The organism is Brevibacterium linens ATCC 9172 (assembly GCF_900169165.1).
Taxonomy (GTDB): domain Bacteria; phylum Actinomycetota; class Actinomycetes; order Actinomycetales; family Brevibacteriaceae; genus Brevibacterium; species Brevibacterium linens.
In genome coordinates, this window is sequence record NZ_FXYY01000003.1 from 1 (window position 1) to 111,114 (window position 111,114).

At 64.5% G+C, this 111,114-nt stretch carries 113 protein-coding genes, 4 pseudogenes and 1 riboswitch (1 of these 118 only partly in view); of the genes and pseudogenes, 76 read left to right on the forward strand and 41 right to left on the reverse strand.

Annotation, left to right across the window (positions count from 1 at the left end):
• Positions 1–330 precede the first annotated feature (330 nt).
• The 5 genes from BLIN9172_RS18430 (at position 331) to BLIN9172_RS03085 (ending at position 4,145) form a co-directional block, all read left to right on the forward strand.
• Entirely contained in the window at positions 331–828 is a 498-nt protein-coding gene (locus tag BLIN9172_RS18430; RefSeq protein WP_240811965.1) for an MFS transporter, read from the forward strand.
• A gap of 8 nt (positions 829–836) precedes the next feature.
• Positions 837–1,352, forward strand: a complete 516-nt coding sequence (locus BLIN9172_RS18435) for an MFS transporter (protein ID WP_240811966.1) — start codon at positions 837–839, stop codon at positions 1,350–1,352.
• Between the two features lie 367 nt (positions 1,353–1,719).
• Entirely contained in the window at positions 1,720–2,121 is a 402-nt protein-coding gene (locus tag BLIN9172_RS03075) for an HhH-GDP family DNA glycosylase (RefSeq protein ID WP_101553805.1), read from the forward strand.
• A gap of 125 nt (positions 2,122–2,246) precedes the next feature.
• A complete protein-coding gene (locus BLIN9172_RS03080) occupies positions 2,247–3,107 on the forward strand; it encodes a 3-hydroxyacyl-CoA dehydrogenase (RefSeq protein WP_096162048.1) in 861 nt (286 codons plus the stop codon).
• 105 nt (positions 3,108–3,212) lie between these two features.
• Positions 3,213–4,145 carry a DUF2254 family protein gene (locus BLIN9172_RS03085; protein ID WP_240811967.1) on the forward strand — a complete coding sequence of 311 codons (933 nt, stop codon included), beginning with the start codon at positions 3,213–3,215 and terminating at the stop codon, positions 4,143–4,145.
• A gap of 89 nt (positions 4,146–4,234) precedes the next feature.
• On the opposite strand, the gene BLIN9172_RS03090 is transcribed toward BLIN9172_RS03085, so the two are convergent.
• Both BLIN9172_RS03090 and BLIN9172_RS03095 read right to left on the reverse strand, forming a co-directional pair.
• Entirely contained in the window at positions 4,235–4,567 is a 333-nt protein-coding gene (locus tag BLIN9172_RS03090; protein WP_101553806.1) for a uracil-DNA glycosylase family protein, read from the reverse strand.
• Positions 4,568–4,626: 59 nt separating this feature from the next.
• Complete coding sequence (locus BLIN9172_RS03095; protein ID WP_101553807.1) at positions 4,627–6,384, reverse strand: oleate hydratase; 1,758 nt, start codon at positions 6,382–6,384, stop codon at positions 4,627–4,629.
• Positions 6,385–6,471: 87 nt separating this feature from the next.
• Between BLIN9172_RS03095 and BLIN9172_RS03100 the strand changes: the two genes are divergently transcribed.
• The 3 genes from BLIN9172_RS03100 to BLIN9172_RS03110 all read left to right on the forward strand — a co-directional run bounded on the left by BLIN9172_RS03100 (position 6,472) and on the right by BLIN9172_RS03110 (position 9,240).
• Positions 6,472–7,194: a TetR/AcrR family transcriptional regulator gene (locus BLIN9172_RS03100; protein WP_101553808.1), complete on the forward strand. Its 723-nt coding sequence runs from the start codon at positions 6,472–6,474 to the stop codon at positions 7,192–7,194.
• Between the two features lie 808 nt (positions 7,195–8,002).
• Entirely contained in the window at positions 8,003–8,164 is a 162-nt protein-coding gene (locus BLIN9172_RS03105) for a DJ-1/PfpI family protein (RefSeq protein WP_101553809.1), read from the forward strand.
• Between the two features lie 242 nt (positions 8,165–8,406).
• Positions 8,407–9,240 (forward strand): aldo/keto reductase, encoded by an 834-nt coding sequence (locus BLIN9172_RS03110; RefSeq protein ID WP_101553810.1) that lies wholly within the window; start codon positions 8,407–8,409, stop codon positions 9,238–9,240.
• Positions 9,241–9,462: 222 nt separating this feature from the next.
• Here BLIN9172_RS03110 and BLIN9172_RS03115 read toward each other — a convergent pair whose 3' ends face one another.
• A complete protein-coding gene (locus tag BLIN9172_RS03115; protein ID WP_101553811.1) occupies positions 9,463–10,503 on the reverse strand; it encodes a methionine synthase in 1,041 nt (346 codons plus the stop codon).
• A 17-nt stretch (positions 10,504–10,520) separates the two neighbouring features.
• Positions 10,521–11,513, reverse strand: a complete 993-nt coding sequence (locus tag BLIN9172_RS03120; RefSeq protein ID WP_101553812.1) for a putative oxygenase MesX — start codon at positions 11,511–11,513, stop codon at positions 10,521–10,523.
• A 123-nt stretch (positions 11,514–11,636) separates the two neighbouring features.
• Here BLIN9172_RS03120 and BLIN9172_RS03125 point away from each other — a divergent pair, with 123 nt between their 5' ends.
• Complete coding sequence (locus BLIN9172_RS03125; protein WP_101553813.1) at positions 11,637–12,584, forward strand: LysR family transcriptional regulator; 948 nt, start codon at positions 11,637–11,639, stop codon at positions 12,582–12,584.
• Positions 12,585–13,230: 646 nt separating this feature from the next.
• Here the strand turns inward: BLIN9172_RS03125 and BLIN9172_RS03135 are convergent.
• The gene (locus tag BLIN9172_RS03135) at positions 13,231–13,395 is read right to left on the reverse strand and encodes a hypothetical protein (RefSeq protein ID WP_240688457.1); all 165 of its coding nucleotides are present in this window, start codon (positions 13,393–13,395) and stop codon (positions 13,231–13,233) included.
• An 853-nt stretch (positions 13,396–14,248) separates the two neighbouring features.
• Here BLIN9172_RS03135 and BLIN9172_RS03140 point away from each other — a divergent pair.
• The 3 genes from BLIN9172_RS03140 to BLIN9172_RS03150 all read left to right on the forward strand — a co-directional run bounded on the left by BLIN9172_RS03140 (position 14,249) and on the right by BLIN9172_RS03150 (position 16,368).
• Complete coding sequence (locus BLIN9172_RS03140) at positions 14,249–15,190, forward strand: alpha/beta hydrolase (RefSeq protein ID WP_170286864.1); 942 nt, start codon at positions 14,249–14,251, stop codon at positions 15,188–15,190.
• Between the two features lie 364 nt (positions 15,191–15,554).
• Complete coding sequence (locus tag BLIN9172_RS18275; RefSeq protein WP_205751024.1) at positions 15,555–15,764, forward strand: hypothetical protein; 210 nt, start codon at positions 15,555–15,557, stop codon at positions 15,762–15,764.
• Positions 15,765–15,927: 163 nt separating this feature from the next.
• A complete protein-coding gene (locus tag BLIN9172_RS03150; protein ID WP_101553816.1) occupies positions 15,928–16,368 on the forward strand; it encodes a YtoQ family protein in 441 nt (146 codons plus the stop codon).
• Positions 16,369–16,472: 104 nt separating this feature from the next.
• On the opposite strand, the pseudogene BLIN9172_RS03155 reads toward BLIN9172_RS03150, so the two are convergent.
• Positions 16,473–16,932, reverse strand: a pseudogene (locus BLIN9172_RS03155) (DUF8821 family protein); the annotation flags it as partial.
• Between the two features lie 37 nt (positions 16,933–16,969).
• Here BLIN9172_RS03155 and BLIN9172_RS03160 point away from each other — a divergent pair.
• The 3 genes from BLIN9172_RS03160 (at position 16,970) to BLIN9172_RS03170 (ending at position 19,382) form a co-directional block, all read left to right on the forward strand.
• Positions 16,970–17,467, forward strand: a complete 498-nt coding sequence (locus BLIN9172_RS03160) for a nucleoside deaminase (protein ID WP_101553817.1) — start codon at positions 16,970–16,972, stop codon at positions 17,465–17,467.
• Between the two features lie 99 nt (positions 17,468–17,566).
• On the forward strand, positions 17,567–18,511 hold the full coding sequence (locus BLIN9172_RS03165; protein ID WP_101553818.1) for an alpha/beta fold hydrolase: 945 nt from the start codon (positions 17,567–17,569) through the stop codon (positions 18,509–18,511).
• A 19-nt stretch (positions 18,512–18,530) separates the two neighbouring features.
• Positions 18,531–19,382, forward strand: coding sequence for a GNAT family N-acetyltransferase (locus BLIN9172_RS03170; RefSeq protein ID WP_205751025.1), 852 nt, complete (start codon positions 18,531–18,533; stop codon positions 19,380–19,382).
• Positions 19,383–19,440: 58 nt separating this feature from the next.
• Here BLIN9172_RS03170 and BLIN9172_RS03175 read toward each other — a convergent pair whose 3' ends face one another.
• From BLIN9172_RS03175 to BLIN9172_RS03195, 5 genes are read right to left on the reverse strand one after another with little or no spacing between them, the layout of a single operon-like run.
• Positions 19,441–19,935 (reverse strand): mycothiol transferase, encoded by a 495-nt coding sequence (locus BLIN9172_RS03175; RefSeq protein ID WP_101554034.1) that lies wholly within the window; start codon positions 19,933–19,935, stop codon positions 19,441–19,443.
• 45 nt (positions 19,936–19,980) lie between these two features.
• Complete coding sequence (arfB, locus tag BLIN9172_RS03180) at positions 19,981–20,424, reverse strand: alternative ribosome rescue aminoacyl-tRNA hydrolase ArfB (protein ID WP_101553820.1); 444 nt, start codon at positions 20,422–20,424, stop codon at positions 19,981–19,983.
• Position 20,425: 1 nt separating this feature from the next.
• Positions 20,426–21,031: a 1-acyl-sn-glycerol-3-phosphate acyltransferase gene (locus tag BLIN9172_RS03185; RefSeq protein WP_101553821.1), complete on the reverse strand. Its 606-nt coding sequence runs from the start codon at positions 21,029–21,031 to the stop codon at positions 20,426–20,428.
• A gap of 33 nt (positions 21,032–21,064) precedes the next feature.
• Entirely contained in the window at positions 21,065–21,271 is a 207-nt protein-coding gene (locus tag BLIN9172_RS03190; protein WP_101553822.1) for a hypothetical protein, read from the reverse strand.
• 7 nt (positions 21,272–21,278) lie between these two features.
• Positions 21,279–21,647 (reverse strand): hypothetical protein, encoded by a 369-nt coding sequence (locus BLIN9172_RS03195; RefSeq protein ID WP_101553823.1) that lies wholly within the window; start codon positions 21,645–21,647, stop codon positions 21,279–21,281.
• A gap of 213 nt (positions 21,648–21,860) precedes the next feature.
• On the opposite strand from BLIN9172_RS03195, the gene BLIN9172_RS03200 reads away from it, so the two are divergent.
• The gene (locus BLIN9172_RS03200) at positions 21,861–22,547 is read left to right on the forward strand and encodes an SDR family oxidoreductase (RefSeq protein ID WP_101553824.1); all 687 of its coding nucleotides are present in this window, start codon (positions 21,861–21,863) and stop codon (positions 22,545–22,547) included.
• Between the two features lie 137 nt (positions 22,548–22,684).
• On the opposite strand, the gene BLIN9172_RS03205 is transcribed toward BLIN9172_RS03200, so the two are convergent.
• Complete coding sequence (locus tag BLIN9172_RS03205) at positions 22,685–23,323, reverse strand: dihydrofolate reductase family protein (protein WP_101553825.1); 639 nt, start codon at positions 23,321–23,323, stop codon at positions 22,685–22,687.
• Positions 23,324–23,443: 120 nt separating this feature from the next.
• Between BLIN9172_RS03205 and BLIN9172_RS03210 the strand changes: the two genes are divergently transcribed.
• Together BLIN9172_RS03210 and BLIN9172_RS03215 are read left to right on the forward strand one after the other, a co-directional pair.
• A complete protein-coding gene (locus BLIN9172_RS03210; protein ID WP_101553826.1) occupies positions 23,444–23,965 on the forward strand; it encodes a winged helix-turn-helix transcriptional regulator in 522 nt (173 codons plus the stop codon).
• Complete coding sequence (locus BLIN9172_RS03215) at positions 23,958–24,428, forward strand: SRPBCC domain-containing protein (RefSeq protein WP_164742788.1); 471 nt, start codon at positions 23,958–23,960, stop codon at positions 24,426–24,428. Before BLIN9172_RS03210 ends, BLIN9172_RS03215 begins: the two co-directional genes overlap by 8 nt.
• Here the strand turns inward: BLIN9172_RS03215 and BLIN9172_RS03220 are convergent.
• Positions 24,418–25,338, reverse strand: a complete 921-nt coding sequence (locus BLIN9172_RS03220) for a carbohydrate kinase family protein (protein WP_101553828.1) — start codon at positions 25,336–25,338, stop codon at positions 24,418–24,420. The genes BLIN9172_RS03215 and BLIN9172_RS03220 overlap by 11 nt on opposite strands.
• 119 nt (positions 25,339–25,457) lie before the next feature.
• Here BLIN9172_RS03220 and BLIN9172_RS03225 point away from each other — a divergent pair, with 119 nt between their 5' ends.
• From BLIN9172_RS03225 to BLIN9172_RS03250, 6 genes are all read left to right on the forward strand, one after another.
• Positions 25,458–25,916 carry a DUF2695 domain-containing protein gene (locus BLIN9172_RS03225; protein ID WP_127364204.1) on the forward strand — a complete coding sequence of 153 codons (459 nt, stop codon included), beginning with the start codon at positions 25,458–25,460 and terminating at the stop codon, positions 25,914–25,916.
• A 26-nt stretch (positions 25,917–25,942) separates the two neighbouring features.
• The gene (locus tag BLIN9172_RS03230; RefSeq protein WP_101553830.1) at positions 25,943–27,103 is read left to right on the forward strand and encodes a nucleoside hydrolase; all 1,161 of its coding nucleotides are present in this window, start codon (positions 25,943–25,945) and stop codon (positions 27,101–27,103) included.
• Positions 27,100–27,981, forward strand: coding sequence for a histidine kinase (locus BLIN9172_RS03235; RefSeq protein ID WP_101553831.1), 882 nt, complete (start codon positions 27,100–27,102; stop codon positions 27,979–27,981). The genes BLIN9172_RS03230 and BLIN9172_RS03235 overlap by 4 nt, the downstream gene beginning before the upstream one ends.
• Complete coding sequence (locus BLIN9172_RS03240; protein WP_101553832.1) at positions 27,978–28,832, forward strand: energy-coupling factor transporter transmembrane component T family protein; 855 nt, start codon at positions 27,978–27,980, stop codon at positions 28,830–28,832. The genes BLIN9172_RS03235 and BLIN9172_RS03240 overlap by 4 nt, the downstream gene beginning before the upstream one ends.
• A gap of 10 nt (positions 28,833–28,842) precedes the next feature.
• Positions 28,843–30,324, forward strand: a complete 1,482-nt coding sequence (locus BLIN9172_RS03245; protein WP_101553833.1) for an ATP-binding cassette domain-containing protein — start codon at positions 28,843–28,845, stop codon at positions 30,322–30,324.
• A gap of 86 nt (positions 30,325–30,410) precedes the next feature.
• Positions 30,411–30,719, forward strand: a complete 309-nt coding sequence (locus tag BLIN9172_RS03250) for a hypothetical protein (RefSeq protein ID WP_101553834.1) — start codon at positions 30,411–30,413, stop codon at positions 30,717–30,719.
• Here the strand turns inward: BLIN9172_RS03250 and BLIN9172_RS03255 are convergent.
• Positions 30,691–30,981 (reverse strand): YrhK family protein, encoded by a 291-nt coding sequence (locus tag BLIN9172_RS03255; RefSeq protein WP_025778133.1) that lies wholly within the window; start codon positions 30,979–30,981, stop codon positions 30,691–30,693. The two genes, BLIN9172_RS03250 and BLIN9172_RS03255, sit on opposite strands and share 29 nt — an antisense overlap.
• A gap of 180 nt (positions 30,982–31,161) precedes the next feature.
• Between BLIN9172_RS03255 and BLIN9172_RS03260 the strand changes: the two genes are divergently transcribed.
• The 4 genes from BLIN9172_RS03260 to BLIN9172_RS03280 all read left to right on the forward strand — a co-directional run bounded on the left by BLIN9172_RS03260 (position 31,162) and on the right by BLIN9172_RS03280 (position 35,476).
• Entirely contained in the window at positions 31,162–31,857 is a 696-nt protein-coding gene (locus BLIN9172_RS03260) for a hypothetical protein (RefSeq protein WP_101553835.1), read from the forward strand.
• A 385-nt stretch (positions 31,858–32,242) separates the two neighbouring features.
• On the forward strand, positions 32,243–32,932 hold the full coding sequence (locus BLIN9172_RS03270) for a PepSY domain-containing protein (protein WP_101554035.1): 690 nt from the start codon (positions 32,243–32,245) through the stop codon (positions 32,930–32,932).
• Positions 32,925–33,584: a thymidine kinase gene (locus BLIN9172_RS03275; protein WP_101553836.1), complete on the forward strand. Its 660-nt coding sequence runs from the start codon at positions 32,925–32,927 to the stop codon at positions 33,582–33,584. Before BLIN9172_RS03270 ends, BLIN9172_RS03275 begins: the two co-directional genes overlap by 8 nt.
• Before the next feature lie 119 nt (positions 33,585–33,703).
• Positions 33,704–35,476, forward strand: coding sequence for an HNH endonuclease (locus tag BLIN9172_RS03280; RefSeq protein WP_101553837.1), 1,773 nt, complete (start codon positions 33,704–33,706; stop codon positions 35,474–35,476).
• Between the two features lie 21 nt (positions 35,477–35,497).
• Here the strand turns inward: BLIN9172_RS03280 and BLIN9172_RS03285 are convergent, their stop codons facing one another.
• On the reverse strand, positions 35,498–36,157 hold the full coding sequence (locus tag BLIN9172_RS03285) for a mismatch-specific DNA-glycosylase (RefSeq protein WP_101553838.1): 660 nt from the start codon (positions 36,155–36,157) through the stop codon (positions 35,498–35,500).
• Positions 36,158–36,180: 23 nt separating this feature from the next.
• Here BLIN9172_RS03285 and BLIN9172_RS03290 point away from each other — a divergent pair, with 23 nt between their 5' ends.
• Positions 36,181–36,696 carry an SRPBCC family protein gene (locus tag BLIN9172_RS03290; RefSeq protein WP_101553839.1) on the forward strand — a complete coding sequence of 172 codons (516 nt, stop codon included), beginning with the start codon at positions 36,181–36,183 and terminating at the stop codon, positions 36,694–36,696.
• Here the strand turns inward: BLIN9172_RS03290 and moeB are convergent.
• The 4 genes from moeB to thiO all read right to left on the reverse strand — a co-directional run bounded on the left by moeB (position 36,667) and on the right by thiO (position 40,124).
• Entirely contained in the window at positions 36,667–37,944 is a 1,278-nt protein-coding gene (gene moeB, locus BLIN9172_RS03295; RefSeq protein ID WP_101553840.1) for a molybdopterin-synthase adenylyltransferase MoeB, read from the reverse strand. The genes BLIN9172_RS03290 and moeB overlap by 30 nt on opposite strands.
• Positions 37,941–38,708: a thiazole synthase gene (locus BLIN9172_RS03300; protein WP_101553841.1), complete on the reverse strand. Its 768-nt coding sequence runs from the start codon at positions 38,706–38,708 to the stop codon at positions 37,941–37,943. The genes moeB and BLIN9172_RS03300 overlap by 4 nt, the downstream gene beginning before the upstream one ends.
• Position 38,709: 1 nt before the next feature.
• Positions 38,710–38,967, reverse strand: a complete 258-nt coding sequence (thiS, locus tag BLIN9172_RS03305; RefSeq protein ID WP_101553842.1) for a sulfur carrier protein ThiS — start codon at positions 38,965–38,967, stop codon at positions 38,710–38,712.
• Positions 38,964–40,124: a glycine oxidase ThiO gene (gene thiO / locus BLIN9172_RS03310; RefSeq protein ID WP_101553843.1), complete on the reverse strand. Its 1,161-nt coding sequence runs from the start codon at positions 40,122–40,124 to the stop codon at positions 38,964–38,966. Before thiO ends, thiS begins: the two co-directional genes overlap by 4 nt.
• A riboswitch (TPP riboswitch) is annotated at positions 40,114–40,217 on the reverse strand. Its footprint overlaps the gene before it by 11 nt.
• 11 nt (positions 40,218–40,228) lie before the next feature.
• Here thiO and thiE point away from each other — a divergent pair.
• Both thiE and BLIN9172_RS03320 read left to right on the forward strand, forming a co-directional pair.
• The gene (thiE, locus tag BLIN9172_RS03315) at positions 40,229–40,912 is read left to right on the forward strand and encodes a thiamine phosphate synthase (protein WP_240811968.1); all 684 of its coding nucleotides are present in this window, start codon (positions 40,229–40,231) and stop codon (positions 40,910–40,912) included.
• Positions 40,909–41,874: a ketopantoate reductase family protein gene (locus BLIN9172_RS03320; protein WP_101553844.1), complete on the forward strand. Its 966-nt coding sequence runs from the start codon at positions 40,909–40,911 to the stop codon at positions 41,872–41,874. Before thiE ends, BLIN9172_RS03320 begins: the two co-directional genes overlap by 4 nt.
• Here BLIN9172_RS03320 and BLIN9172_RS03325 read toward each other — a convergent pair.
• The gene (locus tag BLIN9172_RS03325) at positions 41,828–42,403 is read right to left on the reverse strand and encodes a histone deacetylase (RefSeq protein ID WP_101553845.1); all 576 of its coding nucleotides are present in this window, start codon (positions 42,401–42,403) and stop codon (positions 41,828–41,830) included. The genes BLIN9172_RS03320 and BLIN9172_RS03325 overlap by 47 nt on opposite strands.
• A 238-nt stretch (positions 42,404–42,641) precedes the next feature.
• Between BLIN9172_RS03325 and BLIN9172_RS03335 the strand changes: the two genes are divergently transcribed.
• Positions 42,642–43,898: an alpha-hydroxy acid oxidase gene (locus BLIN9172_RS03335; protein WP_101553846.1), complete on the forward strand. Its 1,257-nt coding sequence runs from the start codon at positions 42,642–42,644 to the stop codon at positions 43,896–43,898.
• Between the two features lie 7 nt (positions 43,899–43,905).
• On the opposite strand, the gene BLIN9172_RS17875 is transcribed toward BLIN9172_RS03335, so the two are convergent.
• Entirely contained in the window at positions 43,906–44,514 is a 609-nt protein-coding gene (locus tag BLIN9172_RS17875; RefSeq protein WP_164742789.1) for a TetR/AcrR family transcriptional regulator, read from the reverse strand.
• 123 nt (positions 44,515–44,637) lie between these two features.
• Between BLIN9172_RS17875 and BLIN9172_RS03345 the strand changes: the two genes are divergently transcribed.
• From BLIN9172_RS03345 to BLIN9172_RS03355, 3 genes and pseudogenes are all read left to right on the forward strand, one after another.
• Positions 44,638–45,957, forward strand: a complete 1,320-nt coding sequence (locus BLIN9172_RS03345; protein ID WP_170286865.1) for an FAD-dependent oxidoreductase — start codon at positions 44,638–44,640, stop codon at positions 45,955–45,957.
• A 106-nt stretch (positions 45,958–46,063) separates the two neighbouring features.
• A pseudogene (locus tag BLIN9172_RS03350) lies at positions 46,064–47,543 on the forward strand (amino acid permease).
• A 100-nt stretch (positions 47,544–47,643) separates the two neighbouring features.
• Positions 47,644–48,597 (forward strand): ABC transporter substrate-binding protein, encoded by a 954-nt coding sequence (locus tag BLIN9172_RS03355; RefSeq protein ID WP_101553848.1) that lies wholly within the window; start codon positions 47,644–47,646, stop codon positions 48,595–48,597.
• A gap of 36 nt (positions 48,598–48,633) precedes the next feature.
• Here BLIN9172_RS03355 and BLIN9172_RS03360 read toward each other — a convergent pair whose 3' ends face one another.
• Positions 48,634–49,092, reverse strand: a complete 459-nt coding sequence (locus tag BLIN9172_RS03360; RefSeq protein ID WP_101553849.1) for an NUDIX hydrolase — start codon at positions 49,090–49,092, stop codon at positions 48,634–48,636.
• 94 nt (positions 49,093–49,186) lie between these two features.
• On the opposite strand from BLIN9172_RS03360, the gene BLIN9172_RS03365 reads away from it, so the two are divergent.
• The 6 genes from BLIN9172_RS03365 (at position 49,187) to BLIN9172_RS03390 (ending at position 54,526) form a co-directional block, all read left to right on the forward strand.
• Positions 49,187–49,975: an alpha/beta fold hydrolase gene (locus BLIN9172_RS03365; protein ID WP_101553850.1), complete on the forward strand. Its 789-nt coding sequence runs from the start codon at positions 49,187–49,189 to the stop codon at positions 49,973–49,975.
• A 72-nt stretch (positions 49,976–50,047) separates the two neighbouring features.
• Entirely contained in the window at positions 50,048–50,956 is a 909-nt protein-coding gene (locus BLIN9172_RS03370; protein WP_025778155.1) for a sulfurtransferase, read from the forward strand.
• Positions 50,956–51,438 (forward strand): SufE family protein, encoded by a 483-nt coding sequence (locus tag BLIN9172_RS03375; protein WP_101553851.1) that lies wholly within the window; start codon positions 50,956–50,958, stop codon positions 51,436–51,438. The genes BLIN9172_RS03370 and BLIN9172_RS03375 overlap by 1 nt, the downstream gene beginning before the upstream one ends.
• A gap of 96 nt (positions 51,439–51,534) precedes the next feature.
• Positions 51,535–52,602 (forward strand): iron chelate uptake ABC transporter family permease subunit, encoded by a 1,068-nt coding sequence (locus tag BLIN9172_RS03380; RefSeq protein ID WP_101553852.1) that lies wholly within the window; start codon positions 51,535–51,537, stop codon positions 52,600–52,602.
• 86 nt (positions 52,603–52,688) lie between these two features.
• Positions 52,689–53,702: a FecCD family ABC transporter permease gene (locus BLIN9172_RS03385; RefSeq protein ID WP_101554038.1), complete on the forward strand. Its 1,014-nt coding sequence runs from the start codon at positions 52,689–52,691 to the stop codon at positions 53,700–53,702.
• The gene (locus tag BLIN9172_RS03390; RefSeq protein ID WP_101553853.1) at positions 53,699–54,526 is read left to right on the forward strand and encodes an ABC transporter ATP-binding protein; all 828 of its coding nucleotides are present in this window, start codon (positions 53,699–53,701) and stop codon (positions 54,524–54,526) included. Before BLIN9172_RS03385 ends, BLIN9172_RS03390 begins: the two co-directional genes overlap by 4 nt.
• A gap of 18 nt (positions 54,527–54,544) precedes the next feature.
• Here the strand turns inward: BLIN9172_RS03390 and BLIN9172_RS03395 are convergent, their stop codons facing one another.
• From BLIN9172_RS03395 to BLIN9172_RS03405, 3 genes are read right to left on the reverse strand one after another with little or no spacing between them, the layout of a single operon-like run.
• A complete protein-coding gene (locus BLIN9172_RS03395) occupies positions 54,545–55,552 on the reverse strand; it encodes a DUF808 domain-containing protein (protein ID WP_101553854.1) in 1,008 nt (335 codons plus the stop codon).
• Complete coding sequence (locus BLIN9172_RS03400) at positions 55,553–55,873, reverse strand: META domain-containing protein (protein ID WP_101553855.1); 321 nt, start codon at positions 55,871–55,873, stop codon at positions 55,553–55,555.
• The gene (locus BLIN9172_RS03405; protein WP_101553856.1) at positions 55,870–56,346 is read right to left on the reverse strand and encodes an META domain-containing protein; all 477 of its coding nucleotides are present in this window, start codon (positions 56,344–56,346) and stop codon (positions 55,870–55,872) included. Before BLIN9172_RS03405 ends, BLIN9172_RS03400 begins: the two co-directional genes overlap by 4 nt.
• Before the next feature lie 246 nt (positions 56,347–56,592).
• On the opposite strand from BLIN9172_RS03405, the gene BLIN9172_RS03410 reads away from it, so the two are divergent.
• Both BLIN9172_RS03410 and BLIN9172_RS03415 read left to right on the forward strand, forming a co-directional pair.
• The gene (locus tag BLIN9172_RS03410) at positions 56,593–58,542 is read left to right on the forward strand and encodes an LPXTG cell wall anchor domain-containing protein (RefSeq protein ID WP_101553857.1); all 1,950 of its coding nucleotides are present in this window, start codon (positions 56,593–56,595) and stop codon (positions 58,540–58,542) included.
• Positions 58,543–58,807: 265 nt separating this feature from the next.
• Positions 58,808–61,198 carry a trypsin-like serine protease gene (locus BLIN9172_RS03415; RefSeq protein WP_145997918.1) on the forward strand — a complete coding sequence of 797 codons (2,391 nt, stop codon included), beginning with the start codon at positions 58,808–58,810 and terminating at the stop codon, positions 61,196–61,198.
• A gap of 75 nt (positions 61,199–61,273) precedes the next feature.
• Here BLIN9172_RS03415 and BLIN9172_RS03420 read toward each other — a convergent pair whose 3' ends face one another.
• Entirely contained in the window at positions 61,274–61,729 is a 456-nt protein-coding gene (locus BLIN9172_RS03420) for a GNAT family N-acetyltransferase (protein WP_338077662.1), read from the reverse strand.
• Positions 61,730–61,831: 102 nt separating this feature from the next.
• Positions 61,832–62,104: a hypothetical protein gene (locus BLIN9172_RS03425; protein WP_180956938.1), complete on the reverse strand. Its 273-nt coding sequence runs from the start codon at positions 62,102–62,104 to the stop codon at positions 61,832–61,834.
• Between the two features lie 82 nt (positions 62,105–62,186).
• On the opposite strand from BLIN9172_RS03425, the gene BLIN9172_RS03430 reads away from it, so the two are divergent.
• From BLIN9172_RS03430 to tpx, 7 genes are all read left to right on the forward strand, one after another.
• Positions 62,187–62,402, forward strand: coding sequence for a hypothetical protein (locus tag BLIN9172_RS03430; RefSeq protein WP_101553858.1), 216 nt, complete (start codon positions 62,187–62,189; stop codon positions 62,400–62,402).
• 42 nt (positions 62,403–62,444) lie between these two features.
• Positions 62,445–63,263 carry a thioesterase family protein gene (locus BLIN9172_RS03435; RefSeq protein ID WP_101553859.1) on the forward strand — a complete coding sequence of 273 codons (819 nt, stop codon included), beginning with the start codon at positions 62,445–62,447 and terminating at the stop codon, positions 63,261–63,263.
• Between the two features lie 107 nt (positions 63,264–63,370).
• Entirely contained in the window at positions 63,371–63,742 is a 372-nt protein-coding gene (locus tag BLIN9172_RS03440; protein ID WP_101553860.1) for a VOC family protein, read from the forward strand.
• Positions 63,743–63,797: 55 nt separating this feature from the next.
• Positions 63,798–63,923 (forward strand): mycothiol transferase, encoded by a 126-nt coding sequence (locus BLIN9172_RS03445; RefSeq protein WP_101553861.1) that lies wholly within the window; start codon positions 63,798–63,800, stop codon positions 63,921–63,923.
• Between the two features lie 44 nt (positions 63,924–63,967).
• Complete coding sequence (locus BLIN9172_RS03450) at positions 63,968–64,975, forward strand: DUF368 domain-containing protein (RefSeq protein WP_025778169.1); 1,008 nt, start codon at positions 63,968–63,970, stop codon at positions 64,973–64,975.
• 115 nt (positions 64,976–65,090) lie between these two features.
• Entirely contained in the window at positions 65,091–67,214 is a 2,124-nt protein-coding gene (locus BLIN9172_RS03455; protein WP_101553862.1) for a bifunctional metallophosphatase/5'-nucleotidase, read from the forward strand.
• A 140-nt stretch (positions 67,215–67,354) separates the two neighbouring features.
• Positions 67,355–67,855 (forward strand): thiol peroxidase, encoded by a 501-nt coding sequence (gene tpx, locus BLIN9172_RS03460; protein WP_101553863.1) that lies wholly within the window; start codon positions 67,355–67,357, stop codon positions 67,853–67,855.
• Between the two features lie 164 nt (positions 67,856–68,019).
• On the opposite strand, the pseudogene BLIN9172_RS03465 reads toward tpx, so the two are convergent.
• Positions 68,020–68,735: pseudogene (locus BLIN9172_RS03465) on the reverse strand (PIG-L deacetylase family protein).
• A 101-nt stretch (positions 68,736–68,836) separates the two neighbouring features.
• On the opposite strand from BLIN9172_RS03465, the gene BLIN9172_RS03470 reads away from it, so the two are divergent.
• The gene (locus tag BLIN9172_RS03470; protein ID WP_101593750.1) at positions 68,837–69,502 is read left to right on the forward strand and encodes a hypothetical protein; all 666 of its coding nucleotides are present in this window, start codon (positions 68,837–68,839) and stop codon (positions 69,500–69,502) included.
• On the opposite strand, the gene BLIN9172_RS03475 is transcribed toward BLIN9172_RS03470, so the two are convergent.
• From BLIN9172_RS03475 to BLIN9172_RS03490, 4 genes are all read right to left on the reverse strand, one after another.
• On the reverse strand, positions 69,472–70,707 hold the full coding sequence (locus BLIN9172_RS03475; protein WP_101553865.1) for an NAD(P)-binding domain-containing protein: 1,236 nt from the start codon (positions 70,705–70,707) through the stop codon (positions 69,472–69,474). The two genes, BLIN9172_RS03470 and BLIN9172_RS03475, sit on opposite strands and share 31 nt — an antisense overlap.
• Positions 70,708–70,795: 88 nt before the next feature.
• The gene (locus BLIN9172_RS03480) at positions 70,796–71,347 is read right to left on the reverse strand and encodes a hypothetical protein (RefSeq protein WP_025778175.1); all 552 of its coding nucleotides are present in this window, start codon (positions 71,345–71,347) and stop codon (positions 70,796–70,798) included.
• A 272-nt stretch (positions 71,348–71,619) separates the two neighbouring features.
• Positions 71,620–72,072, reverse strand: coding sequence for a hypothetical protein (locus BLIN9172_RS03485; RefSeq protein ID WP_101553866.1), 453 nt, complete (start codon positions 72,070–72,072; stop codon positions 71,620–71,622).
• Between the two features lie 336 nt (positions 72,073–72,408).
• Positions 72,409–72,996: an HhH-GPD-type base excision DNA repair protein gene (locus BLIN9172_RS03490; protein ID WP_101553867.1), complete on the reverse strand. Its 588-nt coding sequence runs from the start codon at positions 72,994–72,996 to the stop codon at positions 72,409–72,411.
• Positions 72,997–73,040: 44 nt separating this feature from the next.
• On the opposite strand from BLIN9172_RS03490, the gene BLIN9172_RS03495 reads away from it, so the two are divergent.
• The 6 genes from BLIN9172_RS03495 (at position 73,041) to BLIN9172_RS03520 (ending at position 78,264) form a co-directional block, all read left to right on the forward strand.
• Positions 73,041–73,424 carry a YchJ family protein gene (locus BLIN9172_RS03495; RefSeq protein WP_240811969.1) on the forward strand — a complete coding sequence of 128 codons (384 nt, stop codon included), beginning with the start codon at positions 73,041–73,043 and terminating at the stop codon, positions 73,422–73,424.
• Between the two features lie 193 nt (positions 73,425–73,617).
• On the forward strand, positions 73,618–74,109 hold the full coding sequence (locus tag BLIN9172_RS03500; protein ID WP_101553869.1) for a DUF2087 domain-containing protein: 492 nt from the start codon (positions 73,618–73,620) through the stop codon (positions 74,107–74,109).
• A 59-nt stretch (positions 74,110–74,168) separates the two neighbouring features.
• Entirely contained in the window at positions 74,169–74,672 is a 504-nt protein-coding gene (locus BLIN9172_RS03505; protein ID WP_025778180.1) for a phosphoribosyltransferase, read from the forward strand.
• A 9-nt stretch (positions 74,673–74,681) separates the two neighbouring features.
• Positions 74,682–75,983 (forward strand): carboxylesterase family protein, encoded by a 1,302-nt coding sequence (locus BLIN9172_RS03510; protein WP_101553870.1) that lies wholly within the window; start codon positions 74,682–74,684, stop codon positions 75,981–75,983.
• An 89-nt stretch (positions 75,984–76,072) separates the two neighbouring features.
• The gene (locus tag BLIN9172_RS03515; RefSeq protein WP_101553871.1) at positions 76,073–77,179 is read left to right on the forward strand and encodes a winged helix DNA-binding domain-containing protein; all 1,107 of its coding nucleotides are present in this window, start codon (positions 76,073–76,075) and stop codon (positions 77,177–77,179) included.
• Positions 77,180–77,199: 20 nt separating this feature from the next.
• Positions 77,200–78,264 (forward strand): diacylglycerol/lipid kinase family protein, encoded by a 1,065-nt coding sequence (locus BLIN9172_RS03520; protein ID WP_101553872.1) that lies wholly within the window; start codon positions 77,200–77,202, stop codon positions 78,262–78,264.
• Between the two features lie 121 nt (positions 78,265–78,385).
• Here BLIN9172_RS03520 and BLIN9172_RS03525 read toward each other — a convergent pair.
• The 3 genes and pseudogenes from BLIN9172_RS03525 to pdxS all read right to left on the reverse strand — a co-directional run.
• Positions 78,386–78,805: pseudogene (locus tag BLIN9172_RS03525) on the reverse strand (helicase HerA-like domain-containing protein); the annotation flags it as partial.
• Complete coding sequence (pdxT, locus tag BLIN9172_RS03530; protein ID WP_308297934.1) at positions 78,804–79,385, reverse strand: pyridoxal 5'-phosphate synthase glutaminase subunit PdxT; 582 nt, start codon at positions 79,383–79,385, stop codon at positions 78,804–78,806. The gene pdxT and the pseudogene BLIN9172_RS03525, both read right to left, overlap by 2 nt.
• Positions 79,382–80,263: a pyridoxal 5'-phosphate synthase lyase subunit PdxS gene (gene pdxS / locus BLIN9172_RS03535; RefSeq protein ID WP_101553874.1), complete on the reverse strand. Its 882-nt coding sequence runs from the start codon at positions 80,261–80,263 to the stop codon at positions 79,382–79,384. Before pdxS ends, pdxT begins: the two co-directional genes overlap by 4 nt.
• A 219-nt stretch (positions 80,264–80,482) precedes the next feature.
• Here pdxS and pdxR point away from each other — a divergent pair, with 219 nt between their 5' ends.
• Complete coding sequence (gene pdxR / locus BLIN9172_RS03540) at positions 80,483–81,877, forward strand: MocR-like pyridoxine biosynthesis transcription factor PdxR (protein WP_101553875.1); 1,395 nt, start codon at positions 80,483–80,485, stop codon at positions 81,875–81,877.
• Positions 81,874–82,263, forward strand: a complete 390-nt coding sequence (locus BLIN9172_RS03545) for a hypothetical protein (RefSeq protein ID WP_101553876.1) — start codon at positions 81,874–81,876, stop codon at positions 82,261–82,263. Before pdxR ends, BLIN9172_RS03545 begins: the two co-directional genes overlap by 4 nt.
• Before the next feature lie 25 nt (positions 82,264–82,288).
• On the opposite strand, the gene BLIN9172_RS03550 is transcribed toward BLIN9172_RS03545, so the two are convergent.
• The 3 genes from BLIN9172_RS03550 to BLIN9172_RS03560 all read right to left on the reverse strand — a co-directional run bounded on the left by BLIN9172_RS03550 (position 82,289) and on the right by BLIN9172_RS03560 (position 85,778).
• Positions 82,289–82,933, reverse strand: a complete 645-nt coding sequence (locus tag BLIN9172_RS03550; protein WP_101553877.1) for a 4'-phosphopantetheinyl transferase family protein — start codon at positions 82,931–82,933, stop codon at positions 82,289–82,291.
• A gap of 3 nt (positions 82,934–82,936) precedes the next feature.
• A complete protein-coding gene (locus BLIN9172_RS03555; RefSeq protein ID WP_101553878.1) occupies positions 82,937–83,395 on the reverse strand; it encodes a LapA family protein in 459 nt (152 codons plus the stop codon).
• Between the two features lie 154 nt (positions 83,396–83,549).
• Complete coding sequence (locus tag BLIN9172_RS03560) at positions 83,550–85,778, reverse strand: NADP-dependent isocitrate dehydrogenase (protein WP_101553879.1); 2,229 nt, start codon at positions 85,776–85,778, stop codon at positions 83,550–83,552.
• A gap of 157 nt (positions 85,779–85,935) precedes the next feature.
• On the opposite strand from BLIN9172_RS03560, the gene BLIN9172_RS03565 reads away from it, so the two are divergent.
• The 5 genes from BLIN9172_RS03565 (at position 85,936) to BLIN9172_RS03585 (ending at position 91,010) form a co-directional block, all read left to right on the forward strand.
• Positions 85,936–86,577 carry a thymidine kinase gene (locus tag BLIN9172_RS03565; RefSeq protein WP_025776993.1) on the forward strand — a complete coding sequence of 214 codons (642 nt, stop codon included), beginning with the start codon at positions 85,936–85,938 and terminating at the stop codon, positions 86,575–86,577.
• 95 nt (positions 86,578–86,672) lie between these two features.
• Positions 86,673–87,452 (forward strand): alpha/beta fold hydrolase, encoded by a 780-nt coding sequence (locus BLIN9172_RS03570; RefSeq protein WP_101553880.1) that lies wholly within the window; start codon positions 86,673–86,675, stop codon positions 87,450–87,452.
• A gap of 130 nt (positions 87,453–87,582) precedes the next feature.
• The gene (locus BLIN9172_RS03575; RefSeq protein WP_101553881.1) at positions 87,583–89,208 is read left to right on the forward strand and encodes an SLC13 family permease; all 1,626 of its coding nucleotides are present in this window, start codon (positions 87,583–87,585) and stop codon (positions 89,206–89,208) included.
• A 28-nt stretch (positions 89,209–89,236) separates the two neighbouring features.
• Positions 89,237–90,307, forward strand: a complete 1,071-nt coding sequence (locus tag BLIN9172_RS03580) for an NADH:flavin oxidoreductase/NADH oxidase (RefSeq protein ID WP_101553882.1) — start codon at positions 89,237–89,239, stop codon at positions 90,305–90,307.
• Positions 90,308–90,356: 49 nt separating this feature from the next.
• On the forward strand, positions 90,357–91,010 hold the full coding sequence (locus BLIN9172_RS03585; protein WP_101553883.1) for an MBL fold metallo-hydrolase: 654 nt from the start codon (positions 90,357–90,359) through the stop codon (positions 91,008–91,010).
• Positions 91,011–91,012: 2 nt separating this feature from the next.
• Here BLIN9172_RS03585 and BLIN9172_RS03590 read toward each other — a convergent pair whose 3' ends face one another.
• Positions 91,013–91,597, reverse strand: a complete 585-nt coding sequence (locus tag BLIN9172_RS03590; RefSeq protein ID WP_101553884.1) for a hypothetical protein — start codon at positions 91,595–91,597, stop codon at positions 91,013–91,015.
• Positions 91,598–91,855: 258 nt separating this feature from the next.
• Between BLIN9172_RS03590 and BLIN9172_RS03595 the strand changes: the two genes are divergently transcribed.
• The 7 genes from BLIN9172_RS03595 (at position 91,856) to BLIN9172_RS03625 (ending at position 103,460) form a co-directional block, all read left to right on the forward strand.
• Positions 91,856–93,664 carry an ABC transporter family substrate-binding protein gene (locus tag BLIN9172_RS03595; protein WP_101553885.1) on the forward strand — a complete coding sequence of 603 codons (1,809 nt, stop codon included), beginning with the start codon at positions 91,856–91,858 and terminating at the stop codon, positions 93,662–93,664.
• A 103-nt stretch (positions 93,665–93,767) separates the two neighbouring features.
• Positions 93,768–95,312 carry an ABC transporter permease gene (locus tag BLIN9172_RS03600; protein WP_101553886.1) on the forward strand — a complete coding sequence of 515 codons (1,545 nt, stop codon included), beginning with the start codon at positions 93,768–93,770 and terminating at the stop codon, positions 95,310–95,312.
• Positions 95,309–96,340: an ABC transporter permease gene (locus tag BLIN9172_RS03605; protein ID WP_101553887.1), complete on the forward strand. Its 1,032-nt coding sequence runs from the start codon at positions 95,309–95,311 to the stop codon at positions 96,338–96,340. The genes BLIN9172_RS03600 and BLIN9172_RS03605 overlap by 4 nt, the downstream gene beginning before the upstream one ends.
• The gene (locus BLIN9172_RS03610) at positions 96,340–98,262 is read left to right on the forward strand and encodes an ABC transporter ATP-binding protein (protein ID WP_101553888.1); all 1,923 of its coding nucleotides are present in this window, start codon (positions 96,340–96,342) and stop codon (positions 98,260–98,262) included. The genes BLIN9172_RS03605 and BLIN9172_RS03610 overlap by 1 nt, the downstream gene beginning before the upstream one ends.
• A gap of 106 nt (positions 98,263–98,368) precedes the next feature.
• Entirely contained in the window at positions 98,369–100,279 is a 1,911-nt protein-coding gene (gene typA / locus BLIN9172_RS03615) for a translational GTPase TypA (protein ID WP_101553889.1), read from the forward strand.
• A gap of 52 nt (positions 100,280–100,331) precedes the next feature.
• The gene (locus tag BLIN9172_RS03620; RefSeq protein WP_101553890.1) at positions 100,332–101,651 is read left to right on the forward strand and encodes a PIG-L family deacetylase; all 1,320 of its coding nucleotides are present in this window, start codon (positions 100,332–100,334) and stop codon (positions 101,649–101,651) included.
• 48 nt (positions 101,652–101,699) lie between these two features.
• Complete coding sequence (locus tag BLIN9172_RS03625) at positions 101,700–103,460, forward strand: VanW family protein (RefSeq protein ID WP_240811970.1); 1,761 nt, start codon at positions 101,700–101,702, stop codon at positions 103,458–103,460.
• A gap of 33 nt (positions 103,461–103,493) precedes the next feature.
• On the opposite strand, the gene BLIN9172_RS03630 is transcribed toward BLIN9172_RS03625, so the two are convergent.
• The gene (locus BLIN9172_RS03630) at positions 103,494–104,579 is read right to left on the reverse strand and encodes a GNAT family N-acetyltransferase (RefSeq protein ID WP_101553891.1); all 1,086 of its coding nucleotides are present in this window, start codon (positions 104,577–104,579) and stop codon (positions 103,494–103,496) included.
• Between the two features lie 190 nt (positions 104,580–104,769).
• Here BLIN9172_RS03630 and fdxA point away from each other — a divergent pair, with 190 nt between their 5' ends.
• The 3 genes from fdxA (at position 104,770) to BLIN9172_RS03645 (ending at position 107,739) form a co-directional block, all read left to right on the forward strand.
• Positions 104,770–105,096 carry a ferredoxin gene (fdxA, locus tag BLIN9172_RS03635; RefSeq protein WP_025776980.1) on the forward strand — a complete coding sequence of 109 codons (327 nt, stop codon included), beginning with the start codon at positions 104,770–104,772 and terminating at the stop codon, positions 105,094–105,096.
• A 3-nt stretch (positions 105,097–105,099) separates the two neighbouring features.
• Entirely contained in the window at positions 105,100–106,221 is a 1,122-nt protein-coding gene (gene dapC / locus BLIN9172_RS03640; protein WP_101553892.1) for a succinyldiaminopimelate transaminase, read from the forward strand.
• A gap of 234 nt (positions 106,222–106,455) precedes the next feature.
• A complete protein-coding gene (locus BLIN9172_RS03645) occupies positions 106,456–107,739 on the forward strand; it encodes a citrate synthase (RefSeq protein ID WP_101553893.1) in 1,284 nt (427 codons plus the stop codon).
• Between the two features lie 460 nt (positions 107,740–108,199).
• Here the strand turns inward: BLIN9172_RS03645 and dapD are convergent, their stop codons facing one another.
• Positions 108,200–109,144 (reverse strand): 2,3,4,5-tetrahydropyridine-2,6-dicarboxylate N-succinyltransferase, encoded by a 945-nt coding sequence (dapD, locus tag BLIN9172_RS03650; RefSeq protein WP_101553894.1) that lies wholly within the window; start codon positions 109,142–109,144, stop codon positions 108,200–108,202.
• A gap of 41 nt (positions 109,145–109,185) precedes the next feature.
• On the opposite strand from dapD, the gene dapE reads away from it, so the two are divergent.
• Positions 109,186–110,352 (forward strand): succinyl-diaminopimelate desuccinylase, encoded by a 1,167-nt coding sequence (dapE, locus tag BLIN9172_RS03655; protein WP_101553895.1) that lies wholly within the window; start codon positions 109,186–109,188, stop codon positions 110,350–110,352.
• Between the two features lie 5 nt (positions 110,353–110,357).
• Positions 110,358–111,114, forward strand: the 5' portion of a protein-coding gene (locus BLIN9172_RS03660) for an LOG family protein (protein WP_101553896.1). It continues 95 nt past the right edge of the window; 757 of the gene's 852 nt are visible here — the first part of the coding sequence; it begins with the start codon at positions 110,358–110,360; its stop codon lies beyond the right edge, outside the window.

Sequence of the window (111,114 nt, forward strand, 5' to 3'; positions counted from 1 at the left end):
AGACCTTCGCGAGTGGGTTAAGGCGTGGAACGAGGACCCGCAACCATTCGTGTGGACGAAAACCGCGGAAGAGATACTGGAATCTCTCTCACGACTAATGCAACGAACTACCGGCGCAGGACACTAGCAGCTCGCTCCCATGAGCCGCTGGTGGCGGTGCGATAGGTATTCTGGGGTGTGTGTCCCTTGGTCGTTCTTTTCGTGTCCTGTGGGGAGCGAACGCCGCGTCGAACCTGGCTGACTGTTTGGCGTTCGTCTCGATCCCGCTGCTGGTAGCCTCGCTTACCGACGATCCACGCTGGATCGCTGTACGCTCTCGTCCGCCTACTCGTGGCTCTGCCGATCGGCGTATGGGTCGATCGTGTCGACCGCCGCTCAATCCTGATCGCTGCGAACATTCTCCGAGGAATTGCCGTCATCGCCCTCGCGCTCTGCGTGCAATTGGGCGTCGGAGGTCTCGTCCTCCTCTACGCCGCCTACGCGGTCATCGGCACACTCGAGAGCGCTGCTGATAACGCCGCGGTCTCTCTCGTTCCCGGCCTTGTCCAGAAGGGCAAGCTGGACACGGCAAATGGTCGGATCTCGGCCGCGCAACTCATAGCCGACGAATTCGCTGGTCCGCCACTCGGCGGGTTCCTCTTCGCGATCGCTGCAGCTGCCCCCGTCTACGCAATGGGCGGGCTTTGGGCAGCTGCGGGCTTGATCGCGCTTGCACTACCAGACCATCTGAGGCGGTTGTGCCCACGGCGCGCGCCTCGGTATGGCGAGAAGCCGTGGCGGGAGCAACGTGGCTCGCGCACCACCGCCTCGTCGGGGGATTGGCATTGATTGGAGCCTTGGCGAGCATCGGCTACATGCTTCCGTTCTCCATCCTCGTCATTTTCGCTCAGGAGCAGCTGGGGGTCGATGGCGTTGGGTACGGGCTCATCCTGGCCGTGTCCGCGCTCGGTGGGCTCGTCGGCTCCTTCGCGACAGCTCGTATCCGCTCGCGGATCGGCTACCGCTGGACGATCGTTGCAAGTTTGCTCACCGGGGCCGCCTCATTGCTGGCCCTCGCTGTAACCGGCAATGCAGTGGTTGCCTCGGTGCTACTGGCGATCTACATTCTCCACGCCGTGGTGTGGGGGATCTGTGCGACGTCGCTTCGCCAGCGTCTCGCGCCAGATGCGCTCCTCGGGCGGGTCAATGCCGCGTCGCGCGTCCTTGGGTTGATCGCCCTTGCCCTTGGATCATTAATCGGCGGGCTTCTCGCTGGCGTGCATCTCGCGTTGCCCGTGGCGATGGGTGGTGCGGTGTTCGTGATCTGCGCCGGCTTTGCTCTCGCCGTCGTCCGGACCATCGATACCGACTGAACCGTATGTTTGTGCGTGGTGTGGTCTAGCGCGCGGAGGCTTCTCTGCCGCCGTTGCGAAACCGGTTCAATCAGAGGTTGCTATCTGCGGCGACGTGGTTGAGTTCCGGTTCAATGTATAGGGAGCCGGCCTGACCAGGGGTTGTGTTGCTTGGGCCCTGCGGGCAAGGGGTCTGAGTGTTCCGATCCAACGTCTGGCGATAGGTCCATAGATGCCTTCTGCGCCCCGAACACGTCTCTCGTTGTCGGTGGCCATAGCTAAGATTCCGATGGACCTGCTCCACTGTGAAGGGACCACGATGGGGCGGACATCGCGGTGGCCGCCGCGCGTGAGCTGTGGGACGCCGGCCTCACCACCCCCGGCGCACATGCGCGCCTCGACGCACCGCCAGCGCGTCGCCGCGCTGGGCCGCGCCGGCTACCGCCGCTACGACGAGAGCACTGCGACCAGCCTGGGCCGCATGTCCGAGCACCTGCTCGCGGACTACGGCGGTGACCTGCGCCGGCTGCGTGTAGCGGGGCACGCGGAGCCCGCGGCCCTGAGCCGCCTGCTGCGCGCCTTTCCCGGCATCGGGCCCGCCGGGGCGCAGATCTTCCTGCGCGAGGTCCAGGGGATCTGGTCCCTCCCGCCGGTCTTCGATGCCAAGGTGCTCGAGGGCGCGCGCCGGGCGAGGCTGCCAGCCGAGCCCGAGGCGCTGGCCGGGCTGGTTGCCCCCGCCGACCGGGCGCGGTTCGCCGCCGCGCTCGTGCGCCGCGCGCTGCGGAGGTAGCCCCGGACGCGAGGGGAGCGGGCGCCGGGCCCCGCCCTTGCCGAGCGCGGAAAAATGAGTAAGCTCGAAAATAGGCGCGCAGGTTGCGCGGCTGCCGCCCCGGCGGCCCATCGAGGAGGAACACCATGAGCGACATTGCCCGCGTCACCGTGCTGGGCGCCGGAGTGCTCGGCGCCCAGATCGCCTACCAGACCGCCTACTCCGGCTTCGACGTCACCGTCTACGACATCGGCGACGAGGCCCTGAGTGCCGGCCGCAAGCGCCTGGACGCGCTCGTCACCGCCTACCGGGCCGAGGTCGAGGGCGCCACCGAGGCCAGCACGCAGGCAGCGCTCGAGCGCCTGGCGACGACGACGGACCTCGCGCAGGCCGCGGGGAATGCCGATCTCATCATCGAGGCCGTCCCGGAGCGCCTCGACATCAAGCGCGAGACCTACGAGAAGCTCGCGGCGCTCGCCCCCGAGCACACGATCTTCGCGACGAACTCCTCGACCCTGCTGCCCAGCGACATGAAGGACTTCACGGGGCGGCCCGACCGCTTCCTCGCCCTGCACTTCGCCAACCAGATCTGGAAGTTCAACACCGCCGAGGTCATGGGCACGGCGGAGACGAGCCCCGCGGTCTTCGACACGGTCGTGGAGTTCGCCCGCGCCATCGGCATGGTGCCCATCCCCGTGCTCAAGGAGCGCCCCGGCTACGTGCTCAACTCGCTGCTCGTGCCCTTCCTCAATGCGGCCCTCGACCTGGCGGCGGGCGGCTACGCACAGCCAGAGGACGTCGACAACGTCTGGCGGATAGCCACGGGCGCGCCCATGGGACCGTTCCAGATCTACGACGTCGTGGGCCTCGGCACTGCCTACAACATCCTCTCGAGCGGCGATGAGCACAGCCAGCGCCTCGCCGCCTGGCTCAAGGAGCACTACATCGACCGCGGCCGCATGGGCGCCGGCGCGGGCGGCGGCTTCTACGACGACCCCCAGGGCTGAGTCCCGCCCGCTCTGTGGTGGAGGTGGGCCGCGCTCGGTAGGCTAGCCCTGTCGCGCCACGGGTGCGGCGGTCGCGCCGCCGGGCGGCCCCGCGAGGAGGTCCGTGTGGGTGCAGCGCTGAGGGACGGCGATTCCGAGGCGGGCCCGGCCCGCCGGGAGACCGCCGCCGACCGCCGCGAATGGGCGGCCATGTGCCGCCAGGTCCGCGTGCCCACGATGTGGGGCATCCCCCTGCGCCTCTTCCTGCTCGCCCTCGGCGCCGTGCTGCCTGCCCTCGACCGCGCGCTCGCGCCGCCGCACACGGTCGCGGTGCGCCGGCGCCGCCGCGCCCCGCGGGGGGACGTTGTGCTCGCCGTCAACATCCCGCGCCTGCTCGACTGCGAGGGTGCGTGGGGCATGCGCATCGAGCTCGTGCCCAGCCTGGGCACCCCCGTGCCGAGCGGCGGGTTCCTCTTCCGGACCTCGGCGCCGGTGGGCCGGGCCCAGTGCCGCGCGCTCGAATCGGCGCTGGCGTTCGGCGACGTGCTCGCGCCCGCCAGCGGGCCCTTCGGCGCGATCCGCGCCATGGTCGACATCGCGCTCAAGGCGCTCTCGCCCGCGGTCAACGATCCCAGCCGCGCCGCCCAGGCGCTCGAGGAGATCGAGGACATCCTCGCCGAACCCGGCCCGGACATCGCCAAGCGCGAGGCGCTCCTGGCCGCCCACCCCGACGCGTCGGTGCTGCGCGAATGGACGCGCAGCTGGGCCGAGTACGTGGCCGCGGCCACCGACGAGATCCGCCAGTACGGCACCGGCAGCGTCCAGATCCAGCGGCGGCTGCGGGCGCTCTTCGACACGCTCGCCGGGCGGTGCGAGCTCCAGCAGCGAGCGGCCCTGCTCGAGCGCCGCGCGGCGCTTCACCGTGGGCTCGAGCGCTGGTGGCCCGATCCGCTCGACCGCAGGCTGGCCGGCTGCGCGGATCCGCAGGGCCTGGGCCGGGCGCTCGGCACAGCGGCGCGCGCCGAGCAGGCCCCCGAGCCCGAGGCTCCGCCGGCCTGAGCGCGGCGGCTCAGCCCCGCAGGGAGGCGGGCGGGGCGCCGATGGCCGCCCACACCTCCCGCCACTTCTGCGCCAGCGTCGAGGCGGTCTCATGGGCGTTGAGCCCGCTGGGGTTGGGCAGCGCCCACAGGGCCACCCCGTCCGGCCACCCCGAGCACCGCACCGGGACGGTCGAAGGCCTGACGGCATGCGGTGATGCCCACCACCGCGACGGCGCAGGGCCGCAGCACCGCGGCGCGCCCGATCAGGCGCAGCCCGCCCGCGCGCAGCTCCGCGCGGGTCAGCTGGGCGGCGCGCGCCGTGGTCCGTCCCACGAGGTTGGCGATCCCGATCCCGCGCTCGGCCAGCGGCGAGGGCCGGCGCCAGGGCCGCCAGGCGGCGGGCAGGCGGGATTCGGAGCCGAGGGGAGCGGTGGGCGACATGGGAACAGCCTAGGCGCGCCTCGGGGCCGGGCCCGAGGCGCACCCGCGGTGGGCGGGGCTCAGATGAGACCGTGCTCCTCGAGGAGCTGGCCGATCTCCCCGTGCTCGAGCCTGCCGCGCAGGTAGCCGCGCAGAGCGGCCGGGCCGGGCATCTCCACCTTCTTGCCGTCGCGCATGCGCGCCGAGGCCTCGAGCAGGTCGCGCACATCGTACGTGGAGCCCCAGGTCTCCGGCACGCCGCGCTCCACGTCGAGGAGTTCGTAGACGGCCTCCATGCCGGTGCGCACCGAGTATTCGGTCGTGAAGATCGTGTCGCGGCCGGTCTCCGCGAACTGCCCGAGGAACGCGAAGTTCGCCGCCCCCTCCGGCACGACCTGCGGCCGGTCACCCGCGCGGCGGGGCATGAAGAAGCTCGTCACGTAGGGCATCATGACCGGCACGCACCGGGCGCCGGTCGCCGCGAGCTCGGGGATCTCCTCGACAGGCACGCCCAGGTGGTAGAGCCACTCCTGGGTGATCTCCTCGCCGGTGCACTGCGCCAGGGGCTTCTTCACGTAGTCGCCGTCGACGTCGACGAACAGACCGTAGACCCAGACAACGATCTGATCCTTCGGCTGCTTCTTGAAGTGCGGCTGGCGATTGACCGTCCAGCTCAGCAGCCAGGAGGAGTCCTCGGCGGTGACGATGCCGCCGGTGACCACGCGGCCGCTGAACGGATCGCGCTGGGCGATGCGCTCGATGTAGGCGGGGATGCGCTCATCGAGCGTCGTGACGGTGGCCGATTCCCACTTCGTCTCCTCGATCGAGGAGCAGAAGACCTCCGGGCGCCCGAACGCCGGGTCCTTCTTCGCGATGCGCTTCCACAGGTCCCAGGCCGGGGCCGGGCCCTCGTTGAGGGCTGCGGGCGTGTGGTGGTCGCCGTCATCGGAGTTGTCCACGAGCGAGCCGATCGTCATGAGCGCGAGGTCGTGCTCGCCGAGCTCGATGGTCTCTTCGGCGCCGTCGCGGCGGCAGCGGATCGCGGTGGCGCGGATCTCGCCGTTGCGGTGGGCGAAGTCCACATCGAGGACCTCGGTGCCGGAGCGGAAGACGACGCCGTGCTCGGTGAGGTAGTGCATGAGCGGCAGGACGAAGGACTCGTACTGGTTGTACTTCGTGAACTTCAGCGCCGTGAAGTCGGGCAGCCCGCCGATGTGGTGGATGAAGCGGTGGAGGTAGAGCTTGAACTCGAGCGCGGAGTGCCACTCCTCGAAGGCGAACATCGTCCGCCAGTACATCCAGAACGGCGAGTCGAGGAACTCGCGGCCCATCACCTCGTCGATGCGCTTGCCCTCCATCTCCGCACGCTCGGCGAGGAAGATCTTCAACAGGTCCTTCTGCGCCCGCTTCGGCAGGTCGAAGCGGCCCTCGTGGCCGGCGTCCTCGCCCCGGCGCACGGTGGCGCGGCGCAGCGAGTAGTTGGGGTCGTCCTTGTTGAGCCAGTAGAACTCGTCGAGCACGGAGGCGTCCTCGAGCTCCAGGGAGGGGATGGAGCGCATCATGTCCCACAGGCACTCCATGTGGTTCTCCAGCTCCCGGCCGCCGCGGATGACGAAGCCCTTCTCCGGGACGTCGAGGCCGTCGAGCGCACCGCCGGCGATCTCGCCCTTCTCGAGGATCGTGACGTTGGCGCCGGGGACCCCGGCGTCGCGGATGAGGAAGACGGCCGCCGCGAGCCCGGCCAGCCCGCTGCCGACGATGTAGGCCTTCGTCTCCTGCGCGTGCTGTGCGGGGCGGGGACGCGCGAACGCCTCGTAGTTACCTGCCGTGTGCTGCATGATCCATCCTTCCCATCGCGTGCCGGATGCCGATCACCCGGCCTCAATATTGAGTGTACTCAGAATTGAGTCGACTACAATGGCCGCATGGAAACTCGGGATGACACGGAGCTGGCGCCCTCGGCGACGCTGGGCAGGCGCGAGCGGGCGAAGGCGGAGAAGCGCGCCCGCATCCTCGCCGCGGCGCGCGCACTGTTCGAGGAGGGCGGTTTCGAGCGGACCTCGATGAGCGAGGTCGCGCGCGCGGCAGATGTGGCCGAGGGCACTGTCTTCCAGTACGCGGCGACGAAGGTCGAGCTGCTCATGATGGTCGTCGATGCGCTCTGGGGAGCCCACGAGCGCGCGACGACCACCCCTTCGCTCTCTGCGTTCGTCGCGCCCGGCGCCGCGACGGCGGGCGGGGAGACCGCGGACCGGATCGCGGAGCTGATCTCGCCGCTCGTCACCGCGATGCGGCGCTGGTCCGAGCTTGCGACGTGGGTCGCCCGCGAGATCCTCTTCGGTGCGGACATGCCGCATCGCCGGCGGGTCCTCGACCACGTCGATCGCCTCGAAGAGCAGATCGCCGCGCGCCTGCAGGACGGTCAGGCCGACGCTTCCGGTGCTATCGGAGCGGCGCGGGACGGTGCGACAGGCACTGCCGGCGAGGAGCCCGGTGCGGCTGCGGCAACCGGCGCCCGGCTCATCGTCGCCGGGGTGCTGGCCGAGCTCAACCGCTCCCGGCAGGGGCGCATCGACGGCGAGGACGTCGATGTTGTGCTCCGCAGGCTCATCGACCTCGTGGTGGCGGGGGCGGGCGCCGCCCGGTGATCCGGAAGCCGTCCGGGCCGTTCGGGCCGCCGCTGGTACCGGCCGGCGCCGCCGCGATTGCCCACCGCGCGGCCGGCAGGCGCGTGCCCGCCGCGGTCGTGTAGGGCCCCACGGTCAGGTCCTCGCCCAGTAGGGCGGGGGCAGCACTCGTGGAGTCAATCTACGTCAAAGGTTATTCGGCTACCGAACGTGGTCGAGTTCCGCTTCAATGTCTAAACCCCAGGTCAGAGGCCTAACTCGTGCTACAGAATCACGTAGCGACACGCCGTCTGGTAGCACTTCTGTAGCACGGCGGAGAGGAGAAGAACATGGCTCGCAATGAGGCGCTGGGCAACCGCAACAGGAACTCCGCCGACGAGTTCTACGGTTACAAGCTGGTCGAGGTGCGCATCGACCTGGAGCCGTCCCAGATGCACTGACCGGCGACGACGGTACCCGCCAGCAGGCGAGGACTATTCTTCGCAGACCCCGCTGATCATCCGGTTCGGCGAAGAGTTCGCCGCGTGTCCTGTGAAATGTTCGATGCCTCTCGACAGGCGATCAGCAGGCGAAGAACCTCGAGCTCGCGGTAGGCTAGCCCGTGTAGGTCCTCGCAGGGTGAGAGCACGACGACCAGGCTCAGGTGGCGGGGAGCGTCTTGAGGCATGCCCAGAGCCATGACGCGCAGGTAGCCGCCGGGTTCGGTTGGCGCGGGCAGCAGGAACGAGGTCTGCGGCCCGCCGAGCATCGCGCGGGGCCGCGGCCAGTACTGGCGAGCGGGGGCGTAAGGCGGGGTGGTCGGGAAGTCCGGGCAGGGCCATGACGTCTCGTGACCGGCTGGACCCTGACCTCATTCCCCAGCATCCGCACCGACCTGCGCAACACCGTCGCGAACGTGGTGGACCAAGAGGCGGCCCGAGACGGGGACCTGGCCACCAGCCGCTCACCCGATGATCTCTTCTTTTTGTTCCGTCGTGGGAGTATTGTTTAGTCCACTGACGCCGGAAACTGCTCGTGAGCAGCCCGGTACGCCACATGGCGCAGGCGGGGCTGACTAGCAGCTCGACACCCGGCACCTCGGTACCAAGAACAAGTAGCACGGCTGCGTCTGGGCCGTCTTCCAACTCGACCGATGCCCCACGCAGTAAGCCAGCACCGATCGCGGACGCGCTGGCCCTTCGAGGATCTCGGCCCACGTCCCACCTCAGGACAACCAGAAGGAAGTGATCGCGGATGCGACGGATAACGCTGCCGAGCGGGGAGTCCATCCCTGTGCTGAGCCAGGGCACCTGGGGCTGGGGTGAGGACCCCGGCCGCCGCGGCGACGAGGTCGCCGCGCTGCACGCCGGCCTCGAGCTGGGCATGACGCTGGTCGACACCGCCGAGATGTACGCCGACGGCGGCGCGGAGGAGGTGGTCGGTGAAGCATTGGCGGGTCGCCGCGACGAGGCATTCGTGGTCAGCAAGGTCCTTCCGTCCCACGCCTCCCGTTCCGGCACGATCGCGGCCTGCGAACGCAGCCTGAAACGCCTGGGCACCGATCGGATCGACCTCTACCTGCTGCACTGGCAGGGCAGGTACCCGCTACAGGACACCGTCGCGGCCTTCCAACAGCTCGTCGAGGACGGGAAAATCCGATACTGGGGCGTCAGCAACTTCGACCACCGGGCCCTCGCTGACCTGCAGGACGTGCCGGGCAGCAGCGGGCTGGCCACGGATCAGGTGCTGTACAACCTGTCGAGGCGAGGGCCGGAGTACGACCTCCTGCCGTGGTGCGCCGACCACCAGCTGCCGGTCATGGCGTATTCGCCGATCGAGCAGGGCCGCATCCTTCACGACACGACGCTGAACGACGTCGCGGCGCGTCACAGCGTCAGCGCCGCGGCGGCCGCCATCGCCTGGGTGCTGCGCCGCGACTCGCTCTGCACGATCCCCAAAGCGAGCAGCCCGCAGCACGTGCGAGACAACGCCACAGCACTGGACGTGGAGCTGACCCGCGAAGACCTGGATGCTCTGGACCGTGCGTTCCCGCCCCCGAGCGGACCGCGACCACTAGAAATGCTGTGAGCCTGACCAAGGGCGCAGCCTCTGCTGAAGGTTCCGCTTCAACGTCTGAGGCAAGCGGTGATAGGTGGGCGCTCTCCGTTCTGCCCGGCGTCTGCGGCAGAGGCTGGTGCACTGTGGCAACGACAGCTCGAGCTGTCACTGTGCTTCCCGGGCTCAGAACGCCCGAATCATTGCCCAGGGGCCCGACGGCTCGAAACATGTGTGGATGGAGTGCGGCCGCGGTCAGACCCCTGACGCAGCCAGCTCCTCGCGGACGATCGCTGTTCCCGCGCTCAAGGCGCTCATCTTCGCGAGGGCGACGTCGCGCGCGAAGGGGGCCATGCCGCAGTTCGTACTCGGAATGAGCTTGTCCGCGTCGGCGAACTTCAGCGCCTTACGCAAAGTGGCGGCGACCTCTTCGGGTGTCTCGATGGTCTCGTTTGCCACGTCGATGGCGCCGAGCATGACCTTCTTGCCGCGGATCAGTTCGATGAGGTCCATCGGGACATGGGAGTTGTGGCATTCGAGTGAGACGATGTCGAGGCTCGAGCGCTGCAGGAGCGGGAACGATTCCTCGTATTGGCGCCACTCGGACCCGAGAGTCGTTTTCCAGTCGTTGTTCGCCTTGATCCCATAGCCATAGCAGATATGTACCGCGGTCTCGGCCCGCAGACCTTCCGCGGCTCGTTCGAGCGCGGCGACTCCCCAGTCCTTCATCTCCTCGAAGAAGACATTGAATGCGGGCTCGTCGAACTGGATGATATCCACTCCCGCCGCCTCCAGGTCCTTTGCCTCCTGATTGAGGACCGTGGCGAATTCCCAGGCCAGCTTCTCGCGGCTCTTGTAGTGGTCGTCATAAAGTGTGTCGATCATCGTCATCGGACCCGGCAGCGCCCACTTGATCGGCTGATCGGTCTGCTGGCGGAGGAACTTCGCATCGTCGACGAAGACCGGTTTCTCACGGCTCACGGCGCTGAAGACTGTGGGCACGCTTGCGTCGTAGCGATCGCGGATCCGAACCGTCTTGCGCTTCTCGAAATCGACTCCGCTGAGATGCTCGATGAACGTCGTCACGAAATGTTGGCGGGTCTGCTCTCCGTCGCTGACGATGTCGATGCCGCGGTTGGACTGCTCATGAGTTGAGATGCGCAGGGCATCGCGCTTGCCCTCGACCAAGGCATCGCCCTGCAGGCTCCAGGGGGACCAGAGGGTTTCGGGCTGCGCGAGCCAGGACGGCTTCGGCAGACTGCCGACGATTGAGGTGGGCAACAGCGGCTGCGTCATCGTTTCTTCTCCTGCGGTCATGCGACTGGGACGGGTCGGTCGGAAGCCCACTGCTCGAGCATCTCTCGGTGCGGGTTGACGAAGAACTTCTCCGTGAACTTTCCCTGTCTGATGCCGAGCTGGTTGCGTTCGACGCGATCATATGTGACGGGCATCTCCGAGAAGTCGTGCCGGTCCAGCGTCGGCCGGTAGACCTCTCCGGCGGCGGTATTCGCGTTGTAGATCTCGGGCCGATAGATCTTCTGGAAAGTCTCCATCGTGCTGATCGTGCCGATGAGCGCCAGATCGGAATAGTCGCCGAGGAGGTCGCCGCGATGGTAGAAGGCCAGCGGTGCGACGCTGCCCGGCGGCATGAAATACCTCACCTGGAGTCCCATCTTCGCGAAGTAGTCATCTGTCAGCGAGTACTCGTCCTGCTGGTATTCGAACCCGAGAATCGGGTGGTGATTCTCGGTTCGACGGTACGACTTGCTCGTGGAGACGCTGATGCAGATCACGGGTGCCGTCTGGAACCGTTCCCGATAGGCAGCAGAATCGAGGAAGTGTTGGAACAGTTTGCCATGCAGATCACCGAAGTCATCGGGGACCGTGAACTCGGTTGCGGCCTCATTGGCAGCCGGCAGCCGCACGCTGAAATCGAAATCGCGGACGAAGGACGAGAAATTGTTCCCCACGATCCCGGGGTGACGTTTTCCGGTCTGTCTGTCGATGATCTGGATATCCAGGACTTCGAGCAGGGGGAACTCCTGTTCCCGGCCGCCAGTGGTGAAGTGAAGTCCTCCGGAGACGATGTCGAGTTCGAGGACATAGCGATCCCGGTCGGGATTGTCCCAGGACGCGAGTTCGTTGAAGCGGCGATGGATGATGCTCAGAGCAGTGCGGAGGTTCTGCCGACGGTCCTCGCCCCTGGCGAGGTTGGCGAAGTTCGTCGTCGCTCGGGTGCTCTCCGATGGCGAGTAGTCCTCGTCGAATCGAGTCGTGGTGATGCTGAATGAGAACTCAGGTGTCATGGACGTCCAATTCGGTGGGTGTTCGGCCGGTTGCGGTCGTTTGCATATCTGTGATCCATCCTGCCCGTCCCCGGCGGTCATCGGGTAACTCGGGGGAACTATGGATTCCTATAGCCTTAGACTATGTCTCGAGGTCTGAAGAACATCACGCTGCTGCAACTCCAGTACTTCATCGAGGTCGCCTCGGAGGGGTCGTTCACCGCCGCAGCCGATCTCCTCTATGTCTCCCAGCCGACCATGTCTGCCGCGATGAAGGACCTGGAGACTCGTGTGGATCGCGCTCTGCTCATCCGATCCGCCCGCGGGGTGACTTTGACTGACGACGGTGTGGAGTTCCTCGGCTATGCCCGGCAGGTCGTCGAACAGGTGGAACTCCTCGAACATCACTACTTAGGGCGCCCACCGTCACGGCGTCTGCTCGGAGTCTCGGCGCAGCACTACTCGTTCGTCGTCGATGCTTTCGTTCGGATGGTCAAGGCCAGCGATGCTGCCGAGTACGAGTTCTCACTGCGAGAGACGCGTACCTGGGACATCATCGAAGACGTTCGCACGCTCCGCAGTGAGCTCGGCATCCTCTACCGCAACGATTTCAACAGGAAGGTCATCGACAAACTGCTGCGAGACTCCGGGCTTGCGTTCCACCCGCTCTTCCTCGCCTCTCCGCACATCTTCATCTCTCGTACGAACCCGCTTGCCTCCCGCCACCGCGTCACCCTTGACGACCTCGCCGCCCTGCCGCGGCTCACTTTCGACCAGGGGGCGAACAACTCATTCTCCTTCGCCGAGGAGATTCTCTCCACCCTGTCGAGCAAGCAGGAGATCCGGGTCTCTGACCGTGCGACCATCTTCAACCTGATGATCGGACTCGACGGCTACACCATCTCGACGGGCATCATCAGCGACGATCTCGATCCGGCCATCGTCGCGATTCCACTCGAGGTCGAGGAACGCATCGAGATCGGCTGGATCGATCATTCCGGGATCCCTCTGACCGAACAGGCGCAACGCTACCTCGACGAAGTGCGGGCCGTCGTCGGCGGTTTCGGCATTGCGGTGCTCGACCGGCCTTGACCGAGGGCAGCGCCGAGGCGGTTCCCTCGACCCGCGAGATCGTCAGTTCGTCAGCGCTCCCGCGGCAAAGGCCGCCGACGCCGCTGTGCGGCAGACGCTCTGCTGTGGCATGTTTGAGGAGCACCGGAGTCGGGCTAGTCGATCCGCGGTGGAAGATCAACTGATGACGCCTCGCACGATCGATGTCGTCGCCCGTCAGGATCCCGCGTCAGCTGATCTGACCGAGTTCCGGCCGATGTTCAACCGAGAGAACTCGATGGTTCCGGCGAGTGGGTTTTCGAATAGCCGTACGGCTAGTCTTCGCTTGGTCTCCACGTCAAGGCGCGGATCGAACAGTGCGTGCGGGATCGGTGGCGGGTATGGCAGCTGGTGAGTGGTGGCAGGCCGACGACTCGCCGCGCCCCTCGCTTGAAGACCACCTCGGTGCAGGGGCCGTGCTCTCTGGGGTTGCAGATCGCGGCATCCGCGAGGCGATGAGTCCTGTAGCCTCAGCTGCCGCCGACCTAGTCGAGGCAGCGAGGCCACGTCTGACTCTGGCCCTAGCCGAATGCGTCAGGGCTCGAGAGCTGGGAGCGATGGGATTTCACTCCGACGTTGAAGCGGCACCCTCGTCGGACGTCTCATGGGTGAAACTCAGATTCGACGTCTAGTGGACGGTGACCGTGTCGGCGTCGGCCACCCATTTTTCGTCGTCCACGACGACGCGCTCGATTCGGCGTCCGCCGATTTCGGACGCGGAAGCGGCGAAGTCCGCGAGGGTGACCGGCTCGGGCAGCGTCAGGTCGATCGGGCCCTCAAATGGTTCGACCATCTTCTGAAGCGGATTCCGCCTGGGCAGATCGGCGTCAGTGCCCGCGATCCCTCGCGTGCGACCCATTTGGCCGATCAAGGAGCCCGCGTCCGGCAGGGGTTCTCCTCCAGGAGTATCGCGGCTCCGAGCAGTTGCTGGCCCTGTGCCAAACCGGAACGGATTCCACGACAGCCTTGTCGCTCAGGGGCACGACGCCGGCGTATTGGTCCCCGACTTCACAGCAGAAGACTTCCAATCACTTGCCCGCGACAATGCTCTCGTCCTCAAACACGGGGGCCGACCGCCTCGAGCCGACAATGACCGCCGAACAGCATTCCAGCTCGGTGGGATCTGCCGATCGTCCAGCGTGCCCGACTAGCCTCGCGACATCGATGAGGCTGACTCAGTGCAGGGATTCTCTGCTGACCTCGGCTGCCCTCCCACGGCCGTGGGCGCAGGCCGATTCATCTGGGTTGTGAGAATCGGACTGCGTTAAAGTGGCCCCTGGCGTCAGGAGGTGACCGCCACGATGAGATCTGCTGCAGCGGGAATCTCAACCCGACAGGTCGGAAAGCGAGGACCGAAGGTGACAGCCAGCAAGCGTTCGTCACAGCCCGCGGTGCCCCAACGCGCGGCCAATACAGTTCGGGCAACGGGCGTCCTCCTCGCGCTCGTGTTCGGTGCGATCGCTGTAGTCAACGGCCTGGCATCGCTCATTCCCGGGCTTGGCCCGGTCAGTTCCGCTGCGGCCCGGTTTGCGCCGACGATTGCGCCGATGGCAACTGTGGTCGGAGCGATTGTGCTTGGGTTCGGAATCGTCTGGCTGCGCCGAGGCCGTCGATGGACCGGAGCTGCAATGACAGGATTCGGAGTGGTGAGCACGATCGCGAATCTGGCGGTCGTCATTGTGCTCCTCGTCGCCATCACCTCGGCCGGTGGTTCGGTGAACTTGTTCACTGCGACGTTCGGGCTCTCGGCGATCGACTCGGCATCGCCTGATCGCAAGGAAGTGTACGACAAATCCAGCTCAGGCGATGACCTCTCCGTATCGATCTACGAACCTGAGAGAGCGAAGGGTTCAGCCCCGACGATCATGCACGTCCACGGAGGCGGTTGGATCGCAGGCGACCCGAACGCAGCGAGTTCAGAACTCCGTGAACTCGCTGATCACGGCTACCTGGTCGTATCGGTCGAATACGAACTCGCCACCCTGGATAACGCAACCTGGCAGAGCGCACCGTCGCAGGTGGCCTGTGCGGCAAGCTGGATTCAGACCCACGCAGACACGATCGGTGCAGATACCGATCGCCTTGCGTTCTGGGGCGAGAGTTCGGGCAGCAACATGGTCGCCAACACCGCCGGTGCCGCAGCGCAAGGCGACGCCGAATCGTCCTGCGGTGGGAAGGTTCCGGTTCCGGCGGCGGTCATTGCCGACTACCCCGCATTCGACGTGACAGGTCTCTACGAGAACGCCCCCACCGGGCCAGGTGCGGGATCCGGCACGCGCCTATTCGCGACCAGCTACACGGGTGGCACACCAAAGGAATATCCGGACCGCTACTCAGTGGCCGATTCCGTCACGCATCTGAAAGCACCCGCGCCGCCGATGCTTATGATGACAGCGATGCGCGATGACGTGATCACCCCAACCGACCAGCTTTCATGGGCCGAATCGGCCCGAAGCCGCGGAGTCGACGTCAAGACCGTAAAAGTTCCCCTCGCCAATCATGCGTACACGCAGAAGGCGAAGAACTCAATCGGCAGCCAGGGACACCTGAGCATCGCGGAGGCCTACTTATCCGAGCAACTTCGCTAGCCACACGTCTGTTGTGGATCTCGGCTGTCCTGGTGGGGAGGCGTGGATGCAAGTATCGTGGAAATCGGCAGCACGTACGGTTGCCAGCACTTCCAGGTACCTAAGCCTGAATCATTGCGGAGAGCTCCGGTCTGCCCGGAACATGTCCAGATGGGGTGCGGCGCATTCTTGCGCCGTCTTCAACCGCCGGTGCGACACAGCGGCTGACGTAAGGACATGATATGACGACCAAAGATAAGAAGAACCTGTCCCAGGTGACCGACAAAATCACGAAGATGGACGAACCGGAACGATCGCTCATGCAGCGAGCGCACGAGATCATCGTGACCGTCGCCCCAGTCTCAAGCCGCGGATCTGGTACGGCATGCCGGCCTATGCTCTGTTCGCGAGCACTCCTGCACTGGTGACACTGCGCAATGACGAGCGGGTCAACCTGGCCCTCACGGAAAAGGTCGAACTCACCCCAGCCGGTGGTTCCGACGGATCGCTGATGCCCACCGCATGGTACTTCAAGACTATTGACGAGGTCGCCGAGAAGCGCATCGCCGAGATCGTCAGGACGGCAACCTCCTGACGGTGACGATCGCCGGGGCTGAGCCCGCAGCCGTCACTTCGTGCGAAGTCTGTGTCCGGGGCTCGGCCGCGCGGTCAGCGCTGAGCGTCTGAGTTCCGATTGGCTATGGTGGTGCTTGAAGGGAAAGCAGTCCCATCTGCCGTAAGTTTGAGGAGTGATCGACATGAGTTTCTCTGTCTACCTGTCCGGTGAGATCCACACCGAGTGGCGCGATGAGATCAAGCGCGGCGCCGAGGCGGCCGGCCTGGATATCGATTTCACCGCCCCGGTGACGGACCATCCCGCCAGCGATGCCGCCGGTGACCACCTCGGCGAGAACGACAGCTCCTTCTGGCGCGACCACCAGTCGTCAAAGGTCAATGCCATCCCCACCCGCACCCTGATCGCAAAGGCCGATATGGTCGTCGTGCGCTTCGGCGACAAGTACAAGCAGTGGAACGCCGCCTTCGACGCCGGCTACTGCGCAGCACTCGGCACACCCTATGTGACCCTCCACGATGCCGACATCATTCATCCGCTCAAAGAGGTCGACGCTGAAGCCCAAGCCTGGTGCCAGACGACCGATCAGGTGGTCGAAACCCTGAAGTACCTCCTCAGAGACTGAACCTGAAAAGGACTGAACCTGATGAGCTGAGGCCGCGAACGACCACCTGCCAAAGGGTCGCTCGCGGCTTCAGCTATTGCGTGGCGTGATGCTACAGGAGGGGGGTCTCCCTTGATCTTGAAGAAAGATCCCCGGATCTCCCCGGCCAGTTTCGACTTCTGACGGGCGAACTTGAACGCCGACAGCTCGGGCGGCACGTCCATGCCCTCCGAGAGTTTGAAACCGACGGCGCGCTTGCCATCGTCGGCCAGGGTCCACAGTACGTTGATCGCCAGACCGGACTGATAGAAGACGTGCACCCAGTCGATGCCGTCGATATCGTTGATGCTGATTTCGAGCGCGGGCGAGGTCGGAACGATCTCGCGTTCGGACACGAGGATCTCCTCGACCCAGTCCAGAACGTCCTGTGCTTCAGCAGCCGGGGCCACGGTGAACGTGTGCTTGTACTTATTGGAGAACTACCGTGCCTCGTTGGCACGTAGGCCCGCCAGCGCCTCGGCGACGGGGGGAGGACTCGAGACCTTCGGTGGAGACCTCGGTGAATGACACGGCTTCGAACAGCATGGATCAAGGATATGCCCGCTGTGATTGGATGAGGAGCATGGAACCTCAACTTGATCTCAATGATGATGACCGCAGATTCCTCACCCGCTGCGTCGACCTGGCTCGCGAAGCCCTTGATGCCGGAGACGAACCATTCGGGTCCCTGCTCGTCGACGCCGACGGTCGTGAACTCTTCGCCGACCGCAACCGGGTGGCCGGCGGCGACCACACCCGTCACCCCGAATTCGAAATCGCTCGCTGGGCAGCCGACCATCTCACACCCCAGCAGCGAGCCGAAACCGTCGTCTTCACCTCCGGCGAACACTGCCCGATGTGCTCAGCGGCGCACGCGTGGGTGGGCCTCGGCCGCATCGTCTACGCCAGCAGCAGCCAGCAGCTGAGCGCCTGGCACAAGGAATGGGGTCTGGCCCACGGTCCCATACTGCCGCTGCCCGTTCAGGACGTCGCCCCGGGAATCGAAGTCGCCGGACCCGATCCGGAATTGAGCACCCAGGTGCGGAATCTGCACGCCCGTCTGCACGGAGTCGATGCCTGAGATCCGCGGTACAGTATCTGCATCATCTGCATCTCAGCGATTGTTCTGCCCGCACCGAAATCACGGGGCCGGCAGCGAAACTGACAAAGGAGTCCGGCCTTGGCCCTGCATGAAATCACGTTCCCCTCGAGCAACGATCGCGACACGATCAACGCGTGGCTCCACAATCCCACGACGGCGCCGAACGGCATCGTGCAGATCATCCACGGCCTCGGCGAACATTCCCGCCGCTACCTCCACCTCATCAGCACCTTGCTCGATGCCGGCTTCGCCGTCGTCGCCAGTGACCACGCAGGGCACGGGCGCACTGCCATGGAGTCGGGCGTCTGGGCCGACGCCGGAGACGAGGCCGCGCGCGTCGTCGTCGACGACGAGGTGACTCTGCAGGCGAAGGCGCGTGAGATCCTGCCCGGACTGCCCTATATCGTCTTCGGCCACAGCTGGGGGTCGATGATCGCCCGCTCCATGGCATCCCGCCCTGAAGCCGAACTCACCGGGCTGGCGCTGTGCGGAATCGCCGCGCAGATGAAGGGAATCGAACAGACCATTGACCGCGCTGAACTCGCCGAGGCGGCCGCTGGCGACCATCGTGCGGAACCTGCTGCAGACCATCTGGTGGGACAGCTCTTCGACGGGTTCCTCGACCGCTGCGGTCCCGATGCAGGTCCCACTGCATGGGTTGCCCTCGACGAGGCGGTCGTCGCCGATCACGGCCGTGACCCGTTCAATAATTTCGGTGCCCCGATGAGTGCGCGGTTCCTGCAGGGGTTCGTCGACATCTATGACGAAGCCAATGCCGATTCCTGGTATGAGACGATCTCAAGCGATCTGCCGGTGCTCATCCTCGCGGGTGACCAGGATCCGGTCGCGAACTACGGCGAAGGCGCTTACCACGTGGCCAACAGGCTGCGAGAGACCGGTCACGCAGACGTGCGCACACGAGTCTTCTCAGGAGTCCGGCACGAAGTCCACAATGAACCGACGACTCGCGCCGAGGCGGAAGCGGAGATCGTCGAATTCGCAACCCGCGTCATCGCAGGTTAAAGATCGAGGCTGGCCCACCATGATGATTCCGTCCGCCGAGGACCTTTCGAACATCATCGATGCTGTCGCGTCCGGGCAGCGCGAGGGGCTGCCCGTCCAAGTCCATCCTGGCGACTTCGGCTGGTATCAGCGCTTCGGCTCGCAAGCGCTTGCCTCGGGACTGCGGGTGTGGACGCGCGACGGCGAGATCGCAGCCGTCGGATTCCTCGACGAAACCGAACTCATTCGCATGGCGATCTCGCCCGACCATGCCGCGGATGAAACCCTCGCCGAGGCGGTCGTGACTGATATCGAGACCACTCTGTCCGATCTCCTCCCACCGGGGACAGGAATCGTCGAGGCTCGCTTCGGGGCCGAGTTGCAGCACACCCTCACCCAGGCGCGATGGACACCCGACGAACCCTGGACCGTCCTGCACCGCGCACTGTCAGATTCTGTCCCACCGACCTCGTTGAGGTTCGAGACTGTCGAAGCGGACGACATCGCTGACCGGGTCAGCGTCGAATCCGCCGCATTCCCCGGCGCATCACTGACCGCTGAGCGATGGCAGCTGATGGCTGCAGGACACGCCTACCAACAGGGTCGGTGTCTCGTCGGCTATTCCACGGACGGTGCTGCCGTCGGCGCCACCACCGTCTGGTCCGCTGGACACGGTCGCCCCGGCATCATCGAACCTCTCGGAGTTCATGGTGACCACCGCGGCCTCGGGTATGGCACGGAAATGGCGCTCGGTGCTGCAAGCGCACTGCGGTCGATGGGAGCGTCGAGTGTCAACGTGGCCACTCCGTCATCGAACACCGCCGCCGTCGCCACCTATCGAGCGGCCGGGATGGACAGCCTCGGCGAGGTCAGGGACTTCCGCCGCCCCTGACCGGCGTTGGAGAACAGACCGGAGCGGCGTTGGAGGTCAGGACAGCCGACGTCGGAGGTCAGGCCGGAGCGCCGGCGATGAACGCCGCCTGCGCGACGTGCTGAATCGCATCATCGATGATCGAGACCATGCGGACGCCGCGAGTGACTGCCGGCGTCCAGTTCTCATCGATGATTTCGTCGAAGTCGTCCTCCGACAGCGTCTCCAGGTACTCGGTGAACGCGTTCAATGTAGCGTTGAGATAGGCGACGAGCAGCTGCTGATCGTCGACGCGGATCTCGGCTGCCTGTTCCGGGGTGTGCCCGAGCCCGAACCCATCGCCCATCTCGCCGAGGTCGAAACGGTCGCGGAAGTCCTCCCACTGTTGAGGGCCTCCGGTGAGGTCGGAGAGCTGCACGTCGATCTCGCGGCCGCTGTGCCACAGCAGCCAGGCGATAGAGTTCGGATGCCCGCCGAGGTGGCGGTTGAGTTCTTCGGGGGAGAGGTCGGGCAGCGCCTGTGCCGCTTGGAGGGGGCGCTGGGACAGGTCGGTGAGAATGTCGATGCTGTTCATGTCGCCCATTCTGCTCTTTGCGACCATCTCTGTCACCAGCGGGACTCAGTCGAGGCGCGGCCTGCGGCGATTGCGTTTGATCTCCGACCGCCGCTGTTCGGACTGCACTCGCCGGCGGCGGGAATTGCGGGACGGCTTCGTTGCTCGCCTCTGCACCGGCGGAGCCAACGCTTCACGCAGCAACTGCGCCAGACGCATGCGCGCATCCTGACGATTCTTCAGCTGCGACCGCTGCCTCTCCGAAGTCACGGTGACCACGGTGCCGGACAGGCGCGGTGCCAACCGGCTGAGCACCCGCTCGCGCTGAGGTTCGGTGAGGAAGGTCGCCGCAGCCAGGTCGAGGCTCAGCTGTACTCGGGAGTCAGAAGTGTTGACGTGCTGGCCTCCGGGTCCCGATGACCGGGAGAACTGTTCGGACAGTTCGGAGGCGGGGATGATCAGCCCGGCAGGGATCCCCGGTCCGGCGGGGACGCGCAGATCACCGTCCATCTCAGGTCGGCTCCGCTTCGCCTTCGCGATCGTCACCGGCGAAGCCTTCTTCGCGCAGCCTCGGCGTGATCTGCAGGTGCGGCCGGATGCCGTGCTTGTCGGCATAGAACTCGCGGATCCGATCCATGTCGCTGACCAGGTCATCGGTCATCTCCAAGGTCGGACCCAGGCCTGTGGTGTGAGTGGCCGAGTCCACGTAGCCCAAGGTGACAGGAAGGCCCGTCTGACGGGCGATGCGATGGAACCCGGATTTCCAATGTGTGTGCCCGCCGCGGGTTCCGTCTGGAGTGATGACGAGAGCGAAGACCTCACCGTCACGCATTCGGTCGACCACCTCGGTGACGATCTTGCTCGGATCCGAGCGATCAACGGGAATCCCGCCGAGTCCCCGCATGATCGGCCCCCGCCAGCCGGTGAACAGGGAATGCTTACCCAGCCAATGGACATCGACGCGCATGCGCCACGCGATCGCGAGCATGACGACGAAGTCCCAGTTCGAAGTGTGCGGAGCTCCGACGAGGATGGTCGGACGGTTCGGAGCGGGCTCGGTGACGAGCGTCCACTTGCTGAAGGTCCAGAAGGCGCGGGCGAGGAGGCGTCGGATCATGATCTCAACGGTAGAGCACGCGAGGGGGCGAACCTACCAGCGTCCCTGGGACTGTGTCGAGAACCGGGCATGAGCGGCCCTCAGGACCGGGAAGAGTCGGCGGTGGCTGAGGACGAATCCGTTGCGGACAACGATGCGGGGATTGAGCCCCCGTCTGCGCAACCGGCGGGTCGCTTCCTCGGTGAGGATGTAGGCGAGCATCTTCGGGCCGCGGGAGACGGCACGTTCGAACACGACCATCTTGATGTCATGCCACGGCAAGAACGTCTCTGGCAGGATACGGCCGTTTCGGGCCAGGGGAGACTCCTTCAGGAAAGAGGACGAGGGATTCCCGTCGGTGCAGTCGCACGAACACGCCGATCGGAGCGACGACGAGGCAGCCGATGATGCCGACGACGACGGCCCACATGCGCAGATTGGCGATGATGAGCCACCAGCTGCGGCCGTCGCTGATCGTGGCGGTGACGATCCACACGAAGGCGGCGAGCAGCCCGAATCCGATGATGAGAGCGAGGACCAATGTGAGGACGATGTGTCGCGTCGACGAGGGGATCGATACGGGTCGTCCGCGCTCCAACCGGTGCACGACGGCGGCAGGCGAATAGTCCTCGGGCATAGGCTTCAGCGTACCGGCCGCCGTGACCGACCTGAGCATTCGGACACAATCCCCACGGGCAGGCTTCAGCCAGTCCCCGTCCTCGACGGTGGTCAGGCGCTGAGTCCAACACTTCTCCGCTGAGCCTGCGATCTCGGGTCGAGTCCGGCGGGAATAATCGCAGCAGCTTGATCGCTGTGCGAGGTACGACCATCACCAACAGCAGAGGAAGATATGTCTGATTCAGCTCGTGTCGTCATTCTCGGCGGCCATGGAAAGATCGCACTTCTGGCCGCGCCCAAGCTCAAGGCCGCAGGCTTCGCCGTCGACTCGGTGATCCGCAACCCCGACCAGTCATCCGATGTCAAAACCGCTGGGGCCAACCCAGTCGTCCTCGACATCGAAACCGCCGACACCCAGGCGCTCGCCGACCTGTTCGCAGGAGCCCAGGCTGTCGTGTTCTCCGCCGGAGCCGGCGGCGGCAGCCCGGAGCGGACTAGGGCCGTCGACCTCGAAGCAGCCAAGCGATCCATCGACGCCGCCGAACAGGCCGGGGTCAAGCGCTTCGTCATGGTCTCTTACGCCAGCGCCTCCGTCGACTCGGAGCGCGTCGACCCGGAGAGCTCCTTCTACCCCTACGTGCAGGCCAAGAGCGGCGCCGATGAGCACCTGCGAGCCAGCTCGTTGGACTTCACGATCCTCGGACCCGGCGGTCTGACCCTCGAGCCCTCCAGCGGCAAGGTTCTCATCGCCGATGCGGCCGGCGACCTCGATGGGCAGACGCCGGCCGACGATGTGCGGGTGACCTCACGCGACCTCGTCGCCGACGTCATCACCCACGTCATCGCCGAGTCCGCTGCGGTGCGCGAGACCGTGAACTTCTATGACGGGCAGACCCCCATCGCCGAGGCGATCCGCTGACCTGAGTCCGGCCGCTCCGAGCCGTCACCCGGGTCCGAGCGGCCCACTGACCCGATGGCCCGCCGTTCCGTTAGGGAACGGCGGGCCATCGGCATTGTCGCACCCGCAGGGACCGGACCCCTGAGTCCTCGGGCAGATCAGCCTCGGTGATTCCACAATTGATGGGTCAGGCCGCTGGCCGTGGTGAGGCTCTCGATCGTGAAATCCTTCTCAAGTCCCTCGAGGCCCTCCCAGAGCCAGACCCCGCGGCCGAGGGTGACCGGGACGATGACGAGGTGCATGAAGTCGACGAAGCCATCCGGAAGGAACTGCCTGACCATCGATGGACCGCCGCCGATGCGGACATTGCCGCCGTCAGCGGCAGCGCTCGCCTCGGCCAGTGCCTCCGCGGGCGAGGCGTCGATGAAGTGGAAACTCGTGCCGTTGTCGAACTCCATCGGCTCCCGCGGATGATGGGTGAGGACGAAGCACGGGGTCTTGAACGGCGGCTCCTCACCCCACCAGCCACGCCAGCCGTCATCGGGCCACGGTCCCGTCTGCGGACCGAACTTCTTCCGGCCCATGATCTCGGCTCCGATGCCCTGTCCCCACATGGCGAACAGAGCGCGGTCTGCGGTCACCGGGGCGTCGACCTTGTCCACTCCCTCGATGCCGCGGCCGTCAAAGAAAGAGAACAGTGCTTGGGCTTCGCCGATCGGCTGATCGAAGGTGACGAACTCGCCGGCAGCGAATCCGTCGAGGGAGACGAAGAGGTTGTTGACACACGCTTTGGCCATGTGCACTCCAATGTGATGGTTCGGCTGATGTCGTCAGTCCGACGGATTGCGTGGGTTCCGGGGAAGTGGACCCAGTGTAAGATTAAGTAGTTTCAGAATGCAATCACTGGAGGTGGGGCAATGCCTGCACAGCCGCGTTCAGGATGTGCGATCAATGCCGCCGTCGAGGTCCTCGGTGACAACTGGTCGCTCATCGTCCTGCGCGACATCATCTTCGGCGATCGCCGCCACTTCCGTGAGCTGCTCCTCCGCAATGACGAGGGCATAGCGTCGAACATGCTCTCCAGTCGTCTGAGGAAGCTCATCGACGAAGGGCTGTTGACAAAGGCGGAAGCCGCACGCGGGCAGCGAGCCCAGTACACCCTCACCGAGGCTGGAATCCAGACTCTGCCGGTCATGGTCGCCCTCGGAACGTGGGGGATGACCCACCGGGAGACCTCACCGGAGCTGACGATCCGATCCAGAATCATGGCCGATGACCCCCAACTCGTCGGCGGTCTCATGGATGAGCTTCGAGAGACCCACCTCGGGGTGCCGCGCCCGAATCCTGACGAACCGCGTTCCTCGGAGCGACTGCAGGCCGCCTACGAGGCGGAGATCTCGGCCCCAAGCGGACACGAGGAGGTGTTTTTCGGTGAGTGAAACAGCATCCGATCAGCGCGCGCCGGTGACCGCGACGATCCGCCTCGGCGCTGATTTCGAGCACCCGATCTCGGTGGTGTGGAGCGCTTTCGCCGATACCGGGCAGCGCGTGCAGTGGGGAGTCCCCGAAGGTGAGGACATGGTCTGTGACATCGACGAATTCCGTCCAGGCGGAGCGATCCGCGCCCGCTGTGGATCACGAGGAGTGCTGGAATTCGTTTCCACCGGTCAGTACTGTTCATTGGAACCGGAGCGTCATATCGTGACCACCGAGACTCTCACCAAAGACGATGAGATCCTGTCGACGGCCATCATCACCTGGACCCTGACCGCCATCCCGACAGGCACCCGGGTCGAGCTCGTCGACCAAGTCGTGTCCTTCGTCGGTGAGGGAATGGTCGACGGGCACCGCAACGGCCACGACATCTGCTTGCGACAGCTCGGCGAGTTCCTCAGTTCGTGAGATCCGCGGCCCACGGAAGATCTGCGCCGCTGCGGCCGACGGTGATCCCGGCCAGCGCAGATGCACGATCTCCCAGGGCCATGAGCTCTGCCGCACCGAGGGAGGCCATCGGTGATGTCGAGGCGTGCAGATCGTGGATGAGGGAGACCATGAACGTGTCCCCGGCTCCGATCGTATCCGTCACGTCGACCCGAGCCGAATCCACCGTCACCCGCGCCGAGGCGGTCGCCAAGATCGCTCCGTCACCGCCGCGAGTCATCGCCACCAGACCCGGACCAAGATCGAGCAGACGATCGACCTGTGCTTCCTCAGTAAGATCGGGATAGAGCCAATCGGCATCGACATCGCTGAGTTTGAGGACGTCGACCCGACTCGCCAACTCCTCGAATCGTGGCAGCACATCCTCGTGGGAACCGACGATCGACGGCCGGATGTTCGGGTCGAAGGAGATGAGCGTCCCTGCTCTCTGCAGGCCTGCCGTCTGCGGATCTGACTGTTCCGGGACAGCGTCGAGGAGTCGGTCGATCACGGCGGAGCCCGGCTCGAGGAATGCTGCAATCGATCCGAAATGCAGGGCCGAACGGCCGCTGCTTCCGAGCAGCGACGAATCGGGATCCCACCGCAGCTGGAACTCGTACTCGGCCGAACCGTCATCGGCCAGGCGGGCCAGCGCTGTGGAGGTGCCGCCTCGAGGGGTGGCGAGCACGTCAACCTGGGACTCCCGCAGGTGAGCGAGAAGGAATCCGCCGTGGAAGTCATCACCGACATCGGTGAGGAACTGGACCTCGTCGCCGAGGCGGCCCAAACCGAGAGCGACATTGGCCGGCGCTCCACCCGGTGCATAACGGTCGGGAACCCCGGGCGAACTGACGATGTCGATGAGGGCTTCACCGATGACGAGAATGCTCATGGACACGATTCTAGGCTGAAAATCTTTTCAGGGTGCTGACCTGCAGAAATAGGACAAAAATCGGTGAATGCTAGGAATCGATCTCATTTCATGTCAGTGCCGTCTGCAACGGTGTGGTCATGGACAAGAACACCATTGACAACGACGTCAGAACGATCATCGATGAGGAAACCGCCCGCGTCTTCGCCCCGCGGCCGGGGGAATGCCTGGCCTGCTATGTGTTCCGCCAGCTCGGGGAATTCGGCTGCAACGGCACACACCGGTTCGCAGAGGGCTTCCGCGACCGTACGGCTCCACGTGCCACGGCGCTGATCGCGCGGCTGAGCAGTATGGGTGCCTGCTGCTGTGACTGTGAGATGTTCCTCAATGCCTTCACCTTCGCCGCCAAACCGTGGATCACCAGCATGCCGTTCGGCGAGCTTATCGGCACTCCCTTCGGGAATGAGGAAGCCATCGACATGAGAGAGAGATTCGGAATCGACGAACCTCCTTCGACGAAGCTCTACCTCTGCTGTCGACTGGTGAGGAGGGGATCCACGCAAGCCTGCGGAAACTGGGCCCGCATCCGACGATGGTGAGTGCACGCGTCCGGCAGAATAGAACCATGCCTGCCACTCTGCCGCTCTTCCTCGACTGCGACCCCGGAATCGACGATGCCATTGCACTGGCCTACCTGTGCTGCCAAGACGACGTCGACGTCGTCGGCATTGCCGCATCCGGAGGCAACGTGGCCACCGCCCAGGTCGTCGAGAACACCCGCGGTTGGCTGACGCTGGCCGGGCGCAGCGACGTTCCCGTCCACGCCGGCCACAGTCTTCCAGTGGCACGGCAGGCCCTGCAGGCGGAATCGCAGGCATCGGAGACGGCAACGGGCGAAGTCCTGGAATACGCCGACCTCACTCATGGCGAGACCGGACGCGGATATGCGCGGCTGCCGGACCCGAGCGCCCCGGCGAGTTCGGTATCGGCTGCTCAAGCGTGGGTCGATGCTGCCCACGCCCATCCCGGACAGCTCCTCGGGGTCGTCATCGGTCCGGCCACGAATCTCGCCTCGGCCCTCGAGATCGACCCGGATCTGCCGAGTCTGTTCAAGCGCCTCTTCATCATGGGCGGAGCATTCAACTACCGCGGCAACACCCACCCGACGACGGAATGGAACGTCACCTTCGACCCCGAGTCCGCGGCCCGAGTGCTCGAGGCATTCGGCACAGCGCATGCGAGCGGTCACCTCGGACACCTGCCGGTCATCGCCCCCATCGAAGCGACCGAAGCCGTTGAGATGACACCTGAGCGCCTCACCGCGATCCTCGACGGAGCCCCTGCCGACGGTGCCGACGACCACTGGCAGTCGGTCCTCGAACAGCTTTCCGAAGCTCTGCGCTTCTACTTCGAGTTCCACGAATCCGACGGACTCGGTTATCTCGCCCACATCCACGACCCTTTCGTCCTCGCCTGCGCCCTGTCCTGGGCACGACAGAACACCGCTGAGTCGCTCGGGACAGCGCCCAAAGATCCGAACACCAACGTCTCGGAGGCGGCCGCCTCGGTGCCCGAACGAGGATCTGCGGGGGAGCTGCCGTGGGCGTCGACGCTGTGGGCACCAGTCGATGTCGAACTCACGGGTACACTCACACGAGGCGAAACCGTCGCCGATTGGCTGGGACGGTGGAGCCGCCCCGTGAATGCAGAGATCATCCGCACCATCGACGCTCCTGCCTTCCTCGACCACCTCAGTTCCACCCTGATGAAAGGACCACCAGCATGACCGCACACTCCAGACAGTCTGGGCAGGGGCCGACCACCACGGTCGGTCCCGGACAAAAACGCAACCGCACCCTAGCTCTCGCCCTCACTCTGCTCGGCACCCTCATCGTCATCGGCACCTACGTCGCCGTGCTGCTGACCCAACCGGCCAACCTCGGTGTCGACCTCGGCCATACCACTCTGTGGGTCATGCTCGGCTATCTGGTCGGAGGCATTCTGCTCGCCGCCGGTACCCTCCCGCTGATTCCCCGCAGCGTTCTCGCCCTCATTCCGGTCGCCATTGCCCTCAACATCGTCATCGGGCAGATCATCGGCAACTACACCCCCGTACCCCTCTACCTCGACTCCATCGGAACGGTGCTCATCGGCGTCCTGGCAGGGCCCGCCGCAGGCGCCTTCACGGGAATCATCTCGAACCTTATCTGGGGCGTGACCCTGAGCCCCAGCGTCATCGCCTTCAGCTCCGGGGCCGCCTTCATCGGAGCTGCCGCCGGCTGGGCAGCACGACTCGGGGTCTTCCGCACACCCTGGACGGCGGTCATCGTCGGCGCCGTCGCCGGGGTTCCCGCCGGTGCCATCGGAGCACCCGTAGCCGCCTACGTCTTCGGCGGCGGACTCGGAGCCGGAACCGGGGGAGTGGTGGCCATCCTCCAAGCCGCGGGCCTCGAGATGTTCAACGCCACCTTCGCTCAGAGCATGGTCTCCGACATCGTCGATAAGGCGCTCATCTTCACCCTCGCCTATGTCGTCATCCGGTCGCTGCCCAAACGCATCATCGGTCGCTACCCCTTCGCCCTGCACAGCCGCCCGAAGACAGCGTCGACTGAGAGCACAACGCCAGCCGAAGCGACGGCCGAGTCGGCGCCCGCGGCGGAATGATCGCCTCCGGTCCCAAGACCCCCGGCGCAGGAGGCGCCGCCGTATCTCCAGACGACGGTCGCACTGATCTCGGTCGCCGGCTGCATCCGGCGACCGAGATCGTCATCCTCTTCAGCAGCCTCCTGCTCGTCTTCGGGGTGCCTTCACCCGTGGTGCCCATGGCCGTCATCGTCGCCACCGTGCTCACAGTCGTCGTCTCACCGGCGCTGCGTCTGCGGTCGTGGGCTCTCGGTGTCGCCGTGCTGTGCCTGCCGACGCTGCTCGTGCTCGTCATCGTGCAGGGATTCTTCTACCCGGGCGCCGAGGTGCATGTCCTCTGGGAGGCAGCACCGGCGCATCTCAGCGTCGAAGGACTGAGCATTGCAATCCAGATCTGGCTGCGCGTGACCGCACTCATCGGCCTGTGTGCCCTCTTCGGCCTCGGCGCCGATTCGGCTCGACTCTTCGATGGTCTGCGCATGCTCCGACTGCCCGACAGCATCGCCTATGTGTGTGCCTCCGCAATCGGACTCATCCCTCTCATCGGCGCCCGAACCCGCCACGTCACCGAAGCCCGCAAGGCCCGAGGCTGGGCGACGCAGCGCTGGCGCGTGCGGATGCGGCTGCTGCCGGGCATCGTCACGGGCTTGTTCACCTCGGTGCTCATCGAGGTTGAACAGCGCCACGAGGTGCTCGAGCAGAGCGGCCTCGGAGCGAACAGCCGCCGTGTCGAACTGCACGACTACCGCAACGGTCGCGGACAGGGACTGCTCCGTATCACCATCGCTGTCGTCGCGGTCGGTCTCGTCGCCGCCTCGGTGGCCGGTGTGCTGCCGCTGCCGAACTCCTCTCAACTGATCGGTGTCCGCTGAGGTGAGGGCGATGACAGGTTTCGGATTCACCTACGCCGGTGAAGAGACTCAGGCACTGACCGATGTCGTCCTGTCGCTGCCGGCAGGATCGATGACCGCCGTTGTCGGTCCCGTCGGATCGGGCACATCGACCCTGGCTCGGGCGTTGGCCGGTCTGCTCGGGACCAGAGGAACTTCGACCGGGCACGTCGATGCCGCTGGGACGGCCGGGCTCCTCGGCGATGATCCGGAAGCCCAGCTGAGCGGAATGACCAGCCACGTCGAGGATGAGGTCCAGTTGGCGTGCAGATTGCGCGGCATTGCTGGGGTCGAGTCAGAGGAGCGGGCGCGGACTGCACTGGCACGGTTGGGGATCGATGGCCTGTGGGCCCGCCGTCTCGATACGCTCTCCGGCGGTCAGCGCCAATTGGTGGCGTTGTCGAGGATCACCGCACTCGACCCCGATCTGCTCATTCTGGACCAGCCCTCGCAGTCACTCGATCCCGATATGCGTCGATGTCTGGCGTCGGCCCTGCGGGAAACCTGTGATCGTGGGCGTTCGGTGCTCATCACCGGACACCAGATCGACGAGCTTGCTCTCTGCTGCCACAAGGTGCGCTTCCTCGACGCGGGTAGGCTGAGGCCGGCTCACGTCGCGCCCGGGGATTCCGGGGTCGACACCGAATCCGACGCCGACGCCGACGCTTTCGCAGGTACACGTGACGAACTGGGCCGTTTCGCACAGCTGCAGGGAGTCTGGGACACCCGTCCCGTTGACCCGCCCGGTCCGGTCATTCCGACCGCACCCGTGAGTACCGAGACCGTGCTTAAGGTGAGGGACTTCGGCGTGGACCGCGCAGGCACAGTTGTGCTCAAAGGCGTCGACTTCGACCTTCACCCCGGTGAGCTGAGCACCCTCACCGGCGCCAACGGAGCGGGGAAGTCGACTCTGCTGCGCGGGCTCATCGGACTCCTCGACCGGTCGGCTGACTGCGCGGGCACGGTCACGGCGAGCCGCCTCGGCGAAGGGACGAATCTGCTGGACCTGCCCGCCCACGTGCGCAGCGCTCATCTGGGATGGGTCGGACAGGACCCCGGTGTCCAGCTCTCGGCGGCGACCGTGCGATCCGAACTCATGCGTGCGGCTCCGCTGCCGCGCCACCGGCGGCGCGACCGGCCGGAGATGATCGAACAGCGTCGCCGCATCGTCGACACGGCGTTGGACGAGGCCGATCTGGCTGCCGTGTGTGAGGAGCATCCATTCGACCTCGACACGCCCCGGCGCAAAGACCTCGTCATCGCCTCGGCCCTTGTCACAGGCGCAGAAGTCCTGCTTCTCGACGAACCCACGATCGGTCGCGACCGGACAGGAATGGACCGACTGAGCGCGATCATCGATGGCTTCCTGGCTCGAGGCGGCGCCGTCCTCGCGACAACCCACGACCACCGGTGGGCCCAGGAATCCTCTCATCGTCGATTTCGCCTTGCTGATGGACGAGTGAATCTGTGCTGAAGCGGCACGGCCCCCGCGACAACGGACCTCCGAAGCGATTGTGTGGTGCAATGAGTCTGTGAGTTGTGTCGTCTGAAGGGAACGCAATGCGCGGACCAATCATGCTGTTCGCCGCTTGGGCTCTCCACGACGCGGAGGAGGCACTGACCTTCCTCGCGACGACCGACTACATCGCCGATCTCACTGGAATCGACGCTGTGCGGATGTCGACGAAGCAGAGCGTGGCCGCGATCGGAGTGGTCGGGGCCGGGCTCGCCGCACTCGGCAGACCGCTGACCGCCGGCGACTGGGCCCGCGGTGCACCGACGATGGGCGCGGTGGCGGTGGCCGCCCACGTCCTCGTCAGGATCGACTGGTCGTCCCTGCTCAGAAGTCGTATCCCGAGTCGGCGGTGACGCCACTGGATCCGCGGAACCTCTGCAGATGCAGGTGCCGGATGAGTCGGATGACCGGGCGGATGAGCATCTCGATGCTGCCGATGACGAACAGCCAGGTGCCGGTGGTCATCAGAGCGTCGGAGAAGAACATGAAGCTGCCGATGAGGAACCACACGCCGATGAGCACATCATTGGCGATGCTGATGACCTGGTAGCGCTGGCGGATGACAAGCTCTTCGGGCCCGATATGCAGGTGAATGTCGCCGTTGTTCTCAGCCATGTGACTCTCCTCTTCCGTCGCCGGGACTTCGCCCTGCTCAGTTCCTCAGTCCCTTATTCCTGGGATCTCGGCGGAGCTCTGCCACTGTCCATGCAGTGCGAGCCTACTGCCCGACCGGCATGTCGTGCAGGTCCGAGGTTCGCCTAATCTCACGTCAGTGTCGAGTCCTAGATTGAGCGTATGGACGTAAACCCGCACTCATTCGACGCCCTCTACAGCGAGCCACGCGAGCGCAGCTCACTCCTGTCGTGGGACGAGCTGCTCTGTGCTGTCCGCCGGTCTCCCCAGCTCACAGCACTCGATGCGGCGGTAGTCTCCCGATCCTGCCCGGAAGCGTCAGTCCCTTCCGCTGCGGAACCGTCAGTCCCTCCCGCTGCGGGATCGACGGCCTCCACCGAGGCGGCCGGCCCCGACACCGCGAACCGTGCCCCGACCTGGGACGGCCTCAACACGGTCATCGCCGCCCTGCGCGGAAAGGATCTGCTGCCCGAGACGCTGCCGACGACCCGCAGCCCCACAGTTATGCTCGTGCACCTGATCGAGGAGTTGGCCCTCGTCTTCGCAGGTCACCGTGGCGACCGGCCGAAGCTCGGCGTCATCGGCAGTGAGCCCGGGATCGACAGGGCCCAGGTGCGTTTCGAAACCGAATGCATCACATGGTCCATCGCCGGTCGCCTCGGGTTGAGGGCAGCGGCGACCGGCTCACTCAAGCGCTACCTCAAGGACGGCGACCTCATGCCCCCGATCTCACGCGATCGAGTGCTGTACACCGTCGATGCGGTCGAAGGACTCTTCGGCGGGGCGCTCACCTTCGGGGAGACGATCAGGCACGAGATCCCGAGTCTGTTCTCCCTCGACGAGCAGTTGGCTGTCTGATCCGGTGCTGGTCGTTCTGACGAACAGGGAGGATGATGGGACCTGTGCGGTCCGGAAACCGGTGACTGGTCGGTGATGACACCGCTGGTCGGCGCGCGACCCGTATTCAGAGAGGAGAGACTGAGATGAGCAGAAGAGTCCAAGTCACTTTCGACTGCCATGACCCGGTGAAGACGGTGCGGCTCTGGGCATCGGACCCCGCCTGTTCTTCCAGATCGTCCCCGAAGACAAAGCGGTGAAGAACCGCATCCATCCGGACGTCCGATCGGCACCGGGCCTCGAGGATGAGGCATGCTCCGAGCTCGCCCGAGAATCGGCGTTCGCCCAGATGAGAACTTTCTCAGAAACTCAGGGGCCTGACGCGTTCGCTGCTAGCGTGAGCCCCATGAAGACGAACCGTATGGCATTGAGCGCAGTGGCAGGACTCGCGGCTCTTTCTCTCGGCTTGGCCGGGTGTACCGGAAGCGGCTCCGAGAACGGCAGTGACGGCACTCAAGACACTCCCGCCGCCGACTCGTCGTCGGGCAACGCCGCTGAGGCCACGGACGACAAGGATCAGAATGCCGGCGACGACAGCGCGCAGGACTCCGAGCAGGATTCGACGCAGGACGCGTCCGGACAAGGGCTCCCCGCCGATGCCGATCTGAGCAAGGATGCGCCGGCGGTCAGTGCCGACGACGCGATCGAGACGGCGAAGAAGGAAGTCGGAGACGGAATCGTCTACGGCATCGAACTCGACTGGGACGAGAAGGACGGGGCCTGGCAGTACGACGTCTCGATCCTCGACGGCACCACCGACCACGACGTCGAAATCGACGCCGACTCCGGGGAGATCGTCGAACACGAGCAGGATTCGACCGACGACAAAGAAGAGCCCATCGACCTCAACGACCCGATGACCGTCGACGACGCACTCGAACTCGCGCAGGAGAAGGCTTCCGGCAAGCTCGTCGGCTGGACGCTCGAATACGATGACACCATGCAGGAATACCAATTCGAATTCTCCGACGGCGGGGAGGAGACGGAAATCACCGTCGACACCGACACCAAACGCGTCACCGTCGACGATGACTGACACCGGTCGCCTCACCGTCATCGCCGGGCCCATGTTCTCCGGCAAGTCCGAGGAGCTCATGCGCCGGGTGAGGAGGGCGACCATCGCCGGCGTGGGCGTCCTCGTGGTGTCCCATTCGCTCGACACCCGCTCGCCGATCTCGACGATCACCTCACATATCGGAGCTCATATCCCCGCGGTGCCGCTGTCGGACGTGGACTCCCTCGCCGAGGCGGCCCGCTCTGCCGACTATGATCTCGTCGCCATCGATGAGGCTCAGTTCTTCGGACCCGATCTCGTCCCCGTTGTCGATGGACTCCTCCGCGACGGAGTCGACGTCATCGTCGAGGGACTGTGCGTGACCTTCGACGGAGAGCCCTTCGAGCCGCTGCCGAGTCTCATGGCCGTGGCCGAAGAAGTGCTCAGGCTCACCGCGGTCTGCACGATCTGCGGTCGCGACGCCGTCTTCCACCAACGGCTCAAGGACTCGCAGCGCGGATCGGGTGCGGCAGAGGTATCGGAGGCGGCCTCGGATGAGGACTCGCCGAGTCCTGTCGCCACCGCCATCGATGCCAGCCACGTCGGGGGCCTCGACGCCTATGTCGCCCGCTGCCGCGAACACTTCAAACGGGATGGTGCCACAATGTCATCTGTCAGCAGTTCTCCGACATAGCCGGTGACAGGACTCTCGCCTTCGCCGCGCTAGCGCTCTTGAACCTGCACAATCGGCTCTGACCAGCGACAACGTCGATCTGGATTCTTGTGTCAGTGGCGACCGATAATGTTTTGGGTATGGAAGCAGAGCAGGTTCCAGACGTTCTCACCGAGATCCGTCGGTGGCGTGTCAGCCTGTCCGAACTGCCCCCGGCGAAGACCGAGGAAGAAACCATCGATCGCATCACTGCACTCGAGGAACTCACGTCGGCGAGTGCGGCGGCGCAGGCCCGTGAGACCCTGACGTTCGACATGCTCCGCCGCAACCGCGAAGCCGAAGACGGTGTCGCCAGCAAGAAGCAGGGACGTGGCATCGGAGCCGAGGTGGCCCTGGCGAGGAAGGTCTCGCGCTCCCGCGGAGACACACTGGTGAAGTTCTCCCGGACTCTGCTCATGGACCTGCCGAGGACGTTTGCGGCGATGAAGGGCGGTGACATCTCGGAAGAGAAGGCGCGGGTTGTCGCCAAGGAGTCCGACTGGCTGCCGCGGGAGAAGAAGCATGAGCTCGATGAGAACATGGCCGAACGCCTTTCCGAGGTGGGTGTCAGGCGACTCGGCAACGAGGTGCGAGCGCTTGCGCAGAAGCTCGACCAGCAGGCCGCGGTCGACCACCTGGAGCGTTGCGTCGAAGAGCGTTCGGTGAGCGTGCGTCCGGCTCCGGGGAACATGGCCTACCTGACCGCACTGCTGCCGATGCCGCAGGCGGTTGCCGCCTGTGCGAACCTGACGAAATCGGCACAGTCTGTCATCGCCACGGGCGAAGCCGACGGTCGCTCGCAGAGTCAGATCGCGGCGGACCTCCTTGTCGAACGCCTGACCGGGCAGGAATCGGCCAAGGCCGTGCCGACGGAGGTGCACCTGATCATGCAGGCGAGCAGTCTGTTCGCACCGGGGGAGGATCCGGCATGGTTCCCCGGAGTCGGACCGATCCCGGCCAAGGCAGCCAGGGATTTCGTGGCCGAGAGTGATGCTGCGGTGTTCCTGCGTCGCCTGTACACGCGGCCGGAGGACGGACAGCTTGTGCGGATGGATTCTCGCCGTAGGGAGTTTGCCGGACTGCTCCGGCGCATGATTGTTATGCGTGATGATGTGTGCCGCTCACCTTGGTGCGACGCGCCGATCAAGCAGGCCGATCACGCGGTCTCCTTCGCCGCCGGCGGAGACACCGAATGGGAGAACTCCTCCGGCCTGTGCGCGGCCTGCAATTATGCGAAGGAACTCGCGGGGTGGCGGCATAGGGCAACGCCGGATGCGCTCGAAGTGGTCACGCCCACGGGCCACCGCTACCGCTCGCGCACCAAACCGATCAGCGAGCCCGACCCGGGTCTGGTTCGCGGCGAAAGCGTCGCCGAGACGACTGCGCCGCCGGGTATTCTCGCGGGAACCGGTCCGTCGAACCCGGCAGTCGGTTCCGACCCACCAACTGTTGAGGGTGGACCAACACCACCGGCCGCCACGGCCGAAGACAGCACAGCTGCAGGCCCTGTAGCTGCAGACACCGCACCTGGGGCTGGTGTGCCTGCATCGGGCGCGTCGCCTGCATCAGGCGAGGTCGAGGGTGCTGACACGGGGCCAGACGACCAGCAGCGGCAGATCTTCCTACCATGGCGGTACATTCGCCGGGCCGAGCAGCCGCCACCGCTGAGAATCGGGAGCACCACCGTCAGCGTTGATGTCTACGACGCGGACTTCGAGCCGTTGAGCACGGTCGAGGAGCTGCTGCTCACCGGCATCCGGGAGCATGTCGGAACCCGGCGAGCCGAGGCAGCGGCGGAAGGCCATGGAGGCAGCCAACCTGCATTCAGCTACTCGTTCCACAATTCTGCTGGGCGGAAGTCCAAAGGCGAATGAACGTGCCCGCCATCCCCGAAATCAGGTCTCCACGACCTCATCGTCGATGCTCTCCCACACCTCGCGCCAGATCCGGGCGAGGTCGGCGACCTGGTAGTGGGCGTTGAGCCCGCTGGGCTGCGGCACCACATGCAGGGCCACCTCATCGGGCCACTCTTCGATCAGCGTCGTATCCTGCTGACCGAGCTGAGCCTTCGGCTGTGCGAAACCAGTCCTGAACGCGGTGATCCCGGCGATCGCCACGGCACGGGGGCGGACATCGGCAAGACGCCCGATGAGGTGGGCCGCTCCCTCACGCAGCTCCTGCCGGGAGAGTTCGTCGGCCCGGACGGTGGCTCGCCCGATGAGGTTGGTCAGGCCGATGCCGCGACGCAGCAGCTGCTGTTCATCGCCAGGTGCGAGCCCACGAGAGGCATCGACCTGGTGATCGGTCAGGCCCGCCTGATGCAGAGACGGCCAGAACCGATTGCCGGGACGTGCGAACGGCGCATTCACCGCCGCCGTCCACAGCCCCGGGTTGATGCCGACGATGAGCAGCTTCAGCCCTGAGGAATCGCTCGGCAGAATATCGTCGATCGCATTCGGAACATCCGTCGCGAAAGCCGCAAGATCGTCCTTGGTCGGTTTGCGGCCGCCCAGAGGCGATGGCCGACGATTACTGACGAATTTGTCCTCACTCACACCTTGCACACTACCGTCGTACCATGAGCCACGATCATGTCACCCCACTGGCTGGAGAATCTGCCGCCTTCCATTTCGATGAACGGTGGATCGTCGACGCCGGAATCGAGTCGGTATGGGCGGTTCTGGAACGGGTCGACGAGTGGCCGGGGTGGTGGCCGGGACTGACAGCTGCCGAGAAGGTCGGGGCCGCGCAGGCGGACGTTGATGCAGCCGATCTGCCGGTGATCCCAGGCAGCCGAGCCCGCCTTCTGGTCCACGCCCCGATCGGGTGGTCCCTGCGCTTCTCCATCGAAGTCGACGAGGTCGATGCTCCCCATCTCATCCGCTTCCGGGCGAATGGTGATCTGCGCGGCGAAGGCCGATGGGCCCTGACCGCCTTCGACGGGGTGACGACCATCGATTCTCTGTGGTGTGTGACGACGAGCAGAACGATCATCAGAGCGATGCGACCGCTGTCCGGACTCATGCACGGAGCAGTGATGAGAGCCGGTGAACGGGGACTGCGGTCACGACTGGCCGACCGATCCGGCCCCTGAGCGAAGCCCTCGCTGGGCGTTCGAAGCTGCCGGTTGCTGGTCCCTCTGTTCTGCTGAGACCCGAGTGACGTCCTCCCACGCATCGATGCCGCCGGCAAGGGAGCGCAGACGGACTCCGGCCGGCACCGAACCGGACAGAATCTGGGCGGCTTCGGCCGACCGGGCCCCGGACTTGCAGTGGATGACGATATCGACCGGTGACCCCGCTCGACCGGAGTCACCGAGCGCCGACTCCAGAGCCTTCCACCCGCCGTCTCGGAGGCCGCCGAGAGGCAGATGCACCGAGCCGGGGATGACCGCCAGTTCACGTTCCCAGTCCTCCCGCACATCGACGACCAACACATCGTCTTCGATGGACAGGAATTCGGCAACGTCGATCTCGTCCGCCGCAGGCTCTGCCACGCCGCCGCCGTCAAGGCCCACAGCACAGGCGGCAGCCACCTCGGTGAGATCGGTGACCGGGGGACGGTCGGGATCGGGGGAGAACCGCAGGGTCGAGTACTCCCCGGTCAACGCCTCATAGCGCAGCAGCCGACCGATGAAAGGGGCACCGATGCCGCAGATGAGTTTGATCGCCTCGGTCGCCATCGCCGAACCCACGGTTCCGCACAGGACTCCGAGGACCCCGCCCTCGGCGCAGTTGGGCACCGAATCGGGTTCCGGGATATCCGGGAACAGGTCGCGCAGCATCGGCCCGTGACCGGGAACGAACGTGCTCACCTGACCGGCGAAGCGGAAGATCGTGCCCCACACCAGCGGGGTGCCGGTGAGTTCGGCGGCATCATTGGACAGGTATCGGGTGGCGAAGTTGTCCGCTCCGTCGATGACGACATCGTGTTCAGCGAAGAGGTCGAGCGCATTCTCCGGGCTCAGCCGTTCCTCGACCGCGCGCACCTCGAGGTTCGGATCGAGCCGGTGCACGGCATCGGCGGCAGAGGTGACCTTCGGTCGGCCCACATCTTCGTCGCGATGGATGATCTGGCGCTGCAGGTTCGACGACTCGACCACATCGTCATCGATGATGGTCAGCTGTCCGACCCCGGCAGCGGCGAGATAGCTGAGCACCGGTGAACCGAGTCCTCCGGCCCCGATGACCAGCACCGAGGCGGCCCGCAGACGCCGTTGTCCCTCGAGTCCGAATCCCGGCAGGCTGAGGTGTCGGGAGTAGCGGTCGAGCTCCGCCCGGGACAGGGAGTCCACGGGGTCGACGAGCGGAGGCAGCGACGGCGGAGGTGCAGCGGCGGTCATTGTGCTGCGACCATTCCGTCGAACGGCGATGATGCCAATGCCAAGGGCCGCTTGGGGATCCTCCCGGCTCCGGCCGCCAGACGCCCGGCCTCGACGGCCAGAGCCATCGCCCGAGCCATGGCGTGTGCGTCGTGAGCGCGAGTGACCGCTGAGGCCAGGAGAACCGCAGTGCACCCGAGCTCCATCGCCAGAGCCGCGTCCGAAGCGGTGCCGACACCGGCGTCGAGGATGACGGGCACCTGCGTCCGGGAGACGATGGTCTCGATGTTGTGAGGGTTGAGGATGCCCAGCCCGCTGCCGATCGGCGCACCTGCCGGCATCACCACAGCCACCCCGGCATCCTCCAGACGTTTCGCCAGAGCCGGATCGTCGTTCGTGTAGGCGAAGACCGTGAACCCGTCGAGGACGAGTTCCTCGGCGGCGGTGAAGAGCTCGACGGGGTCCGGGAGCAGGGTGTCCTCATCGGCGATGACCTCGAGCTTCACCCAGTTCGTCTCCAGGGCCTCCCTGGCCAGTCGGGCGGTGAGCACGGCATCCCGGGCCGTATAGCAGCCGGCCGTGTTCGGCAGCACCCGGATTCCCAGACGCTGCAGCATGGTGAACACCGAATCCCGGGACTCGGCGTCGAAGCGGCGCATCGCCACCGTGGTCAGCTCGGTTCCCGAGGCCACGAGGGCGTCTTCGAGGATGCTCAGGGAACTTGCCCCGCCCGTGCCCATCACGAGGCGAGACGACATCTCCACGTCATCGACCATCCAGCTCATCTCAGCCTCCCTGCACTGCGGTGACGATGTCGACGGTATGCCCGTCGGCCAGGGCGAACCCGGACCAGGCACCGCGACGGATGACCTCGCCGTCGACGGCCAGGGCCAGCCCTAAGCGTCCGCCGTCGGCCGGTGTCCCATCGGGGTTCAGCTCCCGTCCGGTGACCTCGGCGATGAGGTCGAGCGCCGAGGTGGCATCCGGCAGCTCATGATGGTCGCCGTTGAGGACGATGGTCGGTGAGTGTTCGCGATCGGTCATGAGTTGCTCCTCATCAGGTGGGCAGTGGTGTGGTCTGTGGCGAAGCGGTGCGGGGACACGGACTCGAGCGCTCCGTCAGGAGGCCAGTCGGAGGCGACACCCAGGGCGAGCTCGGCGCCGAGGCGGCCGCCGAACGGGGCCAAGAGGATGCCATGGCGGAAGTACCCCGTGCTCACAACGCAGCCGGGATCGATGCGCCCGATCATCGGCAGGTCGTCGGGAGAACCGGGGCGAGCGCGGGTGGTGATGTCGGTGATCTCCGCGTCGACGATGCCCGGGACCAATCGCTGCCCGTCAGAGAGCAGCCGGTGGATCGCCCCGGCAGGGGTGCCGGAGAGTCCGTCCTCGCGGGAACTGGCACCGAGCACGATCTCACCGTCGGGGCGGGGGACCAGGTAGACGGGGCGACCGTTGACCAGCCCGCGGATGGTCCGAGTCAGCAGGGGAGTCGCCTCGGCGGGGGCACGCAGGCGCAGCACATCACCCCAGACTTCCCGGATCGGCAGCGGCGGGACACCGGCGATCTCGGTGATGGCGCTGCCGGCGCAGACGACCACCTGATCGGCTTCCAACAGGCGGCCGTCTCCCAGCGTGACGCCGGTCGTCGCCGCACCATCGCCCAGCAGCTCGGTCACCCGCTGCCGAATAAGAAGCGACTCTGAGCCGGCCGTAAGAGCAGACAACAGTCCCGCCGATACACGACGGGGGTCGATCGAGTGATCACCGGGAATGTGCACGGCCCCGGCCACGGCAGGCGACAGCGACGGTTCGATACGGCGGGCGGCACTGCCGGTGATGAGCTCGGTGGCGAAACCCGATCGCGATTGTGCTTCGCGCAGCTCCCGCAGAGCCTGCAGATCAGCCCGGTCACCCGCACACACCACGGTCCCGGCATCTGTGAAACCGAGATCGGTGCCGGTGGCGCTCGCCACCTCTGCGGCGAATTCCGGATACATCTGAGCCGAGGTCCGCATCAGCGGATACAGGGGAGTCTGCCCCCAGACCACCTCGGCGGCGGGAGCGATCATCCCCGCGGCGGCATGGCTCGCACCCTGGGCGGGGGCAGGATCGACGATGGTGACTTCGGCACCGAAACGGCGCAGATACCAGGCCGTGGACAGGCCGATGATCCCGGCGCCGACGACGATGACTCTCACAGCTTCTCCCTCCGGCGGCATGATCCGCATCAGGTCTGACGGTCGGCTCCTACGCCCTCTCAGCCTCGTTGGGAGGCTCCCGCGAACTTCTCTACTCTATGACCATGACCACACAGATGCCACCGCGCACCGCAGCGCGGCAGAAAAAGAGGACCTGGAGGCAGGCCCGATTGGCCGAAGCGTCGCTCTACCTGTGCACCGATGCCCGAACCGCTCAAGGCGACCTCGCCGAGTTCCTCGACGCCGCCTACCGTGGGGGAGTCGACATCATACAGCTGAGGGACAAGAGCCTCGAGGCCCGCGCCGAGATCGCCGCATTGGAAGTCCTCAGGGATGCCGCCGCACGCCACGGCAAGCTCTTCTCCGTCAACGACCGCGCCGATGTCGCGCTGCTGACCGACGCCGACGTCTTCCACGTCGGTCAGGGAGATCTCACCAGTGCTCAGGCCAGAGCCGTGCTCGGCCCCGACGTCATCCTCGGCCGCTCCACCCATTCCCTCGAGCAGGCGCTCGCCGCCGAGGCGGACCCGGAGACCGACTATTTCTGTGTCGGGCCGGTCTGGGAGACCCCGACGAAACCCGGCCGTGCCGCTGTGGGGACGGCACTGCTGACCGCTGCCGCCGCCGAGGCGAGCAAACCGTGGTTCGCGATCGGCGGCATCGCGGCAGGGGAGAGACTGGACGCGATCCGGCAGGCGGGCGCGAACCGTGCCGTCGTCGTCCGTGCGATAACCTCGGCAGACGACCCCGCTGCGGCCGCACGGGTGCTCAAGGAGGAGTTGGAATGACCCCAGCAGCTGACAGCGCATCCGACGGAATCGATGCAGGTGCCGGCCTGTCGATTCTCATCGCCGGGGCAGGCGCCACCGGCGGAGCGTTCGGCACCTATCTGCAGGAGGCCGGACGCGATGTCACGTTCCTGCTCCGGCAGGCTCGGGCGGCGACGGTCCGCGCGAACGGACTGCGCTTCACCGCTCCCGGTGCCGATCGGACGAACCAGGTCGATGTCATCACCGCCGAGGAGCTCAGCGCCTCACCGAGGATCTTCGACATCGTCATCGTCGCGATCAAAGCGGGTGGACTCGACTCGGTCATCGACGATATCGGACCGGCTGTGGGGGAGCAGACGACGATCATCCCGTTCCTCAACGGCATGGCTCAGATCGAGAAGCTGCAGCACAGGTACCCCGGTCAGGTGCTCGGTGGGTTCGTCAAGATCGTCGGCACGATCAGAGACGGAGCCGTCGTCCAGCTCACCGACCTTGCGGTGATGACCATCGGCGACCTTCACGCCGCGGCCGTACCCACGCGAATCTCCGCGGCTCTCGACGTCCCCGGATTCAAGCTCCAGATCGTCGACGGAATTATCGACGGGCTGTGGGAGAAGTGGACCTTCATCGCCGCGGCGGGAGTCGTCACATGCCTGTTCCGCGCTCCCGTCGGGGCGATCATGGCGGCCGGCGGCAGATCGCACGTGCATGCCATCATCGACGAACTCGAAGCCGTGGCGACCGCGGCCGGACACCCGGTGTCGGAGGCCTCCCACGACATGACGCTGCAGATGCTCACCGCGGACGGTTCGGCCTTCACCTCATCCCTCTACCGGGATGTGACGGCAGGGCTGCCGAGCGAAACGGAGCACATCCTCGGCGATCTGTCGGCCAAGGCAGAGGAGTTAGGAGTCGCGACTCCGCTGCTCGACCTCACGCTTGTGCAGCTGCGGGCCGGGGAAGCCCAGAAGCGGCTCTGACCTCGGCCGTGCCCGTGCGCAGCATCGCCAGATACGGCTCCTGCGGCTGAGTGTGTTCGATGTCGGTCGAACTGTGGGCAGCGGTGAATGTGACCATGGGGACGTCGTCGGCATCATCGAGGGCGAGCAGCGTTTCGTAGCCGCCCGGACCCAGAGAATGGGAGCTGCCTGCCGGCAGGTCGAAGACGAGGCGTTCGAGCGGACTGTCGGGCTCGGGCGGACGGTTCATCTCCTGGGCGGCCACATCGGCGAACTGTTCGGCCGTGATGAGGTAGGCCTTGGCCGGGGTCGGTCCGGGGGCGGAATGATCATAGAAGGCCATGCCGCCGCCCCACACCGTCGATTCGCCGGCGAAGTAGATCGTTCCGGGCAGTTCGATCCCGGCTTCGGCGCGGGGAAGTGTGCCGTCTCTGGCGCCCGGGTAGGTCACCTTAGCGCCGGGCGGTCGCCCGCCCTGCAGATAGCAGGCGAGCCGATCGCGAGCCATGTTCGATCCGTAGCTGACGTACCACACATGTGTTTGAGACATCCCCTCCATCATGACATCTCGGGCTCGGAGTTCGTCGGATCGGCATCCGCCGCGTCCGGCGCGTCGGCTGCGTTCGCCTCCGCTGCGACTGAGGCGGCGAACGGCTCTTCGTCTCGGTCAGCTCCGTCGAAAAGGCGATCAGCTCCATCTTCGATAAACTCGGCCTCCAGGCAGGGGAGACCATGAGCCGACGTGTCGCGGCAGTGCTCGCCTACCTCAACCGAGAACGAGGAGAGAAATGAAGCGCCGACTGCCCGATCTGAGAGAACTCGCCCCCTTGCTGCAGTTCGACCTGCCCCGACTCGACCGGGTTGCAGCCAGATTGGAGTCGGCCGCGGACATCTGGGACCTTCGCCGCATCGCCAAGCGCGTGACACCGACCGCACCGTTCGACTATGTCGACGGTGCGGCTCTGGATGAGCGGACCCTGGCGAAGAACCGTGAGGCGCTCGGCACCGTCGAGCTCCTTCCCCGCATCCTCCACGGCGTCGATGCGCCGGATACGTCGACGACGATCGCCGGCGCCCGAGCCCGGCTGCCCTTCGGCATCGCCCCGACCGGCTACACGCGTATGATGCACTCCGCAGGCGAGGTCGCCGGAGTCCGAGCGGCGGCGAAGGCCGGAATTCCGTTCTCGCTGTCGACGATGGGCACGACCTCGGTCGAAGACGTCGCGCAGGCGGCACCGGATTCCACCCGGTGGTTCCAGCTCTACCTGTGGAAGGACCGGCAGCGCAGCCTCGACCTGATCCAGCGGGCCGCCGCCAGCGGATACGAGACCCTGCTGGTCACCGTCGACACCCCGATCACCGGTCAGCGTCTGCGCGATCACCGCAACGGGCTGACGATCCCGCCCCGTCTGACACTGGGAACGATCCTCGACGCCTCCTATCGTCCCGGCTGGTGGTTCAACTTCCTCACCACCGAACCGCCGAAATACGCGTCGCTGTCGAACACCTCCCAGTCCCTGGCGGAGATGACGAAGACGATGTTCGACCCGACCCTCGACCTCGATGACCTGCGGTGGATCCGCGACCAATGGAACGGACGCCTGTTCGTCAAGGGGATCCTCACCGCCGAGGATGCCCGGCGCGCCCGATCCGTCGGAGCCGATGGACTCGTCGTCTCCAACCACGGCGGCCGCCAGCTCGATCGGGCCCCCGATTCGCTGACCTCCCTGGCCGAAGTCCGTGCGGAGGTCGGACCGGAGATGGAGCTCATCTTCGACTCCGGCATCATGTCCGGCACCGATGTCGTCGCCGCGCTGTGCGCCGGAGCCGACTTCGTACTCATCGGCCGGGCGTACCTGTACGGGCTCATGGCCGGCGGCCAACGAGGCGTCGAGAGGGCGATCGCCCTCATCCAGCAGGAGATCCTCACCGCCATGGGGCTCATGGGCGCCCGGAGCATCTCCGATCTGGGCCCCGACCTCGTCCGCGGCCTGCCTCAGTCACCGGTCTCGGACCGGGAGCTGCCGGTCGTCGACTCTGTGTGAGCCCGTCTCAGGCACTCAGCAGACGCGTGAGCAGCCTGAACTGATGGACTGAGATCTCCTCAGGGCCGACGGTTGGGCTATCGCTTTCCGTCAGGTGCAGAGCCCATTCGTCGAACGTCCGCAGCAGTGAGAACACCGCCAGAGTCTGGAGCTCGAGCGGACACTCGACATCGATCGCTGCGGCTTCACGTCCGGCGATGAGCACGGCGCGCACCCATTCTTCGACGCGGTCGGCAAGGCGTCGCACAGCCGGACTGTCCGTATTCGCATAGACGATGTGCCACAGGAGCGTGAGCTCAGGGCTGCCGGGCCATGTTCGCGCAATGTCGTCCCAGACCGAGCGCGCACGGTCCCAGAACCCGTCCGAAAAGCTGTCCGGAGCAGGCGGAGTCCAGAACCCGCGGGCAGCCGCAGCGAGATCGGTGACGACGAGGGCGAAGAGGTCGTCCTTCGAGTCGACGACATGGTAGAAGGAGCTCTTGCTCATCCCGCAGGTGGAGATGATGCGATTGAGCGACGCCTCCTCGAACGTCCGCGAAGCGAATTCTCGCGCGGCGGCATCGATGAGCGCGGCGCGCTTCTCGGGGCGCATACGCGCCAACGCAGTCTCGGACACGCCGTCAGTGTAGCAATGCTCGACACGATTGTGGACCATGCGGTCCACTCGGTGATACCGTGTGTGGACCAGCCGGTCCACTTGGGTCGGCACACTGGAACGGCCCGACGAAGGAGACCACGCATGATCATCGCGGCAATGGTCGACGACCAGCTGAAGCACGTGAGCCCGGAAGAGCCGCGTATTCTCATCGTCGGAGCCGGAATCGCCGGCATCACCCTGGCTCAGCTCCTGCGGGCCCGCGGGATGCACCCGGTCCTCATCGACCGGTCGCCGGATTCCCGTCGGATGATCGGTGACAACCGGGCCGGATACATGCTCGCACTCATGCCCATGGTCGATCCCATCATCGACGAACTCGAGTGCCGGGAGGCTTACCTCGGGGCCAGCGTCGGCATCGATCGCTATATCGCCCATGCGCACAACGGAAAAGTCCTCCGACAGGACCACCTCGGTGATCTGCTGGCCGACTTCGGCGACTATCGCGGAATCTCCCGCTCCGCATTGCTCGACGTGCTCACCGACGACGACTGCCCGATCGCCTTCGGCACCACAGTGACCGGACTGTCCGACGACGGTGCCACTGTGAATCTGGTCCAGGACAGCCGATCCGAACAGCACCGTGGGCGACGGCAGCGGAACCTGGGTCAGGAGGCAGCACTCGCATTCGATGCCGTCGTCATCGCCGACGGCATGAACTCCCGCACCCGCAGACTCGTGACCGGTGGGCCTGCCGCAACCGCCACGAGCGAATCAGGCAGCACTGCCGCTGCCGTCTCCGGCGAGACCTCCCCGGAGTCGTCAGTGGACACGACCTGGGGCGGATGGGTCTGCTGGGCCGAGGCCGATGGTGATCAGAGCGCCGTCGATGAGATCTGGGGCGATGGATTCTTCCTCGGCATGTACCCGGTCAAGGGAGCCGTCGGAGTCTTCCTCGGTTGTCCCGACACCCGGCAGCCGCTCGGCCCCCGGCGACTCGCAGCCGAGGTTCGCAGGCGGCTGTCGGTGCTGACTCCGCGGATCGACGCCTGCCTCACCGCGGTCGAGGAGGCCGAAGCGCCGTTCTTCTGGCCGCTGCGGGATTCCCGGGCATTGAAGTGGAGCCATGGTCGCACCGTTCTGCTCGGCGATGCGGCCGCAGGGTTCCTTCCGACTGCCGGAATCGGCGCCGGTATGGCGATGGAATCGGCCGGGGTGCTCGCCGACGAACTCTCCGCCTCAGCGGTTGGGACGAGCGCAGCCGCCGCACTCGAACGCTTCGAAGCCCGCCAGCGGCCACGTGTCGAGGCTGCTCACGACAACTCGCGGTCCCTGGCGCGGCTGATGTTCGGCCGGTCCCGGCTCTTCGCGTTCGTCCGCGACCAGGCGTTTCGCGTCATCAGCATCCGGTCGGCGCTCAAGCCGATACTGCAGCTGCTCGAATCCCCGCCTCGGCGGATGTGACCCTCCTCCCACCCGGCGCCTGCAGCGGCCGGGGCCGACCCCGATTGTGGTAGGAATGGCCAGGCCCCTCGTGCGCGGACCTGCCGAACCACGAACGAGGATGACCATGGGAATGCCAGCCGCCTCGGCGAACGACGAACGCCGACTCCGGCGGGGACTGAAGTCTCGCCACCTGCAGATGATCGCCATCGGCGGCGCAATCGGCACCGGACTCTTCCTCGGCTCCGGCGGCACGATCTCACAGGCCGGCCCCGGCGGTGCCCTGGTGGCCTACGCCGCGATCGGGATCATGGTCCTCTTCGTCATGCAGTCCCTCGGTGAGATGTCGGCCCACCTGCCCGTGGCCGGATCGTTCCACACCTACGGCACCAAATACGTCAGTCCCTCATTCGGCTTCGCCATGGGCTGGAACTACTGGTTCAACTGGGCGATCACCCTGGCCGCCGAACTCGTCGCCGCCGGCGTCATCATGTCCTTCTGGTTCCCCGACGTGCCGTCGTGGATCTGGGCGGCGGTCTTCCTCATCCTGCTGGCCGGGCTGAACTTCCTGTCCGCGAAGGCCTTCGGCGAAGGCGAATTCTGGTTCGCGGCCATCAAGGTCACCGCCGTGCTCGCATTCCTCGTCCTCGGAGTGCTCATGATCGCCGGCATCCTCGGCGGAACCGCACCCGGGATGAACAACTGGACGACGGGAGAGGCTCCGTTCGTCGGCGGATGGGTGTCGGTCATCAGCGTCTTCATGATCGCCGGATTCTCCTTCCAGGGCACCGAACTCGTCGGCGTCACCGCGGGGGGAGTCGGAGAACCCGCGCAAGGACATGCCGCGCGCCATCCGCACCGTATTCTGGCGCATCATGCTCTTCTACATCGGCGCCATCGCCGTCATCGGCTTCCTCCTGCCCTATACCGACCCCTCCCTGCTGGCCTCGGCGAACAATGAGGACATCACGGCCTCACCGTTCACCCTCGTCTTCGAACGCGCCGGCATCGCCGTGGCCGCCGGAATGATGAACGCCGTCATCCTCACCGCCATCCTCTCCGCCGGCAACTCCGGCCTCTACGCCTCCACCCGCATGCTCTACGCCATGGCGAAAGAGGGGACCGCGCCGAGGCTGTTCGCCCGCCTCAACGAACGCGGAGTCCCCGTCATGGCCCTGCTGGCCACCGCCATGATCGGACTGTTCGGATTCCTCACCGAGATCATGGGCGACGGTGGGGCCTACACCTGGCTGATCAACGTCTCCGGGCTCTCCGGCTTCATCGTCTGGGTCGGCATCGCCTGGTGCCACTTCCGGTTCCGCAGGGCCTATGTGCGTCAGGGCCATGCCGTTGCGGACCTGCCCTACCGGGCTCCGCTGTTCCCGATCGGCCCGATCATCGCGCTCATCATGCTCATCGTCGTCATCATCGGCCAGAATGTGCAGGCTGTCGTGGCCGGGCAGCTGCTCCAGGTCGCCAGCGCCTATGCCGGGCTTCCGGCGTTCCTGCTTCTGTGGCTCATCCACCGCATCGTCACCGGTCGCCGCTCACGCATGGTCGCCCTCGATGAGATGGATGTCGAGGGGCTCGAGATCAAGGCTTCCTGATTCGATGGTCGGTCCCTCGCCGAGGCGGCCGCGCGGGGACGATCACGACATCCGGAAAATGAGTTAAGCTAGGCTCGCCTAACTACTCAAGAAGGATTTCATGCGCCGTATTCTCGCCCCAGTGATCGCCTCCGTCCTCGTCCTCGCCGGCTGCGGCGGAGGAGGTGCCGCCGAGGAGGCATCCGGGCCCACCGTTGACACGAAGTTCGGTGCCGTCGAGTTGCCCGCCGACCCGCAGAAGGTCGTGGCGCTGGGATGGGGCGATGCCGAGACCGCGCTGGCGCTCGGAGTCCAGCCCGTCGGCGCCTCCGACTGGGTCGAATTCGGCGGCAAGGGAGTCGGCCCGTGGGCCGAAGATCTCTACGACGAAGCACCGGAGATCATCGCGACGATGGAACCCGACTACGAGGCCATTGCCGCACTCGAGCCCGACGTCATCCTCGATACGAACAGTTCGGGTGAGAAAGAGCGCTACGACCGTCTCTCCGAGATCGCCCCGACGGTCGGAGTTCCCGAAGGCGGCGACAACTACCTGACGACCATGGACCAGCAGGTCGACCTCGTCTCTCAGGCACTGGGCAAGGACGACGACGGGAAGAAGCTGCTCGACGACCTCGACAAGTTCTACGCGGATGCGCGCGAAGCTCATCCCGAGTTCCAGGACAAGTCCGTGACCGTGGCGGCGAAGACCGCCGACGGATGGGCCGCCTACGTCGAGGAATCAGGTCGCGTGCAGGTCATGAAGCAGCTCGGCTTCAAGCAGTCCGAGACGATAGCCGGAATGAAACCCGAGGGCTTCTCCGTGCCGATCTCCGAGGAGAACCTCGATCAGCTCGACGCGGACCTGCTTCTGACGTTCCCGATCTACATCGAGGACGCCGATGTCACCGGCGATGCCGCCTACAAGCGGATCCCGGCCGTCAAGGACGGGCACGACCTCGTTCTGACCAACGAGAACGACGACATCCGCAAGGCATTCTCGCTCAACTCGATCCTCTCGGCACAGTACACGGCGGAGAAGCTCCCGGATCTCATCGCCGACAAGGTGAAGTGACCGGCGACAGTACGCCGCTGCGCCGTTGCGCAGAACTCACACGGCGGCACGCCACGCATCGAGGCCGATGTCGATGATGCGGGCGTGCCGGACGTTCGGCAGCGAAGTGATCGGCAGCCATTCCGCCCGATCCGTCGTCCCATCGACTTCGAGGGTGCCCAAGGTGCCGCCGATGATCCGCGCCTCGTAGACGACCCGTACGCCTTTGAAGGGACGATCCGTCGAATCGCTGAAGGCCGGATTGCGGCGAGGCTCTGTGAAGGAATGAGTGGCCAAGGGGCGGACCAGTTCGGCGTCGAACCCGGTCTCCTCTTTGATCTCCCGGAGTGTGCCCGCTTCGATGCTTTCGTCGAACTCGATTCCGCCTCCGGGCAGCGTCCAGATCGCGTGCAGGCGGTCCTTGCCGCCGTTGAACCAGCTGAGGAGGATTTCGTCGTCGTCATTGACGATGACCGCGTAACCGGCAAGTCGAGTGTCATATTCGGAGAAGTGCATGACCTCACCCTACCCGCGCTGTCAGCCGATGCCGACGGGACCGGAGGCGTTGGGTCGCACTGGCAGAAACTCACCCGACCGATAGGCTGGGATCGTGACCACCATCAACAGCACTCGAATCGGCGAATCCGGGCGCCTGGTCGTCTTCCTCCACGGTCTGTTCGGCCGAGGCAAGAACTTCACCCGCATCGCCAAGGACATCGAGCCAGAATTCTCCAGCCTGCTGGTCGACCTGCCCAACCACGGCGAGTCCGAATGGACCGAGACCTTCGACTACGTCGAGCTCGCCGATGCCGTGGCGGCCCATATCGCCGAGGCTGTCGCCCCCGATGATCAGCCCGTGCACCTGGTCGGACATTCCCTGGGTGGAAAGGTCGCGATGGTGCTCGCGCTGCGTCACCCGGATCTCATCGACCGCCTCGTCGTCGTCGACATCGGCCCCAATGCCGGCGGGTCCACCGGAGCCTTCGACCACCTGCTCTCCAGCCTCGCCGCCCTCGATCTCGATCGGATCGAATCGCGCACCGAGGCTGATGAGGCACTTCGGGACCCGATCCCGGAGGCTGCGATCAGGGGATTCCTGCTGCAGAACCTGCGCCCCACCTCGGCGGGGTATTCCTGGCAGCCCAACCTGGCGCTGCTGGACTCGAGCCTCGATGCCATCGGGGACTTCCCGGACATGGGCGATGCCGTGTTCGACCATCGCGTCCTCTGGGTCGCCGGTGAGAAATCGGACTACGTCGACCGTGACGACCTGCCGCAGATGCGCCGTCTGTTCCCACGCACCACACTCCTCACGGTCAAAGGCTCGGGACACTGGGTGCATTCTGAGAAACCGCGGGAGTTCGTCTCAGCGCTGACGGCATTCCTCAGCCGCCCCTGAAAAGGAATATGCTGAACGCGCTCGACGTTGCCACATCGAGCACAATTGGACTCAAACTCTCAGGAGGAATGCGTGAGCACTGCGATCCCGGCCGATCCCGCACAGAAGTTCGCCGAATACGCGGACGGAACCCGACTGGTCAGCACCGACTGGGTGGCCCAGCATGCAGGCGCTCCCGGACTCGTCATCGTCGAAAGCGATGAAGACGTGCTGCTCTACGAAACCGGACACATTCCGGGAGCGGTCAAGGTCGATTGGCACACGGAACTCAACGATCCCGTCACCCGTGACTACGTCGACGGTGAGGGATTCGCCGCGCTCATGTCCGCCAAGGGCATCTCCCGCGATGACACCATCGTCGTCTACGGCGACAAGTCCAACTGGTGGGCGGCCTACGCGCTGTGGGTCTTCACTCTCTTCGGCCACGAAGACGTCCGGCTCATGGACGGCGGTCGTGCGAAATGGCAGGCCGAAGGCCGTGAGATGACCACGGAGAAGCCGCAGCCCGCACCCACCGAATACCCTGTCGTCGACCGCGACGATTCCGTCATCCGCGCCTTCCTGCCCGAGGTTCGCAGCAGCCTCGGCGATGTCCCGCTCATCGATGTGCGCAGCCCGGAGGAATACACCGGCGAACGCACCCATATGCCCGCCTACCCGGAGGAAGGCGCACTGCGCGGCGGCCATATCCCCGGCGCGAAGTCGATGCCGTGGGGCAAGGCAGCCAACGAAGACGGCACCTTCAAGTCCGCAGCCGAACTCAAGGCGCTCTACACCGAAGAAGCGGGACTGGGCACCAGCGATGAGGTCATCGCCTACTGCCGGATCGGCGAACGCTCCAGCCACACCTGGTTCGTCCTCAAGCACCTCCTCGGGTACAGCAACGTGCGCAACTATGACGGCTCCTGGACCGAATGGGGCAATGTCGTCGGCGTGCCGATCGTCACCGGAGCCGAACCCGGAGAGGTGCCCGGACGCTGATGACCGAGACGACACCCAAGACCGACGACCTGCCGGAGGCGCTGGCAGAGATCGTCACGGACTTCGCCGACACTCCGGCCGACGACCGGCTGCAGGTGCTGTTGGAGTTCGCCACGGACCTGCCCGACCTGCCGGAGAAGTACACCGACCACCCGGAGCTGCTCGAGCCCGTGCCCGAGTGCCAGTCTCCGATCTTCCTCGTCACCGAGGTGGCCGACCCCGAGGCGGGGGAGCAGGCGGAAGTGCGCCTGCACTTCTCCGCTCCTCCGGAAGCGCCGACGACACGAGGCTTCGCCGGGATCCTGCACGAAGGGCTCGACGGTGCCAGCGCCGAGGCGATCCTGTCGGTTCCCGCCGACCTGCCCCTGCGGCTGTCGATGTCGGAGGTCGTCAGCCCGCTGAGGCTGCGCGGAATGAGTGGAATGCTCTCCCGGATCCAGCGACAGGTGTCCGAGAGGATCGGCAAGGTCACAGCCGAGTGAGACCTCTCTCGCTTGGCTGAGGTGGTCCGGTGAGTTACAGTGTGGTTAGCCTGCCCTTAGTCACCTGACCGCCATTTCACTCAAAGGACCACCTCGATGACCGGTTCCGCCACCTCTGCCGAGGCGAAACCGCATACCGACACCAGTCATCCGGCCGGTGGCAGCCTGCGGATCAGGCGAGTGCTGGGCCTGGTCGCGGCGATCATCGCACTGATTCTCGTGATCGCAGCGTCTCTGGCCATCGGCGCCAGGGACATGCCGATCTCGGAGGTCCTCGGAGCCTTCTTCGCCCCCACCGGCAGCGACGATCAGCTCGTCGTCCTCGAACTGCGCCTGCCGCGCACAGTGCTCGGCATCCTCGTCGGCATGGGGCTGGGTCTGGCCGGTGGACTCATCCAAGCTCTCACGCGCAACCCGCTGGCCGATCCTGGCATCCTCGGCGTCAATGCCGGAGCGTCCCTGGCGATCACGATCGGGGTCGCGTTCTTCGGGATCTCCTCGATCACCGGATACATCTGGTTCGCCTTCGCCGGTGCCCTCGTCGCCACCGTCGGGGTCTATGTCATCGGGTCCGCGGGCCGCAGCCGCACGGTCGATCCGATCCGCCTGACTCTGGCCGGAGTCGCCGTCGCCGCGGTCCTCACCGGACTGACCAAAGCGATCCTGCTGACCAACGAACGCGCCTTCGACGCATTCCGATCCTGGGATGTCGGTGCGATCGCCGGCCGTGATTTCGATACGATCACCGCCATTCTGCCGTTCATCGGCATCGGCACCGTGCTCGCTCTGGCGCTGTCCCACTCACTCAACGCCGTGGCCCTCGGCGATGATCTGGCCGCCAGCCTCGGCACCTCGGTCAACCGCACCCGAGTGCTCTCCATCATCGCCGTGACCCTCCTGGCCGGAGCGGCCACGGCCGCGGCCGGGCCGATCGGATTCATCGGTCTGATGATTCCGCACATCGCGCGGTGGATCGTCGGTCCCGACCAGCGCTGGATCCTCGGCTACTCACTCGTCCTGGCACCCATTCTGCTCCTGGCCTCGGACGTCATCGGCAGAGTCGTGATGAAGCCCGGCGAACTCCAAGTCGGAGTCGTCACCGCGTTCGTCGGTGCTCCGGTGCTCATCGCCCTTGTCCGTCGAAAGAAGGCGAGCGGCCTGTGAAGACCACCAACCTCGCGGTTGCCGATCGCACCCTCACCGCGCATCCGAACGCACTGCCGGGGGAGAGGGTCGACTTCGGTCGGCCCATGCTGCGCGTCTTCGGATTCCGCATCGACATGAGGGTCATCATCACTGCCGGCATCATCACGCTTCTCGCTCTGGCCTGCGGTTTCGCCGGTCTCATGCTCGGCAAGTTCTCGGTGACTCCGACCGAAGTCTTCCAAGGGCTGTTCGGGGCAGCAGACAAGCGCATCGTCAACACCGTCGTCGGAGAATGGCGGGCGCCGCGCATCATCGCCGGAATCGTCCTGGGCGCCGGACTCGGAGTCTCCGGGGCAGTGTTCCAATCGCTGACGCGCAACCCTCTCGGCTCTCCGGACATCATCGGCTTCTCCACCGGTGCCTACACCGGAGGCATCGTCACGATCATCGTCTTCGGCACGAGCTTCGTCTCCACCGCGGCAGGAGCGATCATCGGCGGGCTGCTCACCGCACTGGTCGTCTACCTGCTCACCTGGAAAGGCGGAGTGCAGGGGTTCCGGCTCATCATCGTCGGAATCGCTCTGACAGCGATGCTCAACGCCTTCAACACCTGGCTGATCATGCGTGCCGATCTCGAGCTCGCGATGGCCGCGGCCACCTGGGGTGCCGGCACCCTCAACGGAATGAGCTGGTCGACGATCGCCCCTGCGGCTGTGGCCGTGATCGTCCTCGGACTGGCCTGCGGACTCTTCTCCAGAGATCTCCGAACCTTGGAACTCGGCGATGACACGGCGAAGGCACTGGGTGTGCGCAATGAGCCCATCCGTGCCGTGCTCATCGTCATCGCCGTCGCCCTCGTCGCAGTTGTCACGGCCGCCGCCGGCCCGATCGCCTTCGTGGCCCTGGCCGCCCCGCAGATCGGACGCAGGATCGCGCGGGCACAAGGCACCAGCCTGCTGACGTCGGCGGCTGTCGGAGCGCTGCTCCTCGTCGCCGCCGATCTCGTTGCCCAGCATGCGTTCGGCGACATCCAGCTGCCCGTCGGCGTGATCACCGTGAGCATCGGCGGCATCTACCTCATCTGGCTCCTCATCCAAGAAGCTCGGAAGGCATCATGAGCAATCCCAACGCTGGGAGCACAGTCTCCCCGCTGATCGCCGAGAACCTCGACCTGGCCTATGACCAGCGCCTGATCGTCAGCGATCTCGATGTGAGCATTCCCGATGGAAAGTTCTCGATCATCGTCGGCCCCAATGCCTGCGGCAAGTCGACACTGCTGCGCGCTCTGGCACGGCTGCTGCCGCCGGCGAAGGGCTCGGTGCTGCTCGACGGGAACAATATCGAGAAGATGAAGACGAAGAAGATCGCCCAACGGCTCGGTCTTCTCCCGCAGTCATCCATCGCCCCGGACGGGATCACGGTCGCCGAGCTCGTCTCCCGTGGGCGGCACCCGCATCAGTCGTTCCTGCGCCAGTGGACCGACGCCGATGAAGCCGCTGTGCTGTCGGCGCTGCGGGCGACGAACACCGAAGAGCTGTCCTCACGGCTCGTCGACGAACTCTCCGGTGGTCAGCGCCAACGCGTCTGGGTGGCCATGGTGCTCGCTCAGGAGACATCGCTCCTTTTGCTCGATGAACCGACGACCTTTCTCGACGTCGCCTACCAGATCGAGCTGCTCGACCTGTTCTCGCAGCTCAACCACGAATACGGGCATACGCTGGTCGCCGTGCTCCACGACCTCAACCAGGCCTGCCGGTATGCCGACGAGATCATTGCGATGAAGGACGGTTCCATCGTCGCTCAGGGACCGCCTGAGGCGATCATCACCTCGGAGCTCGTCCATGAGGTCTTCGGCATCGACTGCACGGTCATCGACGATCCGGTCACGGGTGCTCCGATGATCGTGGCGGGAGCACCGAAGAAGACCTTCGCTCAGCCCTGATCGGGGTCGACCGGACGACTATGTTCGGGTCTGATCCGAATGCGGCCCCGCCTCGGCGGGCGTGTGCGTCCTATCGGAAGTGCTCTTGCCTTTGAAGAGTGCCTTGACTCCGAAGATCACGCCGACGACGATGCCTCCCCAGATCGCGCCGAGGATGAGGGAGAAGAACGTGTTGACCAGCCACCCCAGGAAACCGCCGACGGCCGCGATCGCGGCGACAGGCTCTTCGAGGTGGTGAACGACGCCGTAGAGGGCGTGGAAGCCGAGTTCATCGGTGCCGACGAGGATGATATGGCCTCCGACCCACAGCATGGCGAAGGTGCCGACGACGGAGAGGAGCGCGAGCAGCTTCGGCATGGCACGGACGAGGAACCGTCCGAACGTCTGCTGCCCGGGGGAGTCCTTCTTCGCCATATGCAGCCCGATGTCATCCATCTTCACGATGAGTGCGACGACTCCATAGACGCCGAGGGTGATCGCAACTCCGACGATGGCGAGGATGACGGCACGGCTGGTCAGGGACTCGGCGGCCACCTCGTTGAGGGCGATGACCATGATCTCGCAGCTGAGGACGAAGTCAGTGGTGATGGCCGACCGCACGACTTTCTTCTCTGCTGCCGCACCATCGGTCGCCTGCTCGGCGGCCGGGGCCTCCTTCTCATGGTGGGCGATCCACCCGAGCTTCTCGAAGACCTTCTCGGCACCCTCAAAGCACAGGTAGGTGCCGCCCACCATGAGCAGCGGAGTCAGCAGCCAAGGAAGAAACTGGCTGAGCAGCAGAATGACCGGGAGGATGATGAGCTTGTTGAACAGCGATCCGAAGGCGATGCGTTTGATGATCGGAAGCTCGCGCTTCGGGTCCACTCCTTCGACGAACTTCGGAGTCACCGCCGCATCGTCGATGACGACGCCCGCAGCTTTGGCACTGGCTCGAGACGCACCCGCAGCGACATCGTCGAGACTGGCAGCCGAGAGCTTGACGAGTGCGGCGACGTCGTCGAGGAGCGCGATCAGACCCCCGGCCATCTAACGACCGCCGAGCTTGTGAGCGGCACCCGGCGGTTGACGATGCAGGTCGCCGAGGTGGTTGCCGGCAGCGTCGAAGACCCGCAAGTGGTCGCCAACCGGTTCGACTCGCCGGGCTTTGGGAACCCAGGTGACCATCCCGGGTGCGGCTTTGAGCGTCATCAGCGAGGCTTTGATCATCAAGCCCTCCGGCTCGGCTGACCATGAGGTCACGAGGTTGTTGGCGCCGTCGCTGCCGCGCAGTGAGCCGTCTTCGGAGAATTCGAGGAAGGCCCGGTCGTTCGTCTCGGCCACCCAGCGGCCGATGAGTTCCTGTGTCATTTGTCTTCCTTTTCCAGTCCGCCGATGACTTTGCCGTTGCTGTCCATGATCTTCATGACGTCGCCTTCGATGGTCGCAGTTGAGGCCTTGCTCAGCCAGGTGTCGACACCGGCGCAGGCCTTCTGAGTGGTCATGAAGGAATCGATGGCGATCTCGTCGCCTTCGACCTTCCAACTGGTGACGATCGCATTGCATCCGTCCGAGCCTTCGAGCGAGCCGTCTTCGGCGAATTCGAGGAACGGATCGCCAGCCTCGGGGGAGGTCCACTTGCCTACCGGATCGAGGTCAGAGGCCTCTTCGCCGGGCGACGCAGTTTCGCTGGATTCAGTGGGGGAGGAATCGGGGTTTCGTGGGTCGACGCCGGTGTCGCACGCTGCCAGGGGCAAAGTGAGAGCAAGTGCGGCAAGCCCGAGCGCGAGCCTCGACGCAGGTCGTGCAGGGGCCGGAGTGCGAAGGGTTGTATGGTTCGGCATGTCCCTGATCATAACGGCACCGGTTTTGAGGCCCCTGGAAGAAGACAGGACAGCTTGTGTAGTCCGACTTCTGTAAGTTGTGTTCACCTGCGACTCTGACGGTTCTTGCACTGCGTCGTGATCAAACCGTAACCTTTCACACGGTTGGAAAGCTGACACCGAAAACACGAGCCGCCGGGCTGCGGCGAAGCCTGTTGACGGGGTCGGGCAATCGAAGCATCGACAACGATCAAGGGAATCAACCTTATGCAGAAGAAACTCGTGCAGAGTTCGCTGGCCATCAGCGCCGCCGCTGCGCTGGGCCTGAGCGGCGCGCTCGTCGCCTCGCCGGCAATGGCCGACAACGCGCCGCAGAAGCTGGACCTTCAGAATGAAGCTCACGTCCAGAAGGCACTGTCCGGCATCGAAGGTGTCAACGCCTACGGCACCGACGGCGGCGAGCTCAGCATCGGCGTTGCCGAGAAGACCGACGAGATCAAGAAGCTCGAAAAGAAGTACAAGAACATCAAGGTCACCGAGGGCATCAAGGAACTGAAGCCCTATGCGAGCAACGATCTCGTTGGCGGAGCCGGTTACCTCGTCAAGGCCGGCGACGGCGGCGGAGTCTGCTCGACCGGCTTCTCCGGCTGGGACGGAGACGGCAAGCCCGTCGTCCTCACCGCCGGACACTGCTCGAAGATCATCAACAAGCAGACCAACGAGTTCGATGGCGATACGACGGTTGACCAGACCGAGAAGCCCTCGATCGCTCAGGCCAACGGCGGAGAAGGCTTCCAGGCCTCCGGCGACGGCGTCATCGGCAAGTGGGGCTTCCACAACTTCGGCGGCGACCTGCTCGAAGGCGCCGATGAGAACCAGTGGCCCGACCCCAGCGAGTCCGACATCGACTTCGCCGTGATCAATGTCGACGAGTCGAACTACAACGTCAAGAACGGCATCACCGACTGGACGACCGCCGATTCGGACGACCTTGCTAAGTCGACCACCGAGATCACCGAGGTGGGCGCACACAAGGAAGGTGCCATCAGCAAGTCGGGGCGCACCACCGGAGTGACTACTGGCACGACTTTCGATGAGTACAACGACCAGTTCCAGTACGCGAACGTCGGCGGCCGCTGGGTCCACGGTTTCGGTGTCACCGCTCCGATCGACAAGCCCTTCTCGCAGCCGGGCGACTCCGGCGGCGGTGTCTACCAGGGCAACACTGCAGTCGGTGTCATCTCCGGTGGCGGCGATTACGATGACAATACTTCGTTCAGCTGGGTGGCCGACCTCGATCACTCACTGGAGCAGTCCGGTACCGATTTCCACCTCGAGAAGCCGGGCGAGGAGACCCCTGAGGCTCCTGCCGCCCCGAAGTCCGAGGACCAGACCATCGAGCCCAATGGCGAGGTCAAGGGCAAGGCCGAGGCCGGTGCGAAGGTTGAGGTGACGTGGGAAGCCAAATCCACGACCGACGGTCAGAAGACCGAAGCTCAGGCAGCTGAAGACGGATCCGAGACTGTCACGGCCGACAAGGACGGAAACTTCTCCGTCGAAGGCCCCAAGGCAGAAGGCGATTACGCCTTCACCGCAACCGCGATCGTCGATGGACAGGAATCCAAGACGACCGAATTCGATGTGACGGTTGAGAAGGACGAGTCCGAGACTCCCGCTCCTGTCGGGCGTGAGATCAGCATCGATCCCAAGCAGATCGCCGCTTCCGACTTCGTGAAGGAAGATAAGGGCGTGACGATCACGGTCCAGGGCTTCGACGAGGGCGAGAAGGTGACCCTTGAGGTTGCCAACGGACCCGAAGGCGTCGAAGGCATCACCCTCGATGAGACCGCCAATGAAAACGGTGCTGCCGCATTCTCCATCTACGGCACCAGCGCGTCGAACCCCGAGGCCTACCTCGGCAAGTACGACGTCGAGGTCACCGGCGCCAATGACACCGAGGATGAGTCGGCACTGACCGGTTCGTTCGAGGTTGTCGCTGACGAAGACGGATCCGGTGGCGGATCCGGCGGCGACGATGACGGCAACAACGACGACGGCGATGCCGGCGACGGAAACGACGATGATGGAAACGGTGACGGCGGTTCTGATCTGCCTCGCACCGGTGCCGAGCTGACCGGCCTGGCTGCCGGAGCCGGACTGCTCCTCGTAGGCGGAACCGCAGTCGTTCTGACGATGCGTCGCAAGAGCAACAACTGAGTACAGTGATGCTGATCGTCTGACGGTCTGCTGAACACTCACTGACGATGCCCCCGGTCTTCTGACCGGGGGCATCGTCGATTCATGGGGGAGTTTCAGTGGAGGTAACAGCCAGGGGCCGTGTACAGCTCCTGAAGTTTCGTACATTAAGTTCACAGTCTTGAACGTACTTTTTTGGTAGTACCTGAGTGTGGCCCGTAACCTTATCGTGACTTAGGTCAACAACTTGTGACATTGATCCCTCAGAACAGAGAGACAACAACTTATGCAGAAGAAACTCGTGCAGAGTTCGCTGGCCATGGCGGCGGCTGCGGCATTGGGGCTCGGCGGCGCATTCGTCGCAGGGCCCGCTGCGGCTGATCAGCCAGAGGTGAAAGTCTCCAGCGAGAATGCTGTCCAGACGGCCGTCTACAAGAACCTCTCCGACAGCAGCGGAAAGCTGGTCTCGGAAGTCGGACGATTCGGCGTGGACGGCGACGACCTCGTGGTCGGAGTGGCGAAGAAGACGGACAAGGTCAAGTCCTTTGCTTCCAAGTACGACAATGTCGAGATTGTCGTCGATCCCAAATACGTTGCGGGCGAGCCTCAGGCCAAGACCGACCTGGTCGGTGGTGCAGGATACCTGGTGTCGCATCCGCAGGGTACCGCTGCTTGCTCCACCGGGTTCGCTGGCTGGGACGATCAGGGTAATCAGGTAGTTCTCACTGCTGGGCACTGTGCAGTCGACACCGCAGGCGGTGTTCAGAATGAGATTTTGGACATGGAACTTCCCTCTTCGGCAGAAGCTGTAGGCGGCGAAGGCTTTGTGAAGGCCGGTGTAGGATCGATCGGTGCTTGGGGATTCAACCAGTACGGGTCGGAGATTATCGACAACGGTGACGGCACCGGCACTGTGGCTGACGAAGACAAGGCGATCGACTTCGCTGTCATCAAGGTCGATGACAAGTTCACGACCAAAGCTGAAGTGACCGATTGGACTACGGCGAAAGCAGAAAATGACCTTTCGGCCAGCACTACTAAGGTCACGAAGGTTGGTGCGGCCGTACCCGGACAGTCCATCCAGAAGTCCGGGCGGACCACAGGTGTAACTACCGGTACCGTTCTCGACGACCCGGAAGCATTTGAGTACGCCAACATCGGCGGGCGTGCCGTTCACGGCTTCGAGGTCACCTCCGGCGGGAAGCGCTTCTCGGACCACGGTGACTCCGGCGGTGCCGTCTACCAGGGCGATACCGCTGTCGGTGTCATCTCGGGTGGACCCGAGACTGGCGCGTGGACCTGGGTCGCCGACCTTGAAAACTCACTCACCAAATCCGATGAGTCGTTCACGCTCGACGACCCTAACGAGGAGCCGGAGGCTCCTGCAGCCCCGACGGTCGAGGACCAGACCATCGAGCCCAAGGGCGCGATCACTGGCAAGGCTGCGGCCGGTGCTGACGTGAAGGTCACCTGGACCGGCGCTGCGGAAGGCGAAGCCACCGCGAAGGCCGATGACAGCGGAAACTTCACGCTCGAGGGTCCCGAAGCAGAAGGCGACTACGAAGCGAAGGCCGTGGCGACCGTTGACGGTCACTCCTCGGAGGCCGCTTCCTTCACCGTGACGGTCAAGGCATCGGATGACTCCGACGCCGGTGCAGCCGCTGACGGTGACGATTCGAACGCCGAAGCTGACGCTGACAGCACGGATGCAGACGCTTCCGCAGGTGCCGACGGTAAGGACGCTGACGCCGATGCCGACGGTAAGGATGCAGATGCTTCGACCGCTGCCGACGGTGACGACGCCGACGCTTCGGCTGCAGCAGACGGCAAGGATGACGAAGCCGATTCCGACGCTGACGGTGACGAGAAGCCCGAAGCTCCCAAGGTCGGAGACCAGACGGTCGTCGAAGGCGGAAAGATCACCGGCAAGGCCGCTCCGAACGCCGAAGTGACGCTGACCTGGAAGCCTGCCGGCGCCAATGCCGGTTCCGCTCAGGCTCAGGCCGCACCGGCTGAGGGCAGTGTCACGGTCAAGACCGATGCTGACGGAAACTTCTCCACCGAGGCCCCTGCTGAGGCTGGCGACTACAACTACACCGCAGTTGTCAGCGTCAATGGTCAGAACTCCGAAGCGGCTCAGTTTGTCGTGACCGTCGAGGCTGAAGAAGCCCCGGCCGAGCGCACGCTGACCGTCGAGCCGAAGGAAATCGCTGCTTCGGACTTCGTGAAGGAAGACAAGGGCGTGGAGATCACGGCTGAAGGCTTCGACGAGGGCGAGAAGGTCTCCCTCGAGGTTGTTGCCGGTCCCGAAAACGTCGAGGGCATCACCCTCGAAGAGACCGCCAACGCTGACGGAGTCGTCGGATTCTCGATCTACGGCACCAGCGCCTCGAACCCCGAGGCCTACCTCGGTAAGTACGACGTCGAGGTCACCGGCGCCAACGACACCGAAGAGGAAGAAGCCCTTACCGGCTCCTTCCAGGTTGTTGCCGACGAAGACGGCAACGGCGGCGGCGACGATGGTGACGACAACGGCAACGATGATGGAAACGGTGACGGCGGTTCTGATCTGCCTCGCACCGGTGCCGAGCTGACCGGCCTGGCTGCCGGAGCCGGACTGCTCCTCGTCGGTGGAGCCGCTGTTGTTCTGACCATGCGTCGCAAGAAGAACAACTGAAACACACTCTGACAGTCACTCGCTGACTGACTGAGAGAAGGTGCCCCTGGCCGGAAGGTCAGGGGCACTTTCACGTCATCGAACAAAAGCACGAACCGTCGCCCCTGCCGACGGGGCGGCCTCGCTGAAGCCGAGCGACATGTAGAACGCAGTCAGTCCGGGACCGGCATCGGTGAGCAGAACGGTCTGTCGGACATCGGCGAACGGTTCGAGGACGCGAACGACGAGTTCAGCCCCGATACCGCGCCGCTGCATTCCTGGATCGACGAGGACGTCTTGGAGGTGGACAATCGTTCCGAAGTCACTGACCACGCGCGCCATTCCCACGAGCATCCCTGCCCGGCGAGCACAGACGACGTGCGCAGAGTTGAGCACACTGCGGAGCAGCCGTTCCGGATCGCTTGTATAGGCAGACCATCCGACCGAGTCATAGAGCTTGAGCAGCTCACTGCGCGAAGGCAGAGTATTCGACGAATACGTGATCCCAGATCGAGTCTGATCACGGAAATGACGGCGATCATGCCAGCGCAATTCATCCCTGACGCCTGTCTCCCATTCCTCGCGCAGGATCGCATAGCCGACCGAATCCAGAGGATCGCCACCAATGACTGGCCACGAGCGGCGGTAGTGAGCTTATCGCGAAGCCAATCGGAGGTCGAACAGCGGAGTCTCGTCACGAAGATCCTCGAGGCGGACGATGCCGATCCGACCCAGCTCGCTGTGGACGAGCCAGAACGTTTCGGTCTCCTCACTGATGAAGTAGCCGTCCGCGATCCGTTCGCGCACTTCTTCCTTCGACCAGACGGACAACTTGGCGTGGAAGGGGAACTCTTCCGTGGTGTAGAAATCAATAAGATGATCATCGTCGCGGCCATGTGGATCGACCCGGGTCAGCTTCACACTCATGCGCATAGACTAGTCGGTGCGCTCTCGCCGCGGTTCAATGAAGAGGTGCGAGAGCCTGAGCGCGCGATCAAGGAGTCCAGTCATGAGCCTCGAAGGTGATCCATTCGATTACCACGTCACCGAGTCCGGGGGCCTGCTCATTCGCCGAGGCGGCCGAACCGTGATGGAACTCGGCGGGAAGAAGGCTGCCGCACTCATCCCCAAGCTCGGCCGAGACGACGAGAGCGATCAGCAGCTGTTGGCACGGGCGACGGGAAACTACCGGCACGGCAGCGAACGGCAGCTCGGACGGCATTGAATCTGGCTGGACGTTCGTTCAGCTCTTGGTACTGTATGTGATATGAGTCAAACGACCGTCAGCGAATTCTCCCGAGCCACCGCAGTCACCCGTCACGGTGACCACAGCTTCACCGCCGAGCTCGATGCCGGCTGGAAAGTCGCCGGCGCCGTCAACGGAGGCTACCTCCTCGGAGTCGCCGGGCAAGCCCTGCGTGCCGTCAACCCGAGCACTCCGGACCCTCTCGTCATCTCGACCTTCTATCTCGGGCCCAGCAGCGAGGGGTCAGTCGACATCACCACGCGCACTCTGCGCGAAGGCCGATCGACGGCGAGCTACGGCATCGAACTCGTCCAGAACGGGGCACCGACGATCTCTGCGATGGCCACGATGGGCAACCTCGGCGAGCTTCCCGACGATGTCGGCACGACAGCCACCCCGCCCCACCTGCCACCACCGGAAGAATGCGTCGGTGTTGCCGAAGCCAGCGAGGACTTCAAGAAAGCGGCACCGCTGATCGAACGGTTCGATATGCGACTTGACCGGGCCACCGCCGGATTCGCGGTCGGCAAACCCAGCGGTCGCGGAGTGCTCCAAGGTTGGATTCGGTTCATCGATGGGAGTGACCCGGACCCTCTGTCCCTGCTGACCTTCCTCGACTCGTTCCCGCCGGTGATGTTCGACCTCGGTCGCTTCAACTGGGCACCGACGATGGAACTGACCGCGCACGTCCGCGCACTGCCCGCTCCCGGATGGATCAGCGCACGACTGTCCACTCGGAACATCGCTGGCGGCATGTTCGAAGAGGACTGCGAACTGTGGGACTCGGCCGGCCGCCTCGTCGCTCAGTCCCGGCAGTTGGCGCGCCAGCCCCGCGGGTGACGCGTCGATGACGGCGGATAACCGACGATGACGCCTTCGATGTGCCATGTCGGTGGGGTGCTCTAGAGTCGGGTCAACACCGATCCGACTGTGAAAGGACAGCGCTCATGGCATCGCTGGCATCTTTGAGCATCACCTTCGACTGCCTCGATGTGGAAGCTCAATCGATATTCTGGGCGGACCTCCTCGGCGCCGACATCGACCCCGGCGCCAACGAGTTCGTTGCGAGCATCGGGGGAGTCCACAACAGCGAGTCACCGACCCCGGGAATGCTCTTCCTCAAAGTCGACGAACGCGCGGAGGGGAAGAACCCTCTGCACATCGACCTCGACGATCCGCACTATCCGGCAGACGTCGACCGCGCGGTCGCCTTGGGCGCGCACAAGCTCGCGTCCTTCGACGAATACGGGATCGAATGGACGACCTTGAAAGATCCCGAAGGAAACCTCTTCGACATCGGCCGACGAAAACTGGACTGAGCCTGATGCGCCTGATCCGATCGTCAGGTCGTCTGCATGATCAGTGAGGCTCAGCATGACCCTGCCGTTGACCGATCCGAGCAATTCCCCGAACGAACGACGAGGGCTCGAAGAGTACACGCGGCACGCCGGGCATGCGGACATCTTGCGCGAGGACATCGACGGTGAGATCGGCGACTGAGCCGCAGGCTCCCAGCCACAGGTTGATCAAATAAGCTGGGAGGTATGACGAACACCCCAGTGACTGGAACCGACACTGCGCCGAAACGATCCAAAGCACTCCTGCCGCTCGACCTGATCCGCGGATTCCTCATCGGCAGTGCCGAACTCGTCCCCGGGGTCTCCGGCGGAACTATCGCCTTGGTCACCGGAGTCTACGACCAGCTGATCGACTCCGCAGCGCACGTCGTTTCGGCGGCGAAGATCTTGGTGACAGGACCGAACCGTGTCGCGGGAGCACTGGCGGAGCTGCGGCGCACCGACTGGTTCCTCGTCATCCCGGTTCTGGTGGGGATGGCAGTGGCCGTATTCACCATCGCCGGTGTCCTGGAATCCTTCGTCACCGGCAATCCCGAACTCTCCCGAGGACTGTTCTTCGGTCTCGTCGCCGCCAGCATTGCGGTGCCGCTGCGCATGTTGCCGGCACGCTCTTCGCGGCAACCAGTGCTCCTCGGCGTTCTGGCCTTCATCGTCGCTGCCGCTCTCGCGTTTTTGATGACGAGTCTGGCCGGCGGGGCCGATGTGCAGAACCCACCGCTCATCGCCGTCTTCTTCGTCGCCTCGATTGCCATCTGCGCACTCGTGGTTCCAGGAGTGTCCGGATCATTCTTCCTGCTGGCAGTCGGCATGTACTCGACCACACTGCGCGCCGTGGACACACGCGATTTCGGGTACCTCGGAATCTTCCTGCTCGGCGCAGTCGTCGGCCTAGCGGTCTTCGTCAATCTCCTCAAGTACTTCCTGCGCAATCACCGGTGGTGGACACTCATCGTCATGGCAGGACTGATGTTCGGGTCCCTGCGCGCACTCTGGCCCTGGCAGTCATCTGCCGAGGTGGGCGCCGACGGCAAAGAACACGGGGCAGGCGGTCTGCTGGCTCCCGTCGACCCGGTGCTCGGCCCGATTCTGCTCGCCGTTCTCGGCGCGGCCGTTGTCGTCATCCTCATCGTCGTCGAGGCGAAATCTGCGTCTGCGAAGGATCAGGCCGACGGCACCGATTCTTCCGTGGCGTGAGAGCAATAGAGTTTGTTCAAATTTTTCTCACGATCCATTCAGAAAACGGTCAGCGCCCACTAGGGTAAGAGAGTTGAATCACTGTCATCCTCGTTGACCAGTTCTCTGGAGACATATGCGCCTGCGCACCCTGACCTCGTCCTCGCTCGCCCTCGCTCTCATCGTCACCGGTCCCGCGGCCGCCTCCGCGACCGGCCTCGGCAGTGCCGATGCCCCCACCGACTCGCAGGTGGCGGAGACCGGGGAGCTGACTCTGTTGGCCACGACCGATGTTCACGGCCACGTCCTCAATTGGGACTATTTCGCGAACAAGCCCTACCCGGCAGGGGAGGAGCTGGGCATGTCCCGAGCCTCGACGCTGATCAAGGGAGTACGCGAGGACAAGGGTGCCGACTCCGTGCTCCTCGTCGACAACGGCGACGCCATCCAAGGCAGTCCGTTGGCCTACTACTACGCCAAACAGGAGCCGATCACGACCAGCGGCCAAACACACCCGCTGGCCAAGACCTACAACCATCTGGGATACGACGCACAGGTCGTCGGCAACCACGAATTCAACTACGGCCTCGACCTGCTGTCCACCTACAGCGACCAAGTCGACTTCCCGCTTCTCGGCGCCAATGTCATCGACGACGCAGACGGCCAAACCCATCTGGACCCGTACGCGCTGGTCGACAAACAGGTCGATGGTGAGACGATCACCGTCGGCGTCCTCGGCGTGACCACTCCCGGCAGCCGAATTTGGGACAAGAACAACTTGTCCGGAAAAGTGCACTTCGACGATCCCGTCGAGACAGCCCAGAAGTATGTCCCCGAGATGAAACAGAAGGGCGCCGACGTCGTCGTCGTGCTCTCCCACTCCGGCAAAGATCCGAACGGACAGAACTGGGATCCGGACCAACTGCAGGAGAACGTCAGCACTTCGGTGGCGAAAGTTCCCGGAATCGATGTCCTCGTCGCCGGCCATACCCACCAGAACGAACCCAGCCAAGTCGTGACCCGCGATGACGGCAGCCAGGTGCTCATCACCCAACCGAACTACTGGGCCCGTTCGGTCTCAGAGGTGGGGCTGCCGATCAACCTCGACACCCACCACGTCGACTGGGGCGAGACCGAGCCGCACGCAGACGCTCTCGCCACCCAAGGCGAAGTCGCTGAGGATCAGGAGATCAAAGACCTCGTCGAAGAGCAGCACCGGACCACGATCGATTACGTGAACACGAAGATCGGCTCGGTGACCGAAACACTGTCGGCGAAGACCTCATACTATGAGGACACGGCGATCCTCGACTTCATCTCTCACGTCCAGACTGAGACGGTGGAAGAAGGACTGAAAGGAACGGACTATGACGATCTTCCCGTGATCTCACAGGCATCTCCCTTCAGCCGCACCGCAGAGTTCCCGGCCGGCGACATCACAATCCGAGACGTGGCGGGACTCTACGTCTACGACAACACTCTTGCCGGAGTCGAGATCAACGGTGCCCAACTGCGCGATTACCTCGAATACTCGGCACGCTATTTCAAACAGACCGAGGAGGGCGCCGAATTCGACCCGATCGACGGTACGAACGCGATCAACGAAGTCTCGGAATCTCCGATCCCGGACTACAACTACGATGCTCTGGCCGGAATCGACTACGACATCAATGTCTCCAAACCGACCGGGGAGAGGATCGAGAACCTCACGCAGGCCGACGGCAGCGAAATCGGAGACGATGACCGGTTCATTCTCGCCATCAACAACTACCGTCAGTCCGGGGGAGGCGGCTATCCGGTCGATGGACTCAAGGAGGTCTACAACGGACAGGTCGAGGTTCGTCAAGCCCTCATCGACTGGGTCGAGGAGAAGCAGATCGTCGACCCCGCCGACTTCTTCGTCGAGAACTGGCAGGTCGTCACCAGCAGTCGTTCACCTGGCGGAGACGATGACGATTCCACTGACAGCGAGGATTCCGACAGCTCCGGCGAAGCATCAGCCGAGGCAGATTCGAATGGATCCGATGGTGATGAGTCCGATGCAGGTGGGACCTCCGACGCGGCGAACGGAGCCTCCGACGGTGGTGCTTCGGGCAGCAATCCTGGAGACGGCGAAGCTGACGACTCGGCAGTTGGCGCAGGCGGTGGCGCTGACCTGCCACGGACCGGTATCGAGCTTGCCGCAAGCATCGGCATCGCCGCCGCGATCATCGCACTCGGTACGGCTCTCGTGTACTTCTCACGCCGCCGTCGCCGTTGAGCGACCGGCTGCAGCGGGTGGGACTCAACGATCAGAAAGTCGGTCGAGCGTCCGGTCCATGTTGATCGGGTTCGCCTCGGCGGCAACTCACGTAGAGTGAGAGTGACAGCAGTCAGCTTCGAAGAAGGAGAGAGTCAAGCATGGCCAACACAGCATTTCAGGGATCTCCGGTCAAGACCGTCGGCGACCTGCCCGCCAAGGGCGAGCAGTCCCCGGCCTTCAGCCTCGTCGGCAGCGACCTCGGCGATGTGAATTCCCAGGATCACTCGGGCAAGCGCGTCGTGCTCAACATCTTCCCCAGCCTCGATACTGGGGTGTGCGCCGCCTCGGTGCGCAAATTCAACGAACTCGCCGCGGGCCTGGAGAACACCACCGTTCTCTGCGTGTCCAACGACCTTCCATTCGCCCAGGCTCGCTTCTGCGGTGCCGAGGGCATCGAGAACGTGGTCACGGCATCGGGATTCCGCAGCTCGTTCGGCAAGGACTTCGGCGTGACCATGGTCGATGGCCCGCTCGCCGGTCTGCTCGCACGGTCCGTCGTCGTCCTAGATGAGAAGGGCACCGTCACGTACACGCAGCTCGTCGACGAGATCACGACCGAACCCGACTACGATTCGGCAATCGCGGCTCTGGGAGCCTGATCTCCTCTTCGCAGGTCGGAGCAACGACCTGCTCAGAGTGAACCGGGCGGGACTCACACGACTCCCGCCCGGTTCGCCTTCAGTCAGCAACGTGTGCCGATACGAGTCGTTGTCTTGTTTGCCTACAGGCAGCACATGCCGATAGTCGGCACATGCAGACGCGCTCACATGTCGACGACGGTGATCGGCAGGGCATAGTCGACACCGGCGAGTTCTCCACCGCTCGTGGTGATTCCGGGAATCATGTCCTTCGGAGCCGGATGGTCGCTGAGCGCGTTCAAATACACCTTGTGCGCCTCGAGGGACCGCACACCACGATTGACGTGCTCAGCCGTGAGCGCCACGGCGTGTGTGGGCTGTGCTCCGTTGATGAGCAGTCGATCCGCCTTCCACGCTTCGAGTCCCCCGTCCTTGAGGTCGGTGAAGACCCAGGGATTGTCGGCATCACGGATCGCATCGACGGCGGCGACGCCGGCATGGCGATGGTCGACGTGATTGAGTCCCCACTGAACCTTGAGGTCGAAGGTTGTCACGACGACCGCATTCGGTCGGAATTCACGGATCTTCCGCGCTATTGCCTTTCGCAACTCGTGCGTGGGTTCCAGCAGACCATCCGGGAAGTCGAGGATCTCCAGATCGTCGACGCCGACGATATTGCACGCCCGACGCTGCTCATCCGCGCGCAGCGGTGACACCTCCTCAGGGGCATGTTCCGGATCCCCGCCTCCCCGCGGGCGAGCAGGAGATAGGAGACCTCCTTGCCTTCATCGGTCCATTTTGCCACTGCCGCCGAACCGCCGTATTCCATATCGTCGGGGTGCGCGACCACGCAGAGCACGCGGTTGATATCAGAGTCATCGAAAAGCGGGATCTCAGTCATGATTCCAGGCTAGGCGGCAGCTCGCAGTTGCGCTAGAGAGCGGGGACGAGCACGCGATTGGGTACGATATGGATGACCCATGGATCGAGTGAAGGCAGACGATGATCAACAGACCACTCGTAGCGGTGACGCTGGCCCTGGGGCTGGTTCTCAGCGGATGTTCGGCGTTCCGGGTCAGCAGCTCGGACGATGCGGGATCCAAGCCGGCGAACGTGGGGATCGGCGACGGGCAGTCACCTTCGCCGACAGCAACCGGTCCGACGATTCCCGATGGCATGAGTGAGACCACTGTCGAACTGGGTGGACAGTGTCCCGTCGAAGTCAGCTTGGCCTTGAGCGCTGACTGGGCCGACGGGTATGGGTACGACGGATATCGACTCTATGAAACCGAATCCGGAGCGATCATCACGGTCAACTGTCTCGACGATGACGAGTCGACACCACAAGCATTGGTGGACAAGGCACGAGAACGGATGTTCAGCACTTCGGGGTCGTCCATGGGCAGCGAGTCCACCGGTTCACTCAGCGGGGGAGAGTACTGGGTCTTCCACGGCACGCTGGCTCCCGACGATATGCGAGCAGTCGACAAAGAGGATTCCGTGATCTTCGGTGCCGTTGCCGGAGTGTCCGTTGACGGCCGACTATTCAAAGTCAGCGTCGACATGCTCGCGCAAGCCGATGACACCGAGGCGCAGGACCAGTTCCGACAGATGCTGCCGACGGTTCGCCTCGACGATCAGGTGCTCAACGCTCCAGACCTGCGCTGAGGCTGCCGACCGACCGACATGCGTTTGAGCAGTTCCCGGGCCGCAATCCTTCCCGCTCGGGTGGCTCCGACCGTAGAACTGGCCGATCCGTAGCCGACGAGGAACAGCCGTGGATCGTCTTTCACCGCGACCTCGGTGTCCATGGAGATCCCGCCATCCGGTGTGCGAAGGCGCAGCGGCGCAAGGTGTTTGAGCGCCGCCCGGAACCCTGTATTCCAGAAGATCACGTCGACCTCTTCGTCTCGTGGTTCGTCGAAGGGAGCCCATGACTCGGGAATTGCCAGATGGTCGCTGGCTGAAGGGCCGAGACCCTCCGCCGAGGTCGGCAGCTCGGAGCCGCCGATTCCGGGGAAGTGGACACCGTGCGGAAAGATGCGGTCGAACATGCCGCGAGAGACCAGAATTCCCGTGTCGATTCCGTCTCGGAATTCGCTGCGGATCGGCAGCCCGGTGGTTCGGACGACGCTGGCAGGGGCCATACCGGACAGTGTTCGTTCCCGGACGGCTCGTTCGACTTCTAGGCCCCACTGGCCGTCGAATTCTCTGGATGTGAAGTTCGGGGGACGTCGCGTGGCCCAGAGAGTGTCGGTCACCTCGGCGAGTTCGAGGAGAAACTGGGTGGCGGAGATTCCGCCGCCGACGACGAGTGTGCGCAGTCCCCGGAAGTCTTCGACATTACGGAAGTTCACGGTATGCAGCTGGTGGCCCTCGAACTCGGCGATGCCGGGGACGAAGGGGACATAGGGGTGGGTCCAGGTGCCGGTCGCGTTGATGAGAAAGTCGGCGGAGAGCGTCACCTGTCCGCCGTCGACGGCGGCGGTGATCATGAACCGTCCATGACCTGGCGCTTCGGATCGAACTGTTTCCACTTCAGCTGGGCGGATGACGCAGAGCTCGAGCTCGCGTTCGAACCGGGAATAGTAGTCGGAGACGATCTTCGAGGCGGGTACGTTCGGATCAGGACAGCCGAGCGGGAATCCGGGAAGGTCGGAGATGTGGTTGGTGGTGCCCAAGGTCAGGGAGTCCCACCGTTCGCGCCAGGCACCACCAGGGCCGTCTCCGGCATCGAGGATGATGAAATCCTTGCCCGGTGCGAGGCCGTCGCGCCAGAGGTAATGTGCTGCGGACAGTCCGGCTTGGCCCGCACCGATGATGACGATCGGCCAATGAGAATCGATCAGGAGCTCGTTGATTCGGCACACCATGAGGCCATTGTTTCAGGTTGCTGTCGTCAAGGCCCTACTGCCCTCACGAATGCGATGTTCTGATCAATTCCGGCCGATGACTACCGCATCATCGAGCAGATCGGGCGCAGTCTGGCCCGCGGGGATTGGAATAGCAGTCTTCGTCGACGAGGTAGCGGTGATAGCGGTAGACCTCGATGCCGATGTCGTTGCTGGCGACGTGAGCGAATCCGTCGATAGGAAGCCAGGGGCCGCCGTCGACGGAGAATTCTCCGCTGAATGTCGCAGTCATCGACGCCGACACTGTGCCCGACTCTTGATATTCGTGTCCGATCTGTGGGGCGCCGCCAGGCAGCGGCTTCGCACCCTTCGAGGTGGTTGTCGTGCCCGATCCGTCTCCGAAGTCCCAGTTGAAACGCTCTGGGGTGACTTTGACTTTGACGGCATAGGTCAGCAGCGTCATGTCGATATAGCTGACATCGGTGTCCGTCCAGAAGGCAGCCGGTTTGCCGACGACGGCCCAATCCTTGGGCCAGGCATAGATTGTAGGTGCCGGAATGTCGAAGTTCTGAAACTGCGATTCGGGGATGTGAGTCGGGGGATCGGGTCGAGCCGGTGCACCTCCGCCACCGCCTCCACCACCGGGGCCGGGCTCACTCACACACAGATAACCGACTTCTTCCGTCGGACAGTCAGGCAGTCCACCACCGCCGCCTCCGGAACCACCACCGCCGGAGCCTCCACCAGAGCCGCCACCTCCGGAGCCTCGGCCACCCCCAGAGCCACCTCCGCCCGGAGGCGGTTGGGGTGGAGGGGGCTCTACTACTGTGCATTTCTTTAGGCTCAGCGCACTGCACCCTGGTCCTGACTGGACGTTGGCTGGTGGCCCAAAACCGCCAATTAGGGCCAAACAGAGAAGCGAAGTGATGAAGCCTATTTGCCGCAAGGCGTACTCCACAAACTTTGAGACTCTATTTTCCAATCGCTGCTATCAAGTTGAGCAAGAAACCTAACACGGAGCGGTTCGGGGTCGCGTTCTGGTAGCGGTTCGCCAAGGCTAACCTCGGCAAACGTGGAATTGTCAACACAGGTGAGAACAGTTACTTCGTCTGTTTCTGAACCTATGTCTTGTATTACTCGATCTTCAATGCGGAACTCGCCAGCCATGTACTTTCGGCTCTTCTTGAGTTCTTTCGAGTCCTGTTTGAGGGTCTCGAGCGCTTCGCCTTTTGCGGAAGCATCAATATTCTGAGTATTTTGGCCACCGCTTGAAAATGCTTCGTTCAAAGTCGCCACATATTTGTCCAACGCCACCAACGCGCCCTCTACGGCCTTCTTCTCCTCTTTGTCGAGGTCAAGGCCGGTTTCGTAATCGGGGATGGCCACCTCGGCGGGGTCATCAGTCGACGATGCGTCCGGATGCTGAGCGGGCAGAGTCGACGTCGGTGCGGCTACCGGGGAATTATCGGCGCAGCCGACGACCGAGACCAAACTCAGCGCGCAGAATACGGCAACGAATACTTGGGCGGGTCGACGGTACGGTCGGGACGATCCAGTTCTCATTCCACGCCTCTGTGGTCTGCAACTGCGGCGCGACCACGGCGGCCGACACCCGGATTCCCTACATTATTCGACAGGAGCGCTTTTTAGAACAGGCGAAGTCGAATCTGTGGATAACTCACGTCCGAGTGCGTGGATGCACCGATCTGTCTGCGACGATCCCTACTTCTTCGCAGCTTTTGCCGCCTTGGCCGCAGCCTTCTGCTGCTTCTTGAAGGCACGCACCTCTTGCAGAGTGACCTCGTCGACGACATCGGCGATCGAACGGCGGGCGTCTGCGTCTCCGTAGTCACCTGCGGCCTCCTGCCAGCCCTCCGCCTGAAGTTCGAACTGCTTGCCGAGCAGGGCCAGGAAGATCTTGGCCTTCTGTTCACCGTAGCCGGGAAGCTTCTTCAGACGTTTGAGGACCTCAGCACCGCTGGGGTCACCCTCAGTCCAGATCGCCTCGGGATTCCCGTCGTAGTCGTCGATGATGGCTGCCGCGAGCTTCTGCACGCGTCCGGCCATCGACTTCGGGAATCGGTGCACCGCGGGAGTCCGCGCGAAGATGTCGAGGAAATCATCCGGATTCATCGCTGCGATCTCGTCGATGTCGAGCTTGCCCAGTCGGTCAGCGAGCTTGGCCGGACCCGCGAAGGCACTCTCCATGGTCACCTGCTGATCAAGCAGCATTCCGACGAGCAGGGCGAAGCGGTCTTCGGCCAACAGCGCATCGGCCTTCGGGTCTCCGGACAGGAACAGTGAAGTCATGTCCCCATCTTCGCACGCCTGCCCCCGCCCGATATCATCGACAGATGATCTGCCCCTGCTCCGGAATGCCTCCGGGTACCGACTACGACGATTGCTGCCGCCCGGCCCTCGACGGTGAAACCTGGCCCACCACCGCTGAAGCGCTCATGCGCTCCCGCTACACTGCGTTCGTCCGCGGCAACGAAGACCACCTCTTCCGCACCTGGCACGCCAAGACCCGACCCGGCGATGTCGGCGTCGATGACGCCACCACATGGCTCGGCCTCGAAATCGTGTCCACCGCGGGCGGGGGAGTCGACGATGCCACCGGCACTGTGCACTTCCGCGCGCGATTCCGGGACCACCTCGGCGATCATGTCCTCGAAGAGAACTCCTCCTTCGTCCGCAGAGCCGGCCGGTGGATGTACCTCGAAGCCCTCGAGACCTGACCCGACTACTTCGAGAATCGACGATGGCTGTGCCTATACTGGTATCCGGCGCATCCAACGCCCAGCCGAGGTCGTGTTCCCAGCACACCGACTGCATGGCGAAGGGGAGAGAATCCTCGGACGAAACCGGCACGGTGATTTCCTGACCAGGTTTCGTGCTGGGGGAGACTTGGTCGCCAAAGGAAGCGACACCATGACCAAGGACAAGGATTTCAAGAATCTCGTTCGCACACGGATGACCGAAACCGGTGAGAACTTCACCACGGCCCGCACCGCGCTGATCGCCGCGAAACAGAACGCCAACCGCAGTGCAGTGCCCGGGTCCACTACCGGTCGCGGAGCCACCATCGACCCGGAGATCGCACGGTTTCGGGCGAAGACACTGAGAACATTCATGCCCGACGGGCGCCTCGTCGCCATTCCGACGAAACGCCGCGCCCTCGTACTCGTCCTCATCGAGGTGCTCGCCGCCCTTGAACCGGATCGGGTCTACAGCGAGAAACAGCTGGGCGCCATCCTCAGTGATTTCCACCCGGACTTCGCCCTGCTGCGGCGTGAACTCATCGACTACCGCCTGCTCGAACGCAATGCCCACACCGGCGAATACTGGGTCAACCCGAACCCGCCGACCCATACCGGATCGCAGGCGCAGGAGATGGCCGGACTCGAGGTATTTCTGCGCTGAACCGGCGACGGCGTATCCTTGAAGTTCGAAACACACACGGGCAGACACGAGGAGCATCCATGGCCTACCACGCCGATTCGACCGATCTCGACGAAAAAGAGATTCTCAGCTGGGACATGTTCGGCCGGTCGGCGCGGGAAATGGCACAGACCATCGCGGATTCCGACTACGATCCCGAGATCGTCATCGCCGTGGCCCGCGGTGGACTGCTGCCTGCCGGAGCACTGGCCTACGCCCTCGGGCTCAAGCTCTCCGACGCCATCAACGTCGAGTTCTACACCGACGTCCACGAGACCCTGCCGGATCCGATCCTGCTCGCCCCGATGCTCGACATCGAAGCGATCAAGGGCAAGAAGCTGCTCGTCGTCGACGACGTCGCCGACTCCGGACGCACCCTGGCCCTCGTCCTCGAGCTGCTGCGCAAACACGGCGCGGAAGCCCAGTCGGCCGTCATCTACGCGAAGTCCGCGTCGATCATCGACCCGGACTTCGTGTGGAAGCGCACCGATCAGTGGATCGTCTTCCCCTGGTCGGCCGAGCCGCCGGTCGAGCCCAGCAAGTAAGCCGACCGAATGGAGGAGACACGGGACATCGCCGCCCCGTGCGGACGTGTGCGTGCCCACGTCTTCGACGATGTGATCCGCGCACGGGGCATCCGCTATGCCCGGGCAGGCCGTTTCCTCCCTCCCGTCGATGAACCTCCGGTGGACGTCATCGACGGCGGTCAGCCCGGCCCGGCGAGCCCGCAGCTGCGCCGCGACCCGAATGCCGGAATGACCTTCGATCAACTCGGGGGGCTTCCCATCAGCGAAGACTGCCTGCGCGTGAGCGTGACTATGCCGAAGGACACCACCACCGAGGCGGGGCTGCCCGTCCTCGTCTGGATCCACGGCGGAGCCTACGTCGCCGGCGCCGGCGACGCGGAGATCTACAATCCGCACGCCCTGGCCGCCGAGCAGAACATCATCGTCGTCTCCGTGACCTACCGCCTCGGAGTCCTCGGATACCTCGGAACCGGGCGAGACGAACACCTCAACCTCGGTGTGCTCGATCAGATCTCCGCACTGCGCTGGGTGCAGAGGAACATCTCCGCCTTCGGAGGCAACCCGGACAATGTCACGGTCGCCGGACAGAGTGCCGGAGCAGACGCCTGCGCGCACCTCATGATCGCCGACGGGACCGCAGGACTCTTCCGACGGGTGCTCATGGCCTCAGCTCCCTTGGGACTGGCCGGCGGCACGGACGCAATGAACTGGGCGATGGGGAAAGTCGCCCAGAAGATCGACCCGGCAGCCGGCATCGATGACATTCTCCAAGCGCAGGAGGAAGTGCACAAAGCCGCCCTCGTCGGAGGCCTGCACGCCGGAATGTGCTTCGGCGTCCGCTACGGTCAGTACCCTTTGCCATCACGCTCGAACGCAGCCGAAGCCTGGGCTGCAGTCGCCCCGAAATTCGACGTCCTCATGACCCGCACGGAACGCGAGATGGCCTTCTTCGCCGGCTTCGTTCCCGCTCTGCGTCGCCTCCACGACCGCACACTGACCTCCCCGATGCTCGAATCCCTCATCTCCGGCATCACCTCGGCGGTCTATACCCGGGCCGGACGCGAATTCTACGACCGTCACCGGATGTCCGGCGGTCAGGGCGCCCGCCTGCTCATCGTCTCCCGCGGAGACGGCAGCTTCTTCGACGCCGCCCACTCCGGAGACCTCCCGCTGATCTTCCCCGGCGAGATCTGGCACGACTCCTTCCTCGACTACGGAAAGACCACCGATGTCGCCGGTCCCGAGCTGCGCCGGATCTGGGGAGAGTTCGCCACCTCGGGCAGCCTGCCGCGCGTGCGGGTGCCCGGCCTCATCGACATCATGGGCTGAACGATTCAACTGCACGATCACCGTCCTGCGTCCCCGGTCTGTCGTCTTTTCACAACTGTCGTGTCACCGGCGTGCACTACCGTTGGATCATGGACGCACATCAGATCTCGGCAGCCCGTCTGATCTCACAGGGACTCGTCGGTCCTCCGCCCTCATCCCCAGGAACCGGCCTCTCACCTGCCGGAGCCGTCGTGGAACATCTCGGCTGCGTCCAAGCGCAAGCCCTCGGCGGAGCGCTGGTCTCCGTCGCACTACGGCTGGGGCCCGACCTCACCGCGGGCGTCGCCGCCGTCCGAACCGCCATCGATTCCGGAGAGATCGTGCGGTCGTGGACTCAACGCGGCACCATCCACCTGACCACGGCCAAGGACATCGGCTGGATCCTCGGCCTCACCGGGGCGCGGACCATGAAATCCACGGCCAAGCGGCGTGAGCACTTCGGCATCACCGACGCCATGCTCGACACTGCAGCCGAACTCGCCACAGCAGCCATCCGGGAACGGGGACCGCTGACGCGCGACGAGCTGCTCGACGCATTCGCTCCCATCGGCGCCGGAGACGAATACGGCCACGCCCGGTACCTCATCACCTCCCTGGCGCTGCAGAACATCATCGTCCAAGCCCCCATGATCGAGGGCAAGGACGACATGAAATACGTGCTCACAGCCGATTGGGTGCCCACACCTGCGAAGTTGGACGCCGACGCGGCCGACCACGAATGGATGAGACGCTTCGTGACCAGCCACGGACCGGTCACGGTCGACGACGCGGCACGCTGGACGGGACTGCCGAAGACGAGGATGAGAAAGGCCATTCAGGCCGGAGTCGATGCCGGCGAGATTGTGAGCTCCGATATCGACGGCACCGCCTACGTGCACGCACCGGATCTGGAGGGCCGGCTGGCCGAATGGGAGGCTGCGGCGCAGGAGACCATGTTGCTGCCGGGATTCGACGAGATCATCCTCGGCTACAAGGATCGCAGCGCCACGCTCGACCCGGTCCACGAAAAACTCGTTGTGCCCGGCGGCAACGGAATGTTCAAGAACACAGTTCTGACCGGCACGCGTGCGCGCGCCACGTGGAAGCGATCACCTCGCAAGACCGGTCCGCGAGTCCTTGTCGACACATTCCCAGGGGAGAGAGTCGACCTGGAGGCCGTCGAATCGGTGAGCGCAACCCACTCGGCCTTCGTCTGAGAACGCAATCACGACCGACGATGGACGAACTCAACACGACGCGCACACCGTTGGCCGGCCGGGTGGCCGCGGCTGACCGACCGGGATCGACGCCGCAGAACATCGCCGTCGGAATCATCCTCAACCCCAAACACCCGGCGACCCTGCGGGCGTATGCCGAACTGGTGCCGGAACTGCGCAACGCCGGCGCGCACTACCGAAGCATGACGACCACTGTCGAACGCTCCGGTCGGTGGCAGGCCGAACAGCTCATCTCGTGGGGAGCCGACACCGTCATCATCCTCGGTGGGGACGGCACCATCCGAGCGACAGCGCCGGTGCTCGCCGAGGCGGACATCCTGACGTTCCTCGTCCCGACCGGGACCGCGAACGTGCTCAGCCGCCATATCGGCCTCCGATCCTGCCGGCACGCGATCGAGCATTGCGTGAGCACGATCGCGTCGTTCATCCGTGACGGCGCTCCGCCGAACCTCCGGAACGTTCCGATCAATACTGCGGAGTTCCGGACGGCCGACGGCGCTCGACATGGAACCGTCTTCATCAGCCTTGCAGGAATCGGGGGAGATGCCCGGGCCGTCGCCCACCACCATGCCTCACTCGGGCTGCTCGGATACGCCTGGGGAGCCGCGCGGGCCCTCTTCGCCGCAGATTTCACCGCGAGCGCGGGAGACAACGCATGCATGAGGGATACCGCGAGCACGTGGGACAACACAAACACAGGGGAGGGAACCGCATCGAGACCGGTTTGGTCGGTGATGGCGTCGAAGGTCGCTCGTCCTGCAGGACCCATCGCCGTGTTCCCCGAAGCTCACGTCGATGCTCAGACCTTCTCCATGCTCACCGTCGGTCCGTTCCCGCACTCACCCATGGCGCGGTGCCGAGCCTGGGCAGGAATCGCCGCGGCATGCCTGCAGGGCAGACCGGACACCCACCCGCTCATGAACTATCGCCGCACGACCGAGACGACGGTCACCGTCGAGTCACCGGTACCGGCACAACTCGACGGAGACCTCATCGGCGACTGCCTGGAACTGCGGGTGAGCGCCGGTGAGAAGACACTGCGGGTATCAGCGCCGGCGTCGTGAGGTGCCGAAGATTCCGCGTGCGATCTCGCGTGCCGCGGTCCTTGTGAACTGTTTGAACGCCGAGGACTTCACCACCTGGGAAAACAGGTTCTCGTCGTCCTTCTTCGCCGACTTCTTCCCGGACGCCGACGCCCTTCGAGCGGATGAGCCGCACGGTCTGCGTCACCGGCTGGAGGAAGGCCTTCGACGGGCCGGCGAAGAGCAGGTGGGCTTCGTCGAAGAAGAACACAAGCGAGGGCTTGTCCGGGTCGCCGACCTCCGGCAGGTCCTGGAACAGGTCGGCCAGCAGCCACATGATGAACGTGGAGAACAGGGCCGGCGACTGACTGAGTTTCTGCAGTTCGAGCACAGAGACGATTCCGGCACCGTTGTCGTCGGTGCGCAGCAGATCAGCGGTGTCGAATTCCGGTTCGCCGAAAAACACGTCGCCGCCCTGGGCCGCGAGTTCGGAGATCTTGCGCAGGATGACGCCGACGGTGGCCTTCGACGCCCCGCCGAAGCCTTCGAGATCGGCTTTTCCCTCGTCGGAGTTGAGGAATTTACACAGCAGCACCGAGGTGATGGAGGAATTCTGCATGGATCCGCAGGTCCGTGCCCAGCTCAGGATGGAAGCTGGCACCCCACACCGAACCCTGCCGAACGAGGACGGGCACATCGTCATGACGGGCGAGCACCTCGGTGTCGGGCCCGAGTTCGAGGATCTGCGGAGCCCGGATGAATGTGCCCTCGACCGGTTCGTCCAGGCCATGGACAGTCAGCGGAGCGGTGAAGGACTCGCGTTGTCGACCGTAGGCGTTGCGGGCCACGGTGACGTCCAGGCCGCCGAGGCGGTCGTACCCGCCCAGCGAATCGTCGCTGAGCCGGTCGGCCAGGAGAATGAGCCCAGCGCACGTGCCGAAGACCGGCAGACCGCCTGACATCCGTTCGCGCAGTCTCGCGAAGAGATCCGTGCCGGCGGCGATGCGCACCATGGCTGTGGACTCTCCGCCGGGCAGGATGAGTGCATCGAGGTCGGCGAGGTGTTCGGACTTGGTGACCCTGAGGGTGTCGACCCCCAGGGAGCCGAGCATGAGCAGATGCTCACGGAAGGCTCCCTGGAGGGCGAGGACGCCGACTCTCACCAGCCGCGCTCGGCCAGGCGGTGCGGTGCGGGGACATCGGCGACGTTGATGCCGACCATCGCATCGCCGAGCCCGCGCGAGGCCCTGGCCACTGCGTCAGAGTCGTCGAAGTGCGTGGTCGCCTCGACGATGGCCTTCGCACGAGCCTCCGGGTTGCCGGACTTGAAGATGCCGGAGCCGACGAAGACGCCGTCGGCACCGAGCTGCATCATCATCGCAGCATCTGCCGGGGTGGCGATGCCGCCGGCGACGAAGGTCACGACGGGCAGACGGCCGAGGCCGGCGACCTGCTTGACCAGATGGTACGGGGCGGCGATCTCCTTGGCCGCGACGTAGAGCTCGTCGTCGCTCTTCGCCCCCAGTGCACGGATCTCGGAGTTGATGGTGCGCAGGTGGCGCATCGCTTCCGAGACGTCACCGGTGCCCGCTTCGCCCTTCGAGCGGATCATCGAGGCGCCCTCCTGGATGCGGCGCAGCGCCTCACCGAGGTTGGTCGCACCACAGACGAACGGCACTGTGAAGACGGACTTGTCGATGTGGTTGACATAGTCGGCAGGGGAGAGGACCTCGGATTCGTCGATGTAGTCGACACCGAGGGTCTCGAGAATCTGGGCCTCGACGAAGTGTCCGATGCGGGCCTTGGCCATCACCGGGATGGATACGGCGCCGATGATCGAGTCGATGAGGTCGGGGTCGCTCATCCGAGCGACCCCACCCTGTGCGCGGATGTCGGCGGGGACGCGTTCGAGTGCCATCACAGCGGAGGCTCCCGCCGCCTCGGCGATGCGTGCCTGCTCTTCGTTGACGACGTCCATGATGACGCCGCCCTTGAGCATCTGAGCCAGTCCGGTGTTGAGCAGGGTCTGTGGTTCGGTCATTGTGGTGTAGATCCATTCACTGTCGCGGAGTCGATCCGGGTTGACGCAGCGAGCAGGCCAGAGCGTTATCTGTCTGCTGCCCAGCGTCGGAGGGATCGTGATTCTTCGGGGGTGAACGGCCGTTCCCGACCAGCCTAAACCGATGAGTGGCTCAACGAGAGAGCCAGAAACATGGCAGTATTTTAGGCCAGAATCAAGTGGTCGCCCTATCATCGACTCATGGTCACGAAGTCACAGGACGGCACTCAGGCAGAGGGCATCGCTCTGCCGGTAATCGTCGACAAGAGTCTGCCGGCTCCGCTGCCTGATCAGGTCACTCAGGAGCTGCGGCGTCTGATCTCGAACGGGACTCTGCGGCCCGGGGATGCGGTGCCGTCGAGCCGTCGGTTGGCCAAGCATCTCGGAATCTCTCGCGGCAGTGTGGAGACAGCGTATGCGCAGCTCGCTGTGGAGGGGTTCCTCATCGCCGCCGAACGATCGGCCACGCGGATCAATCCCGACCTGCCCGCCGCCTCGACGACGTTGGTTCCCAGGCATGGAGTTCCGGACTCGCCGAGGCGGCGCCTGCGCAACTATGTCGATCTGCGCCCGGGGTTCGGCGGTGACGATCCCCTGCGCGAACCGGCCTTTCGGCGGGCCTGGAGGGAATCGCTCGACCTCGACCCGGGTCCGATCGATCCCTTGGGCCAGCCCCGTGCCCGGTGGGCGATCGCCGACTATCTGCGGCTGACGCGCGGATTGGCCGTCGATCCGGACGAGATCATCCTCACCAGCGGGTCTCGCGATGGTCTGCGTCTGCTGCTGAGCGTCGGCGTCTCCGGCTCCATCGCCGTGGAGAATCCCGGTTTCCCTGGTCTGCGTCAGGCGATGACCGACCAGCATCTCGTGCCCCTGGACTCGGTCGGCTCCTCGTCGGCACAGGCCGATGTGGCTGCGGCCGTCGTGACACCGAATCACCAGTTCCCGCACGGAACACCGATGCCGGTCGATCAGCGTGCCCGCCTGCTCGACTGGGCGGCGCGGGGTGATGCGCTCCTCATCGAGGACGACTACGACAGTGAGGCACGGTTCACCCGCACCGTGCTGCCGACCCTCTTCGATCTCGCCTCATCGACCGGCAGCAGCGCGCAGGTCATCCACATCGGCACCTTCTCTGCCCTGCTGACCTCGGCCGTATCGACCGGGTACGTCATCGCTCGCGGACCGATATCGGAGGAGCTCATGAGTCTGCGCGCGGCACTCGGGCCGGCTTACTCGCCGATTCTGCAGATGGCCATCGCCTCCTACCTCGGCTCCGGTGGGCTGCGTCGTCGCATCTCCCGGGGACGGCGGAGACTCCGGGCCGCCGAGGAGGTCGTGTCCGAAGTCGGTCCGATCCCCGGGCTGGTCCACGAGGGACGCACGCTCGTCATCGAAACGTCTCAGGAACAGGCCGCGACACTGCTGCGTGAGCTGGCCGAGCGCGGCATCCTCGTCGCCTCATTGGCCCGCGGCTGGACCGGCGGCGATGAAGTCAGGCACGGTCTGGTCATCGCGCATTCGAATGTCGAGGCAGCTGTGCTGCGGGAGGCCTTGGGAGAGGTGAAGACCCTCTTGAGTAGGATTCAGTCATGAGGAATTCCGGATTTGCAGTCGACGGCATCATCAAGCTGTTACTGGCCGTGGCCGGCTTCATCTTCCTCGGCGGACTCGAGGACTTCTTCCTCGCCCCACGCTGGCTGGTCATCACCGCTCTGGTGCTGCTCTTCCTCAGCGCGGCCACCCAGATCTCCTATGCCGTGACCAAGGGGGAGAGGCGCTATCTGAAGTTCCCGATGGTCTTCGACGCGCTTCTCATCGTCGCGGTTGTCGTCGGCCTCATCCTCGCCGCTGCCAGCAACCCTGCTGGGGCCTGGATCCTCTTCGGACTGGTCGGAATAGGCTCGTTGGGCATCGCCGTGGTATTCACGACCGGCGAGAACGGCCCGTCCTTCAGCGAAGAAGAGCCGCAGAACCCCTGACCGCCAGTTGCGAAGGGTGACGAGCTCAGCGGTTGAACGCGATGGCCGCGATATGACCGTCCGGAATGCCGTCGGCGAGATCGTGGATGTCGACATCAGGGTGCGGTGAGTTCGGGTGCGGCCCGGCACCGATGTAGTCGAGACCCGGGTCGCGAGCCAGGCCGGTGCTCAGTGCTTTGAGGAAGGCTTCGGTCCGCGCCCACACGCGGACGAAACCGGCAGCGAAGTCGTCGTCGGGAAGCTCGTCGAGTTCAGCCCGTTCTCTTTCGTGAAGCAGCTGCATCGCCTCGAGCGCGACCCCGCGCTCGGGGATCGGTTCGATGTCGAGTCCGACCGGATCGTCGGAGACGGCGACGAGGACGAGGCGACGAGACCGGGACACCGAGAACTCGCACTCGTCGTGACGCGGTTTGCCCGCTGAATCGAGGCGGATCTCGATCGCAGCGGGATCCTGATCCAGATGCGCTCCGAGGACGTGGCGGAGGACGACACGACCGGCAGACCAGGTGGCGGCCGCCTCGGCGTCGAATTCCTGCGCATAGTTGCGTTCCTGGTCGGTGAGCACGGAATCGTCATCGCGTGCCCACGCCGCCTCCGCCGAGGTATCGGCGAGGACGAGGGTGACGGGAAGGTCTGTGCGCAGTTCGGTGAAGCTGGGGTGGTGCGCCATCGATCAGCGGCCCAGGGCCTTGTTGATCTTCTTCAGTTTGCGGCCCAGGACGAAGATCCGCACCGAACCGATGATCCCGGCGATGAGGATGCCCCCGATCGCAGCGAAGAGCATGGACACGCCCAGGGGCAGTTCGAACTGCCAGCCGAAGTACTTGAACTCGGCCGGAACGTTGTTCTGCAGAATGAAGATGAGCAGCAGGACGACGATGACGGCGCCGAGGATGAGGGAGATCCACATGCCCGCCGACATTCCTGACCCCGCCTTCGTCGACGGCAGCTCACCGGTGTGTCCCGCCGGAGGCTGCGTCTGTTCATGCTGCTCGTGCGGGGACATCTCCCGAGTCTTATCCACCGCATCGGTCTCGCCCGTCGAGGGAGTATCACTGCCGAGGACTGAATCGGTTTCGGCCAGGAGCTCTTCGGGCGTCTGCGAATCGCCACGCGGGTCTTGAGTGCTCATGCGCCCCATCATAACTGCTGATAGGGCGGTGAGGTCAGGAACCCAGAAGGAGAGTTCAGGAACGACAGAGCGAGTCCCGGCAGATGACTGCCGGGACTCGTTCTGTCGTTCCTATCGGACGATCAGATGATCACCCGATGACTCGTCCAGTCGATCAGACGGTCTTGCTCAGCGAAGAGATGATCTCATTGAGCGTGGCCGAAGGGCGCATGACGGCTTCGGTCTTCGCATCGTTCGGGTAGTAGTAGCCGCCCAGGTCGACCGGGCTGCCCTGGACCTCGAGGAGTTCGGCCATGATGGCGTCCTCCTTCTCGGACAGTGCCTTCGCCACCGGTGCGATGGCCTCGGCCAGAGCTTCGTCCGCGGTCTGCTCGGCCAGCTGCTGTGCCCAGTAGAGGGTGAGGTAGAAATGGCTGCCGCGGTTGTCGATCTCGCCGACCTTGCGCGACGGCGATTTGTTCTCTTCGAGGAACTTGCCGGTCGCGGCGTCGAGGGTGTCGGCCAGCACGCCGGCCCGCTCGTTTCCGTGGACGTTGAACTCGTGGCGGAAGGACTCTGCCAGGGCGAGGAACTCACCGAGGGAGTCCCAGCGCAGGTGGTTCTCCTCGATGAGCTGCTGAACGTGCTTCGGAGCCGAGCCGCCGGCACCGGTCTCGAACAGTCCGCCGCCCGCGATGAGCGGAACGACGGAGAGCATCTTCGCCGAGGTGCCGAGCTCGAGGATCGGGAACAGGTCGGTGTTGTAGTCGCGGAGGACGTTGCCGGTCACCGAGATGGTGTCCTTGCCCTCGCGGATGCGGTCGATGGAGAACTGGGTGGCCTCCACCGGGTTCATGATGCGGATGTCCAGGCCCTCGGTGTCGTGGTCACGCAGGTACTCCTCGACCTTCGACTTGATGTTGCGGTCGTGGGCGCGGGTCTCGTCGAGCCAGAACACGGCCGGAGTCTCGGACAGGCGGGCCCGGGTGACGGCAAGCTTGACCCAGTCGCGGACGGGGATGTCCTTCGTCTGGCAGGCGCGCCAGATGTCACCGGCAGCGACCTCGTGGCTCATGAGCACATCGCCGGCGGAGTTGACGACCTCGACGGTTCCGGCCTCCGGGATCTCGAAGGTCTTGTCGTGGCTGCCGTACTCTTCGGCCTTCTGCGCCATGAGACCGACATTGGGCACGGTGCCCATGGTCCGCGGGTCGAAGGCGCCCTTGGCCTGGCAGTCCTCGATGACGGTCTGGTAGACGCCGGCGTAGGAGGAGTCGGGGATGACGGCCAGGGTGTCCTGGGTCTGGTCATCCTTGTTCCACATCTTGCCGCCGACGCGGATCATCGCCGGCATAGAGGCATCGACGATGACGTCGGAGGGCACGTGGAGGTTCGTGATGCCCTTGTGCGAGTTGACCATGGCCAGGTCCGGTCCGTCGGCCAGCCCCTTCTCGATACCGGCCTTGATCCCGGCAGCCGCATCGGCGGGCAGGGTGTCGAGTCCGGCGAGGATGGCGGCCAGTCCGTTGTCGGAGGTCAGCCCCGCCTCGGCGAGGACGTCACCGTATTCGGCGAAGACCTCGGGGAAGAACGCCTCGATGACCTTGCCGAAGAGGATGGGGTCGGAGACCTTCATCATCGTGGCCTTGAGGTGGACGGAGAAGAGGACACCGTCGGCCTTGGCCGCGGCGATCTGGTCCTTGACGAACTCGTCGAGGGCTGCGGCGTTCATCTTCGTCGAATCGACGATCTCGCCGGCCAGGACGGGCAGGGACTCCTTGAGAACCGTGGTGTCACCGGCTGCGGTGCGCAGACGGATCGACAGGGTGTCATCGGCCTCGATGACCACGGACTTCTCGTTGTCGCGGAAGTCTCCCGATCCCATGGTGGCGACGCGGGTCTTCGAGTCGGCCGACCATTCGCCCATCGAATGCGGGTGAGCCTTGGCGAAGTTCTTCACGGCCTGCGGAGCACGACGGTCGGAGTTGCCCTCACGCAGCACCGGGTTGACGGCCGAACCCTTGACCTTGTCATAGCGTGCCCGGACGTCCTTCTCCTCATCGGTCGAAGGCTCTTCCGGGTAGGCGGGCAGGTCGTAGCCCTGGGACTGCAGTTCGGTGATCGCCGCCTTCAGCTGCGGGACGGAAGCCGAGATGTTGGGCAGCTTGATGATGTTGGCATCGGGGGTCTTGGCGAGATCCCCCAGCTCCGCGAGTGCGTCGCCGACCTGCTGGTCTTCGGGCAGGCGGTCGTTGAACTGGGCCAGCACGCGTGCGGCGAGAGAGATGTCCCTGGTCTCAACCTCGACACCGGCCGACGTGGCGAAGGCTTCGATGATCGGTTTGAGCGAATACGTCGCCAGAAGCGGCGCTTCATCCGTGCGCGTGTAAATGATTTTAGCCATAGTTAAGGACCACTCCGCATCTTCTTGGGGTTTATCGCCCTCCATCCTACCTTCTGGGCCATTTCGGTAGGCGGGCCAGTCCGATGACGGTGCTCACATCTGACGGTGGCACCCGGTAGTCTTCTGTGTCGGCACGGACAACAGAAAGAGGACGACAGTGGCCAAACTCTACTTCCGGTACGGGGCGATGAATTCCGGCAAGTCGACCGCTCTTCTGCAGGCGGCCTTCAACTACGAGGAACGCGGCCAGCGCGTGCTGCTGGCCAAGCCCCTGATCGACACCAAGGGCGCATCGCAGATCGTGTCCCGATTGGGCGTGACCCGTGAGGTCGACTTCGTCATCCCCGCCGACGGTGACGTCGAGCGGATCTACGCCGAACATGCCGACTATGTCGACCACGATGCCCTCATCGAGTCCATCGATGCCCCGAAGATCCCGGTCGCGTGTCTGCTCATCGACGAAGCGCAGTTCCTCAGCCCCGTCCAAGTGGATTCGCTCATGCGCATCGCGACCGCCTCCTCGGTGCCGGTGATGTGCTACGGAATCCGCACGGACTTCCAGACGAAGGCGTTCCCCGGTTCAGCGCGGCTGCTCGAGATCGCCCACACCCTCGAAGAGCTCAAGACGATCTGCCGCTGCGGTCGCAAGGCGATGTTCAACGGCCGTCTCGTCGACGGAGCGTTCATCTTCGACGGCGATCAGGTCGCCATCGACGGCAATTCCGTGACCTACGAGTCGCTGTGCCCGAGCTGTTATCTCGAGTACTCCGGCGGTAGGCTGTCAACGACAGACTCCTAACCGATCCCGACGCAGCTTCCCCGTCGAATCCAGTTCGTCGATTTCCGTCGATCCAGTCGAAATCCTCTCGCACCTGAAGTTCTCAAGGAGCCTCCATGCGCACCGCCGTCCGTGCCTTCAACGACAATCCCGGTTCTCCCGTCCTCGTCTTCGGCAACGCTCTGGGCACCCGTATGCCCTTGTGGACGTCCGTCGCCGCGCGCCTGGCCGACGACTTCCAGATCTACCTCACCGACCTTCCCGGACACACCGTTCCCGACGGGGATTCCCTCGCCGAGGCGGCGCCACCGCTGACGGTTGAGCAGCTGGCCTCGGGTGTCGTCGAGTCCCTCGCCGAACTCGGGGTGGAGTCCTTCACGTACTGCGGAGTCTCGATCTCCGGGGCCGTCGGACTGAGCCTGGCACTCAACCATCCCGAAACACTCACCGGACTCGTCGCCTGTGCGACGGCGGAGAAGTTCGGGACCGCGGAATCCTGGAACGAACGTATCGCTGAGGTCCGCTCCGACGGAACCAAGAGCCTCGTCGATGACACCGCCGATCGATGGTTCGCCGCCGGATTCCTCGGCGAGGACATCGCCACCGGGCACCTCATCCTGTCCGACCTCGCCCTGGTCGACGACGAGGCCTATATCGCGGCCGCGTCGGCGCTGAAGACCTATGACGTGAGCGGCAAGCTCGGCTCGATCACCACCCCGACACTGGTCATGGCCGGCGCCCAGGATCCCGGCTGCACCCCGGAGGCGATGTCGGCGATGGCCGAGCAGATTGAGGGCGCGCACTTCGTCACGATCCCGGACGCAGCTCATCTGCTGATGGTCGAACACCCCGATATCGTTGTCGACCACATCCAGGAGTTCTGCGGCCAGCTGTAGGAGCCACTGCGGCGAAAGGCCGCGAAGCATCCATGCGCTCACGGAGCGCGGGCGATTCTCCCGGTAGCGGGATCACATCTGGAGTAGGCTGTGCGAAAGCACAGGCACACCTGCTCGAAGAGGAGTGAGAATGTCCCCGCGCCCGAATTCCGCTGAGTTCACATCCACCGAGATCGATCTGCGCTCTCCCGGGGACCGAGAACCCGGAATCAGCCGTACCACCCTCCGAATCCGTTGGACCGGATTCCTGCTCGGCCTCATCTTCTCCGCCCTGATCTACGCGATCATGCCTGCCGACGTCGGTCATGGAGCCAAACTGACTGCGGCAGTCGCGGTGCTCATGGCAGCCTGGTGGATGACAGAAGCGCTGCCGATCGCGGCGACGTCCCTCGTCCCGCTCGTGGCGTTCCCCGTGCTCGGCACGGACGTGGAGATGGAGACCGTCGGCGCCTCCTACGGCAACCCGATCATCTTCCTCTTCCTCGGCGGCTTCCTCATCGCCCTTGCCATGCAACGGTGGAATCTGCACCGCCGCATCGCACTCGTGACGCTGAGCATCATGGGCGACAGGCCGGGGCCGATGATCGCCGGATTCATGATCGCCACCGGGTTCATCTCTATGTGGGTCTCGAATACGGCGACTGCGGTGATGATGCTGCCGATCGGAATGTCGGTGCTCATGATCGTGTCGAAAGTCATCGGCACAGCCCTGGGCGGCGACGCAGGCGCACCAAGCAAGGACGGGCGAGCAACCGACGGCGCAGCCGAGAACCCGAGCGACGGCGGCGATGACACAGGCATCGGCGCGGTCGTGAAGTCGAACTTCGGCACCGCCCTCATGCTCGGCATCGCCTATTCAGCATCGATCGGGTCGGTGGGCACCATCATCGGCACTCCTCCCAACCTCTTCCTCATCGGCTACCTCAAGGACAACCACGACATCTCCATCGGCTTCGGCCAGTGGATGATCGTCGGTGTGCCGCTGTCGGTGGTGATGATGGCCATCGCCTGGTTCCTGCTGGTCAAGGTGCTGTTCAAACCGGAGATCGACAAAATTCCCGGCGGACGTGAACTGATCCAAGAGGAACTGGCCAAACTCGGCCCGATGTCCACAGGTGAGAAGCTCGTGCTCGCGATGTTCGTGCTCGCAGCCGTCAGCTGGATCTCGCTGCCTCTGATCTTCGAGGAACCGCCGATCAGCGACGAAGGCATCGCCATGGCCGTTGGCCTGCTGCTCTTCGTCATCCCCGGTGGGGCGAACCGCGGCGTGCGGCTCCTCGACTGGGACACCGCGGAGAAGCTGCCCTGGGGAGTCCTTCTGCTCTTCGGGGGCGGACTCGCGCTCTCCGCTCAGTTCTCTGACTCGGGGCTGACCGAATGGATCGGTGAGACCACGAGCGGTCTCGGCGTTCTGCCGACGATCCTCGTCGTCGCCATCTTCGCAGTCATCATCCTGTTCCTCACCGAGCTGACGTCGAATACTGCGACGGCAGCGACGTTCGTTCCCGTCGTCGGGGGAGTGGCGATGGGACTCGACCTCGACCCGCTATTGCTGACGATTCCCGTCGCACTGGCCGCAACGTGCGCGTTCATGCTGCCGGTGGCGACACCGCCCAATGCGGTGGCATTCGGCTCTGGGTACGTCACCGTGGCGCAGATGGTCAAGGGCGGCCTGTGGCTCAATGTCATCGGCATCGTCCTCATCACCGCGACCGTGTATCTGCTCGCCGTTCCGGTATTCGGGATCACTGTCTGAGTTCGCGCCGAACTGGCAGACTGGTGGCATGACTGAGCTGTTCGAACCGCTGACACTGCGCGGCACCGAGATTCCCAATCGCATCTGGCTGGCCCCGATGTGCCAGTACTCCTGCGAAGCCGAGGACGGAATGCCCGGCTCCTGGCATCTCGTCCACCTCGGCGCTCGGGCGCAGGGCGGATTCGGGCTCGTCCTCACCGAAGCCTCCGCCGTCGTGCCCGAAGGCCGAATCTCACCGCAGGACGCCGGGATCTGGAACGACGACCAAGCCGAATCATGGTCGGCCGTCGTCGACTTCGTCCATTCGCAGGGTTCTGCCATCGGCATCCAGCTCGCCCATGCCGGCCGCAAAGCCAGCACCTATCGACCCTTCTCAGGAGAACCGAAGGGCAGCGTCCCCGAGTCGGAGGGCGGGTGGCCCACATTCGGTGCCAGCCCCATCGCCTATCCGCAGCTGGCCGAGCCCGTGGAGATGACGAAGGACGACATCGCCGAGGTGGTCGCCGCCTTCGCAGCTGCGGCCCGCCGTTCGATCGACGCCGGATTCGACCTCGTCGAACTCCACGCCGCCCACGGCTACCTGCTCCATTCTTTCCTGTCGCCGCTGTCGAACCAGCGCAGCGACGAATACGGCGGCGACCTTGCCGGCCGGTCCCGTCTGCTTCACGAGGTCTATGCGGCCGTGCGAGCCGAAGTCGGTGACGATGTGCCGGTGTTCGTGCGCCTCTCGGCTAGCGAATGGACCGAGGGCGGATTCGACGTCGCTGAAGCCGCCGAGGTCAGTCGTGCACTGTCGGAGGTCGGGGCCGACCTCATCGACGTCTCCTCGGGCGGCAACTACCCGGTGCGGATTCCCATCGGTCCCGGCTATCAGGTGTCCCTGGCCGCCGCGATTCGTGCCGAAGGGGTGCCGACGGGCGCCGTCGGACTCATCACCGATCCGAAGCAGGCCGAGACCATCCTCGGCACGGGACAGGCTGATGCGATCTTCATGGCCCGAGCCGCTCTGCGCGAACCCTCGTGGCCGCAGCGCGCCGCCCACGTCCTCGGAGTCGAACCCGGACCCTACCCTCCGCAGTACACCCGCGGAGCCTGGTGACCTGTCCCTGAACAGTTCGCAGCATCAGCACAGATTGAGGAGCGTGGAAATGAACACGATCGAAACCGAGCACGTCATCATCCGCTCTATCGCGGTCTCCGAGATGGCGAACAACGTCTATCTGCTCACCGCCAAAGAGACAGGTTCCCAGGTGCTCATCGACGCCGCCGATGACGCCGAGGCGATCACCGAACTCATCGGCTTGAGCGCACAGGACACCGAGGCCGAACCCACGCTGCGGGCGATCATCACCACCCACCAGCACTGGGATCATATTCGGGCGCTGCCGGCCACCTCGGCGAACTATCCGGAGGCGATGACGATCGCCGGTGCCGCGGACGCGGCTGCCATCACCGAGGCGGAAGGAGTGGAGATCGCGCACCCTGTCGATCACCTCGATGTCGGGGACTTCGGCGGATTCGTCCTCCAGGCCATCGCACTGCGCGGGCACACTCCCGGCTCGATCGCACTGCTTCTGAGCGACGGAGGTCAGACGATCCTGTTCTCCGGTGATTCGCTGTTTCCGGGCGGGCCGGGCAAGACCTGGTCAGCGGAGGACTTCACCTCTCTCATGGACGACCTCGAGGAGCGGGTCTTCGGCGAACTTCCGGACGAGACTCTCGTCCTGCCCGGACACGGGGACTCGACGACCCTGGGTGAGGAACGTCCGAAACTGGGGGAGTGGCGTGAACGCGGCTGGTGACCTCAGCTCGGCAGCGCCGCGAAGCCGATGAGCGCCCAGGCGATGGCTGACAGACCGACGGCGATGATGCCGATGTTCCACCTGGTCTCGATGACACGCTGTCCGCTGGGGTTGGCCAGCTCTGCGTCGCTGAGCGCCGCATAGCGATCGAGCACGGCATCGACGGCCGGGCTCGGGTCCTCGACGAGCTGACGCCTGCCCTGTTCATCCTTCTCCCATTTCTTGCCCTTGCCGGCCAGCGGCCATGAGGCGAACTTCTTCTCATGAGTGCGCACACTCAGACCGAAGTGTGTCTCGAAGCCGTCGACGAGATTCCACGGGATCGTCACGGTCTGCAGAGGGTTGACCAGGACGAGCTGCTGTCTGTGTAGCTCGACGCGGGGATAGCGATAGAAGACGAAGACCAAGGTGCCGACGGCCAGAGGGATGCCTGCGGCGGCCAGACCGCGCAGCGTGAAATCGCCGAAGAGGATTGAGAGCACGCCCAAGGAGCAGAGCCCTCCGACGATGAAGAAGAGGGCCGTCGAACTCGTTGTCCGTACGACGGTCGGCTCGGTCTCATTGCGATCTATCTCACTGTCAGCCACCTGATCATCCTATCCATTGAGACTGAACAAAAGTTGTCTGTTCCCTTGGTTTCGAAACGGTAACGATTCCGAAATTTGCTCATTATGTGGACTCCGTCACAGTCTCCGGTGAATTAACTTTGTTGCAATCCATGTGAAAAGCATGAACGCGGTCACATGCGCGTCGGCTTCTGCCGTCCCGCTGGACGTGACCGGAATGCACTCCGGTTTGGGGTGCACGTACGAGGGTGACTCGCCCTAGAACAACAAGGAGAGAACGTGAACAAGCGCTTCCTCGCGGCCGGTGCCTCTGTGGCTGCCGCTGCAATGGTGCTCACCGCCTGCACACCCCCTGGTGGAGGCGACGACAGTGAATCGTCGAAGAACTCCCAGCTGAACATCGGTTGGAACGAATCGTTCCGATCGATGAACACACAGACTGCCAACGGCAACGCTGTGTCGAACGCCATTCTCACCTATATGATGAATGACAACTTCGGCTACTACGACGACAACCTCGAGGTCCAGGACGGCGCGCTTGGCAAGCTCGAGAAGGTTTCAGACGACCCGTTGAAGATCAAGTACACCTTCAACGACGACGCAAAGTGGTCGGACGGCACCCCTGTCGACGCAGCGGACCTCGCTCTGACCTGGGCGGCCACGTCGTCGAACTTCAACACCGTCGAATCGAACAACAAAGACGACGGATCGGTGAAGGAGAACGACGCGAAGACGGTCTATTTCGACTCGGCGTCTATCGGCCCTAAACTCGTCAAGGACTTCCCCGAGATCTCTGACGACGGTAAGGAAGCCACTTTCGAGTTCTCCAAGCCGTTCGCAGATTGGCAGACCGGATTCGCCGGCATCGGGCCCAACGGAGTGGGAGTTCCCTCCCATATTGTTGCGAAGAAGGCTCTCGGGATCGACGACCCGGATAAGGGCAAGGAAGCGATCCTCAAGGCCATCAAGGACAAGGACACCGAGAAGCTCTCGAAGATCTCGAACACCTGGAACACGGGGTTCGACTTCACCTCGATGCCGGAGGACGAGGACCTGCTCGTGCATAACGGCCCGTACAAGATGACGAAGTTCGAAGAGGGCCAGTACGTCACCCTCGAACTCGATGACAAGTACACCGGCCCGACCAAGCCGAAGGTCAACACCGTGACCGTCCGTTACAACGGAGATCCGATGGCAATGGTTCAGGCGATCGAGAACGGCGAGGTCGACTTCACCCAGCCGCAGGCGACCGCGGACGTGCTCTCTGCCGCGGAAGACATCGACGGCGTCAACGTCGATTCTGCCGATGGTGCGACCTATGAGCATGTCGACTTCACTTTCGATAACAAGGGACCCTTCGACCCGGCCGCCAACGGCGGAGACGAGGACAAGGCGAAGAAGGTTCGTCAGGCCTTCCTCAGGACCGTCCCTCGTCAGGACATCGTCGACAAGATCATCAAGCCCCTCAATGACAAGGCCGTCACTCGTGACTCCTTCAATCAGGTTCCCGGCTCCCCAATGTACGACGAGATCGTCAAGGGCAACGGTATGGAAGACCTCAAGGAAGTCGACGTCGACGGTGCGAAGAAGCTGCTCAAGGAGGCCGGAGTCTCCAGCCCGACAGTTCGCGTCATGTACGACAATACGAACTCGCGTCGTCAGCAGGAGTTCCAGCTGATCAAGGAATCGGCCGAGAAGGCCGGCTTCAAGATCAAGGACGTCGGCGATGTCAACTGGGGCACCCGCCTCGGCGACGGTACCTACGACGTCTCGTTGTTCGGCTGGCAATCGGAGTCGACCGGTATCACTGATTCCGATGCGAACTACCGCACCGGTGCTCAGAACAACTACGGCGGCTACTCGAACAAGAAGACGGACAAAATTCTCGACAAGATCGTCGGAGCTCCCGAATCCGAGCATGCGAAGCTGTCCACCGAGTTGGAAAAGCAGCTGACCGAGGACGCTTTCGGCGCACCGCTGTTCCAGCATCCAGAGCTCGTCATTTACCGGGACAAGCTGAAGAATGCCAAGTCGACTACTGTTTCGCCGACAATTTTTTGGAACTACTGGGAGTGGGAAGTCAACTGATCCGCGTCTGACGCGATCGGTTCTTCTCCAGCCTTGTTGCTGTGGGGATCACTGTGTGGTCCCCACAGCGGCGTTTTCGGAAGATTGAAACGGAAGCCCCATTATGATCAGATTCATCCTCCGACGACTGTTGTCGACGGCGCTCGTGCTGCTCGTCGTCACCTTCGTCCTCTACCTGCTGCTCAACGTCGCCCTCGACTTCTTCTGGGACCTGCGTGCGAGCACCTCACCGAACATCGAGGCCCTCTACGAGTCGCGTCGCAGGCTCCTCGACCTCGACACCCCCGCGATCGTCCGCTACTTCAAGTGGCTGGCCGGCGTCGGCGGCTGCGCCATCGGCCAATGTGACTTCGGCATCGCCTGGAAGTCGGGCCAGGAGGTCACCGACCAGCTCCAGGGTGCGATCATCAACACGATCAAGCTCATCACCGCCTCGACGATCGTGGCCATCATCCTCGGCATCGCCGTGGGCATGATCTCGGCGATCCGCCAGTACTCGGGCTTCGACTACTTCATCACCTTCGTCTCGTTCCTCCTCTACTCGCTGCCCGTCTTCTGGGTGGCGGTGCTGCTCAAGCAGTACGGGGCGATCGACATCAACAACTTCATCAACGATCCGACCCTGGAATCCTGGTGGCCGATCATCATCGGCTGTGTGGCCATGGGACTGTTCTGGATGGGTGCGCTCGGCGGCAGCGCGAAGCGCCGCATCATCACCTTCCTCGCCGCAGCCCTCATCACCTTCGCCACCATCTACTACATCCTCGCCAGCGGCTGGATGCAGCACCCGTCGATCGGCCTCCTCGGTGTGATCGTCATCGGAGCCGGCGCAGCCATCGTCATGACGTATCTGTCGACGGGGCTGAAGAACCGCCGGGTGCTCTACGCCTCGCTGACCACAGTCGTCGTCGGCGCGCTCCTGTACTGGCCGCTGATGAACCTCTTCTACTACGTCGACATGAACTGGCTGTGGATGTTCGGGCTCTTCATCGTGGCGATCGCCGTCGCGATCGGCATCGGTCTGGCGTTCCGCGGTCCGGATCCCTGGGACACCGCACGCACAACGAGCTTCACCGCCATCATCGTGGCCGTGCTCATCTTCGCCGACAAAGTGTTTCAGGGCTGGCAGAAGTATTCCGATGACCCGGCCATCAACAATCGTCCGATCGCGACGATCGGCGCGTCGGCGCCGAACATCGACGGAGACTTCTGGATCACGAACCTCGACTCGTTCACTCACCTGCTGCTCCCGTCGATCGCGCTGGTCCTCATCTCCTTCGCCTCCTACACCCGCTACACCCGCGGTTCGATGCTCGAGGTCATGGGACAGGACTACATCCGCACGGCACGAGCCAAAGGCCTCAACGAACGTACGGTGATCATGCGCCACGCACTGCGCAATGCGCTGCTGCCGCTGGCCTCGGTCATCCCTGTCGACATCATCACGATGATCGGCGGCGCCGTCATCACGGAGACGATCTTCGGTTGGAACGGCATGGGCAAGCTCTTCATCGACTCGCTGCGCAACGCGGAGCTTGATCCGGTCATGGCCTACATCCTCATCACCGGCCTGCTCGCCATCATCGCCAACCTGGTCGCGGACTTCCTCTACGCCGTCCTCGACCCGAGAATCCGAGTGAACGCATGAGTACCAACAACGACAAACAGAACGCTCTCGCCCTCGACGAAGTCGGGGACAATGCGATCGAGTCGAAGGAGACCGAAGGTCTCTCCCAGGGCAAGATCGTCCTGCGCAAGTTCCTTCGCCACAAAGGCGCGATGATCTCGATCGTCGTCCTCGTGCTGGTGGCGATCTTCGCCTTCAGCGCACAGGGCTTCGGTGCTGTGCCAGGCTGGTGGAAGTTCAGCCATACGGCCTCCGGGCCCGTGGTCAACCCCGGGGGTGCCCCCACGTGGTCATTGGCGAACTTCTTCTCGCTCGGCGACCATCCGTTCGGACAGGATGAGATCGGTCGTGACAACTTCGCCAGGGTGATGAAGGGAACGCAGATCTCCCTGGTCGTCATGTTCATCATCGGCATCGTGTGCCTGATCATCGGCACAGTTGTCGGCGCGGTCGCCGGTTACTACCGCGGTTGGGTCGATTCGGTGCTCATGCGCATCACCGACGGCTTCGTCATCCTGCCGGTTATCGTGGTCGGCTCCATCCTCGGTGTGCTCGTCGGCGGAGCGAACGGCCCGCTGCTCGGTGTGGCGCTGGGCTGCATCCTCTGGGTCGGCCTCGCGCGACTCGTCCGCGGTGACTTCATGTCTCTGCGCGAACGGGAGTTCGTCGATTCGGCCCGTGTGGCCGGAGCCAGCGACTTCCGAATCATGTTCAAGCACATGCTGCCCAACGCCATGGGCGTCATCATCGTCAACACGACACTGATCATGAGCCAGGCGATCGTCCTCGAAGCCTCCCTGAGCTACCTCGGCTTCGGCATCAAACCGCCCGGCATCTCGCTCGGTCAGCTCATCAGCGAATACCAGACCTCCTTCGCCACACGCCCGTGGCTGTTCTGGTGGCCCGGCCTGTTCATCATCGTCATCGCTCTGTGCGTGAACTTCATCGGCGACGGTCTGCGCGACGCGTTCGACCCGCGGATGAAGACGATCCCGAGCTGGAGAAAGATGAAGAAGGCCGAGCGCATGGCACAGAAGGAGGCGAAGTGATGGCCGGGAAGACAGCAGATACCCAACCGAAGAAGGGCTCCCCGATCCTCGAGGTCAACGACCTCGGAGTCCAGTTCTGGGTCAGCGACGAATGGTGGATGGCTGCCGAGCACCTCGACTACACCGTCAACGCCGGTGAAGTGCTCGCGATCGTCGGCGAATCCGGTTCCGGCAAGTCGCAGTCGAGCATGTCCCTGCTCGGCCTCCTGCCGAGCAACGGCCGCGCGACGGGCTCAGCGAAGCTGGGCGGACGTGAGCTCATCGGGATGCCGCCGGAGAGGATGCAGGCCGTGCGTGGCAACGACATCTCCGTGATCTTCCAGGAGCCGATGACGGCGCTCAACCCGGTCTACACCGCCGGGTACCAGATCGTGGAGACGCTGCGCGTCCACCTCGACATCGGACCCAGGGAAGCCAAGGAACGAGCCCTCGAGCTCATGCGGCTCGTCGAGATCCCGGATCCCGAAGACCGGTTCCATTCGTTCCCGCACCAGCTCTCCGGCGGTCAGCGTCAGCGCATCATGATCGCGCAGGCTCTGGCCTGTCAGCCGAAGCTGCTCATCGCCGATGAGCCGACCACGGCGCTCGACGTCACGGTGCAGGCCGAGATCCTCAAGCTCATGCGTGAGCTGAAGTCGAAGCTCGATGCCGGGATCATCCTCATCACGCACGATATGGGCGTGGTTGCTGATATGGCCGACCGCATCATCGTCATGCGCGCCGGCAAGGTGGTCGAGTCGGGCACCGCGGAGGAGATCTTCTATCATCCGCAGCATCCGTATACGAAGCAGCTCCTCGAGGCTGTGCCCCACCTCGGCGCGGGTAACGAAGGCGAAGTATTCGGCGGCAGTGTCGGCGATGTCAGAGCCTCGCTGTCCGATATCAGCTCCGACCAGGTCTCGCACGTAGATGACCCGGTGGGGCGGCCGGAGGCCGGCGAAGGCGGCGACGCTCTCTCCGAGGCCGGGGCGGCCGATATGGCCGTGGCCGAGGCGCGTGCCCAGGCGACCGAACCGGATCGCCCCGACATCGAGATGGACTCCACGGACACGTATTACCATCCCGGTTCGCAGGCGGACTTCTCGAAGCCTTCGGCACTGCAGCTGCGTGACGCCGCGATCGAGTATCCCGCGATCGGTCGGAAGAAAGCCTTCCGTGCCGCTCACCACATCAACCTCATGATCGCCCCGGGCGAAGTCGTGGGCCTGGTGGGAGAGTCCGGTTCGGGCAAGACCACGATCGGGCGCGCAGCTCTGGGGCTGCTGCCCACGGTCGAAGGCGATATGGTCGTCAACGGCACGAGCATCAAAGGCCTGAGCAATAAGCAGATGAGGCCTCTGCGCAAGGAAGTCGGAATCGTATTCCAGGATCCCGGCTCCTCACTCAATCCGCGACTGCCGGTCGGGGAGTCGATCGGTGAGCCGCTCTATCTCCATGAGGGATTGAAGGGCCCGGAGCTGAGCAAGCGGGTCGAGGGGCTGCTGACCGCGGTCGAACTGCCGACCTCGATGCGCAACCGCTATCCGCATGAGCTCTCCGGCGGTCAGCGCCAGCGCATCGGCATCGCCCGTGCTCTGACTCTGCGACCGAAGCTGCTCATCGCCGATGAGCCGACGTCGGCGCTCGACGTGTCCGTGCAGGCGAAGGTCCTCGACCTGTTCGAAGGTCTGCAGCAGGAATACGGCTTCGCGTGTCTGTTCATCAGCCACGACCTGGCCGTGGTCGAACGCATCGCCGAGCGCATCGCGGTGATGCGCCACGGCTACCTCGTCGAGATCGGCAAGTCCTCGCAGGTCGTGGCGAACCCCGTCCACCCGTACACACAGCGTCTGCTGTCGGCGGTTCCGGTTCCGGATCCGACGGAGCAGCGCAAGCGCCGCGAGGCCCGCGACGCGGTCCTCGAGGCCACGATGAACGCCTGAGTTCGCCCCAGCTGACGGCCACCTGCACGCGAGAGCGTGCGGGTGGCCGTACAATTGTCTTTTGGGTCCGGGCTGGACCGATCTCTCTATCTCAAAAAGGTTCTAGATGACTGAAGCCATCACACGACGGGACAACCGCCGAAACGTAGCAATCGTCGCACATGTCGACCACGGCAAGACCACGCTGGTCGATGCCATGCTCCGGCAGACCGGTGTGTTCAGCGAACACGGCGACTTCGCCGAACGCGTCATGGATTCAGGCGACCTCGAACGTGAGAAGGGCATCACCATTCTCGCGAAGAACACATCTGTCCTCTACAACGGTCCTTCGGCCGGCGACGACCCCATCGTCATCAATGTCATCGACACCCCGGGCCACGCCGACTTCGGCGGAGAGGTTGAACGCGGGCTGTCCATGGTCGACGGCGTCGTCCTCCTCGTCGACGCATCGGAGGGTCCGCTGCCGCAGACCCGCTTCGTCCTGCGCAAGACGCTGGCCGCGAAGCTGCCCGTCATCCTCGTAATCAACAAGACCGACCGTGCCGATGCCCGCATCGACGGAGTCGTCGAGGAAGCCCAGGATCTGCTCCTGGGACTGGCCTCCGACCTCGCCGACGAGGTCCCCGACCTCGATGTCGACTCCGTTCTCGACGTTCCCGTCGTCTTCGCCGCCGCGAAGGCAGGTGCCGCCTCCCTCGAACAGCCCGCCGATGGAGCGGTCCCGGACAACCCCGACCTCGAACCGCTGTTCAAGACGATCCTCGAGACGATCCCGGCACCGGAGATCAACTCCGACGGCATTCTCCAGGCACACGTCACGAACCTCGATGCCTCGCCGTTCCTCGGTCGTCTGGCGCTGCTGCGCATCTTCGGCGGCACGCTGAAGAAGGGCCAGCAGGTCGCCTGGGCACGCGGTGACGAGATCAGCTCGGTGAAGATCACCGAGCTGCTCGAGACCCAGGGCCTCGACCGAGTGCCCGCCACGGAGGCTTCGGCCGGTGACATCGTCGCCGTGGCCGGCATTCCCGACATCATGATCGGTGACACGCTCACCGACATCAACAATCCGAAGCCGATGCCGGCGATCGTCATCGACGATCCGGCGATCTCGATGACCGTGGGTATCAACACCTCCCCGCTGGCCGGCCGTGAGAAGAACACGAAGGTCACCGCCCGCATGGTCAAGGACCGCCTCGACCAGGAGCTCGTCGGCAACGTCTCGCTCAAGGTCGTCCCGACCGAACGCCCTGACGCCTGGGAGGTCCAGGGTCGCGGTGAGCTGGCTCTGGCCATCCTCGTCGAGCAGATGCGCCGTGAAGGATTCGAACTCACGGTCGGCAAACCTCAGGTCGTGACCAAACAGGTCGACGGCAAGGTCCACGAGCCCTTCGAAGAGCTCACGGTCGACGTGCCGGAGGACTATCTCGGCGCTGTGACTCAGCTGCTGGCTGCACGCAAGGGCGTCATGTCGACGATGACGAACCACGGCACCGGCTGGGTGCGGATGGAGTTCAAGGTTCCCGCCCGCGGCCTCATCGGCTTCCGCACTCGGTTCCTCACCGAGACCCGCGGCACCGGAATCGCGAACACGATCTCGGCCGGATACGGACCGTGGGCCGGCAATATCGAGTTCCGCATCAACGGCTCTCTCGTGGCCGACCGCGCCGGAACGGTGACCCCGTACGCGATGATCAACCTGCAGGACCGCGGCACCTTCTTCGTCGAACCGACCTCCGAGGTCTACGAGGGCCAGATCGTGGGCGAGAACTCCCGCGCCGACGACATGGACGTCAACATCACGAAGGAGAAGAAGCTGACGAATATGCGTTCGGCATCGGCTGACAGCTTCGAGAACCTCACTCCGCCGCGCAAGCTGACTCTCGAGGAGAGCCTCGAGTTCGCTCGTGAGGACGAGTGCGTCGAGGTCACCCCGGGTGCCATCCGCATCCGCAAGGTCGAACTCGATCAGAAGGAACGCGCCAAGCTCTACGCGAAGATGCGCCGCCAGAACGCCTGAGCCGGAATCCTTGATCCGGCAGCACCGAATGACCTCGAGCACCCAGGAACCAATGACTGTTACGCCACGCGTCCTCCTCGTGCACGCTCATCCCGACGATGAGACGATCACGACGGGCGGCACGATCGCCGCATTGGTCTCCGAGGGTGCCGAGGTCATGGTGCTCACCGCCACCCGCGGTGAGGGCGGCGAGGTCATCCCCGCAGAGCTGAAGCAGCTCGAGGGCGACCGGGCCGGTCTCGCCCGGGCCCGGGAGCAGGAGATCGCCGAGGCGATGCGCGCCCTCGGGGTGCGACTGCACGCGTTCCTCGGCGGGACCACGCGCACCTTCGAGGATTCGGGCATGGAATGGGGACCGGATGGGCACGCCCGACCAGCGGTGTCGATGACCGACGATGCCCTGTGCGCAGCTGACATCACGACGGTGGCCCGACACATCGCCGCCGTCATCGATGCCTTCGAACCGCATGCGGTCATCACCTACGCCGCCAACGGGGGCTACGGCCACCCCGATCATGTGCGCGTGCACGAGGCCACGAGTCTGGCCGTCGACCTCGCCGAGTGGCGGACCGGTCGGCTCCTGTGCGTCGACACCCCCACCGAGGTGGCCCGCCGATCGTTCGACCCCAACCAGGACGGGTTCGCCGAGACCGGTTTCGCTGCCGCCGAGACGATCCCGGCCAAACCACCGGTCGGTCAGATCGTCGTCGACCAGGACGTCGCCTCGGTGCTGTCGGCCAAACGGGCGGCACTCGAGGCTCATCGCACCCAGGTGAGCGTGTCCGGCGGCTTCTTCGCCCTGTCCAACGGTGTCGGTCAGAGGATCGGCGACCGCGAGTACTTTTCGATCGGGGCAGGCACTCCGGTCCCATCCGAGATCCTCAACACCGGACCGGCCCCGCACGTGCTCACCGGCCTCGACGTCGCAGCGGTCGAAGCTCAGGAGAACCCAGCGGCTCAGCCCCTGCGACGGCGACGGGAACCGCGGAAGCCCGGAATCTTCGCCTACCTCCACTCCGCTGTGCTCGGCCTGCTCATCGCCTTCCTCGGCACCATGCAGCATCTCAACGTCACTGTGGTCAACCTCGGCGAGACCCCGATCATCCTGCCGTGGGGACTCGTGCTGGCCCTGGCTCTGTCCGCGGCAGGACTGTGGCACCTGAAGACGATGTATCGCAGCAGCGCCCCGATGCTTCTCGCCGCCGTGATCATCGCCGTACTGTCCTTCGTCTTCGGCCAGCCGAAGTGGCTGCCCGGCGCCGATATGATCGTCACCGGACTGCTGCGTTCCGTTGTGTGGCTGCTCGGACCGATGGTCCTGGCCGCTGCCTTCTCCTTCATCAACGTGCGCGGGCACGATCGCACTCGCTAGACTCGTGCGAACCGCACCGAATCAGTCGTTATCGACACCCTCGGGAGAATGATGCCGACCAATACCTTTTCCGATGGAACCTCGAACGCAGGCGGGCCCGACCCGTCCGACAGCGATGTCCGCAAGAAGAAGATCTGGCCCATCATCCTCATGGCCGTTCTCGTGCTTGCCGCCGTCTACGTAGTGATCGGCTTCTTCAGCGGGCGAATGCTGGCACCGGGTACGACCGTGGCCGGAATCGACATCGGCGGCAAGTCCGCGACAGACGCCGAGACCACCCTGCGCAATGATCTGCGCGATGACGCGGAGAAGGCCATCGTCTTAAAGGCCGGAGAGCCGACCGCTAAGCTCGACCCGGAGAAGGCCGGAATCACCTTCGACGCGGGAGCGACAGTCGAGCGCATCACCGGCTTCAGCCTCGATCCCACCGTCATCTGGCACCGGCTCTTCGGTGATGACGACGTCGACCCCGTCATCAAGGTCGATGAGGAGAAGTTCGACAAGGCAACGGCGACGGTCACCGAATCACTGGCCGTCGAACCGACAGACGCCGAACTCGAGTTCGACAAGACCACCCCGAAGGTCAAGGACGGCACGAACGGGCAGACCGTCGACACCGCCGCCGTGCGCACCGCCGTCGACGATCATTGGCTGCGCACCGAGGATGCTCTGCCGGTCAGCTCGACGAGCGTCGAACCCGACATCACCACGGCCGAAGCCGAAGACATGGCCGACGGATTCGCGAAAGACGCCGTGAGCAAGGACCTCACGATCACGGCGAAGCCTGGGAAGGATGCGGACTCCGAGGTCAAGGGCGGTGACCTCACCGTGTCCCCGAAGACCATTGCGAAGACTCTGACATTCAGAGCCGAGGACTCGAAGCTCACGCCCGTCTTCGACCAGGAAGCTCTGCAGAAATCCGTGCTGGCTGCGAACAAGGACATCGGGCGACCGGCCGAGGACGCGAGTTTCGAGATCAAGGACGGCAAGCCCGAGGTCGTGCCCTCCCGTGACGGCATCGGCATCAAGGCCAAGGAGCTGACCGGAGCGGTCACCGACGCCGTCAACGGCAAGGAAGACAAACCGAGCGTGACCCTGGCTTCCGTCAAACCCGACTTCACCACGAAGGATGCGAAGAAGGCCGATGTCTCCGACACTGTGTCTCAGTTCTCCACCGGGTACAACTCCGAACCCAACCGCGATACCAACCTGCGGGTGGCTTCGAAGAAGGTCTCCGGCACCGTGCTCCAGCCGGGCGAGCAGTTCTCCCTCAACGAGGCTCTGGGCCAGCGCACAGCGGCGAACGGCTACAAGCCTGCCGGCGTGATCTCCGAAGGTCAGATGAAGGAAGACTACGGCGGCGGAGTCTCACAGGTGTCGACGACACTGTTCAATGCCGCGTTCTTCGCCGGTTTCGACCTCGACGAACACCAGGCGCATTCGCGCTATATCTCCCGCTATCCGGAGGGCCGCGAGTCGACCCTCGACTGGTCCTCGATCGATATGAAGTTCACGAACAACTCGAAGACCCCGGTCGTTCTCGACATGTACCTCAAGGACGGAGAGGTCCATGCGAAGGTCTTCGGCGTCAAGAAGTACGATGTGTCGGCCGGCGCCTCGGATCGGTTCAACCACACCTCACCGGGTTCGATCACCGAAAGCGGACCGTCGTGCACCCCGCAGTCGCCGAAGGGCGGCTGGTCGATCCGGATCACCCGGACCATGAAGGACATCAGTTCGGGTCAGACCACGAAGGACGGATTCACCACGGTCTACCGGCCGGTGAACAAGGTCGAATGCCAGGGCTGAGCCCTCGCAGCAGGATTCCGGCCGGCTGACCGGTCAGCGGGCTTCGGCGTACCAGGACCGATGGCGGACAGTCGCGCCGAGAGAGGCGAAGAGGTTCAACGATGCCTCATTGCTCGACTCGATGTCGACGAGGTAGGACCGAACCCCGCGCTGAGCGAGCAGCGCCGCGGCAGCTGCGGCCACCGAACGCCCGGCACCGCGGCGCCGCAGATCGGGACGGGTGATGAGGTTGGTGATGACCCCCCATTTGCTGCGCTCGACCACTCTGCATGCCGCCACCATCGATCGGGATCCGTCGGGATGCTCGGCGTAGGCAGTGACGAACTCACACGGCTGATCGGCTTCGATGAGTGTCTTGAACGCCTCAGCCGAACCCGGTTCCTCACCAGGGCTGCGCTGCGACGTCCACGCGGCGAAGTGCTCGGAGGACGGTGCATCGTTCACGTCGATGAGCAGACCGGCAGCGGCCGCCTCGGCGGGGGAAGACACGCCGCCGGCTGCCTCGCTCGTGGCGCCGGTGAGCAGCAGGGTGGCCTCTGAGGGGGTGTAGCCGCGGGCCGAGAGCAGGGAAGCGAGCCCCTCGCATTCTGGAGCAAGCGCGGTGGAATCATCGGCGGAATAGATCTGGACGCGACCGGGCTCGCCTCGGGTCCGATACCACTCCTCGACTGCGTCGAGCCCCTGTTCCCACCCGAGACCGGTGTCGGAGATGGGCAGGCACGAATTGGCTCGGCGGGTCGCGGACTCCGAATGGCGCAGCAGCCAGCCCTTCTGCAGCAGGCTGACCTCGGCGGCCGCCTCGGTGCCTTCGTTGCGCAGGTTCTCCACATGCAGCCAGGACACATCGCGGGGCAGCCAGGCGGCCGCGGAGATGCGCCGCAGATCAACGGCGGAGACGATCTCGTGGGTGCGTCCGGCTTTGGTGGGAGCCGGGGGCACCTCGTGGACGAGGAGGATCTGGGCACGGGCGATGCGCAGGGGGCCGCGCTTGGTATCGATCTCGAGTCCCGCCTCGTCGACGGCTGTGACGACGCCGAGGGCATCGGACGTCGAATGGGTGTCACCGGGGTCGAGCGAATACCGCACGACCACTCGTCTGCCGGGCTGCAGATCGTCCACGTCTGGCCTTCCTCCGCGAAATTGATGCCCTCCCACCCTATGACACGCTCGCCCCGGTCGGGCGCAGTCAGCAGCGGCGATGTCAGATGCAATGCGAATCACCTGAGACCGGTGAGCACAGGAATCCCCCGGAGGCGTATTGTGGGAGGCATATGCGCACCATCTGTGAGTCTTTCGAGGAGTCAGCCCAGTGACGTACATCATTGCCCAGCCCTGTGTCGACCTCAAGGACAAGGCCTGCATCGACGAATGTCCCGTCGACTGCATCTACGAGGGCGAACGCAGCCTGTACATCCACCCCGACGAATGCGTCGACTGCGGCGCGTGCGAACCCGTGTGCCCCGTCGAAGCCATCTTCTACGAAGACGATGTGCCCGATGAATGGGAAGAGTACTACAAGGCCAATGTCGAATTCTTCGACGACCTCGGTTCGCCCGGCGGCGCCGCGAAGCTCGGCAACACCGGCAAGGACCACCCGATCATCTCCGCCCTGCCGCCGCAGAACCACGACGACTGACCGATGACGAACACCTTCGGACTCAACCTCCCGGACTACCCCTGGGACCGACTCACGGAATACCGCAACCGGGCCGCCGAGCATCCCGACGGAGTGTGCGACCTGTCCATCGGCACGCCCGTCGACCCCACCCCCGAAGTGATCCGTCGTGCCCTGTCGGAGGCCGGAGATGCGCACGGCTACCCGACGACCGCCGGAACGGCGCAGCTGCGTGAAGCCATCGCCTGGTGGTATGAGAACTGGCATTCGGTCGACCTCGACCCCGCTGCCGAAATCCTGCCGACCGTCGGCTCGAAGGAGCTCGTCGCCTGGCTGCCCACTCTGTTGGGGCTGCGCGAACGCGGGCTCGCCGTCGCCTGTCCCTCCGCCGCGTACCCGACCTATGAGATGGGGGCGACCATCGCGGGTGTCGAATGCCGCCGCATCGATGCCGCTCAGGTCGTCGACGGAGTCTCGTTGGACGGCATCGGTCTGCTGTGGATCAACACCCCGAGCAATCCGACGGGTGAGGTCCTCGACGTCGGCACCCTCGCCGAGGTGGTTCGCCGTGCTCGCGCCGCCGGAGTCGTCGTGGCGTCGGACGAATGCTACGGACTGCTCAACTGGGAATCCGATGAGCCGGCACCGAGTGTGCTTGCAGCCGCGGGGGAGTCGAACGCCGGCGTGCTGAGCGTGTACTCGATGTCGAAGCAGTCGAATCTCGCCGGCTATCGAGCGGCGTTCGTCGCCGGCGATGCCGAGCTCATCTCGGATCTCACCCGCTCGCGCAAACACGCAGGCATGATCGTGCCCTTCCCGATCCAGGAGGCCATGGTCGCCGGACTGCGCGACACGGAACACGTGCTGGCGCAGAAGGAGACCTACCGGGCGCGGCGCGAGCAGCTGCGAACTGGGCTCGAGGAGTTCGGATTCCGCATCGATCATTCGACCGCGGGTCTCTACCTGTGGTCGACAGCAGACAAGAACTGCTGGCAGTCCCTGGCTGACCTCGCCGAACTCGGCATCGTCGCAGGTCCCGGTGAGTTCTACGGATCGGCGGCTGCCGACCATGTGCGAATTGCGCTGACCGCCACCGACGAACGTATCCGGTCCGCGGCCGAGCGTCTTCGGGCCGCCGTACAATGATTGCGGGGGTGGGGTACGGCGCTTGTGAACCACCGGTTTCCGAGCGTCCGCTAAGGCACCGCTAAGACTTCGTGCAGGCCAAAAAACTGTTATTTTACCTGGTCAGAAATATTACCGACCAGTATAAGAAGCGTGCAGTGATTTTCTGATTCCCGCAGTTGTCGGTAGTCTTTGAAAGAACTGTGCAAAACACCTCAGGAAGTTCTTGGGGTCGGTCAACGGTGAGGAGATCGAATGACTTCGGAGGCGAACCTCAGGATCGCTGATACGGAGCTGACACTGCCCGAGGTGTCAGCAACGGCGGGCAACAACGGATACCGTATCGGCTCTCTGCTGAAAGAGACCGGCGCGGTCACATACGATCCAGGGTTTGCCAACACCGCAGCCACCTCGTCGTCCATCACCTACATCGATGGTGACAACGGTGAGCTGCAGTACCGCGGGTACCCGATCGAACAGCTCGCGGAACAGTCGAACTTCGTCGAAGTCTGCTACCTCCTCATCTATGGTGAGCTGCCGACGCAGGAACAGTACGACGCCTTCGACGCTCGCCTGCGCGGACACACCATCGTCCACGAGGACCTGCGACGCTTCTTCCGTGCGTTCCCGTACGACGCTCATCCGATGCCTATGGTTGCAGCCGCCGTCGCGGCTTTGTCGACGTTCTACCAAGATGACCTCGATGTCTTTGACGAAGATCAGATCGACACGTCGTCATTCCGTCTGCTCGCGAAGATGCCGACCATCGCAGCTCTCGCGCATCGGAAGAACATGGGGCTGCCGGTCATCCACCCGGACAACTCGCTGAGCCTGGTGGAGAACTTCCTGCGCGTGAACTTCGGCGTTCCCGCTGAGGAATACGAACCGGATCCGCTGGCTGTCAAGGCCATGGATCAGCTGTTCATCCTCCACGCCGATCACGAGCAGAACTGCTCGACCTCGACGGTTCGTCTCGTCGGCTCCTCGCAGGCCAACGTGTTCCAGTCGATCTCGGCCGGAGTCAACGCCTTGGCCGGACCGCTGCACGGCGGCGCGAACTCCGCCGTGCTCGAGATGCTCGAGCAGATCGCGGCCTCCGATGACGGACCGAAGAAGTTCATGGAGCGCGTGAAGAACAAGGAAGACGGCGTTCGTCTCATGGGCTTCGGTCACCGCGTGTACAAGAACTACGATCCGCGCGCGAAGATCATCAAGAAGACGGCCGACGAGGTTCTCGCCCGCTCCGGCGGCGACCCGCTGCTCGAGCTTGCTCAGCAGCTCGAGGAGATCGCGCTGGCCGACGACTACTTCGTCGAGCGCAAGCTCTACCCGAACGTCGACTTCTACACGGGTCTCATCTACAAGGCCCTCGGCTTCCCGACGAATATGTTCACCGTGCTGTTCTCGGTCGGTCGTCTGCCCGGCTGGATCGCTCAGTGGCGCGAGATGATCAAGGACCCCGAGACGAAGATCGGCCGTCCTCGCCAGATCTACACAGGCGAATACAACCGGAACTACACGGACATCAGCGAACGCTGAGTCCTTCAGCTCAGCCGGCCACACGTCAGCGACGTGACAACGGACGGTCGAGCCCCACCTCGGCGCATGTGTCGTCGAGCCCACGCAACGGCGTCGGAGCAGAATCTTCTGTCCGACGCCGTTGCGCATTCTCGGCTCGGTCTCGTGCAGGCGCTCTTTGCTCGGGCTCGTGCAGCCGCTCTTTCTCCATCCCGCACCGGTAGTGCCACTTCGCGTCGCAGGAGGCTTGTCCTACAGATACTGACGCATCCATCATCCTTCGTTGTCACATCCACCTGCAGGAACACGGTGGTATGCAAGTACGGGTGGGTGATGCGGGGCTTCCCGGCGAAGAACCGACGACGTGGGATGCCTGGCGTCGGCGAGGAGTGAATGCGCTGAGGGCGCGTCCACATGATGTGAACGCGCCCTCAGCCGCAGTGCCGCGGCGCGGTGTCGCTGCGAACGGCCAGCCTGCCGATCAGTGCAGGTCGGGGTTGAGCTCGATGCCCTTGGAGTCGCGGGCGATCGCCTCGACGGTGCCGGTGACGGAGTTGCGGCGGAAGAGGATGTTGTTCTTCCCGCTGAGCTCGGCGGCCTTGACCACGGCATCGCCTTCGCCGGGGACCGTCACGCGGGTGCCTGCGGTGATGTAGAGGCCCGCTTCGACGATGCAGTCGTCGCCGATGGAGATGCCGACTCCGGCATTCGCACCCAGCAGGCTGCCCGAGCCGATGGAGATGCGGTGAGTGCCGCCGCCGGAGAGCGTGCCCATGATCGAGGCTCCGCCGCCGATGTCCGATCCGTCGCCGACGACGACGCCCTGCGAGATGCGGCCCTCGACCATGGCAGAACCGAGGGTGCCGGCGTTGAAGTTCACGAAGCCTTCGTGCATGACAGTGGTGCCGGGAGCCAGGTGAGCGCCGAGACGGACACGGTCGGCATCGGCGATGCGCACACCGGAGGGGATGACGAAGTCCGTCATCCGCGGGAACTTGTCGAGCCCGTAGACGGCGACGGGACCGCGGGCGAGCAGTTTGGCGCGAGTGGCCTCGAAGTCCTCGGGCGAGCAGGCGCCGAAGGAGGTCCACACGACATTGGCGATATGACCGAAGATGCCGTCGAGGTTGACGTCGTTGGGTGTCACGACGCGGTGGGACAGTGCGTGCAGACGCAGGTAGGCATCGGCCGCCGAGGCGGGACCGGCGTCGAGATCGATCGTGGTCGTGACGACCTCGGAACGGGTGCCGCGGGCCTCATCAGTGCCCACCAGCGCGTCGAGTCCGTCATCGGCGGCGCGGGCGGTGGCGGCCGCCTCGGCCGTGTCATGGGTATCACCGCTGCTCAAGGCGGGGTACCAGACGGAGAGGACGGTATCGGAATGGATCGTGGCGAGTCCACGTGCGGAAACAATGCGTTCTGTCATGCCTCAAGCCTAGACGGTGGCGCCGTACTAGGCTAAGAGACATGACTGTCGATCCATCTGCTGAGACTGATGCCATATTCGCGCCTGCCGGAGACCTCGGTGAATATTTGTTCGTCGCACTGGGCGACCCGGCCGAACTCACCGGTCGTCTGTGCGCCGTCGAATCCGTGTCCGGGAACGAAACCGTCCTCGCCGATGCCGTCGTCGACGTGCTGGAGAGGATCAGCGCAGGGCCGGGGCCGGATCTGGAGATCCTCCGCGACGGAGACACCATCGTCGCGCGCACGAACCTCGGCCTGGCCGAACGCATCGTCGTCGCCGGTCACCTCGACACCGTTCCCGTCGAAGACAATCTTCCACCTGTGCGCACCCATATGACCGGAGAGAACTACCCCGCTGATGAGGTCGTCTGGGGTCGGGGCGCCTGCGACATGAAGGCCGGAGTGGCGATGCAGCTGGCCACGGCAGCCGCACTGACCGCACCGAATCGGGACGTCAGCTGGGTCTTCTACGACCACGAAGAGGTCGATGCCTCACTCAACGGGCTCGGCCGCGTCTCCCGCAATCATCCCGATTGGCTCACCGGAGACTTCGCGATCCTCGGCGAACCCTCGAACGCCTCCGTCGAAGGCGGCTGCAACGGAACCATCCGCGTCGACGTCACCACCACCGGAGTCCGCGCCCACTCGGCACGGGCATTCATGGGCGTCAACGCCATCCACTCCGCCGCCGAGGTGCTCACCAGGCTCGCCGAATTCGAGACCGACACCGTCACGGTCGACGGCCTCGACTACCGCGAATCCCTGTCCGCAGTGAACATCCGCGGGGGAGTCGCCGGGAACGTCGTGCCCGACGAATGCGTCGTCTCCGTGAACTACCGCTTCGCTCCGAGCAAGTCCGCCGCCGAGGCGGAGTCCTTCCTGCGCGAGTTCTTCACCGGATTCGACGTCGTCGTCACCGATGCCGCAGAAGGTGCGCGCCCCGGACTCGACAGGGACATCGCCCAGGACTTCATCGACACGCTCGGACTGTCCCCGGCCCCGAAACTGGGCTGGACCGATGTGTCCCGATTCAGCGCACTCGGAGTTCCGGCGGTGAATTTCGGTCCCGGCAACCCGCTGTATGCTCACAAGTCGGATGAGCATGTGAGAGTCGCCGAGGTGGAACAGGCCACCGCAACTCTGCGCCGCTACCTTCAGGGCCGGTGAATGAGATGACCAGATCGACAGACGATTCGACCGGAGACCCGGCAGGCGATCCGACCGGTGACCCCGCAGGTGATTCGGCAGATGCCCCCACCGGCGAGCCGGGCTACTACAGCAAGGGCCCGCTGCGTCTCAGCGGTGACCAGGTGCCGGAGACGACGACGGACCAGCGTCTCCTCGAATCGAAGTCCGGCACCGACTGGGTGCATGAGGACCCGTGGCGCGTCATGCGCATCCAAGCCGAGTTCGTCGAAGGATTCGGCTCGCTGGCCGAGATCGGACCGGCCGTGTCGATCTTCGGATCCGCCCGTCTGAAAGCCGGCACCCGGGCGTATGCGGACACCCGAGAGATCGCCTGCCGCCTCGCGGAGAACGGCAACGCGATCATCACCGGCGGGGGACCCGGAATCATGGAGGCCGGCAACCGCGGAGCCTGCGAGGGCGGGGGAGTGTCCATCGGGCTGGGCATCGAGCTGCCCTTCGAGACCGGACTCAACGAGCACGTCGAACTCGGCGTGAACTTCCGCTACTTCTTCGTCCGCAAGACCGTGTTCCTCAAATACTCGCGCGGATTCGTCCTCATGCCCGGCGGCCTGGGCACACTCGACGAGCTGTTCGAGGCCTTCACCATGGTCCAGACCGGCAAGATCACGTCATTCCCCATCGTGCTCGTCGGCACTGACTACTGGAGCGGGCTCGTCGATTGGATGCAGAACACCCTTCTGGCCGCGGGGACGATCAGCGAAGCGGACCTGAACATGTTCA

Excerpts from the sequence above, each read along its gene's own strand:
- BLIN9172_RS03220 (WP_101553828.1), bottom strand. The coding sequence starts at position 25,338 with ATGAGCATTCTCGTCATCGGTGAAGCCCTCATCGACATCGTCAGTTCG.
- BLIN9172_RS03210 (WP_101553826.1), top strand. The coding sequence starts at position 23,444 with ATGCCTGCACAGCCGCGTTCAGGATGTGCGATCAATGCCGCCGTCGAG.
- BLIN9172_RS03425 (WP_180956938.1), bottom strand. The coding sequence starts at position 62,104 with ATGAGTGTGAAGCTGACCCGGGTCGATCCACATGGCCGCGACGATGAT.
- dapE (WP_101553895.1), top strand. The coding sequence starts at position 109,186 with ATGACTGTCGATCCATCTGCTGAGACTGATGCCATATTCGCGCCTGCC.
- dapC (WP_101553892.1), top strand. The coding sequence starts at position 105,100 with ATGACGAACACCTTCGGACTCAACCTCCCGGACTACCCCTGGGACCGA.
- BLIN9172_RS03560 (WP_101553879.1), bottom strand. The coding sequence starts at position 85,778 with ATGGCTAAAATCATTTACACGCGCACGGATGAAGCGCCGCTTCTGGCG.
- BLIN9172_RS03600 (WP_101553886.1), top strand. The coding sequence starts at position 93,768 with ATGATCAGATTCATCCTCCGACGACTGTTGTCGACGGCGCTCGTGCTG.
- BLIN9172_RS03095 (WP_101553807.1), bottom strand. The coding sequence starts at position 6,384 with ATGCAGCACACGGCAGGTAACTACGAGGCGTTCGCGCGTCCCCGCCCC.
- BLIN9172_RS03280 (WP_101553837.1), top strand. The coding sequence starts at position 33,704 with ATGGAAGCAGAGCAGGTTCCAGACGTTCTCACCGAGATCCGTCGGTGG.
- BLIN9172_RS03300 (WP_101553841.1), bottom strand. The coding sequence starts at position 38,708 with ATGAGCTGGATGGTCGATGACGTGGAGATGTCGTCTCGCCTCGTGATG.
- thiE (WP_240811968.1), top strand. The coding sequence starts at position 40,229 with ATGACCACACAGATGCCACCGCGCACCGCAGCGCGGCAGAAAAAGAGG.
- BLIN9172_RS03250 (WP_101553834.1), top strand. The coding sequence starts at position 30,411 with ATGCGCGGACCAATCATGCTGTTCGCCGCTTGGGCTCTCCACGACGCG.
- BLIN9172_RS03575 (WP_101553881.1), top strand. The coding sequence starts at position 87,583 with ATGTCCCCGCGCCCGAATTCCGCTGAGTTCACATCCACCGAGATCGAT.
- BLIN9172_RS03375 (WP_101553851.1), top strand. The coding sequence starts at position 50,956 with ATGACCGAGACGACACCCAAGACCGACGACCTGCCGGAGGCGCTGGCA.
- BLIN9172_RS03580 (WP_101553882.1), top strand. The coding sequence starts at position 89,237 with ATGACTGAGCTGTTCGAACCGCTGACACTGCGCGGCACCGAGATTCCC.
- typA (WP_101553889.1), top strand. The coding sequence starts at position 98,369 with ATGACTGAAGCCATCACACGACGGGACAACCGCCGAAACGTAGCAATC.
- BLIN9172_RS03240 (WP_101553832.1), top strand. The coding sequence starts at position 27,978 with ATGATCGCCTCCGGTCCCAAGACCCCCGGCGCAGGAGGCGCCGCCGTA.
- BLIN9172_RS03275 (WP_101553836.1), top strand. The coding sequence starts at position 32,925 with ATGACTGACACCGGTCGCCTCACCGTCATCGCCGGGCCCATGTTCTCC.
- BLIN9172_RS03430 (WP_101553858.1), top strand. The coding sequence starts at position 62,187 with ATGAGCCTCGAAGGTGATCCATTCGATTACCACGTCACCGAGTCCGGG.
- BLIN9172_RS03195 (WP_101553823.1), bottom strand. The coding sequence starts at position 21,647 with ATGCCCGAGGACTATTCGCCTGCCGCCGTCGTGCACCGGTTGGAGCGC.
- pdxS (WP_101553874.1), bottom strand. The coding sequence starts at position 80,263 with ATGACCGAACCACAGACCCTGCTCAACACCGGACTGGCTCAGATGCTC.
- BLIN9172_RS03610 (WP_101553888.1), top strand. The coding sequence starts at position 96,340 with ATGGCCGGGAAGACAGCAGATACCCAACCGAAGAAGGGCTCCCCGATC.
- BLIN9172_RS03190 (WP_101553822.1), bottom strand. The coding sequence starts at position 21,271 with ATGGTCGTGTTCGAACGTGCCGTCTCCCGCGGCCCGAAGATGCTCGCC.
- BLIN9172_RS03205 (WP_101553825.1), bottom strand. The coding sequence starts at position 23,323 with ATGGCCAAAGCGTGTGTCAACAACCTCTTCGTCTCCCTCGACGGATTC.
- BLIN9172_RS03360 (WP_101553849.1), bottom strand. The coding sequence starts at position 49,092 with ATGCACTTCTCCGAATATGACACTCGACTTGCCGGTTACGCGGTCATC.
- BLIN9172_RS03550 (WP_101553877.1), bottom strand. The coding sequence starts at position 82,933 with ATGGCGCACCACCCCAGCTTCACCGAACTGCGCACAGACCTTCCCGTC.
- BLIN9172_RS03510 (WP_101553870.1), top strand. The coding sequence starts at position 74,682 with ATGGAGGAGACACGGGACATCGCCGCCCCGTGCGGACGTGTGCGTGCC.
- tpx (WP_101553863.1), top strand. The coding sequence starts at position 67,355 with ATGGCCAACACAGCATTTCAGGGATCTCCGGTCAAGACCGTCGGCGAC.
- BLIN9172_RS03405 (WP_101553856.1), bottom strand. The coding sequence starts at position 56,346 with ATGCCGAACCATACAACCCTTCGCACTCCGGCCCCTGCACGACCTGCG.
- BLIN9172_RS03515 (WP_101553871.1), top strand. The coding sequence starts at position 76,073 with ATGGACGCACATCAGATCTCGGCAGCCCGTCTGATCTCACAGGGACTC.
- BLIN9172_RS03235 (WP_101553831.1), top strand. The coding sequence starts at position 27,100 with ATGACCGCACACTCCAGACAGTCTGGGCAGGGGCCGACCACCACGGTC.
- BLIN9172_RS03520 (WP_101553872.1), top strand. The coding sequence starts at position 77,200 with ATGGACGAACTCAACACGACGCGCACACCGTTGGCCGGCCGGGTGGCC.
- BLIN9172_RS03325 (WP_101553845.1), bottom strand. The coding sequence starts at position 42,403 with ATGTCTCAAACACATGTGTGGTACGTCAGCTACGGATCGAACATGGCT.
- BLIN9172_RS03445 (WP_101553861.1), top strand. The coding sequence starts at position 63,798 with ATGACCCTGCCGTTGACCGATCCGAGCAATTCCCCGAACGAACGACGA.
- BLIN9172_RS03570 (WP_101553880.1), top strand. The coding sequence starts at position 86,673 with ATGCGCACCGCCGTCCGTGCCTTCAACGACAATCCCGGTTCTCCCGTC.
- BLIN9172_RS03150 (WP_101553816.1), top strand. The coding sequence starts at position 15,928 with ATGAGTTTCTCTGTCTACCTGTCCGGTGAGATCCACACCGAGTGGCGC.
- arfB (WP_101553820.1), bottom strand. The coding sequence starts at position 20,424 with ATGGACGGTGATCTGCGCGTCCCCGCCGGACCGGGGATCCCTGCCGGG.
- BLIN9172_RS03115 (WP_101553811.1), bottom strand. The coding sequence starts at position 10,503 with ATGACGCAGCCGCTGTTGCCCACCTCAATCGTCGGCAGTCTGCCGAAG.
- BLIN9172_RS03625 (WP_240811970.1), top strand. The coding sequence starts at position 101,700 with ATGATGCCGACCAATACCTTTTCCGATGGAACCTCGAACGCAGGCGGG.
- BLIN9172_RS03605 (WP_101553887.1), top strand. The coding sequence starts at position 95,309 with ATGAGTACCAACAACGACAAACAGAACGCTCTCGCCCTCGACGAAGTC.
- BLIN9172_RS03395 (WP_101553854.1), bottom strand. The coding sequence starts at position 55,552 with ATGGCCGGGGGTCTGATCGCGCTCCTCGACGACGTCGCCGCACTCGTC.
- moeB (WP_101553840.1), bottom strand. The coding sequence starts at position 37,944 with ATGACCGCCGCTGCACCTCCGCCGTCGCTGCCTCCGCTCGTCGACCCC.
- BLIN9172_RS03620 (WP_101553890.1), top strand. The coding sequence starts at position 100,332 with ATGACTGTTACGCCACGCGTCCTCCTCGTGCACGCTCATCCCGACGAT.
- BLIN9172_RS03255 (WP_025778133.1), bottom strand. The coding sequence starts at position 30,981 with ATGGCTGAGAACAACGGCGACATTCACCTGCATATCGGGCCCGAAGAG.
- BLIN9172_RS03320 (WP_101553844.1), top strand. The coding sequence starts at position 40,909 with ATGACCCCAGCAGCTGACAGCGCATCCGACGGAATCGATGCAGGTGCC.
- BLIN9172_RS03545 (WP_101553876.1), top strand. The coding sequence starts at position 81,874 with ATGAGGAATTCCGGATTTGCAGTCGACGGCATCATCAAGCTGTTACTG.
- BLIN9172_RS03435 (WP_101553859.1), top strand. The coding sequence starts at position 62,445 with ATGAGTCAAACGACCGTCAGCGAATTCTCCCGAGCCACCGCAGTCACC.
- BLIN9172_RS03495 (WP_240811969.1), top strand. The coding sequence starts at position 73,041 with ATGATCTGCCCCTGCTCCGGAATGCCTCCGGGTACCGACTACGACGAT.
- BLIN9172_RS03260 (WP_101553835.1), top strand. The coding sequence starts at position 31,162 with ATGGACGTAAACCCGCACTCATTCGACGCCCTCTACAGCGAGCCACGC.
- BLIN9172_RS03090 (WP_101553806.1), bottom strand. The coding sequence starts at position 4,567 with ATGTCGCCCACCGCTCCCCTCGGCTCCGAATCCCGCCTGCCCGCCGCC.
- BLIN9172_RS03170 (WP_205751025.1), top strand. The coding sequence starts at position 18,531 with ATGATGATTCCGTCCGCCGAGGACCTTTCGAACATCATCGATGCTGTC.
- BLIN9172_RS03390 (WP_101553853.1), top strand. The coding sequence starts at position 53,699 with ATGAGCAATCCCAACGCTGGGAGCACAGTCTCCCCGCTGATCGCCGAG.
- BLIN9172_RS03270 (WP_101554035.1), top strand. The coding sequence starts at position 32,243 with ATGAAGACGAACCGTATGGCATTGAGCGCAGTGGCAGGACTCGCGGCT.
- BLIN9172_RS03505 (WP_025778180.1), top strand. The coding sequence starts at position 74,169 with ATGGCCTACCACGCCGATTCGACCGATCTCGACGAAAAAGAGATTCTC.
- BLIN9172_RS03290 (WP_101553839.1), top strand. The coding sequence starts at position 36,181 with ATGAGCCACGATCATGTCACCCCACTGGCTGGAGAATCTGCCGCCTTC.
- BLIN9172_RS03455 (WP_101553862.1), top strand. The coding sequence starts at position 65,091 with ATGCGCCTGCGCACCCTGACCTCGTCCTCGCTCGCCCTCGCTCTCATC.
- BLIN9172_RS03450 (WP_025778169.1), top strand. The coding sequence starts at position 63,968 with ATGACGAACACCCCAGTGACTGGAACCGACACTGCGCCGAAACGATCC.
- BLIN9172_RS03185 (WP_101553821.1), bottom strand. The coding sequence starts at position 21,031 with ATGATCCGACGCCTCCTCGCCCGCGCCTTCTGGACCTTCAGCAAGTGG.
- BLIN9172_RS03380 (WP_101553852.1), top strand. The coding sequence starts at position 51,535 with ATGACCGGTTCCGCCACCTCTGCCGAGGCGAAACCGCATACCGACACC.
- BLIN9172_RS03230 (WP_101553830.1), top strand. The coding sequence starts at position 25,943 with ATGCCTGCCACTCTGCCGCTCTTCCTCGACTGCGACCCCGGAATCGAC.
- BLIN9172_RS03245 (WP_101553833.1), top strand. The coding sequence starts at position 28,843 with ATGACAGGTTTCGGATTCACCTACGCCGGTGAAGAGACTCAGGCACTG.
- pdxR (WP_101553875.1), top strand. The coding sequence starts at position 80,483 with ATGGTCACGAAGTCACAGGACGGCACTCAGGCAGAGGGCATCGCTCTG.
- BLIN9172_RS03110 (WP_101553810.1), top strand. The coding sequence starts at position 8,407 with ATGCGACGGATAACGCTGCCGAGCGGGGAGTCCATCCCTGTGCTGAGC.
- thiS (WP_101553842.1), bottom strand. The coding sequence starts at position 38,967 with ATGACCGATCGCGAACACTCACCGACCATCGTCCTCAACGGCGACCAT.
- BLIN9172_RS03490 (WP_101553867.1), bottom strand. The coding sequence starts at position 72,996 with ATGACTTCACTGTTCCTGTCCGGAGACCCGAAGGCCGATGCGCTGTTG.
- BLIN9172_RS03475 (WP_101553865.1), bottom strand. The coding sequence starts at position 70,707 with ATGGTGTGCCGAATCAACGAGCTCCTGATCGATTCTCATTGGCCGATC.
- BLIN9172_RS03410 (WP_101553857.1), top strand. The coding sequence starts at position 56,593 with ATGCAGAAGAAACTCGTGCAGAGTTCGCTGGCCATCAGCGCCGCCGCT.
- BLIN9172_RS03120 (WP_101553812.1), bottom strand. The coding sequence starts at position 11,513 with ATGACACCTGAGTTCTCATTCAGCATCACCACGACTCGATTCGACGAG.
- BLIN9172_RS03415 (WP_145997918.1), top strand. The coding sequence starts at position 58,808 with ATGCAGAAGAAACTCGTGCAGAGTTCGCTGGCCATGGCGGCGGCTGCG.
- BLIN9172_RS03225 (WP_127364204.1), top strand. The coding sequence starts at position 25,458 with ATGGACAAGAACACCATTGACAACGACGTCAGAACGATCATCGATGAG.
- BLIN9172_RS03200 (WP_101553824.1), top strand. The coding sequence starts at position 21,861 with ATGTCTGATTCAGCTCGTGTCGTCATTCTCGGCGGCCATGGAAAGATC.
- BLIN9172_RS03645 (WP_101553893.1), top strand. The coding sequence starts at position 106,456 with ATGACTTCGGAGGCGAACCTCAGGATCGCTGATACGGAGCTGACACTG.
- BLIN9172_RS03335 (WP_101553846.1), top strand. The coding sequence starts at position 42,642 with ATGAAGCGCCGACTGCCCGATCTGAGAGAACTCGCCCCCTTGCTGCAG.
- BLIN9172_RS03345 (WP_170286865.1), top strand. The coding sequence starts at position 44,638 with ATGATCATCGCGGCAATGGTCGACGACCAGCTGAAGCACGTGAGCCCG.
- BLIN9172_RS03160 (WP_101553817.1), top strand. The coding sequence starts at position 16,970 with ATGGAACCTCAACTTGATCTCAATGATGATGACCGCAGATTCCTCACC.
- BLIN9172_RS03470 (WP_101593750.1), top strand. The coding sequence starts at position 68,837 with ATGATCAACAGACCACTCGTAGCGGTGACGCTGGCCCTGGGGCTGGTT.
- BLIN9172_RS03125 (WP_101553813.1), top strand. The coding sequence starts at position 11,637 with ATGTCTCGAGGTCTGAAGAACATCACGCTGCTGCAACTCCAGTACTTC.
- BLIN9172_RS03100 (WP_101553808.1), top strand. The coding sequence starts at position 6,472 with ATGGAAACTCGGGATGACACGGAGCTGGCGCCCTCGGCGACGCTGGGC.
- BLIN9172_RS03385 (WP_101554038.1), top strand. The coding sequence starts at position 52,689 with ATGCTGCGCGTCTTCGGATTCCGCATCGACATGAGGGTCATCATCACT.
- BLIN9172_RS03080 (WP_096162048.1), top strand. The coding sequence starts at position 2,247 with ATGAGCGACATTGCCCGCGTCACCGTGCTGGGCGCCGGAGTGCTCGGC.
- BLIN9172_RS03075 (WP_101553805.1), top strand. The coding sequence starts at position 1,720 with ATGCGCGCCTCGACGCACCGCCAGCGCGTCGCCGCGCTGGGCCGCGCC.
- dapD (WP_101553894.1), bottom strand. The coding sequence starts at position 109,144 with ATGACAGAACGCATTGTTTCCGCACGTGGACTCGCCACGATCCATTCC.
- BLIN9172_RS03555 (WP_101553878.1), bottom strand. The coding sequence starts at position 83,395 with ATGAGCACTCAAGACCCGCGTGGCGATTCGCAGACGCCCGAAGAGCTC.
- BLIN9172_RS03400 (WP_101553855.1), bottom strand. The coding sequence starts at position 55,873 with ATGACACAGGAACTCATCGGCCGCTGGGTGGCCGAGACGAACGACCGG.
- BLIN9172_RS18275 (WP_205751024.1), top strand. The coding sequence starts at position 15,555 with ATGCCGGCCTATGCTCTGTTCGCGAGCACTCCTGCACTGGTGACACTG.
- BLIN9172_RS03135 (WP_240688457.1), bottom strand. The coding sequence starts at position 13,395 with ATGGTCGAACCATTTGAGGGCCCGATCGACCTGACGCTGCCCGAGCCG.
- BLIN9172_RS03585 (WP_101553883.1), top strand. The coding sequence starts at position 90,357 with ATGAACACGATCGAAACCGAGCACGTCATCATCCGCTCTATCGCGGTC.
- BLIN9172_RS03175 (WP_101554034.1), bottom strand. The coding sequence starts at position 19,935 with ATGAACAGCATCGACATTCTCACCGACCTGTCCCAGCGCCCCCTCCAA.
- BLIN9172_RS03355 (WP_101553848.1), top strand. The coding sequence starts at position 47,644 with ATGCGCCGTATTCTCGCCCCAGTGATCGCCTCCGTCCTCGTCCTCGCC.
- BLIN9172_RS03500 (WP_101553869.1), top strand. The coding sequence starts at position 73,618 with ATGACCAAGGACAAGGATTTCAAGAATCTCGTTCGCACACGGATGACC.
- BLIN9172_RS03440 (WP_101553860.1), top strand. The coding sequence starts at position 63,371 with ATGGCATCGCTGGCATCTTTGAGCATCACCTTCGACTGCCTCGATGTG.